94 protein-coding genes, 1 pseudogene and 1 riboswitch (1 of these 96 only partly in view) are annotated in these 115,343 nt (G+C 38.4%); of the genes and pseudogenes, 83 read left to right on the top strand and 12 right to left on the bottom strand.

Annotated features, from left to right (window positions below; translation table 11 throughout):
- The first annotated feature begins 47 nt into the window (after nt 1-47).
- From AC4QJR_RS23175 to AC4QJR_RS23075, 21 genes and pseudogenes are all read left to right on the top strand, one after another.
- Complete coding sequence (locus tag AC4QJR_RS23175; protein ID WP_496524321.1) at nt 48-1,226, top strand: glycosyltransferase; 1,179 nt, start codon at nt 48-50, stop codon at nt 1,224-1,226.
- 19 nt (nt 1,227-1,245) lie between these two features.
- Nucleotides 1,246-2,205, top strand: a complete 960-nt coding sequence (locus tag AC4QJR_RS23170) for a glycosyltransferase (RefSeq protein WP_496524320.1) — start codon at nt 1,246-1,248, stop codon at nt 2,203-2,205.
- Nucleotides 2,206-2,209: 4 nt separating this feature from the next.
- Entirely contained in the window at nt 2,210-3,109 is a 900-nt protein-coding gene (locus AC4QJR_RS23165) for an SP_1767 family glycosyltransferase (RefSeq protein WP_496524319.1), read from the top strand.
- Between the two features lie 49 nt (nt 3,110-3,158).
- Complete coding sequence (locus AC4QJR_RS23160; RefSeq protein ID WP_496524318.1) at nt 3,159-4,715, top strand: lipopolysaccharide biosynthesis protein; 1,557 nt, start codon at nt 3,159-3,161, stop codon at nt 4,713-4,715.
- 288 nt (nt 4,716-5,003) lie between these two features.
- Nucleotides 5,004-5,351 carry an acyltransferase family protein gene (locus AC4QJR_RS23155; RefSeq protein WP_496524317.1) on the top strand — a complete coding sequence of 116 codons (348 nt, stop codon included), beginning with the start codon at nt 5,004-5,006 and terminating at the stop codon, nt 5,349-5,351.
- 111 nt (nt 5,352-5,462) lie between these two features.
- Entirely contained in the window at nt 5,463-6,125 is a 663-nt protein-coding gene (locus AC4QJR_RS23150) for an IS21/IS408/IS1162 family transposase (RefSeq protein ID WP_496524316.1), read from the top strand.
- A 385-nt stretch (nt 6,126-6,510) separates the two neighbouring features.
- Nucleotides 6,511-7,020 carry a hypothetical protein gene (locus tag AC4QJR_RS23145; RefSeq protein WP_496524315.1) on the top strand — a complete coding sequence of 170 codons (510 nt, stop codon included), beginning with the start codon at nt 6,511-6,513 and terminating at the stop codon, nt 7,018-7,020.
- Nucleotides 7,017-7,397, top strand: coding sequence for an ATP-binding protein (locus AC4QJR_RS23140; RefSeq protein WP_496524314.1), 381 nt, complete (start codon nt 7,017-7,019; stop codon nt 7,395-7,397). The genes AC4QJR_RS23145 and AC4QJR_RS23140 overlap by 4 nt, the downstream gene beginning before the upstream one ends.
- 94 nt (nt 7,398-7,491) lie before the next feature.
- Nucleotides 7,492-9,021 (top strand): IS21 family transposase, encoded by a 1,530-nt coding sequence (istA, locus tag AC4QJR_RS23135; RefSeq protein ID WP_496524313.1) that lies wholly within the window; start codon nt 7,492-7,494, stop codon nt 9,019-9,021.
- Entirely contained in the window at nt 9,018-9,776 is a 759-nt protein-coding gene (istB, locus tag AC4QJR_RS23130; protein WP_496524312.1) for an IS21-like element helper ATPase IstB, read from the top strand. Before istA ends, istB begins: the two co-directional genes overlap by 4 nt.
- Nucleotides 9,777-9,924: 148 nt before the next feature.
- Nucleotides 9,925-10,356, top strand: a pseudogene (locus tag AC4QJR_RS23125) (ATP-binding protein); the annotation flags it as partial.
- Nucleotides 10,343-11,158 carry an acyltransferase family protein gene (locus AC4QJR_RS23120; protein ID WP_496524311.1) on the top strand — a complete coding sequence of 272 codons (816 nt, stop codon included), beginning with the start codon at nt 10,343-10,345 and terminating at the stop codon, nt 11,156-11,158. The pseudogene AC4QJR_RS23125 and the gene AC4QJR_RS23120, both read left to right, overlap by 14 nt.
- Before the next feature lie 106 nt (nt 11,159-11,264).
- Nucleotides 11,265-12,341 (top strand): acyltransferase family protein, encoded by a 1,077-nt coding sequence (locus AC4QJR_RS23115; RefSeq protein WP_496524310.1) that lies wholly within the window; start codon nt 11,265-11,267, stop codon nt 12,339-12,341.
- A 152-nt stretch (nt 12,342-12,493) separates the two neighbouring features.
- Nucleotides 12,494-15,169 (top strand): right-handed parallel beta-helix repeat-containing protein, encoded by a 2,676-nt coding sequence (locus AC4QJR_RS23110; protein ID WP_496524309.1) that lies wholly within the window; start codon nt 12,494-12,496, stop codon nt 15,167-15,169.
- Nucleotides 15,170-15,698: 529 nt separating this feature from the next.
- Nucleotides 15,699-16,751, top strand: coding sequence for an acyltransferase family protein (locus tag AC4QJR_RS23105; protein ID WP_496524308.1), 1,053 nt, complete (start codon nt 15,699-15,701; stop codon nt 16,749-16,751).
- Nucleotides 16,752-16,974: 223 nt separating this feature from the next.
- Complete coding sequence (locus tag AC4QJR_RS23100) at nt 16,975-17,235, top strand: hypothetical protein (protein WP_496524307.1); 261 nt, start codon at nt 16,975-16,977, stop codon at nt 17,233-17,235.
- 76 nt (nt 17,236-17,311) lie between these two features.
- On the top strand, nt 17,312-18,097 hold the full coding sequence (locus tag AC4QJR_RS23095) for a hypothetical protein (RefSeq protein WP_496524306.1): 786 nt from the start codon (nt 17,312-17,314) through the stop codon (nt 18,095-18,097).
- Nucleotides 18,094-18,369: a PqqD family protein gene (locus tag AC4QJR_RS23090; RefSeq protein ID WP_496524305.1), complete on the top strand. Its 276-nt coding sequence runs from the start codon at nt 18,094-18,096 to the stop codon at nt 18,367-18,369. The genes AC4QJR_RS23095 and AC4QJR_RS23090 overlap by 4 nt, the downstream gene beginning before the upstream one ends.
- The gene (locus tag AC4QJR_RS23085) at nt 18,359-18,817 is read left to right on the top strand and encodes a signal peptidase I (protein ID WP_496524304.1); all 459 of its coding nucleotides are present in this window, start codon (nt 18,359-18,361) and stop codon (nt 18,815-18,817) included. Before AC4QJR_RS23090 ends, AC4QJR_RS23085 begins: the two co-directional genes overlap by 11 nt.
- Nucleotides 18,818-18,833: 16 nt before the next feature.
- Nucleotides 18,834-20,642: an ABC transporter ATP-binding protein gene (locus tag AC4QJR_RS23080; protein ID WP_496524303.1), complete on the top strand. Its 1,809-nt coding sequence runs from the start codon at nt 18,834-18,836 to the stop codon at nt 20,640-20,642.
- 19 nt (nt 20,643-20,661) lie between these two features.
- Nucleotides 20,662-21,744, top strand: a complete 1,083-nt coding sequence (locus tag AC4QJR_RS23075) for a nucleotidyltransferase domain-containing protein (RefSeq protein ID WP_496524302.1) — start codon at nt 20,662-20,664, stop codon at nt 21,742-21,744.
- Nucleotides 21,745-21,791: 47 nt separating this feature from the next.
- Here the strand turns inward: AC4QJR_RS23075 and AC4QJR_RS23070 are convergent, their stop codons facing one another.
- A complete protein-coding gene (locus tag AC4QJR_RS23070; RefSeq protein ID WP_496526728.1) occupies nt 21,792-22,496 on the bottom strand; it encodes a DUF421 domain-containing protein in 705 nt (234 codons plus the stop codon).
- Nucleotides 22,497-22,532: 36 nt separating this feature from the next.
- Nucleotides 22,533-23,012, bottom strand: a complete 480-nt coding sequence (locus tag AC4QJR_RS23065; RefSeq protein WP_496524301.1) for a VanZ family protein — start codon at nt 23,010-23,012, stop codon at nt 22,533-22,535.
- Nucleotides 23,013-23,561: 549 nt separating this feature from the next.
- A riboswitch (cyclic di-GMP riboswitch) is annotated at nt 23,562-23,645 on the top strand.
- A gap of 28 nt (nt 23,646-23,673) precedes the next feature.
- Here AC4QJR_RS23065 and AC4QJR_RS23060 point away from each other — a divergent pair.
- Nucleotides 23,674-23,823 (top strand): anti-repressor SinI family protein, encoded by a 150-nt coding sequence (locus AC4QJR_RS23060; protein ID WP_251457759.1) that lies wholly within the window; start codon nt 23,674-23,676, stop codon nt 23,821-23,823.
- Between the two features lie 99 nt (nt 23,824-23,922).
- Here the strand turns inward: AC4QJR_RS23060 and AC4QJR_RS23055 are convergent, their stop codons facing one another.
- Nucleotides 23,923-24,984 (bottom strand): lactonase family protein, encoded by a 1,062-nt coding sequence (locus AC4QJR_RS23055; RefSeq protein WP_496524300.1) that lies wholly within the window; start codon nt 24,982-24,984, stop codon nt 23,923-23,925.
- A 155-nt stretch (nt 24,985-25,139) separates the two neighbouring features.
- Here AC4QJR_RS23055 and mgrA point away from each other — a divergent pair, with 155 nt between their 5' ends.
- The 40 genes from mgrA to nagA all read left to right on the top strand — a co-directional run bounded on the left by mgrA (nt 25,140) and on the right by nagA (nt 80,806).
- Nucleotides 25,140-26,132, top strand: a complete 993-nt coding sequence (gene mgrA, locus AC4QJR_RS23050; RefSeq protein ID WP_496524299.1) for an L-glyceraldehyde 3-phosphate reductase — start codon at nt 25,140-25,142, stop codon at nt 26,130-26,132.
- 221 nt (nt 26,133-26,353) lie between these two features.
- Nucleotides 26,354-28,804 carry an alpha-mannosidase gene (locus AC4QJR_RS23045; RefSeq protein ID WP_496524298.1) on the top strand — a complete coding sequence of 817 codons (2,451 nt, stop codon included), beginning with the start codon at nt 26,354-26,356 and terminating at the stop codon, nt 28,802-28,804.
- A 137-nt stretch (nt 28,805-28,941) separates the two neighbouring features.
- Nucleotides 28,942-30,255: an amylo-alpha-1,6-glucosidase gene (locus AC4QJR_RS23040; RefSeq protein WP_496524297.1), complete on the top strand. Its 1,314-nt coding sequence runs from the start codon at nt 28,942-28,944 to the stop codon at nt 30,253-30,255.
- Nucleotides 30,256-30,285: 30 nt separating this feature from the next.
- Complete coding sequence (locus tag AC4QJR_RS23035; protein ID WP_496524296.1) at nt 30,286-30,909, top strand: YesL family protein; 624 nt, start codon at nt 30,286-30,288, stop codon at nt 30,907-30,909.
- A gap of 332 nt (nt 30,910-31,241) precedes the next feature.
- A complete protein-coding gene (locus AC4QJR_RS23030; RefSeq protein WP_496524295.1) occupies nt 31,242-32,261 on the top strand; it encodes a LacI family DNA-binding transcriptional regulator in 1,020 nt (339 codons plus the stop codon).
- Nucleotides 32,262-32,367: 106 nt separating this feature from the next.
- On the top strand, nt 32,368-33,252 hold the full coding sequence (locus tag AC4QJR_RS23025) for a carbohydrate ABC transporter permease (RefSeq protein ID WP_375376546.1): 885 nt from the start codon (nt 32,368-32,370) through the stop codon (nt 33,250-33,252).
- A 62-nt stretch (nt 33,253-33,314) separates the two neighbouring features.
- Complete coding sequence (locus tag AC4QJR_RS23020) at nt 33,315-34,205, top strand: carbohydrate ABC transporter permease (RefSeq protein ID WP_098572851.1); 891 nt, start codon at nt 33,315-33,317, stop codon at nt 34,203-34,205.
- 210 nt (nt 34,206-34,415) lie between these two features.
- Nucleotides 34,416-35,696, top strand: a complete 1,281-nt coding sequence (locus tag AC4QJR_RS23015) for an extracellular solute-binding protein (protein ID WP_496524294.1) — start codon at nt 34,416-34,418, stop codon at nt 35,694-35,696.
- 111 nt (nt 35,697-35,807) lie between these two features.
- On the top strand, nt 35,808-37,100 hold the full coding sequence (locus AC4QJR_RS23010) for an amidohydrolase family protein (RefSeq protein WP_496524293.1): 1,293 nt from the start codon (nt 35,808-35,810) through the stop codon (nt 37,098-37,100).
- A 5-nt stretch (nt 37,101-37,105) separates the two neighbouring features.
- A complete protein-coding gene (locus tag AC4QJR_RS23005; RefSeq protein ID WP_496524292.1) occupies nt 37,106-39,184 on the top strand; it encodes a hypothetical protein in 2,079 nt (692 codons plus the stop codon).
- A 35-nt stretch (nt 39,185-39,219) separates the two neighbouring features.
- Nucleotides 39,220-39,879 carry an aspartate/glutamate racemase family protein gene (locus AC4QJR_RS23000; protein WP_496524291.1) on the top strand — a complete coding sequence of 220 codons (660 nt, stop codon included), beginning with the start codon at nt 39,220-39,222 and terminating at the stop codon, nt 39,877-39,879.
- 46 nt (nt 39,880-39,925) lie between these two features.
- Nucleotides 39,926-40,843 (top strand): class II fructose-bisphosphate aldolase, encoded by a 918-nt coding sequence (locus AC4QJR_RS22995; protein WP_375376551.1) that lies wholly within the window; start codon nt 39,926-39,928, stop codon nt 40,841-40,843.
- Nucleotides 40,844-40,874: 31 nt separating this feature from the next.
- Nucleotides 40,875-43,301, top strand: coding sequence for an alpha-mannosidase (locus AC4QJR_RS22990; RefSeq protein ID WP_496524290.1), 2,427 nt, complete (start codon nt 40,875-40,877; stop codon nt 43,299-43,301).
- A gap of 2 nt (nt 43,302-43,303) precedes the next feature.
- Nucleotides 43,304-43,975, top strand: coding sequence for a class II aldolase/adducin family protein (locus AC4QJR_RS22985; protein ID WP_496524289.1), 672 nt, complete (start codon nt 43,304-43,306; stop codon nt 43,973-43,975).
- A complete protein-coding gene (locus AC4QJR_RS22980) occupies nt 43,972-45,243 on the top strand; it encodes a four-carbon acid sugar kinase family protein (protein WP_496524288.1) in 1,272 nt (423 codons plus the stop codon). The genes AC4QJR_RS22985 and AC4QJR_RS22980 overlap by 4 nt, the downstream gene beginning before the upstream one ends.
- 27 nt (nt 45,244-45,270) lie before the next feature.
- Nucleotides 45,271-45,915: a D-sedoheptulose-7-phosphate isomerase gene (locus tag AC4QJR_RS22975; protein ID WP_251457732.1), complete on the top strand. Its 645-nt coding sequence runs from the start codon at nt 45,271-45,273 to the stop codon at nt 45,913-45,915.
- Nucleotides 45,912-46,889 carry an ROK family protein gene (locus tag AC4QJR_RS22970; RefSeq protein ID WP_257148482.1) on the top strand — a complete coding sequence of 326 codons (978 nt, stop codon included), beginning with the start codon at nt 45,912-45,914 and terminating at the stop codon, nt 46,887-46,889. Before AC4QJR_RS22975 ends, AC4QJR_RS22970 begins: the two co-directional genes overlap by 4 nt.
- Nucleotides 46,890-46,925: 36 nt before the next feature.
- Nucleotides 46,926-49,079 (top strand): Sip1-related alpha-galactosidase, encoded by a 2,154-nt coding sequence (locus AC4QJR_RS22965; protein WP_496524287.1) that lies wholly within the window; start codon nt 46,926-46,928, stop codon nt 49,077-49,079.
- A 19-nt stretch (nt 49,080-49,098) separates the two neighbouring features.
- Nucleotides 49,099-52,257, top strand: a complete 3,159-nt coding sequence (locus AC4QJR_RS22960; RefSeq protein WP_496524286.1) for an FAD-dependent oxidoreductase — start codon at nt 49,099-49,101, stop codon at nt 52,255-52,257.
- Between the two features lie 5 nt (nt 52,258-52,262).
- The gene (locus AC4QJR_RS22955) at nt 52,263-53,606 is read left to right on the top strand and encodes a GH1 family beta-glucosidase (RefSeq protein ID WP_496524285.1); all 1,344 of its coding nucleotides are present in this window, start codon (nt 52,263-52,265) and stop codon (nt 53,604-53,606) included.
- A 6-nt stretch (nt 53,607-53,612) separates the two neighbouring features.
- Nucleotides 53,613-55,496, top strand: a complete 1,884-nt coding sequence (locus tag AC4QJR_RS22950; RefSeq protein WP_496524284.1) for a beta-N-acetylhexosaminidase — start codon at nt 53,613-53,615, stop codon at nt 55,494-55,496.
- Between the two features lie 35 nt (nt 55,497-55,531).
- The gene (locus AC4QJR_RS22945) at nt 55,532-56,323 is read left to right on the top strand and encodes a sugar phosphate isomerase/epimerase family protein (protein ID WP_251457716.1); all 792 of its coding nucleotides are present in this window, start codon (nt 55,532-55,534) and stop codon (nt 56,321-56,323) included.
- Between the two features lie 44 nt (nt 56,324-56,367).
- Nucleotides 56,368-57,348, top strand: coding sequence for a Gfo/Idh/MocA family protein (locus AC4QJR_RS22940; protein ID WP_496524283.1), 981 nt, complete (start codon nt 56,368-56,370; stop codon nt 57,346-57,348).
- An 85-nt stretch (nt 57,349-57,433) separates the two neighbouring features.
- Nucleotides 57,434-58,051, top strand: coding sequence for a YesL family protein (locus AC4QJR_RS22935; protein WP_496524282.1), 618 nt, complete (start codon nt 57,434-57,436; stop codon nt 58,049-58,051).
- A gap of 227 nt (nt 58,052-58,278) precedes the next feature.
- Nucleotides 58,279-59,616 (top strand): ABC transporter substrate-binding protein, encoded by a 1,338-nt coding sequence (locus tag AC4QJR_RS22930; protein WP_098572867.1) that lies wholly within the window; start codon nt 58,279-58,281, stop codon nt 59,614-59,616.
- Between the two features lie 134 nt (nt 59,617-59,750).
- Nucleotides 59,751-60,653, top strand: a complete 903-nt coding sequence (locus AC4QJR_RS22925; protein ID WP_180230056.1) for a carbohydrate ABC transporter permease — start codon at nt 59,751-59,753, stop codon at nt 60,651-60,653.
- Complete coding sequence (locus AC4QJR_RS22920) at nt 60,650-61,561, top strand: carbohydrate ABC transporter permease (RefSeq protein ID WP_306460586.1); 912 nt, start codon at nt 60,650-60,652, stop codon at nt 61,559-61,561. Before AC4QJR_RS22925 ends, AC4QJR_RS22920 begins: the two co-directional genes overlap by 4 nt.
- Before the next feature lie 38 nt (nt 61,562-61,599).
- Complete coding sequence (locus tag AC4QJR_RS22915) at nt 61,600-63,114, top strand: FGGY-family carbohydrate kinase (protein WP_496524281.1); 1,515 nt, start codon at nt 61,600-61,602, stop codon at nt 63,112-63,114.
- A gap of 30 nt (nt 63,115-63,144) precedes the next feature.
- Nucleotides 63,145-64,065 carry a class II fructose-bisphosphate aldolase gene (locus AC4QJR_RS22910; protein ID WP_098572870.1) on the top strand — a complete coding sequence of 307 codons (921 nt, stop codon included), beginning with the start codon at nt 63,145-63,147 and terminating at the stop codon, nt 64,063-64,065.
- A gap of 16 nt (nt 64,066-64,081) precedes the next feature.
- Nucleotides 64,082-65,455 carry a beta-N-acetylglucosaminidase domain-containing protein gene (locus tag AC4QJR_RS22905; RefSeq protein WP_496524280.1) on the top strand — a complete coding sequence of 458 codons (1,374 nt, stop codon included), beginning with the start codon at nt 64,082-64,084 and terminating at the stop codon, nt 65,453-65,455.
- 27 nt (nt 65,456-65,482) lie between these two features.
- On the top strand, nt 65,483-67,306 hold the full coding sequence (locus tag AC4QJR_RS22900) for an MBL fold metallo-hydrolase (RefSeq protein ID WP_496524279.1): 1,824 nt from the start codon (nt 65,483-65,485) through the stop codon (nt 67,304-67,306).
- Nucleotides 67,306-69,777, top strand: coding sequence for an alpha-mannosidase (locus AC4QJR_RS22895; protein ID WP_496524278.1), 2,472 nt, complete (start codon nt 67,306-67,308; stop codon nt 69,775-69,777). The genes AC4QJR_RS22900 and AC4QJR_RS22895 overlap by 1 nt, the downstream gene beginning before the upstream one ends.
- A gap of 40 nt (nt 69,778-69,817) precedes the next feature.
- Nucleotides 69,818-70,621 carry a DeoR/GlpR family DNA-binding transcription regulator gene (locus AC4QJR_RS22890; protein WP_098572874.1) on the top strand — a complete coding sequence of 268 codons (804 nt, stop codon included), beginning with the start codon at nt 69,818-69,820 and terminating at the stop codon, nt 70,619-70,621.
- A gap of 22 nt (nt 70,622-70,643) precedes the next feature.
- Entirely contained in the window at nt 70,644-71,657 is a 1,014-nt protein-coding gene (locus AC4QJR_RS22885) for a Gfo/Idh/MocA family protein (protein WP_496524277.1), read from the top strand.
- A 22-nt stretch (nt 71,658-71,679) separates the two neighbouring features.
- Nucleotides 71,680-72,738 carry a Gfo/Idh/MocA family protein gene (locus tag AC4QJR_RS22880; RefSeq protein ID WP_496524276.1) on the top strand — a complete coding sequence of 353 codons (1,059 nt, stop codon included), beginning with the start codon at nt 71,680-71,682 and terminating at the stop codon, nt 72,736-72,738.
- A 69-nt stretch (nt 72,739-72,807) separates the two neighbouring features.
- On the top strand, nt 72,808-73,578 hold the full coding sequence (locus AC4QJR_RS22875) for a sugar phosphate isomerase/epimerase family protein (protein WP_496524275.1): 771 nt from the start codon (nt 72,808-72,810) through the stop codon (nt 73,576-73,578).
- Nucleotides 73,575-75,350, top strand: a complete 1,776-nt coding sequence (locus AC4QJR_RS22870) for a glycoside hydrolase family 2 protein (RefSeq protein WP_496524274.1) — start codon at nt 73,575-73,577, stop codon at nt 75,348-75,350. Before AC4QJR_RS22875 ends, AC4QJR_RS22870 begins: the two co-directional genes overlap by 4 nt.
- A gap of 14 nt (nt 75,351-75,364) precedes the next feature.
- A complete protein-coding gene (locus AC4QJR_RS22865; RefSeq protein WP_496524273.1) occupies nt 75,365-78,511 on the top strand; it encodes an alpha-mannosidase in 3,147 nt (1,048 codons plus the stop codon).
- A gap of 37 nt (nt 78,512-78,548) precedes the next feature.
- Complete coding sequence (locus tag AC4QJR_RS22860) at nt 78,549-79,637, top strand: GNAT family N-acetyltransferase (protein ID WP_496524272.1); 1,089 nt, start codon at nt 78,549-78,551, stop codon at nt 79,635-79,637.
- A 14-nt stretch (nt 79,638-79,651) separates the two neighbouring features.
- Nucleotides 79,652-80,806, top strand: a complete 1,155-nt coding sequence (gene nagA, locus AC4QJR_RS22855; RefSeq protein ID WP_496524271.1) for an N-acetylglucosamine-6-phosphate deacetylase — start codon at nt 79,652-79,654, stop codon at nt 80,804-80,806.
- Between the two features lie 56 nt (nt 80,807-80,862).
- Here the strand turns inward: nagA and AC4QJR_RS22850 are convergent, their stop codons facing one another.
- Together AC4QJR_RS22850 and AC4QJR_RS22845 are read right to left on the bottom strand one after the other, a co-directional pair.
- Nucleotides 80,863-81,657: a sugar phosphate isomerase/epimerase family protein gene (locus AC4QJR_RS22850; protein WP_496524270.1), complete on the bottom strand. Its 795-nt coding sequence runs from the start codon at nt 81,655-81,657 to the stop codon at nt 80,863-80,865.
- Nucleotides 81,654-82,781 (bottom strand): Gfo/Idh/MocA family protein, encoded by a 1,128-nt coding sequence (locus tag AC4QJR_RS22845; protein WP_496526727.1) that lies wholly within the window; start codon nt 82,779-82,781, stop codon nt 81,654-81,656. The genes AC4QJR_RS22850 and AC4QJR_RS22845 overlap by 4 nt, the downstream gene beginning before the upstream one ends.
- A gap of 90 nt (nt 82,782-82,871) precedes the next feature.
- On the opposite strand from AC4QJR_RS22845, the gene AC4QJR_RS22840 reads away from it, so the two are divergent.
- The 3 genes from AC4QJR_RS22840 to AC4QJR_RS22830 all read left to right on the top strand — a co-directional run bounded on the left by AC4QJR_RS22840 (nt 82,872) and on the right by AC4QJR_RS22830 (nt 84,916).
- Nucleotides 82,872-83,705 carry a helix-turn-helix domain-containing protein gene (locus AC4QJR_RS22840; protein ID WP_496524269.1) on the top strand — a complete coding sequence of 278 codons (834 nt, stop codon included), beginning with the start codon at nt 82,872-82,874 and terminating at the stop codon, nt 83,703-83,705.
- An 84-nt stretch (nt 83,706-83,789) separates the two neighbouring features.
- A complete protein-coding gene (locus tag AC4QJR_RS22835; RefSeq protein ID WP_496524268.1) occupies nt 83,790-84,494 on the top strand; it encodes a DsbA family protein in 705 nt (234 codons plus the stop codon).
- Nucleotides 84,495-84,496: 2 nt separating this feature from the next.
- Complete coding sequence (locus AC4QJR_RS22830) at nt 84,497-84,916, top strand: disulfide oxidoreductase (protein WP_496524267.1); 420 nt, start codon at nt 84,497-84,499, stop codon at nt 84,914-84,916.
- A gap of 58 nt (nt 84,917-84,974) precedes the next feature.
- Here the strand turns inward: AC4QJR_RS22830 and AC4QJR_RS22825 are convergent, their stop codons facing one another.
- Nucleotides 84,975-85,061: a YjcZ family sporulation protein gene (locus tag AC4QJR_RS22825; RefSeq protein ID WP_311315819.1), complete on the bottom strand. Its 87-nt coding sequence runs from the start codon at nt 85,059-85,061 to the stop codon at nt 84,975-84,977.
- Between the two features lie 228 nt (nt 85,062-85,289).
- Here AC4QJR_RS22825 and AC4QJR_RS22820 point away from each other — a divergent pair, with 228 nt between their 5' ends.
- Complete coding sequence (locus AC4QJR_RS22820) at nt 85,290-86,270, top strand: 2-hydroxyacid dehydrogenase family protein (RefSeq protein WP_496524266.1); 981 nt, start codon at nt 85,290-85,292, stop codon at nt 86,268-86,270.
- Nucleotides 86,271-86,315: 45 nt separating this feature from the next.
- Here the strand turns inward: AC4QJR_RS22820 and AC4QJR_RS22815 are convergent, their stop codons facing one another.
- Both AC4QJR_RS22815 and AC4QJR_RS22810 read right to left on the bottom strand, forming a co-directional pair.
- Nucleotides 86,316-87,581 (bottom strand): FAD-dependent oxidoreductase, encoded by a 1,266-nt coding sequence (locus AC4QJR_RS22815; protein ID WP_496524265.1) that lies wholly within the window; start codon nt 87,579-87,581, stop codon nt 86,316-86,318.
- 125 nt (nt 87,582-87,706) lie between these two features.
- Nucleotides 87,707-88,153 (bottom strand): Dps family protein, encoded by a 447-nt coding sequence (locus AC4QJR_RS22810; protein ID WP_251457684.1) that lies wholly within the window; start codon nt 88,151-88,153, stop codon nt 87,707-87,709.
- A 367-nt stretch (nt 88,154-88,520) separates the two neighbouring features.
- Here AC4QJR_RS22810 and AC4QJR_RS22805 point away from each other — a divergent pair, with 367 nt between their 5' ends.
- Nucleotides 88,521-89,123 (top strand): cell wall hydrolase, encoded by a 603-nt coding sequence (locus tag AC4QJR_RS22805; RefSeq protein WP_375376586.1) that lies wholly within the window; start codon nt 88,521-88,523, stop codon nt 89,121-89,123.
- Nucleotides 89,124-89,217: 94 nt separating this feature from the next.
- Here the strand turns inward: AC4QJR_RS22805 and speB are convergent, their stop codons facing one another.
- Entirely contained in the window at nt 89,218-90,156 is a 939-nt protein-coding gene (gene speB / locus AC4QJR_RS22800) for an agmatinase (protein ID WP_496524264.1), read from the bottom strand.
- 317 nt (nt 90,157-90,473) lie between these two features.
- On the opposite strand from speB, the gene AC4QJR_RS22795 reads away from it, so the two are divergent.
- The 13 genes from AC4QJR_RS22795 (at nt 90,474) to AC4QJR_RS22735 (ending at nt 107,685) form a co-directional block, all read left to right on the top strand.
- Nucleotides 90,474-91,814, top strand: coding sequence for an APC family permease (locus AC4QJR_RS22795; protein ID WP_496524263.1), 1,341 nt, complete (start codon nt 90,474-90,476; stop codon nt 91,812-91,814).
- Nucleotides 91,815-92,132: 318 nt separating this feature from the next.
- On the top strand, nt 92,133-93,494 hold the full coding sequence (locus AC4QJR_RS22790) for an APC family permease (protein ID WP_496524262.1): 1,362 nt from the start codon (nt 92,133-92,135) through the stop codon (nt 93,492-93,494).
- A 194-nt stretch (nt 93,495-93,688) separates the two neighbouring features.
- A complete protein-coding gene (locus AC4QJR_RS22785; RefSeq protein WP_496524261.1) occupies nt 93,689-94,975 on the top strand; it encodes a Glu/Leu/Phe/Val family dehydrogenase in 1,287 nt (428 codons plus the stop codon).
- A gap of 30 nt (nt 94,976-95,005) precedes the next feature.
- Nucleotides 95,006-95,296, top strand: a complete 291-nt coding sequence (locus tag AC4QJR_RS22780; protein WP_496524260.1) for an SAV0927 family protein — start codon at nt 95,006-95,008, stop codon at nt 95,294-95,296.
- 24 nt (nt 95,297-95,320) lie between these two features.
- On the top strand, nt 95,321-95,569 hold the full coding sequence (locus AC4QJR_RS22775; protein WP_496524259.1) for a biotin/lipoyl attachment domain-containing protein: 249 nt from the start codon (nt 95,321-95,323) through the stop codon (nt 95,567-95,569).
- A 133-nt stretch (nt 95,570-95,702) separates the two neighbouring features.
- Nucleotides 95,703-97,826, top strand: coding sequence for a sigma-54 interaction domain-containing protein (locus tag AC4QJR_RS22770; protein ID WP_496524258.1), 2,124 nt, complete (start codon nt 95,703-95,705; stop codon nt 97,824-97,826).
- A gap of 238 nt (nt 97,827-98,064) precedes the next feature.
- Entirely contained in the window at nt 98,065-99,537 is a 1,473-nt protein-coding gene (locus tag AC4QJR_RS22765; RefSeq protein WP_496526726.1) for an aldehyde dehydrogenase family protein, read from the top strand.
- Nucleotides 99,538-99,561: 24 nt separating this feature from the next.
- Nucleotides 99,562-100,935: a putrescine aminotransferase gene (locus AC4QJR_RS22760; RefSeq protein WP_496524257.1), complete on the top strand. Its 1,374-nt coding sequence runs from the start codon at nt 99,562-99,564 to the stop codon at nt 100,933-100,935.
- A gap of 31 nt (nt 100,936-100,966) precedes the next feature.
- The gene (gene gabT, locus AC4QJR_RS22755; protein WP_496524256.1) at nt 100,967-102,337 is read left to right on the top strand and encodes a 4-aminobutyrate--2-oxoglutarate transaminase; all 1,371 of its coding nucleotides are present in this window, start codon (nt 100,967-100,969) and stop codon (nt 102,335-102,337) included.
- Nucleotides 102,338-102,375: 38 nt separating this feature from the next.
- Nucleotides 102,376-103,797, top strand: coding sequence for an NAD-dependent succinate-semialdehyde dehydrogenase (locus AC4QJR_RS22750; RefSeq protein ID WP_496526725.1), 1,422 nt, complete (start codon nt 102,376-102,378; stop codon nt 103,795-103,797).
- Between the two features lie 201 nt (nt 103,798-103,998).
- Nucleotides 103,999-105,183 carry a CaiB/BaiF CoA transferase family protein gene (locus tag AC4QJR_RS22745; RefSeq protein WP_496524255.1) on the top strand — a complete coding sequence of 395 codons (1,185 nt, stop codon included), beginning with the start codon at nt 103,999-104,001 and terminating at the stop codon, nt 105,181-105,183.
- Nucleotides 105,184-105,197: 14 nt separating this feature from the next.
- A complete protein-coding gene (locus AC4QJR_RS22740; protein WP_496524254.1) occupies nt 105,198-106,406 on the top strand; it encodes an acyl-CoA dehydrogenase family protein in 1,209 nt (402 codons plus the stop codon).
- Between the two features lie 154 nt (nt 106,407-106,560).
- Nucleotides 106,561-107,685, top strand: coding sequence for an HAD family hydrolase (locus AC4QJR_RS22735; protein ID WP_496524253.1), 1,125 nt, complete (start codon nt 106,561-106,563; stop codon nt 107,683-107,685).
- Nucleotides 107,686-107,731: 46 nt separating this feature from the next.
- Here AC4QJR_RS22735 and serA read toward each other — a convergent pair whose 3' ends face one another.
- Nucleotides 107,732-109,375, bottom strand: a complete 1,644-nt coding sequence (serA, locus tag AC4QJR_RS22730; RefSeq protein WP_496524252.1) for a phosphoglycerate dehydrogenase — start codon at nt 109,373-109,375, stop codon at nt 107,732-107,734.
- A 434-nt stretch (nt 109,376-109,809) separates the two neighbouring features.
- Here serA and AC4QJR_RS22725 point away from each other — a divergent pair, with 434 nt between their 5' ends.
- Together AC4QJR_RS22725 and thrB are read left to right on the top strand one after the other, a co-directional pair.
- Nucleotides 109,810-111,105 carry a homoserine dehydrogenase gene (locus AC4QJR_RS22725; protein WP_496524251.1) on the top strand — a complete coding sequence of 432 codons (1,296 nt, stop codon included), beginning with the start codon at nt 109,810-109,812 and terminating at the stop codon, nt 111,103-111,105.
- Nucleotides 111,106-111,162: 57 nt separating this feature from the next.
- Nucleotides 111,163-112,080, top strand: coding sequence for a homoserine kinase (gene thrB, locus AC4QJR_RS22720; protein WP_496524250.1), 918 nt, complete (start codon nt 111,163-111,165; stop codon nt 112,078-112,080).
- Between the two features lie 11 nt (nt 112,081-112,091).
- Here the strand turns inward: thrB and AC4QJR_RS22715 are convergent, their stop codons facing one another.
- Nucleotides 112,092-114,620 carry a putative bifunctional diguanylate cyclase/phosphodiesterase gene (locus AC4QJR_RS22715; RefSeq protein WP_496524249.1) on the bottom strand — a complete coding sequence of 843 codons (2,529 nt, stop codon included), beginning with the start codon at nt 114,618-114,620 and terminating at the stop codon, nt 112,092-112,094.
- A gap of 88 nt (nt 114,621-114,708) precedes the next feature.
- Complete coding sequence (locus AC4QJR_RS22710; RefSeq protein ID WP_180230054.1) at nt 114,709-114,852, bottom strand: hypothetical protein; 144 nt, start codon at nt 114,850-114,852, stop codon at nt 114,709-114,711.
- A 146-nt stretch (nt 114,853-114,998) separates the two neighbouring features.
- On the opposite strand from AC4QJR_RS22710, the gene AC4QJR_RS22705 reads away from it, so the two are divergent.
- Nucleotides 114,999-115,343, top strand: the start of a protein-coding gene (locus AC4QJR_RS22705; RefSeq protein ID WP_496524248.1) for a glucose 1-dehydrogenase. The gene runs 405 nt beyond the window's last position; the window shows 345 of its 750 coding nt (coding positions 1-345); the start codon lies at nt 114,999-115,001; its stop codon lies off the right edge, out of view.

The following is a 115,343-nucleotide window of genomic DNA, read 5'->3' as shown; positions in this document are numbered from 1 at the left end:
AACACTTTTTTATTAACTAAATTATTCTGGATGATAGGAGATAAAAAATGATAAAAATACTATTTATGCTTAGCAGTATGAACATTGGTGGCGTAGAAAAGTCATTACTATCCCTTTTATCAGAGATGCCAAAAAAAGAATATGATATTACAGTTTTACTTCTAGAAAAAAAAGGTGGATTTTTGGAGTATATTCCAGAGGGAGTTAGAGTAGAAGAAGTCTCATGGTTTGAAGACATTAATCCGATTATTATGCAGCCACCACAACTAACAATTAAAAACTATTTAAATAACAAACAGTATTTAAAAATCCCTACTTTTATCTGTTCATATTTTATCTCAAAGTATTTCAACAATAGGCACCATTATTATAAAAATATTTTTAAAAATATTCCATTCAATAATAAAACATATGATATAGCAATTTCATACCAAGGGCCAACAGATGTTATTGATTATTATATTGCAAATAAAGTAAAAGCACCCAATAAAGTATCCTGGGTGCATTTTGATATATCTAAACATATGATTAACAAAAAGTTTTATGAAAAACTGTACAAAAAGTTCAATAAGATTTTTGTAGTATCCAATGAAGCAAAGAAACGTTTAATTGATCAAATTCCGTCCGCACAAACTAAGGCAGAAGTATTTATGAATTTAATACCAACTAGTCTAATCAAAGAAATGGCCAAAGAAAATGTAAATTTCGATGAAGCCTACAAAGGAATCAAGGTGGTAACAGTAGGAAGGCTTTCAAAGGAAAAGGGGCAGGATTTGGCAATTAATGTTTTATTTAGGTTAAGAAAAAATGGTTATGATGTTAGATGGTACTGTATTGGTGATGGAAATAGTAAGAAAGAATACGAGATGTTAATTAATAAGCTAGACTTAAAAAATGACTTCTTATTATTGGGCTCAACACCCAATCCGTATCCATATATAGAAAATGCGGATATTTACGTTCAAACTTCTAGACATGAAGGTTATTGTCTTACTCTTGCGGAAGCTAAGTGTTTGAATAAACCAATAATCACTACAAACTTTACTGGTGCTATTGAGCAAATAACAGATGGTTCTAATGGGTTAATAGTCGAGTGTAATGAGGAAGAAATATATCAAAAATTAAAATACTTAATTGAGCACCCTATAGAAAGAAATAAGTTATCTTTAAATCTACGAAACACTACTTCAAATAGAAATGTTAGAACGAAAATGATAACTATATAGAAATGAAAGGACTTTTATAATGAATCCCAAAATCAGTATTATTGTACCAGTATATAAGGTTGAGCCTTATATAAGAAAATGTGTTGATTCTATATTAGTACAAACATTAAAAGACTTTGAACTAATACTTGTTGATGATGGATCACCAGACAATTGTGGAGAAATTTGTGATGAATATGCTCGAGAAGATAATAGAGTGAAAGTCATTCATAAAGAAAATGGTGGTCTATCCTCTGCAAGGAATGCAGGTCTCGATATTGCTCAAGGAGATTATATAGGATTTGTGGATAGTGACGATTGGATAGAATCAGATATGTATGAATTACTGTATTATATGTGTTTAGAAAATAATTGCGAAATTGCTAATTGCACAAGCATAATCTATTTCAAAAATAAAACTGTAAAAAATGGAACACATGCTTTAACAATCCACGATAGGGACCAAGCAATGAGAGCAATACTCGAGGGGAAATTATATGATGAGGTTGTATGGACAAAGTTGATTAAAAGGAGCTTGCTTAAAAATATCAGGTTTCAAGTTGGGATCATTTATGAAGATACTGCTTTTACATATAAAGTCATTCACAAAAGTAACAGAGTCTGCTGTATAGGTGAGCCTAAATACCATTATCTAAAACGTGATGACAGTACAATGGATCATGCTATAAAAAATATAAGAATTGATGGAGTATTAATTTATGATGAAATGTACCAATTTATAGATAAAAACTATCCTGATTTACGTGACTTAGTAGTATTAAAGTTGGCTAACAGTGCAATGGTAATTTTAAATTTAATTTCATCTAATCCTAACTTTTCGAAATATAAGGAGGAGTATTCTAAGGTGGCAAATATATTAAATAAGTATTTTCACACAACAAAAAAAATACAAGAATATCCTTGGTCAGTAAAAGTATTGTTGACGGCAACTAAAATTCAACCTCTATTATATAAGCGATTAATTAATTATAGGAGATAAAAATATGAAAACCCTATTATTAAAAATTTATTATAAAATGCTTAAGATAAATGGGTGCATTTTGGTTTTGAAAAATAAATTGATTAGCAAAATAATAAAACCACCAGTAATATATACAACTGATGAAACCATTGAAAAAATCGTACATGACCAATATTCAGTGAGTAGATATGGAGACGGTGAATTTTCACTAATGATTGGGCAAAGTTTGTTGTTTCAACCTTATACAATTGAACTAGGAACACGACTTAGGGATATTATTAAAAGTCAACAACCAAAACACATTGTATGTATACCAAGTGTTTTTAATAATCTAGAAAGGTTTACAAACACACCAAAAAAATATTGGGTTAAATACCTAAGTTTAAATAGAGGGAAAATTTATAGATTAATTGATAGGAAAAAGGAATATTACGATTCTCTCGTCACACGATTATATATTGATTATAAAGATAAAAGTACAGCCGAAGAACGATTTATGAAATTTAGGTCATTATGGAATAGTAGAGAAATTGTTATTGTAGAAGGTGAACAGAGTAGATTAGGTGTGGGAAATAATTTATTTGATAATGCCTATTCGATAAAAAGGATTATATGTCCGGCTATAAATGCCTTTGCAAGATATCATGAAATTTTAAATGAAGTAAAAAAGCAAGAAAAATCAAGTTTAATATTAATTGCTCTTGGTCCCACAGCTACTGTTTTATCATTCGATTTATCTGTTAGTGGGTATCATGCATTAGATATCGGGCATATTGATATTGAATATGAATGGTTCTTACAGAAGGCAGTGGAGAAAGCACCTGTAAAAAATAAATATATTGGAGAGATTCCAGGAGGAACAAACGTAAATGGTATTCTTGATACTAAATATGATAGTCAAATAATTCAAGAGTTTAGTTAAGGTATTGCTTGTACATATAGATAAATACTTATAAAAAGGAATAATAATAATGAGAACAAAACATTCGGTAAAGAATATAATTATAAGTGTATTTTCTCAGGTAATTATTGTTTTACTTGGGTTTTTATCTAGAAAAATTTTCATAGATAGCCTCGGTGTAGATTATCTTGGTATTAATGGCCTATTAACCAATGTTTTATCAATAATGGCATTGGTTGAGGGTGGAATAGGCATAAGTATCGTTTATAATTTGTATAAACCTCTCGCAGAAGGCGATCGAAACACAATAATTGCATTGGTTCAATTATACAAAAAGGTTTATTGGATATTAGCTATTATTATATTATTAATAAGTATTATTATTTTCCCCTTTTTAGGATATTTAATGAAAAATGGCAGTCAGATTCCACATCTTTCTATTATATATTTTTTATTTGTCTTAAAAAATATGATCTCATATTTAAATGCCCATAAGTGGTCTTTAATAAATGCTGATCAAAGAGGTTATGTGCTAGCTCGAATTAACCTTATTGTTCAAATAGCTACAATGGTGGCTCGGATAATTATTTTGTTAGTTACAAAGGATTATATACTTTACCTTGCAATTGAACTCATTTTCTTTTCGCTTCAAAATATTATCAATGGCAGAATCGTAAATAAAAAATATCCATATATAAAGACAAAAGAAAAACACAAGATTGATCTAGAAACAAGAGAAAACTTATTGAAAAATGTAAAAGCAATGTTTTTACATAATATTGGTGGATATTTAGTATTTGGGACAGATAATATTCTTATATCGTCCTTTATTAGTGTTGCGACCGTAGGGCTATATTCAAACTATACTATGATAACTCAACAATTATCAGCATTAGTTAGCCCTATTTTAGGAGGAATTGGAGCCAGCGTAGGGAATCTAATTGCAACTGAGAGCAAAGAAAAAAATTATTCTATATTTAAGGTTTCATTTTTAGTTAATTTTTGGATATATTCATTCTGTACCATATTCTTATATAACTTACTTGAACCCTTTATCAGTTGGTGGCTTGGAAAACAATTTCTGTTAGATAATTTAACTCTTATCTTTATTTTAATAAATTTCTATCTAAATGGAATGAGAACAGCAATAGCTACTTTTAAAAATAAAGCTGGACTATTTGTCCAAGATAAGTATGCTCCATTAATTGAGGGATTAATAAATCTAATTTCTTCGTTAATTTTGGTAAAGCCTTTTGGGCTTGCCGGAATATTTATGGGCACGACTATTAGTACTCTTGTAACAGTATTTTGGACACAGCCATGTATAGTTTATAAAAATGTTTTTATGATACCGGTTAGGTTATATTTCAACAAATATATAGGTTATGCAGCCTTAACATTTGTAAATTGTGCTTTTATCACATATATTTGCAATGTTATTGTTGTAGGTCACAATTTTCTTTCTCTAATTATAAGAGGTGGAATTTGTCTAATTGTTATAAATTTAATATATATTACAATCTTTTATAGAAATGAAGAATTTAAATATATGAAGAGTCATTTTTCTAATTATTTATTTGGAGTAAAACGAAAAAAAACTATAAGTAGTAAAGCGAATGTTATTTAAATAAGAAATTAGAGAATATTATTAAGCTAAATAATTAATCTTGTAGAGGATGACATTAGGTCATCCTATTTAGTTACTTATATTTTGTTTGTTTTAGAATTACTAGGTAAAAGTAACAGTCAATTGAGTACATTTTAACTAACCTCTTGATTTTAAAGGCAAAGTGAAATACTGCAATGAAAAAGATAGAAATCTTATTGAATGTTTTTTAATAGTGTTACTTATTGGATCAAGTTCCTCGAAAATAGCTATTGAAAAATTTACATTTAAAAAAGGTTGAGTGTATATATGAGTAAAATACCGATTAACATTGTCAAAGTTGATAGTAAGGCCTCTAGAATATTAGATTTAATTAGGTTTTTATCTTCAATGGTTGTATTTTTATTCCATTTCTATGTTCCACTACCTGGTTATCAAGCAGTCATGATTTTCTTTGTTCTTAGTGGCTATTTTATTTCTTCTAGTGCAATAAAATCAATAAGTGAGAATAGATGGAGATGGTCTGATTATTTTCTGAAAAGGGTAATAAGGCTTTGGATTGTCCTACTCCCTTGCCTTATTTTGACCTTTTTTTGGGCACAAATACAATTTAGTTTATTTGGTGAAACAAAGATTTCAAACTACTGTAAGTGCTAGACTAAATTGAACAGTTTACGACAATTAAATTTGAACACTTATTTACTAAGATTGTTCTCCACCTTATGATAGATTTTTATACTTCTATGATTAGGCGGAGGAATTGAAAAGGTGGATAAGTTTGAAATGTATGTTGAAATTAGAGGAATGCTCAATCAGAAATACAGTATTTCTACTATCGCTAGGAAACTAAATATATCAAGAAATACCGTTTACAAGTATATTCGTAAATCACCAGAGGAAATGGCCGAGTGGACGGCATCGACAATGACTAGAAGTAAGAAGTTAGACATTCATAAGGAATTAATCCTTCATTGGTTAAGAGAATTTCCAGATTTAACTGCAGCTCAAGTGCAAGACTGGCTTAAAGAGAAATATCCTGAATTCAAAGTTGGGGAAAGTACAGTAAGAAGCTATGTAAGGTGTCTTCGAGAGGATTTTCAAATTCCAAAAGAATCAAGTACTAGGGATTATCAAGCAGTCCCTGATCCTCCAATGGGTGAACAAATCCAAGCAGACTTTGGATTTAAAACGGTAAAGAACCGATTTGGTAAACCAGTTAAGTTAGTTTTTATTGTATTTGTCTTAGCACATTCCAGATACAAATACGTCGAATATCAAAATCGCCCTTTCACGACAAAGGATGTAATTTCAGCTCATAGGAATGCATTTAAGGAATTTGGGGGTGTTTCAAAAGAGATCTTGTATGACCAGGATCGACTAATTGTTGTATCTGAGAACGAGGGTGATATTTTACTCACCGAAGAGTTTTAACAATTTGTAAATGAAATTAAATTTGAAGTTAAACTCTGTAGAAAAGCTGATCCAGAAAGTAAAGGGAAAGTAGAAAATGCGGTTAAGTTTATCAAGAATAACTTCATTAATAATAGAATTTTTCATAACATTGATTCCTGGAACGAGCAGTCTCAGAAATGGTTAAAAAGAACAGGTAATGGCAAAATTCATAACGGCACAAAAAGAAGACCCGCCGATGTGTTTCTCCTCGAAAAGCAACACATGCGACAGGTCAACTCGCTAAATCATATTCACAAAACTAGTATAACAAGAAGTGTTCGAAAGGACAATACAATCCTATATCTCTCGAACAGATACTCTGTTCCATTAGGCATTTCAAAAGTATCCAGAAGTCCTTTATTATGTGACCGATGATAATAAGCTAGTAATTTATGTCCAGGAGTCAGGGGAAATACTGGCAACACATTGCATTAGCCCTAATAAAGGAAAACTCATTCAAAATAGATCCCATCAACGGGATAGATCGAAGGGAATAAAAGAGCTTATTGAAGTTGTTAGTGAACATTTTACAAATAAATCACAAGCTACTAAGTACCTGAATGAGTTACGAAATAGGTATCCTCGCTATATACGAGACCAGTTAAGCTTAATAAAAAAATGCATCGAATTAGGCTCATTAGAAGTAATAGATGAGGCACTAGCACTCTGTATGGAGAGGCAACTCTTTAGTGCGAATGACTTTCAAGATGTTGTATCCCTCTTTAAACGACAACGCCAAGTGAACAGTACAATCGCCAGCGATCAACTGATTGATACAGATTATAACGACATCGCTGAGTTAACACTAACAGATACTGAGGCAAACCAGCGTCCATTGGAAGATTATTACACTATCATGGAGAGTACAAAATGAAGCAGATAAAATATCTTCAAGATTCCCTCATTTCACTTCGGTTGGTGGAAACATCAAAAAAGCTCCCTTCTCTTCTCGAAGAAGCTGAAAAGGAGCAGCTTAGTTATATTGCTTTCCTGAACAATGTAGTGGAGTACGAGCGAAAAATGAGAGACGAGAAAAATATGGAAAAACGATTGAAACTCGCAGCATTCCCATGTATTACTCCGTTGGAGCAATTTAATTTAGATGAACAAGAATCCCTAAGCTTAAAACAGTTTAATCAATTAAAAGAATTAGCTTGGATTGAGCAGTTATTTAATCTTATTCTATTGGGACCGCCAGGTGTGGGGAATGTTTTTGATAATCTAGATTTGAGCCACATATATACGATTTGATCACATAAAAAATGAGCCACATGATTTCCAATTCTATTAACCTCTCTTATGATAGTTAGTGACCAAACTTACTACATTTGAGAGGACGAAAAGGATGATCGAAATGGCTCAATTTCATAATATCAAATTCTTAAAAGAGGTTGAAGGTTTATCGCAAAGACAAATAGCGACAAAACTTGGAATATCCCGTAACACGGTAAGCAAATACCTAAAAAACAATACAGCACCGACCACAGTCTTAAGAAAAACCGTCTATGCAACTAAGGAATACTCTTCAGAAACAAAACGGGTCATTCCAATCATTGACCAATGGTTGGAAGAAGATCAAAAGAACTGGAGAAAACAAAAGCATACCGCTATAAAAATCTTTAAGAGATTACAAGATGAATATGATTTTAAAGGCTCTGCCTCTAACATTCGTAAAATCGTAGCCAAACGCAGACAACAAATTCAGGAAGCCTTCATTCCTCTGGATTTTCAACTCGGCCACCAATTCCAATTCGACTGGGGAGAGGCGGATATTATACTACAGGGTCGAAAACAACGTATTTTCCTCTTCTGCGTTCAGCTCTCCGCAAGCCGAATGAGGTATGTAAGAGCGTATCTTCATGAAAAACAGGAAGCATTTCTGGATGGCTTTGTCCATGCGTTTGAATTCATAGGAGGTGTCCCTACAGAGGGTCTCCTGGATAATCTAAAAACAGCTGTAATAAAAATACTCCAAGGAAGAGATCGGCTAGAACAAGAATCTTTCATTGGGCTCCAAGCACATTACGTGTTTAAAGCAGAATTCTGTAATCCTGCAAGTGGTAACGAAAAAGGGCGTGTCGAAGGTACAGTAGGATACATAAGAAGAAATGCCTTGGTACCTTTACCAGAAGTTCTTTCTGTAAAGGAACTGAATGACTATCTCTTGGATTGGTGTTTAAAAGAGGCCGGAAGGACACTCGTCCCAAATAAATCAGAAACTGTCTTGGAAATGTGGGAGAAGGAAAAGGAATATCTTCATCCTCTTCCTGAGAACCGATTTGAAGCTTGTAAGCTTTTATCATGCAAGGTTAATAAAACTTCCCTTATTACAGTGGAAACCAATCGTTATTCTGTACCCTGCAACTATGTAGGGCAATCTGTATGGGCAAAAATTTTTGTCGACCGTGTAATCGTAGTGGCTCAAAACCAAGTGATCGCAGAACACAGTCGGTCTTATGAACGCAACCAGATGATTACTGTTCTTGATCATTATTTGGAAGTATTACTTAAAAAACCACGGGCAATCCGAGACGCACACGCATTCCATTCAAACGAGATCCCTGATGTATTCAAGAGATTCCATTTGAAAATGCGAGAGCAGGAAGGATCTGTAGGTGATAGAAAGTTCATTCGACTTCTCCTCCTCCATCGTGATATTGGTATGGACAATTTAACGAAAGCCTTATCGGAAGCAGAGAAAACGCAAGTTTTTCGCTATGAGAAGGTCCATGAAATCATACAAAGGCTTACAAACCAGCACATACCAATCAGTACTCTTCCTACGGATAAAACACCTGTCAATCTCCTTGATTACAAGGTGAACAAGTCCAATATAGAACAGTATGGTCAATTGACAGGAGGTACAAGGAAATGACAACTGAACTACTTTTAGATCACTTAACTAAACAACTACGGATTCCGACTATCGCAGCACAATATCGTTCCCTCGCAAGAGAGGCTGAGGATCGTAACTTAAGCTATGAGGAATTTCTATTGGCTTTACTAGAAGCTGAATCAGAGTCTAGAGAAGATAACCAAAGGCAAAGAAGGCTTAAACAAGCAGCCTTTCCTGTTCATAAAGCACTAGATAGCTATGATTTTAGTTTGATGCCAAGTCTGAATAGGAATCGTTTTTTGACTCTATCAAAGGGAGATTTTGTAGAAAAGAAGGAAAACATAATATTTTTAGGTAACAGTGGGACTGGAAAGTCGCATCTGGCTACGGGGCTCGGCATTGAAATGATTAAAAATGGCTATAAAGTTAAGTTTGTTTCGGCTGCAGAATTAGTAGAAGAACTTCTCCTGGCTCATGAAGAACATAAGCTAGGTGCACTAGAAAAAAGGTGGCTCAAATTTGATTTGATCATTATTGACGAGCTTGGATACGTACCGTTCACAAAAATAGGATCTGAGCTCTTATTCCAATTCTTTGCCGGTCGGTACGAACGGGCAAGCGTCATGATAACTACGAACCTAGAATTTACAGAATGGACCTCTATATTCGGAGATGAAAAGATGACCGCTGCTCTTCTAGATCGGCTAACCCACAGGGCTCATATCCTCCTCCTAAACGGAGAATCATATCGATTTAGACAAAGTATGAAACAAAGGGAAGAGGCCGACCAGTAGGCTGGCGTGCGAGGAGTTTAGGGTATCTTGCCCCTCGGGGCAAGATACCCTAAACTCCCACTTCTCTATCAAATATGGAAATAACTCAGAATGAAGTGGCTCACTTTTAAAGTGATCGCTCTGGCTCAAATTAATATTGACAAATACAGGGAAAACGCATATGGCGGTTGGCTTAGGATTAGAAGCGATTAAACGAGGTTACAAGGTCTCCTTTATAGCAATGGGAGACTTGGTTCATACCTTGAAAACTATGGACATTACGAGAAAATCCCAAACAAGGATTAAGAGAATTAAAGAATCACAATTAGTCATTATTGATGATTTGATGTACGCAGCGATGGATCCAAGGGAAGCTAATTTGTTTTTCCAATTGGTTAATGACCTGTATAACAATTCATCGATAATCTTTACTTCCAATCGCTCTCCAAAAGAGTGGACCGAACTACTGGGAGATGTAGGGGTAGCGACAGCTATATTGGATCGGCTCATCCATCGAGCAGAAATCGTTCATTTTAACGATTCAAGTTATAGGATGAAACATCGCGAGACAATTTTTAAAGAAGAAAGTGTTCAAAATTAATAAGCAAAATTGTTCAAATGTACTTGACGCTTACAACTACTTAAATTTAAAAATATTTATTGGAAATTTATTTTTCCTTCAAGGTATTTTAGTACCGGAATATGGTCTAAATGGACCATTGTGGAGTTTAAGCTATGAATTTTGGTACTATATTATGTTTCCTTGCTTAGTGCTATTATTTTATACACCTAAAAAAGGAATGAAGATTTTTTATGGTTTAATAATAATTCTTATTTCTATTTTTGTTGGACTAAAGATAACTGAATATTTTTTAGTGTGGTTATTGGGGGCAATTATTCCTTTTGTAAAACCTAGAAAGTTCAAAAAGAAGATTTTAAATAATTTAATATTATTTTTTTCTACAATATTGGTTTTGGCCTCATTGAAAGCATATGTGTTATTTAAGAATTATCCGGATTTGCAAATTATTCCTGATCTATGTATTGGGATAGCATTTAGCTTCATGGTCTACTTTATTGTTTCACTTTTTAATAATAATACAGGTCAAAATAAAGCTAATATTCCCAAGCTTTTGGCTGCATTCTCATATACCCTTTACCTAACACACTTTCCTTTAGCACATTTAATACTTACTTGGAGAGCCTCTATATTATGGACATTTACAGGAATAGAGGACTTAATCATAAAATTAATAATAATGGTTTCGGTAATTTTATTTGCATGGTTTATTGCATTTTTAACTGAGAAGCAGACAGAAAAGGTTAGAAGAGTGATATTTGGTTTTATTAAAAACTTAAGTAAAAAAGATGGAAAGTCAATTAGCATTGGTAAATATCAATAGAAGTAGTTTATTAAAAGTTTTGATCTTTAAATTTTGCTCCAATGTATAAGTAGTTATTTATACTGACTTTGTTAAAGGGAAAAATGGATAAAGGGGTAAAGCAAACATGGAGTTTACAAAAAGCGATATTAAAATAACTAAGGGAGTAGCCATATTATTTATGCTGCTCCTTCATCTTTTTTGTAGGAAAGATGTTAATGGATTGTATGAAACCTTCCCAGTAGTCAATGGAGTCCCTTTGATTTACTATATTGGATTGTTCGGTGATGCATGCGTCCCTATGTTTTGTTTTGCAAGTGGATACGGATTATTTATAAGTAATAATAAGGCGAAGGGATCAATTCAAAAGAAGAATTTTGAGAGAATTCTCAAATTACTAATTAACTATTGGATTGTATTAGTAATTTTTATAGCAATTGGGTTTATTGCAGGACATGCGGAGATTTTTCCAGGTAATCTAACTAAGTTTCTTCTAAATTTCTTAGTCTTATCGAGTTCATATAATGGAGCATGGTGGTTTTTACAAACCTATATTATCCTTGTCCTCATCGCCCCATCACTATTTAAAGTAATTAAGAAATATAATTCTATTCTATTATTATTGGTTTCTGGATTTATCTATTTAATTACGTATATCCAGCGTATAAAGTATGTTCTTGATTTTGGTGATAACACTGTAATTAATATGATTGTGAGCTCAATTGTACTGGTTGGAACTTCTCAGTTACCTTTTATTGTTGGCTCCATTTTTGCCAAGGAGAAGATTTATACAAAGATTAATATTATGTTTAATCGAACTGTTTTGAAAAATGTATTATGTTTATTAGGTATTTTTCTGTTAGTTATCATCCATGCCTTTTATGAATCTATGATTATTGCCCCTATTACAGGTATAGTGTTTATTTGTTTCTTTAACGTGATTGATAAGAGTGCAAAGTTTAAAAAGATTCTTGATTTTTTTGGAAACCATTCAACTAATCTTTGGTTTACTCATATGTTTTTTTATATGACAATTTTTCCTAATATTACATTCGCTCCTAAATATCCAATCCTAATTTTTGGATGGTTAATTATCCTTTGCTTGTTTTCATCCTACATAATAAATTTTATTAATAAACCAATTATTCAACTGTTGGATAAAAAGATCTCAGTTATAAAATATAATAAAAATGTAATAGGATAATATCGTATATGACATTGTAATATACAAGAAAACTCGATTAAAGAATACTACAAAAAGGGCATTGGCGATAGTAATTCAGACTATGCACTTCCACTTGTTATCGAATATGTATATAAGGGAGTGAATAAAAAAGAAAATGAGGCGACGATAAGTTGAGTATAAATACAAATGCATATGTCTTGGAATTAGATGTATGGGGTGTATCCAACACAGTTACTAATTTTAATGATAAAACATTGTCTACGGACAATTCCAACGGTATAAATAATGCGTTAACATGGGCATCACAACAAGGATATACTGAATTCATGTTCCCTAAAGGAACGTACCTAATTGACGAAATTATTCCAATACAACCTAAGAATTTTATGACAATTAATTTAAACGGCTCCACATTACGAATTCGAAATAATGGACTAGCCCATTATTCTATTATTTGTTATAAACAGAATCAGGTCTTCTCAAGGGTTACAAATGGAATAATACAGGGTGACAGATATAATCATAATTATACAACTCCAGGTGAAGCATCAACTCATGAATGGGGCATGGGTGTTTTATTCCCAAATACAACAGACCCAACTAAAGGCGAGGGTACTAATACACTTTTTACCACTATTGATAATATAGAATTTTTAGACTTAACAGGTGATGGTGTATCCTTATTTTCTAGTCAAGGGATGGTATTTACTACCACAACACCAACAAAATCTTATGCTATCACATTTGAAACAGGCTCTATTAGCACTACTGATGGTAGCCTAGAAGCAGATTCAACCAAAATTCGTTCTAATATATTCCTAGACCTCACTAATACCCAAATAGTTAAATGGAAGACTTTTGGTATCTACGGAGATGTTAGTTACCAGTCTGTCGGCTCCGAGATTGATGGAACACTTCCATTTGATATTATATTCTATAATGCTAATCGTACTTTTAATTCATCGCTTACAAATATTGAATTCTTTGATGAAATCCCATTACCTGAGGGTGCAGCCAGTGCAAAAATAGTATTACATCAACCAAATGTCCCTTCAACTTCAGGAAACGGACTGACTTTAAGGTGTATGACAATACCTAAATTTACATTTATAGAGAAGTGCCACATACATCATACCCGAAGATTAGGTATCGCACTACAAGGTGCTAAATTTGTGTGGGTTAAAAATAATGATATTCACCATATAAGTGGTACAGCACCCCAAGCTGCCTTAGATGTGGAGGATAACTATGCATTAAACCAAAACCTATGGATTGAGGATAACTTCTTACATGATAGTAAATTGCAGCTAATATTTGTAAAAGGTAAAAACTTTCATGTGAGAAATAATAAAATAGAAAGAGGTATTGGAATTACTGGGTACCCTGGTGTTAAAAAGCTCTTTATAGAAGGAAACTACTTTAAAGATACAAGTGCCCAAATAAATGGTGAATGCATTATAAGTAATAATCAGCTTCATAGGTCAAATATTAGTATAAGTAATGGTACAACCGAACCAGCAATTATAGATAATAATATTTTTACTAATGCTTCATTAAATGTTGCTAGACCAAAAGCTTATTGTGTTTCAGTTTCTAATTGTAGATTTACCGTCGATTCAGATTATAATAACGCTATTTCAGGTGCTGGTTTTGGTGCTGGAACGTACCCGCAAACTATGACAAACTGTACATTTGAAGGATATCTATCATCTTCAAGCTTAATATTCGATGGGGATGTTAATGCTACTGAAGGATGGACATACAGTAATGTATTGTTCCTCAATAATAAAAAAACTAACACCAAAGGTGGAATTAAAATACCAAGCGGTACTTATATTGGATGTAGATTTAATAATACAGGAAACTTGGTAACCTATAAAAATGTAAAATTTCTAGGATGTACATTTACCTGGGATTCATATAATCTTTTTGCCTTCTCTGGTTCTAATAATGAATTAGCAAGGTATATAAATTGTACCTTTAAAGGCGGGACAAGTAGTGCCTTTTACTTCTCAGCATTGTCAAAGGGAAGATTTGAACTAATAAATAACTTTTTTGAGTATCCTTATGCTACATCTACTTCAACCGGTGTTATCGATGGATTCTGGAGCAATGTAACTGGGGGAACTCTCCTACTTGATGGTAATAGGTTTCAATCAAATTTAGCTATGAAAGCAGTTAACGCACCAAGTATAACCTCTGATGCATTCCAAATAATAGTAAAAAATAATACATTAGAGGAAAACATAACATATGTAGTTGATCAAACTCAAATGCAATATTTCTCGAACAATACCATTAATGGCATAATAGATCCATATGATTGGGCGACTGCAGTTCCTTCTATGGGTTTTTACAAATTAGGAAAACAAATTAGAAATACTAACATGTTGACTTCTGGATTTATGGGCTGGATATGTGCCAAAGAAGGGTTCCTAGATACCTACAGTAGTTGGAGCGCTTCAACCAATTATTCCTGGAATACTAGAATAACTGTAAATGGCTACGTCTATTATTGTACAAATCGACTTGGTGGCAAATCTTCTAAAATAGCGCCAACATTCCCGAAAGCACCCATGTATACGACAGTTAGCGACACGAAAGGTATGACTGGTTGGACATCAAAGAGTTATACTGCAGGGGATATTATCCTACCATCATCATCAGATGGGACATATTACTATGAATGTACTACAGCAGGAACTTCTGGTACAACGGAACCTGTTTGGGGTGGGAAGACCAATGTTACAGATGGGGCAGTAGTTTGGACAAAAAGATTAATTGTAGTGTGGAAATTATTAGGTCCATCGGGTGCAGTATTTAAACAGTATGGGCAAATTTATTAAGAGTCCGTTAATTTTTCCAACCAATAAACAGACGTTGGTTCGGAATCTCAATAAAATTAGTTGACACTTAATGAAAAATTTTAATTTATGGTACCACCTAGTTAATTGCTTAAACTTTACACTTGGATATGTAAGTTCACACGTGTTATGAAATAATGGATAAATAACATCAAAGGACGGCGACAAGATCTAAACAAGAATAATAAAGAAAGTTAAAGGAATAAATATCCTTTCAAATGTCTTTGCAAGGAAAAATTTTTCAATAAATGTTCTATCAAGCATCCTATTAAATGGGTGCTTTTTATTTAGTTAAAGAAGGCGATTAGATGAGCGAGCTGATTAAGGTCATTAACCAAGAAAAGACATACTAAGCCGGTAACAAAATCTAAAACTAACCTTAACATGATAAATGGTAAAATTAGGGATTCTTTAAAGAGTTTAGGACAAGAATTTTTGTAATAAGGTTCCAAAATAATGGGGATTAGAATGATCAAGTAAAATCATTTTCAATTTAATAAGGGATATTGGGGTGTATAAATTGGAAAGGAACTATTCCATAGATTTCTTTAAGTGCTTCGCTATATTTGGGGTAATCTTGATTCACAGTTTTCCTAGTAAGGATGAAATTGGATTAATTATAAACGTACTTTCAAGATTTGCAGTGCCTTTTTTCTTTGCAGCTGCTGGATTCTTCTTATGCCAAAGACAGATATATGCCAAAGATCCGATTAATCATTTAAAAAGATATCTTAAAAAGATTATTAAAATATATGTATACTGGATGCTGTTGTATATTTCATATGATATTCTTTTGATACTAATCTATAGTGATGACATCAAAGGAGAACTACTAAGTTATCTGGAGTATATATCAATTTCAAGATTGTTGTACTATGGTGGATCATTACGTGGATATCATCTTTGGTTTTTACCAGCTCTAATTTTCAGTATCTTGGTAGTCTTCATTGCTTATCAAATGAAGAAAATTAAATGGTTATTTCTTATAAGCTTTATTTTTAACTTAGTTGGATTGATGGGTCAGTCATATTCAAAATTTATTAATTTCCCTATTGAAACTCGAGACGCATTATTTTTTGGTTTATTTTATACAACTCTCGGATTCATAATGTCTTATTATAAGTCCTTAATAAAAGTTAAAACACTGAAAGTTAAAAGTATTTCGTTATTACTATTTTTTCTCTTTTTATTTTTACAGGTTATTGAATATTATTTCGTTAATAGTCCCAATGGAATGAATTACTATCTCTTAACGATTCCTGCCACAGTGTCGCTGTTGGTTTTCGTCATTAATAATACACAATTAGGAAAGGGCTCTATTTTAACACATATTGGAGCTAACTCAATGGGCATATATGTTATTCACATATTTGTTTTAAATGTATTTAACATCTTTATATATTATTTTGACTTGATCTTTCTTTCGGAAAATTTAATCTGGAATCTTTTTTATTCAACAGCTATCTTATTTGTTTCCTATCCTACCTACAATCTTATCCAGCAAGCTAAAAAAACGGTGATTAAAGTATTTAAGATGAAGATACATTATAAAGCTTCTGCTTAATAGGGCTATTTTACAAAATCTCGAACATTTGTACAACTAATAAGCTGGTGTACGGTAGATTTTGTCGAATGATTGTTCTTTAAAAAGAATTTAGTTTGAACTATAATTTTAAAATAGGGATATAAAATTATTTATTATTTATGTAAATACTATAAATAAAAGGTCTTTTTTAGCTTTGTGGTTCGTTATAATGAACAAGTGTATCAAGTAAGGAGGTGAAAAAATGATTAAAGAAAAAGTTTATTCCAGACCAATCGTCTTAAGCCATCAACCGATTCGATTTGAAACAGCCCAAAGCTGGAATCCCGGTAAAGGAAAACACGACCATCCAGGTACAGGAAATGGTGGAATTAATTTCCCGCCAGAAAACCCTAATGATATTCCTTGTGGTGCCGGAACCCCTGGAAATGGCAATGGAAATGGCAACGGTAATGGAAATGGTAACATCGGGGTAGGTCAGTGTAATCCAAATGTTAACCCTTAATTTCAATGGAGCGGGAAGACAACTGGAATATCTCCAGTGGCTTCCCTTCTTGATTAAATTACTTTAGGAGAACAATATGAACGAACTAAAAACAAAAATTGGCGATCATTTCATCAATATAATCTATGAATCCATAAATCTAAAGAATATGTTTGAAAAAATTTTTCACACCCACATGTGTGCTGATAATCAGCAGCCGGATCTAGTCATCACTATTAAAGAGGGCTACGGTGTTTCCTTTCAAGATTATGACGTAGAAATCACCAAAAAAAACAACCAAATCCTTTACCGCCGAGCCGATTACCTAATAGAGGTTGATACGGACTTTAGGTCTGCCATTATATCTGTTTATAATGATTTCGCCTTAAAACACTCATTAACAAATTTATATAGTGCTTTCATCGTTTATCATAATTGGGGACTGTTGATCCACTCCTCCTGTGCAATTGAAAAGGGTAAGGCCCATATTTTTGCTGGTCAGTCGGGGGCAGGTAAGTCAACAGCAGCCAAATTGTCGAATCCAAGACCTCTTCTTTCGGATGAGGCTACACTTGTCAAAATTACCTCAAATAAAGTTACTGTGTATAATTCACCATTTCGCAGTGAAATCCAAGCAGATCATTTTGAGGGAAATGTAGAATTAGCTAGTGTTCAATTACTTTACCAAGCACTACAAAATCAGAGAACAAGGTCTACTAAATCTGATGCTTTACTGCATTTAATGGATAAAGTCTTCTTTTGGCCCCATAGTGATGAAGAGACGAAAACTATAATGAGATTAATGACCGATTTAGTAAAGAACGTACCAGTTTATGAGCTTCATTTTCAAAAAAATAATACATTTTGGGAGTTAATATCATGAAGACTCAATATATTCAAAAAGGAAATTATGAAGCTACCGAACTTGATGGCGAATGGATCATCTTGAATACAGACCAATATACCATTACCAAATTAAATGACGAGGGTGGACATTGCTGGTCATTGCTTACTGAGGTTCAAACAGTTGATTCCCTAACACAATCTTTGTTAGCGAAGTTCTCAACAATAGAGAATGAGCTGCAAGTAAAAAAGGACATGGAAGAATTCCTAGCCAATCTCGTTCAGTGCGGGCTGATTGAACATGTTGATTGACAATCATACCTTATCACTGCTCAAACGGACGATCAAAAAGGACGGCTGGCTGGAATTGCCTGCCCACGGAAATAGTATGTTTCCTTTTATTCAACAAGGTAATCTGTGTAGATTTATCCCATGTTCACCCTCCCATTTAAAAAAGGGGGATGTTATCTTATTTTATTCAAACACAGGCCAATTAATAGCCCATCGAATGGTTAGCGTAAAAAATATTGATAATCAACTGGTTTTTCATTTAAAAGGTGATACGAATCTCGGCTTCGATCAACCTATACGAGAAGAGTATATTCTAGGAAAACTAGCCAGTGTTCAAAAAAAACAAATGAAGATTAAACCAGATCATTTCCTCGCCCGTGTTTGGGGTAAACTGATTCTTACCTTTCCATTATTATCGGCTATGCTTAGAAAATATTTAAATAAAAAACTCAAATTACAATTCTGGTAAAATTTGGAGTGTCCATATGATGAAGGAACGGATAGATTCTTTAATTAAACAATATTTTACCATGAAAGATATGCGCAGGGCCTTTTCCTTTGTGTTGCCCTTTATCATGAAACGTTGGAAGTCCTATCTTGTTATTCTTCTATTATTAGGGTTGGATATTTACTTAACGATCGCTTTTGCAAGGTACTATGGTCAGATTACTGATGCGGCTATTCATGGTGGGTATCAACAGATTTTATCTTTCATACCCTATGGGGGATTACTTATTATATTGAGTATTGTCTCAAGTGTTTGTTATACATACGCTAATTTGTTTGCGACGAATGGGGTGAAAATGGATATTAAAAACCATTTTTTTCACCATGTACTAAGACTGCCTGCTTCAGAAACATCCAACATTCGCTCCGGTGAATTAATGTCCCATTTTTCTAATGATATCCATGGTGTTGATGGAGTGATTGGCAGTAACCTTATCAGTCTAGTTAGGCTGCCAATAATTTATATTGTTGTATTTGTTTATTTGGTAAATATTAATTTGACACTGTGTTTAATAAGTCTTATCATCGCCCCAATCACGGCATTATCTGGTGTTGTATTCGGCTTGTTACTTCGGAAAAATGGTAGATTGATCCACCGCTTAGTAGGAAATATTAATAGCCTTCTAAATGAGACTTTTCATGGCTTTACCGTTATTCGTTCCTTTACACTTGAGAAATTGCAGTATAAAAAGTACGTCAGACAAAATAAGGAATTATTTCAATTAGAGCTTGAAAATGGCAAACTTCAAAGCTGGTATAATTCGGGCGGTCAAATTTTAAGTTCGGTTACTTTTATGATTAACCTGTCTGTCGGAGCCCTTTTTGTCTCCAAAGGAATGCTATCCGTTGGAGCATTATTAACGTTTCTAAACTTAGTCGGTCACTTATTTTATCCAATCACGGGAATGGCTAGTTTATGGGCTGGCTTTCAACGGTCTGTTGCCGCACTTGAAAGGGTGTTAAATGTTCTTGAAACACCTGCTGATCTACAAGACTTACCTTCGTTTGAGCCCAGCTTGAACCGAGTCGATTCGATTCAGTTTCATAACGTGAGCTTTGGTTATATGGAAAATAAAAATGTGTTGGAACATTTTCACTTAGAGGTTCCTCCTGGAAAAGTGGTCGCGTTAGTTGGCCCTAGTGGAGCTGGTAAGAGTACGTTGTTTAATCTTTTACAAGGTTTTTATAAGCCTCAATCAGGTGATATACAGATTGCTGGTAAATCTTTAACGGCGCTTTCCGCCTCAGCATTAAGAAGTTCGATTGCCCACGTCCCACAAGAAACTTTCTTATTTGCTGGAACCGTTCGGGATAACCTTTTGATTGCCCGTCCCAATGTGACGGAGAAAGAAATGGTAGAAGCGGCAATCAATGCTGAGATTCATGACTTCATTCTCTCGCTTCCTAACGGATACGAAACCCAAATTGGTGAAAATGGAGTTAAATTATCTGGAGGCCAAAAACAAAGAGTCGCCATTGCTCGAGCCATTTTAAAAGATTCGCCGATTTTACTATTAGATGAAGCTACTTCAGCTTTAGACGGGGAAACAGAATATTACGTCAAAGAAGCACTGGATGAATTGATGAAAGGCAGAACGACAATTATTATCGCCCATCGCTTGTCGACAATTCAAAACGCTGATGTAATCATGGTGATGAATGAGGGGAAAATCGTTCAACAGGGAACACATGAGGAGTTAATGGGACAAAAAGGTTTATATCGAAAACTCAACGAAACATCGTATAGTTCAAAAAAAGAAACACCTTTGTCTATAGTTTCAAACTAATAAATGGGAGATGAGGCCGGTGAATCTTGAGTTCGTGAGATTTTTATATGATAATAAGAAATCACTGCCTCAGGATGAGGGGCTGTATCATCAAGTTCTTCAGGATATTGAAAATGATGGTATTGCCTCTCAGGTTTATTATTTGTTAAAACAGCAAGGAAGGCTCGAGCAAACGCCTGCGTTTTTTCAATTTTGTCTTAAAGAAGAATATGATAAAGGTTTGTATCAAAACCTTTTTATTAAAAATCAAACCGATCAATTATTGAGGTTGTTTGAGGAGAAAAAGATAGATGTTATTGCGCTGAAAGGGGTTTATTTTGCTGAGAAATATTTTGGCAACATCGGGGCAAGGGCTACCTCTGATATTGATTTATTAGTCAGAATTCAGGATCTTACTATCGCCATTGAATCTGTTAAATCATTAGGTTTTACGGTTGAAGAAGAGTTCATACCTGGTCATTTTCATTGTAGTTTTAGCAAGAAATTACCTGGTTCGCCCACGCCGCTAGTGGTGGAATTACATTGGGATTTGGTGAAAAGAAGTACCTCGAGGTTTAATATAAATGATCTTTGGAAGCAGTCGGTACCCCTGAGCCAATCCGGGTATATTAAAGAACTTTCCCCACTTCATACCTTTTATATGATTTGCCTTCACGGCTGGCGCCATAATTTAGATTCAATGAAGTATTTTATGGATATTATTCAAGTCATTGACAAGGAGAGAAAGGAGATTGATTTTGACCATTTCATACAGCTCGCGGAATCTCACCAAACATTAAAGCGGAACATCAGGACCTTATCCATCGTTTATCAGCAATTTCCTCACTTAGACGAAATTAAGATGTTCCCATTTAAAGTGAATCATACCCTTAGGGGATCCCAAACTTTAAAGGGATTTAGGCAGTACTGGGATTTCCTCGATTATCAATTTTTTAGCTATGATACAGTCAAACATACATTGATTGAAATCGGAAACTGGCTTTGGCCATCAAAATATGAAGTATCTTCACAAATAGATGAGCAGTCACAAGGCAAGAAAATGTACCTCTTGTTGTATAAGAAGAGACTTACTAGTCTATTAAAGGCCGTATTGCCACATTAATAAGCCATCTACCCTAACCAGATGGCTTATGTCTTTTTCATTTTCAATTATTTATAAAAGAATACCCTCAAATTGTTTTCCCCATCAATTGTGGCTAACAAAACATTTCGAATCCCTGTTTGATGTGTTTGCATAAGGGTATCAACAAGCCACCCTTCATCCTTGTTTTTTTCTTCTAGTGTATGATGAACAATCTTGCCTTCTCTTATAACGGTCTGTGGGAGATCAAAAGGCTTCGTTGTCATCTGGAAGGTGGATGGCGTAATCGCCTCATACTGTGGATCTAAGAAAATGGAAAGTTTCCCATCCGATTCCCATAACGCTAACGCTACTTTTTTTACATCCTCAATTTTTTCTTTTCTCAACTCTGCTAATAAATAATCAATTGAAATTCTTGCTTTCTTTAACCCTTTATAAAGAATTTCTCCTTCTTTAATAAGAGGAAATGGATCGGGGTCTAGAAACTTTCCTATGCGGGTTGAATTTAAACTGATAAATAAACCACCAGTATAAAGAACCACCAATACGATGGTTGTTGTCATTGCACCCTTCATTCCAAGGTGCTCATCTGATAATGGATGGGCAATAATATTACCAACAACTAAGGCGATAACGAAATCAAGTAATCTTAATTGAGAAATCGCACGCTGTCCTATTAGTTTAGCAACAATGAGCATAAAGAAGAATCCAATTACAGCTCTTAAGATCCACTCCATGAAATTAAGAGTTTCCTGAGCTTGCAAAAAATCCATTGAAGGCAAATAGTCACTCCCTTACCAATAATCGTCCTACTTATTATTATCTCGATTTAGCATTTTTAATATAAAAAATACCGATACAATACCGAATGAGTCAATAACTAAATCGTAAAACCGTCCATCTCTACCAAAAAACAATTGCAGGAATTCTGTAAAAAACGCAAAAATAATGGATATGCCAATAGAATATTTGTGACTTCTTATTAGATTGAAGAGAAGAAAATCCATGATCGCAAAACCAACAAAATGTCCTAATTTAATTTTAATAAATTCAGGATGAATCAAAGTTAAATCATTAAAATAAAAAAAAGACAAAAAATCAGGATTTGAAACCCACTTTAATCCAAAAGAATGTAAATATATTAGTCGCTCTATACTCTCAGTCCAGGTATTTACCAACAAAAATAGGCCCCATAAAATAATCAATAGGACTTTTATGAAAAGAAATCGTTTCTGTGTCTTTCTTTTCTTATCGATTCTACAGCTACCTTGTATCGGTTGATGATCCAAAATACTTGCTCCTAACTAACTATTATTTCTTAATCTACATTTTACCATTGTTCCTTTTAAAGAACAAACGGGGATATTCACATTAAAATAATCCAATAATGTACCACTTTCGTATTATAGGTGAATGAAATTTCTCTGGGTAAAATTAACTCCTCTCCGTTTACAAAATTCTACAATTTCTTTATAATGAACAAGGGGGGTTCTTTTTTAGGAACTAATAATTAGAAAAGAAGGGGAATCATGATATATCCACTAATAAAAGAAAGAGACAAGATTCACATTGTGAAGGATTCCAATCATTGTGCATGCGGTATAGTCTTTAACAAGGATCGGATTATTAATAGGAAGACCCTTAAAAAAATTAAATTTATTGAAATAGGTCAGGTAACATGTGAGAAATGTGTTTTAAAACTTCTAAACTACGATTAATTGGTTTATATAAATTTTGTCGAAATTCTGTCGATATTTTTGGAAATATTTTCATTTAGTTTCCATCAAGACTATAGTACTATTAGTTTATTCTATAATAATTTAATACTTTAATACTATGAATGACAAAGGCAAACCTTTCGAAAGATTGGGACGCAAAGCTACAGGTCTAAGGTTTTTAACTAGGATGGCTGAGTTACCTAAAATAGTAATCATTTTAGGAGGGTTAATTTTGTCTGCATTAACCGTTGAACAAGATATTGATACAGAATGGTTAGATCTTATTAATGAAGCTAAAAAGATAGGACTCTCTATTGATGAAATTAGGGATTTCCTAAATCGCTCCCTTGGATTAAAGACTATTGAACCGGAATATAATTAATAAGAGGGGTAATTGAGTGTTTAATTTTCGCAATATTCAATTGATTTAAAAAACAGCTTAACAAATTAATGAGCAATTTGTTAAGCTGTTTTTTTAATTTTAATAATTTAAAAACTTCACACAAACCGGATACGGAACCTCGATATCAGCCTGAATCAATGCAAGTTTTCCTGTGTTTTCATCTCGTGAAAACAAGACAAGGTTACTGGACTCTTGGTTCGACGCCACAATGAATTTCTCTGTTGGGTCGAACATAAAATCTCTCGGCCAATCACCTTCAGTGGAGGTGCGATCAACAAAGCTAAGTTCTCCCGTTTCTTGGTCTACACGGAAAACAGCAATACTGTTATGGCCACGATTACCCGCGTAAACAAACTGTCCATCAGATGAAATATGAATGGCGCTGCCTTGATTATTCTCGTTGAAATCTTCAGGAAGCGTAGAAATATATTGTTTTTCTGTAAAATGACCATTTTCCGAATGATAGGATAAAACAATCACTTCCGAACTAAACTCTGTCATGATATATGCATATTTTTGGTTTGGATGGAAAACTAAATGTCTTGGTCCGCTTCCAGCTTTTAATGGGAGAAAGTGCGCTTTTGAAAGTGTCCCATCACTGTTGACTGCATAAGTAATTAAAGCATCAATACCCAATTCAACCACTGCTAGATAATTCTCATCAGGGGTGATGCCGGCATAATGGGTATGCGGTTTCTCTTGTCTTGGGTCTGGACCAGAACCTTCATGTTTTATAATCGATGCGGCTGGTTGAATCGTGCCATCTTCCTGGTTAATTAAATAAGATTCTACCGATCCTTTATGATAATTGGCACTGAATGCATAACGGTTGTTACTGTCAACACTCACATGACAAGGTGATGAGCCCTGAAGTAACTGACGATTGAGCTCGGTTAATCCGCCTTCCCTGTTTATGGAATAAGCAACTACTCCTCCATTTTCTCCTTCTTTAACCACAGAATAGAGGTATCGATTGTCCTTACTGATCGTGACATAAGTTGGATTCTCTAACTGTGCAGCTGCAACTTGAATATCTTCGATTCTTTTCTTGTCCGAATTTAGTTTAAACGTGTAGATTCCTTCGCTGCCGCCCTTGGTGTATGTTCCTATATAACCGATAAATGTTTGGTTGTTTGTCATTTTTTTGGCTCCTCGAAAAATGTAGTCTGTTTATTTTATCAGAAATTTTATTTATTACTCAAATATAGAACCCGAATTGACTGAAAATTAATTTGATATGGTATAGTTTGGGTGTTAGTTTTATCAAAAAGTGAATAGAAATGAGGGAACCCCACATGGTTTACCAAGCTGCAGAAAATCGTTATGAATCAATGAAGTATAATCGGAGTGGCCGTTCAGGGTTATTACTACCGGCCGTTTCACTTGGACTTTGGCACAACTTTGGCGGTGTGGATACATATGAAAATGGACAGGCAATGCTGAAAAGAGCGTTTGATTTAGGCATTACCCACTTTGATTTGGCCAACAATTATGGTCCGCCGCCAGGTTCGGCTGAAGAAATGTTTGGTAGAATCTTAAAAACAGACTTTGCTCCATACCGTGATGAAATGATCATATCTTCAAAAGCGGGCTATACGATGTGGCCGGGTCCATACGGGGATTGGGGCTCAAGAAAATACTTGATATCTAGTCTAGATCAAAGTCTAAAACGAATGGGACTTGATTATGTTGATATTTTTTATTCCCACCGTCCAGATCCCAATACACCACTTGAGGAAACCATAGGGGCATTAGATTCTATTGTTCGTCAAGGCAAGGCGTTATATGTTGGAATCTCTAATTATAGTGCTGAACAAGCGTCAGAAGCTATCAAAATCTTAAATCAGTTAGGAACACCTTTGTTAATCCATCAGCCAAAGTATTCGATGTTTAACCGCTGGATAGAGGATGGCTTACAGGATGTGCTTCAGGAAAACGGGGTAGGTTCAATCGCTTTTAGTCCGTTAGCGCAAGGTTTATTAACAAATAAATACCTAAAAGGGATTCCAGCCGATTCTCGTGCAGCAAGCTCTACAGGGTTCTTACGTGAGGAGCATGTAACTTCAGAAGTATTGAATCGTGTTCAAAAATTAAACGAAATTGCAACAGAGCGGGGTCAGAGTCTTTCACAAATGGCGCTTGCTTGGGTTTTACGCGGAGAAAAAGTTACTTCTGTCTTAATAGGTGCAAGCAGAGTGAGTCAAATTGAGGAAAACGTTGCTGCATTAAATAACCTTGATTTTTCAGAGGAAGAATTAATAAGAATAGAGGATATTCTAACTAACTAAGAAGATGGATGGGCTATTGCTCATCCTTTTTTTAGGTGATAAAACTCACTTGCTTAGTTTATTGAATACACAAACTAATGTTAAGATGCTATAATAATTCCAATCGTAAATAATATTTATGAAAGCGGTGTCTTTACGATTACTAGAGGCAGTTAAAACTGAAAAGAAAAGTAATCTAACTAAGATTATCAATCAATCAATCAATCAGGAGGAAAATCTACATGAAGAATATGTTTATGATTGGAAATGCACACCTTGACCCGGTTTGGCTTTGGCGCTGGCAGGAAGGCTTTCAAGAAGTGAAAGCAACTTTTCGGTCTGCATTAGATCGTTTAAAAGAATATGAGAATTTTATATTCACGTCCAGTTCTGCGGCTTATTATGAATGGATTGAAAAGAACGATTCGAAGATGTTTGAGGAAATCAAGGAAAGAATACAAGAAGGCAGATGGGTTATTTGTGGGGGGTGGTGGATTCAGCCCGATTGCAATATTCCAAGTGGCGAATCATTTGTCCGCCAAGGATTGATTGGTCAAAATTATTTTAAAGAAAAGTTCGGCGTGACAGCAAAGGTTGGCTACAATGTTGACAGCTTTGGTCATAATGGAATGCTGCCGCAAATATTAAAGAAATCCGGGATGGATTCCTATGTATTTATGAGACCCGGCCCTGAGGAAAAAGGACTTCCAAGCCGTTTGTTTTTGTGGGAATCTAAGGACGGTTCCCGAGTAAAAGCCTTTCGGATTCCTTTTGAATATTGTACCTTTGACCATCTTGAAAACCACATTATGCATTGTAAGAACGAGCTTAAACATTCGTTTAATCAATTAATGTGTTTTTATGGTGTAGGCAATCATGGGGGGGGACCAACCAAAGAAAACATAGAAATTATTGAAAAATTAAATGGAACGATGGATGATACCAATCTTATCTTTAGTTCACCCAATGACTTTTTCGAACATGTGGAAAGCCTTAAGGACACACTGCCTGTTGTTCATGATGATCTGCTCCACCATGCCGTTGGTTGTTATTCAGTTCATTCGGAAGTGAAGAAGCTAAACCGTTATTCTGAAAATCTCACATTAATGGCAGAAAAATTCTCTTCGATTGCGAATTGGACAACGGGGCAAGTCTACCCTCCAGACATAAACCAGGCATGGAAAGGGATTTTATTTAATCAGTTTCATGATATTTTAGCGGGAACAAGCATTGAATCTGCTTATGATGATGCAAGAGATTTGTATGGGGAGTCCATCAGTATCTCCTCAAGAAATATGAATTACGCTCTACAATCCTTAAGTTGGAATATTAATATTGAAGAAGAAAAAGGAATGAAGCCAATGGTTATCTTCAATCCGCATTCTTGGCCAGTAAGGGTGAATGTTGAAATTGAAGATGGGTTATTTGTTAACTATCTGCTCCCAGAAGAGTTCATTATCGAAGATGTAAACGGGAATGAAATACCATACCAAATCGTTGATCCAATCGCAAAGATTCCAAATCGAAAAAGAGTTGTATTCTTGGCAGAACTGCCTCCATTAGGATATAGCACATATAAACTTCGTGCACTTAAGCCAGCTAAAGAGTTTGAAACTGTAAAAGTTAGCGATAATGAAATGGAAAACGATCGTTTCAGGCTGGTTATTGATCAAGAATCTGGCGGGATTCGCAGCTTATTTGACAAAGTTAAGCAAATTGAAGTATTTAAGAATGACGCAGCTATTCCCGTTGTCTTAAATGACACTTTTGATACATGGGGACATGGGACGTTACGCTTTGATGAAATATCAGGTGTATTCAAGCCGGTAAGAATTAAGAAGCTTGAAGAAGGACCAGTAAGAGGGGTTATCCGGGTAACATCAAAGTTCCAATCTTCAACAATTGTTCAAGATTTTATTATGTATAAGCAATCCAATAAGATAGAAGTCAAAGTGAAAGTAAACTGGCAAGAAAGCTATCAAACTTTAAAAATCAAGTTTCCTGTAAGCTTTAATCAGCGGAATACTACCTATGAAATTCCTTTTGGGCATACTAGTCGTGAGTCGGATGGGAACGAAAAACCAATGCAAAACTGGGTTGATGTAACAGGTACAATTAGTAAACAAAGGGAAGAGATTTACGGTCTAAGTATTCTTAATGATGGAAAATATGGAGTCGATGTCAAAGGGAATACAATTAACTTAACGGTTCTAAGAAGCACAATCTATGCGCACCATGCTCCGTTTATCCCTGATTTGGACGAGGATTACCCGATTATTGATCAAGGGATTCAAACGTTTACTTATCAATTGTTACCACATGAAAACAGCTGGGAAGAGGCTGAAACGGTAAAGCATGCACTAGAATTAAATCAAAAGCCACAACTGATTGTTGAAACGTATCATAAGGGTTCACTAGCGCAAGAAGATTCATTTATTTCGATAGATCAACCAAATATTATTCTTTCTGCATTAAAGAAAGCGGAGAATCATGATGACTTGATTATTCGTTTAGTTGAAACGAATAACGCAGAAACGGTCGCAAAAGTCGAATTGAAAAATTGGGGAAGAGCTATGGAACTGCATTTTGGACCAATGGAAATCAAAACATTATGCATTCCGAAAAATCCTGAAGAGCCTATTTATGAAACCAATCTAATTGAAAATCTCAATCAGGCACTGGTTACCTTATGAAGCGCAGCGAAATAATTCACCGTTTACATGATTGCTGCGTCACAGGAAGTGGAATAATTAATTTTTGAAAAAAATCATTTAGTAATAAGAACATGGATTTATCCATCTATAATAAATTGACTGGGGGAAGCAGTTTGATGGATGCTAGAATAGTTGAAAAGGGCAGAGAAAAGGCAGAAAAAATTTTGTTGCAAAACGGGGGAGAACTTGGTTTACTGGGATCAAGTACTGCTTACCAGCAAGTTTGGGCAAGAGACAGTATGATTTGTGGACTGGGTCTTTTAGCCTGTAGCAGTGAGGAGGGGCCAACGATTCATCGCAGGTCATTGGAGACATTAGGACAGTTTCAAAGTGAACTGGGAAAGATTCCTCATAATGTTGGTTTTCCCAATGTATTAGATCCCGCATTAATCGCACATGGTGGAAAACTTGGTGATGAAGGTGAAAGTGGACAAGCAGTGGAAGATTCTATCCACGCGGGTTGTGTAGACGGGAATATTTGGTATATTATTGGTCATTATGCGTATTACCAGGAAATGAACGATCAAGAATTTTTACGAAAATGGTGGGGGAATTTAGAAAAAGCACTGCTTTGGCTTCGATATCAAGATTCGAATGAGTGTGGGTTATTAGAGGTTCATGAGGCAATGGACTGGGCTGATTTGTTTGCCAACCGCTATAATGTTCTTTTCGATAATGTTTTATATGCAGCGGCCTGGAAGTGTATGGGACATATGGCTGATGCGTTAAACATCCCTTCAAGATATTATTATGAAAATGCTGCTGATGTTAAGAAAAAGATTAATATTCTTCTGTGGATTACTCCGGATAATCAGGAAAAGATGGACTGGGTAAAAGCTGAGAGAAAAGAATGGATTTATCCAATTAAGCGGGTCGAAACGGAATTGGTAGAAAGACCTTTTTATTTACCGTATATGGGGTTCCGCGATTATGCGGACCGATTTGATACACTTGCCAACCTGCTGGCAATCGTCTTTGGAATTGCGGATGAAACACAAGCAAATAAAATATTGGATTATATTCATGGCTGCGGCATCAATGAGCCTTATCCAGTTCAGGCCTTGTATCCTGCCATTCGCGAGGGGGAAAAGGATTGGCGGGATTATTATCGCGTTCGGAATCTTAATTTGCCTCATCATTATCATAATGGAGGTGCATGGCCGTTTATTGGGGGATTCTATGTTACCGCGTTAATTCAGGCCAAAAGGTTTGATGAAGCAAACTATCAATTAGAGAAATTAGTAAGCATGAATAAAGCAGGTAAGAAAAATGAGTGGGAATTTAACGAATGGTTCCATGGCCAATCAGGAAGACCGATGGGATATGCAGGTCAATCATGGTCGGCAGCCATGTATCTGTTTGCTGAGAATGCTGTTAGAAATCAGAAGGTAAATATTTTTAATAGTGATCACCAATGGGTATCTTATTAAATTTTCTTATATTTTAAAGGATGATTATGAATGAATACTAAGGGCATAAAAGGTTTTATCTATCGGATTACGGAACTCGTGATGCAATTTGCCTATCTGCAATTGTTGTGGATTTTGTTCACAATAGTCGGGTTAGGGATTTTTGGTATCTTTCCTTCAACAGCAGCCATGTTTTCTGTGGTTAGAAAATGGGTAATGGGAGCTGAGGATGCACCTGTTTTTAAAACATTTAGGCAGACGTATAAAACCGAATTTGTAAAGGTAAATGGACTTGGATTAATTTTCGTTGCGATGGGATGGTTCTTATATGTTGACTTCCACTTCTTTACCATGGGAGACTCGGTTGGCAGCTCACTATTGAAAATAGTAACGATCTTTATCTCATATTTTTTTATCACTACTGCCATTTATTTTTTCCCTATTTTTGTTCATTTTCACTATCGTTTTTTTGACTACTTAAAATATAGCTTTTTATATAGTGTTGCTTCTCCACTAAGGACAGCGGGTATTTTTATTATTTCTTGTGTAATCTATTACTTGCTATTGAAAGTACCTTCACTTTTTCTCATCTTTAGTGGAAGTGTTATTAGTTATATTTGGATGTGGTATGTTTACTTAACGATTACTAGAACACAGGCGGCCAAAAAAGGATGAGTTTTTGGAGTTAACTTGCTTTCTATCATAATAAAAAAGAATTGTTTGACAATAATAGTGATAGGCATTAAAATTAAATTAATTAATAAATTCCTTACCCTAAAATGGGAACGTTCCCATTTTAGGGTATCAAGTTACTAGTAACAAGCCTTTTACTAGCCATGATCTAACTATCATATTTTTTTTACGTGCAATGTAAACGGTTCCTGTTTTTATATTATTAGTAATAGTCAGTTAACTTAGTTTCTCAAAGAACAACATTTGGTTTGGTCTTTTGTGGGAACGTTCCTACATAATAATGAGACAATACTTGTAGAAAGGAGGCTAATATAGTGAATCCAACAATTATAGATGTTGCTAAACTAGCTAATACATCGAAGAGTACGGTATCCCGTTATCTAAATGGTCTGCCAATAAAAAAAGAAACAGAAGAAGCGTTAAAAAAAGCGATTAAGGAATTAAACTACCACCGCAATGAAAATGCCAGAAGATTGGTTGTCAATAAGACACAAACAATAGGAATTGTGGTTGATAGTATTGCCAATATGTTTTATTCTTCCATCTTTAAGGGAATCGAAGAAGTTGCAAAGGAAAATGGTTTTAATTGTGTGTTCTACAGTATGACCTCCAATAAATACACAGAGTCTTACTTTCAAAATTTAGTTCTTGAGGGGCACGTAGATGGGATCATCTTAATTAGCTTTGTGAAAAGAGATGTTAAAGATCTATTGGAAATAGCTAACGCAGGGATTCCTGTTGTTGTTTTTGGTGATACGGCCGGAGTGGAGGATTTGGTTTCGGTGGATGTTGATAATTACTATGGTATTTCAGAACTTGTGCGTTATCTCCATCGGATTGGCCATCAAAAGATAGCTTATATTTCAGGGCCAAAAGACGCAGCTGCAACAGAGTGCCGCTTAGCCGGATACCTCGAAACGATGGAACAATTAGGATTAACTGTTATTCCAGAGTGGGTGGTTCCTACAGATTGGTCAAATGAGGACGGATATAATGCTATGAATCATTTATTAACAATAGGTGATTTTACAGCGGTTTTAGCTTCAAATGATGAAACGGCCATTGGGGCCTTAAGGGCAGTACAGGAACGGGGCTATAATGTTCCGACAGATCTATCAATTACGGGATTTGACGATATTACACTAGCAAGCTGGACTTTTCCGCCATTAACAACTGTAAAACAGCCGTTCTTAGAAATGGGGAAAAAAGCAGCGTCTGAATTATTTAAGCGCATGGGAAATTCTAAGGAATACATCTCAGAACGTCATTTGTTAAAACCAGAACTGATTATCCGTGATTCATGCAGGAAAATATCAGATCCAGTTATGAAATAAAAGTTACTGATAAGGCAGTCCATCAATTTAGTATAAAACTAGATTGATAGATTGGTACATATGGACCAACATTGGAGGCACAAAAAAGTTTAAAGGCTGTGAAAAAATGAGGAAATCATCTATAAACAAATCCAAATATGGTTTTTATTTTGTAGTTCCGTTTTTCGTTTCATTTTTTGTTTTTGGATTAGCACCAATCCTTTACTCTCTTTATCTGAGTTTTACGAAGTGGGATGGTTTCTCCGATCCTGTATTCGTTGGATTGGCGAATTATTCACGCTTAATCCATGATACTTTCTTTTATAAGGCAATTGGGAATACGTTAATCATTTGGATACTATCAATTATTCCGCAATTGATTCTAGCCTTAGCCTTAGCAATGATTCTTAATGAGAAATTCATTAAAGGAAAGCATTTCTTTCGAGCGGTTTACTATTTTCCAAATATCATCACACCGGTAACACTCGGAGTGTTGTTTAGTTTAATGTTCGATTGGCAAACAGGGAGTGTAAATAAACTTTTAATGAGTATTGGACTCATTGATGACCCGGTAAACTGGTTTAATAGTCCCTGGCTATCCAGAATTATTGTCGCGGGAGTTATTATGTGGCAGTACTTTGGCTTCAACATGTTAGTTTTTATCGCAGGTCTTCAATCGATACCAGAGGAATTATATGAAGCCGCTGAGGTAGATGGAGCATCAAAATTTACCATCGCTACAAAGATTACACTGCCTTTACTAAAACCGGTCCTGTTATTTACATTTATCACCTCCATTATCGGTGGTTTGCAATTGTTTGACGCGCCATTAATGCTCGGAAATGGTCCAGATAACTCTACACTGACAATGGTTATGTACTTATATCAAACAGCGTTCAAAAACTTCGATTATAGTTATGGAGCAGCCATCGCATACGCCATTTTTGTTATCATCTTAATCTTCTCATTGATTTCGATTAAGTTTTCAAAAATGAACAAAGTTGAACAGTAAAATAAGTAAAGTAGAAGAACAACAGGAGCACTTCGGCGAAGAATTGGAAAGGAGATCCCTTTATGATAGCTAACAATGGCATTGCTGATAACGTTACAATTAATGAAGTTAAAACGAAAAAAGAGAGAAACATTAGTAAATATTTAGGTAAATTTGCTGTGTATTTCTTATTGCTGCTAGTTGCATTCACATGTCTGGTACCCTTTTATAGCATGATGGTCACTTCAACTCACGCGAATTCAGATATTGCAAGGAAACTGCTTCTTCTTCCTGGTTCTGAGTTTCTAGAAAACTATCATCGTTTGATTGATACGGTGCCGATTTGGCGAGGTTTTGCTAATACGCTGTTTATAACAATTACTTCAACAGCACTAAATTTATACTTCTCGGCTCTAGCTGGTTATGGATTTTCAAAATTTGATTATAAAGGGAAAAACATTCTGTTTCTTGCAGTACTAGGGACGATGATGATTCCGGGTCAATTAGGAATTATCGGCTTTTTTAAACTTATGGATTCATTCCATATGTTAAATACGTATTGGCCGCTTATCCTTCCATCCATTTCAAACGCATTTGGGATCTTCTTCATGAAACAAATGTGTGATTCAAGTATTCCGACAGAAATTCTCGAATCAGGCAGAATTGATGGGTGTGGTGAAATAAAAATATTCCACCGGTTAGTCCTTCCATTGCTAATGCCGGCTGTAGCAACACTAGGAATCTTTTCTTTTATTGGAAAGTGGAATGATTTCTTAACACCAATGATTATTCTTTTTGATAATGAGCTGCAGACCTTACCTGTAATGATAGCCAGTGTAAAGTCTCAATTTTCAACAGACTTTGGAGCGATGTATGTAGGAATTGTCATTTCAGTTATACCAATCTTAATCTTTTTCTCTATCGTTTCTAAGAAGATTATTAGTGGTGTTACTGCGGGGGCACTAAAAGGATAATGATCTTTAATCTTGTTGGAGGTGTTGTAGAAAAAAGACCTCAGTGCAAGTACATCCTTCAGTGAAAGAGTGGAACTCCTCCACTGAAGCAATGCTTACCTTATCTATCTTTCATAGGTGTAAAAGAATTGACGGTCTTAGCCACCTAATGAAAACGATAAGAAAAATATTAGACCTTCATTATATCAAAAAAAGGAGCTGTAAATCTATATGAAAAAGTGGCTTTCTATCTTATTTGCTTCTGTTCTTGTTCTATCATTATTTGCTGGATGTTCGAAAAGTGAGCAGACTGCGTCAGGCAATATTAAGAGAGATAATAATAAAGTGGAAGGTAAATTAACGATATGGACATTCTTTGGTCAAGTCGAAGATATGGCCAAAGAATTTGAGAAGAAATACCCGGATGCGGAAGTTGAAGTAAAAATCTTCCCTGGGGATCAATATCAAACGAAACTATTAAACGTCCTACAATCAGGCAGAGATGTCCCAGATATTTTTGACTTAGAAAGAGGCTATATTGACAAGTTTATCAATTCTAAGTTTGCTGTAAACCTTTCAGACATGGGTGCGGAAGACCTTGTAAAAGATTATGTACCATACGTACAAGCATTAGGAAGAGATTCTAAGGGCGATATAAAAGCGATCTCTGATCACTCTTCACCAGGTGCTTTCTGGTATATCAAAGAAAATGCAAAGAAATACCTCGGAACAGATGATCCAGAAAAAATCAGTCAAATGGTCGATTCCTATGACAAAATTATTGAGTTAGGGAAGAAAGTAAATCAAGACAGTAACGGAAAAGTTCACTTAATATCTCACTTTGGTGATATCTATAACATCGAAGCTTATAATACTAAGCCATGGGTGAAAGATGGAAAATTAACAATTGATTCTGCTTGGAAGAAAAATTATGAATTACAAAAAGAGATTTTTAATAATGATGTAGATGCAAAATTAGAATTCTTCTCTGCAGGCTGGGGTAATGCCATTAATGACGGAAGTGTTGTGTTAACTGCAATGCCAGCATGGGCAAGCTTCATGGTCGATAACAAAAATGATAAGGCAGTAAATAAATATGGTGTTGCAAGAACTCCAAAAGGGTTTTACATGGGTGGAACATACCGATCTATTTATGAAAAGTCACCGAACAAAGAGTTAGCTTATAAGTTCATTGAGTTTATTGCCAGCAAAGAATGGCAGCAGCATAATCTAGAAGTTACAGGAAATATGCCTGGATTATTATCAGTATATGAAGACAACTTGGATACTTATAAATCTCCAATGTTTGGCGATCAAAATGTATTAAAACCATATTACGATACTGTTAAAGATATTCCTGACTATAAGTCCGATAAATATGGTGAAGAAGTGTTAAGTAAATGGAGAAAAGTAGCTGGCCAAGGAATAAAAAATAATGAAAATATTGATAGTGTCATTAAGAAATTCAAGAAAGAAGTTAAGAACACATTCCCAGAACTTAAGGTAGATTAATAGTTTGTTGTTAAGCAGAGGATGACTTAAAAATGAAATGGCAGCCCCCTGCCGCACTAAGTTGTTTGAAAAAACGATATGGAGCGGTTTTAAGGAGGGGGGCGTATTCTTTTGAGTCATCCTTTACTTTTGGAAGGAGCAGCACCTGTGAGCAGTATACATGAGGAAATAAATAAAATTCGCATCATCGATGGACATGAACATATTGATCCGATGGAAATTCGAAAGAAAAATAAAGTAGATTTCTTTGGTCTGCTTCATTATTTAGAATCAGACTTGATCACTGCAGGAATGAAACGAGGCTTGTTAAACGTAAATTCACCATTAAATGCAGAAGAGAAAGCGGAACAATTCTTGTTGTATTATCACAAAACGCAAAATACAACCTATGCACGGTTATTAAAAACAGCAGTCCACGATTTATTTGGTATGGATGACTGGTCTGTAAATGGAATATTAGCTTTAAATGAAAAAGTATTAGCAGCTACAAATGATGAAACCTGGTATAGGAAAGTTTTGAATGAAAAATCGGGAATTGATTTAGCTATTACTTTGCCTTTTACGACCAATGTTGATTTTTCCCTTTTTCGACCTGTCATGTTTTTAGATTTTGCCTTTAAACTCCGAACCATTAAGGATGTACAGGTTATTGAAAGACAGACTGGAAAGCACGTTCAGACATTCCAAGATTATCTTCATGCTGTGGATGCCTTATTAAATAAATTTGTGAATGAAGGAATGGTTGCTGTTAAGTTAGGTCATGCCTATTGGAGGACGCTGAAGACGCTAAAGCCAACCTTCCATGAGGCAGAACGATGCTTTAACACCCTGCTTTCTTCTATTATAGATGAACCTATGTCGCAAAAAGAATCGGTCATTTTACAAGATTACTTAATTCATCACGTTATCCAATGCTCTATCAACTATGAATTACCAATTCAAATTCATACAGGGCACCATGAAACCAGTGTTTCGGGCAATGGCAATATTATTACCAACTCGAAGGTAACGGATCTCATTCCGCTATTGGCAGCCTATCCGGAAGCAAATTTTGTGCTATTACATTGCGGGCTTCCATACCATCAGGAATATCTGAGTATTGTAAAAAATTATCCGAATGTGTATGCGGATTTTACCTGGGTGTATGCCATCTCTCCAACGATAGCCAAGCAAATCCTGCACCAAATGATTGAGATGGTTCCGCAAAATAAGATCTTTGGTTTTGGCGGAGATTACAACTTCGTTGAAGGAACATATGCACATCAAAAGCTAGCACGCAAAATTGTGGGCGATGTCTTAGTAGAAAAAGTGCAGGATCAACTTTTAACAGAAAAAGAAGCAGTTGAATTTGCCAGAAGAATTTTTAGAGAGAATTTGATTGAACTTTACAAACTAAAGGTGTGATTTCAGTGGGGACATTTATTAACATACTTGAAAACGGGAAGAAACAAACCGAAATACAGGTCTATACTTCGGAACGGAAAAGCGGAAATGCATACCTTCAATTTGACTCCCTTCTTGATATATATGATGAAGAAAAGACGATTGAAAACATTCAAATCGACCATGTTGAAGAAATTGTTGGGGGCTACCACATTTCGGGTCATGGAGAGTACATCTCTGTTGAATCGGAATGGAAGAATGCTCAATCTGGATGTGGCTTTATTCAAGTGAATCTAAAGGTAACCTATAAAAAAGAAACATCCGGTAATTACGGGTTACAGGTTAATGGCAATTTAGCAGGCAGCGGGAAGCCGACTTGGATGATTCCTGGCGCTTTTTATAAAGAAAATCGCTTCGAGCATAATACCAGGAAATATCCAAGATATGATTACCGGGATGGCAATCATGAGGAGATGGTATCGGATCATTGGTCATTTCGTTCAGACCGTGCCGCACTGCCGGCTGTTTTTGCCTGGAATGATGAAATGTGCGGTGCACTTTGTGTCGATGAAATGAGTGAAGTAGGGTTAACTAGCCTAGGATTCAGAGGAAATGACTCTACTACATCGGTTTGGGTTAATTTTCCATATAAAGAAGAACCAGTCACATTTGTTGGTGAACCGATTCCACAGCCAAAGGACATTTCCTTGTACACATTTAAGCCAGGGGAAACCGTTCATTTACAGTTTAAAATCTATACCGCCTCATCTGATTTACATTCATATGATCCATTCGTCCGTGAAATGTACAGGCAGCACCAACAAGAGTACGCTTTAAATCCTTGGATGGGTCTTGAGGAGGCATCAGAATTAACTGCCCATGGTTTATATCGTTGGCACTATATGCCAGAACATAGTATTTTAGCCGAAACGGCTGCGTTTGACCGTGAGTTTAATAATAATGTAAAAGGAATGGGAGATCGTCCCCATATGCATGTGGGATGGGTCAGCGGTGCGCCATATTCATACGCCCTGCTTACCTATGGCAGAAAGAATGGTCATCAACCATATGTTGATGCTGCCATTGATGTAATGAACAATATTGCTTCGGCGCTTGCTCCGAGTGGAACATTCTGGGCATCATGGGTACTTGGCAAGGGCTGGGGAACTGGCTGGAATCCCAAGAATACCTGGCTGCAGGCAAGAACAATTTCTGAAGCCACTTTGTTTTTGGTGCGTGCCTTAGCCTTTGAAAAGGAAGCAGGGGTAAGTCATCCGGATTGGGAAAAGGCAGTCCAATCCAACTTAGACTTCGCTGTAAAGAATCAACGATCTGATGGTAATTTCGGGTCCTATTACCACTTTGAAACAGGTGAGGTCGAAGAATGGGACGGGGCAGGAGGAATTTTATGGATCGCTTCACTCCTTGAAGGAAGCAACTTCTTTGAAAAAGAAGAGTATCGGCTCGCGGCAGTAAAGGCGGGGCATTATTATGAACATTTCGTGCTGGACGAATACATTTACGGGGCACCGGAGGATGTTCATTTAACTCCAACTTCTGAAGATGCTTATAATGCAGTGGTTGCTTATGTACTACTCTATGAAAATGACAAAAACGATAAATGGTTAAAGCTTGCCAAACATGCGGCTGATTGGTTAATGACCTTCCGATGGACTTACAACCTTGCCTTTCCAGAGCAAACATTTTTGCATCAATATGATTTTCGTTCACGTGGTGCGGACCAGGCATCACCTTCTAACCAGCATTTACATAATTACGGGTTATTCTGTGTTCCTGAGATGCTTCGTTTATGGAAGTACACAGATGATTCCTATTACTTAGACCGGACAAGAGATCATATTGCATGTTTCTTGCAGTTTATTGCTAGGAAAGATGGCGATTTTAATGCTTACAAAGGAATGGTAACCGAGCGTTTTTATAATACGAATTGTTTTCAGCCAAAGGGAATGATGCTGACATTATCACATTCATGGTGTGTAGGCCTTGTGTTATATGCCACCCAGGAAGCCTTACCTTTTAACCATTCATTACAACTGTCTAATCTGAAAATTCCATTAACCATCTTGGCTTCCCATGATGGTTAATTTTGTTATTACTATTTAAATGGAGGAAACTTGGTATGAAAAAAAAACTTGCGATTATTCACACGACTCCTGTTACGATTGAGCCTTTGAAAGAGTTAGCTGTTAAGATGATTGGAGATTGCGAGATTATTAATTTGGTGGATGATTCCATCTTACCGCAGTTAAGCAAAAATGGCGGAAATATACAGGAAATTGCCCAACGCTGGGAAAGTTATGCAAAGATTGCGGAGCAGCAGGGGGCGGATTGTATTTTAAATGCATGCTCTTCGATTGGAGAACTTGTTTCTTTTACACAACCAAAAGTATCTACTCCTATTGTTCGGATTGATGATGCGATGGCAGAATTCGCAATTCTTTCAGCTGAAAAAATCGGGGTAGCAGCTACGTTGGAAACGACACTAAAGCCAACCTTAGAGTTGTTAAAACAAAAAGCAAGTGAGAAAGGGAAAGTGGTTGAAATTGAGCCAATCCTCGTGGCATCTGCCTATCAGAAATTAATGGCTAATGATAAGGAAGGACATGATTTAGATCTAGCAATTGCCTTAAGGGAGCTGGCTAAAAAAGTTGATATCGTTGTATTAGCTCAAGCATCGATGGCAAGGGTCGTGTCCAATTTTACAGAGGAAGAGCAAAGTCTCTTTGTAACAAGTCCTGAATTGGGAATGGATGCAGTTAAGCGAACACTTCAAAAATAAAAACTAATAAACCACTACAAATAAATAATAGAAGGAATGACGACGAATGAATCAATTAAAACCAACAAATGTCCTCCCGTTAACGAAAGCACTTGAAATGGCAGAAAAATTTCACTATGCAACAGGATCCTTTTCACCGCGCTATACAGCCATGATTGCACCAGTTCTACTAGCGGGTCAAAATTCAGCATCCCCGCTGATTGTTCAAATTTCACAAAAAGAATTAGAACGTTACGGAATTAACCCGTTTGAATTTGCGGATGAGTTTTATTTACAGCTTGAAAAGTTAGCAATTACTGTCCCAGTAGTTTTGCATCTTGACCATACAAAAGACATACAAGTAATTAAAGATGCCATTGCTGCTGGCTTCACATCAGTAATGATTGATGCTTCAGAAAAACCATTTGCGGAAAATGTAAAAATCACAAAGGAAGTCGTCGAATATGCACACGCCAAAGGAGTTTCTGTAGAGGCAGAACTTGGAATGATTGGAACCACTGATTTTATCGAAACCGATCATGATGAAGAATTATATACCGACCCGGTTGAAGCGGCTGAATTTGTTAAGCAGACAGGTGTTGATGCATTAGCTGTATCATGTGGAACTGCACATGGTGTGTATATGGTTCGTGAACCAAAGGTTGATTTCGAACGGTTAAGCGCTATTCGAGAATTAACTCCTGTACATCTCGTGCTTCACGGAGGATCAGGTGTACCTAGCGAAATGATGCAAAAGGCATTTCAATTGCCAAATGGCGGGGTAAGTAAAGTGAATATTGCCACCGATCTCGAACTTTCTTTCTTAAAAGCGATTGGACGTGAAGAAAGATTGACAAATGAAGAGTGTAATCATTTACCAGTTGAGATTTTACAAGTAGGACAGGCAGCGGTTGGAGAAACCGTTACGGAGAAAATCACACAATTTTTATTAAGTGATAACAAAGCAAGTCAATTCAACCAATAGAACAACGAGAATAAGGGCAGGGGTTGAGGAAATGAAAGATAAGACATTTCATATGATTGGGAACGCTCATTTAGATCCGGTTTGGCTTTGGCAATGGCAAGAAGGGTTTCAAGAAACAAAAGCTACGTTTCGATCTGCCTTAGATCGAATGAAAGAATACGAAGATTTCATTTTCACTTCTAGTTCAGCTTCGATGTACGAATGGGTAGAAGAAAATGAACCTGAAATGTTTGCTGAAATTAAGGAGCGAATCAAAGAAGGACGCTGGCAAATTGTTGGCGGCTGGTGGATTCAGCCGGATTGTAACATACCAAACGGAGAATCCTTTGTACGACAAGGACTTTATGGTCAACGTTATTTTCAAGAAAAATTTGGTGTAACAGCCAAGGTTGGCTACAACGTAGATAGTTTTGGTCATCATGGAATGCTGCCCCAAATTTTGAAAAAAAGCGGAATGGACTCCTATGTCTTCATGCGGCCGGCCCCCAATGAAAAAGGGCTGCCTAGTAATCTTTTTTGGTGGGAATCAGATGATGGCTCACGCGTGTTGGCCTTCCGAATCATGCATGAATATAATTCATGGGGAAAAGAACTTGATCGGATTGTCAAGCGATGTAAAGGTGAGTTTAAAGGGAACGTGCAAGACCAGATGATTTTTTACGGGGTTGGAAACCATGGCGGCGGACCAACAAAGGAAAATATTGAAAGCATTTATCGTTTAAATGAGGATGCAGCACTTCCTAATCTGGTATTCTCCACTCCTGAAGAATATTTTGAAAAAGTGAAGGTTACAAAGGATTTGCCAGTTGTGCATGATGACCTGCAGCATCATGCGAGCGGCTGCTATGCAGCCCATTCAGGTGTAAAGCAATACAATCGAAAGGCAGAAAATATGCTGGTAACGGCTGAGAAATATTCATCTCTTGCATTTTGGTTAACAGGACAAGCTTATCCTGCTGAGTTTAACCGGGCTTGGAAGAATGTATTATTTAATCAATTCCACGATATTTTGGCGGGAACAAGCATTGAGCCAGCCTATGAGGATGCGCGGAATTTATACGGAGAAGCCTTGGCTATTGCTGACCGGGCACTGAATAATGCTATCCAGTCTATTTCATGGAAGATAGACATTGAGCAGGATGAGCGAATGAGGCCCATTGTTGTCTTTAATCCACACGCCTGGAATAGCAAAGTGAATGTCGAAATCGAAATTGGCAGCATTAAACCAACATCAGTGTTAATCGATGACCAAGGCCAGGCAGTTCCGTTTCAAACGGTACAATCTCAAGCGACAGCGGGCGGACGATACCGCTTAAACTTTTTAGCTGATTTACCAGCTATGGGATACCGTGTTTATCGGATTTATTCAGAATTACCTGGTATCGAAACAGAAGTGGAACCAATAACAGCAAGTTCACATGCAATGGAAAATGATCGCTTTAAAATGGAGTTTGATCCTGAAACTGGTTGGATTTCTAGTCTATTTGACAAAAAGACGGGGCATGAAGTATTTTCAGGTCCAGCATCAAGGCCGGTAGTGATCAACGATAAAACTGATACATGGAGTCATGACACACTTCATTTTAATGAAAAGATTGGTGACTTCAAGGCTGTAAAAGTATATCTTGCTGAGCATGGGCCGGTTAAATCAGTGATCCGCGTGAAAAGTGAATACAACCGTTCTATCTTAATCCAAGACTTTACAATGTATCATGAAAAGGAACAAATCGATGTAAAAGTAACCGTTGATTGGCGCGAGAAATTTAAGATGCTTAAGCTTGTTTTTCCAATTAATTCGATCTTTAGAAAACAGACTTATGAAATTCCATATGGAACAATTGAACGAGAACATAATGGTGAAGAAGAGCCAGGGCAAAGCTGGGTTGATGTTACTGGTGTTACACCAAACCATGAGGGAGTTTATGGATTAAGTCTCATGAATGACGCAAAATCCAGCTATAGCATTCATAATAAAGAGCTTGCATTAACCGTATTACGAAGCCCGATCTACGCTCATCATGATCCACTCGTACCAGAAGAGGACGGGGAATACTCATTTATTGATCAAGGTATACAACGTTTTGAATACTCATTACTACCTCATGAGGGAAGCTGGGAAGAGGCAGAAACACCGAAAAGGGCAGCGGAGCTAATTTGTAAACCAATCTCAATTATTGAGACTTTCCATAAAGGTTCGTTACCACAAAATGATTCTTATGTGACTGTAACTGCTGATAATGTGCTCGTAAGTGCAATTAAAAAGGCAGAAGACAATGAAGATTTAATCATTCGATTATATGAAACAAATAAACTGCCAACGGAAGCAGAAATCACCTTGCCAAAATTTGATCGGAAGTTCAAGGCTGTCTTTAAGCCTTCTGAAATTAAAACCTTCCGTATTCCCAAGAATATTAATGAACCTGTCAGAGAGACAAATTTGATTGAATGGGATGAATAACAATGGTTATTTTCGATAAAAAACAAGATTTAAAAAGGCAATTAAGAGAAACAGGGAAATATATGATGCAATATGACCTCGCCTGGGGGAATTCAGGGAATATCAGTGCCAAAACCGAGGAAAGTTCGTTTTTAATTACGGCGAGCGGAACGTATTTAGGAGATTTGGATTTAGAGGATTTTGCCGAATGTTCGATTGAAACAGGCCAAGGTATAGGCAGTGGCAGAAAACCTTCTAAGGAAATTCCGATGCATCTCGCTATCTATGAAACTCGTCCAGAGATTGGCGCTGTTTTGCATGCCTCGCCTTTATATAGCACATTGGTTGCATCTTCAAACATTGAAATTCCTTCGTCATGGTTTGTTGAAGGCATGTATTATTTGGAAAAGATTGAGAGGGTGCCTTATGCACACCCTGGTTCAAAGGAACTTGGTGAGCTTGTTCGGGAACAAGCGAAAAAGGCAAACATTCTTCTATTAGAAAATCATGGCGTTCTTGTTTATGATACTTCCTTAAAAGAAGCAAAAATGGCATTGCAAACATTAGAAATGGCATGTCGAATGCTAGTAATCTCGCAAAAAGCTGGTGTACACATTCAAGAACTTTCTGAGGAAAAGGTCCAAAGTTTTCTTGTGGATTCAGGATATAAGCCAAGAAGGAAGTGGGAACATTGATTGGAATCGTTGCGGATGATATTACCGGAGCAAATGATATTGGAATCATGTTTGCAAAGTCAGATTGGGAGACAGTAGTATTTCCTTATCCATTTCGCAATAAAATGGGAACGTTCCCACCAGATGTATTAATCATCGATACGAACTCACGTCTGGATCAGACTGAAGAGGCCTATGAGAAAGTATTTGCAAGTACCAAAAGTCTCCAGACTCTTGGTTGTGAACAATTTTTCAATAAGACCTGTTCTGTTTTTAGAGGAAATATTGGTGCGGAATTTGATGCAATGCTCGATGCGCTTGAAAGCGAATTTGCGGTGATTGTTCTTGGGTTTCCTAAAAACGGCCGAACGACGATACATGGGCAGCACTTTGTTCATGGAAAGAAATTAGCAGATTCTGAGTTTCGTCATGATCCTGTCCATCCGATGCATCGCTCGGATTTGGTTGGAATTTTACAAGCGCAGACAGAAAGAAAAGTGGAACTAGTTGATCATGAGATTGTTGAACAAGGCAGTGAAAAACTGAAACAAAAAATTAATTCAATGCGCTCCCATTCCCAGTACTTAATTATTGATGTCAAGGATCAGTCTTCGTTACAAGTCATTGCTAAAGCAATAAAGAATGAAAAAATTATTTGTGGTGCATCAGGGATTGCAGAAGAATTAGCCCTCGTCATGAACAAAGCTCAAAAAGGCACTGGTTCGATCTCCATCCCCAAATTGGAATCAGGGGTATTGTGTGTGGCCGGCAGCTTGATGCCGCAAACCTTTCATCAAGTAGAAGAAATGAAACAGCGCGGACTTCCTGTTTTTGAAATGAAATCACCGATTCTTTTTTCGGATCAAAAGGATGCCCATTTAGAGGAACTTATTACGAATCTTGTCACGCGGTTAAATGATGGCAAGGATGTTCTTGTTCACTCCTCTAATATTCAAGAGATAGTCCAAGAAACAAAACAACTAGGTACAAGTTTGGGTTATACCAATACTTCCGTTTCAAGAATGGTATCTGAAAGCTTAGCGTTTGTAGTAGATGAGACATTAAAAAGAACAAAAGTTAACCGATTGTTATTAGCGGGAGGAGAAACATCTGCTTCTGTTTGCAGCCGGCTCGGCGTCGAGGGATTGACTGTATGGAGAGAAATTGAACCAGGTCTTCCTTCATGTATTACGTTAGATCCTCCAACGCGGATGCTCGTACTGAAGTCAGGAAGCTTTGGAAGTAAGGATTTCTTTGCTAAGGCAATAAAGCACCTGAAAGAAAATTAAACTAACCATTTAATAGGGGATGTAGCAATGAATGCCAATTTAATGAATGCTAACTTAGAAAAGCTATTTAGAAAGTATCCGGAATTAGTAGAATGCCAAACAAGTATAGAGGAAGCATTCGAAGTGATTAAACAGGCTTATCAGTCAGGAAGAAAGCTGTTATTAGCAGGTAACGGCGGCAGTGCGGCTGATTGTGAGCATGTTGTTGGTGAATTAATGAAGGGCTTTATGTCAAAACGTCCATTATCACAAGAGATGAAAGATAAACTAGCTTCTTTTTCAGGTGGCGATTACTACCTGGGAGAAAATTTACAAGGGGCTCTCCCTGCAATCTCATTGGTAAGTCACTCAGCACTCATGACTGCATTCGCCAATGATGTTGCCCCAGATATGGTTTTTGCCCAACAAGTGTACGGATATGGTAAAGCAGGTGATGTATTTATCGGCTTTAGTACCTCGGGTAACTCCAAAAATATAAATCATGCGGTAAAGGTTGCCAAAGCCCTTGGGTTAGTAACCATTGGATTCACTGGAAAAGGCGGTGGTGAATTGAAAACGTTATGCGATGTAACCATTTCAGTACCCTTTGATTCCACACCTGATATACAAGAAAGACATCTCCCGATTTACCATACCCTTTGTATTTTATTAGAGGAGGCGTTTTTTGGATGATTCCCGTTTTAGCCGGTTTAGATATTGGCGGTACAAAATGTGCCGTTGTATTAGGAGTGGAAGATGAAAAAGGAATTAAGGTAGTGGCAAAGCAAAGCTTTCCTACTCCGGGGACACCTGACTCAGCCCTTTTAACAATGATGGATGAGTTAGAAAAGTTATTGCAGGAACAAAATGAAATGGAACTGAAAGCCATAGGAATCAGCTGTGGAGGCCCGCTTGATAGTAAAAAGGGTTTGATATTGTCGCCCCCAAATCTACCAAACTGGGATCGGGTTGATGTGGTTTCACTATTAAAAGAACGTTTTCAAGTTCCCGTTTCTCTCCAAAATGATGCCAATGCCTGTGCATTGGCTGAATGGAAATGGGGAGCAGGAAAAGGCACGAACAACATGATTTTTCTAACGTTCGGTACAGGAATGGGTGCAGGTTTTATTTTGGATGGTCGTTTATATACAGGAACAAATGATTTCGCTGGCGAGGTCGGGCATATTCGTTTAGAGGATGATGGTCCGATTGGATTCGGAAAGGCAGGCTCATTTGAAGGCTTCTGCAGTGGCGGCGGAATCGCCCGCTTGGCACAGATGAAGGCAAAAGAGTGGTTAAATCAGGGAAGAGTGACCTCTGTTTGTTCTAATCAAGATGAAATTGCAGCAATTACAGCAAAAACAGTTGGTGAAGCGGCTCAAGCAGGCGATCTGTTTGCCACTGAGATCTACCGCATTGTTGGACAAAAATTAGGTCGAGGTCTGGCTTTATTAGTGGATATGCTAAATCCAGAAAGAATTATCATTGGAAGCATTTATTTGCGCCAGGAAGCATTGTTGAAGCCAATTGTCATGGAAGAACTTCGAAAGGAAGCACTTTCTTATTCTCTCGATGTTTGTACTGTGGTTCCTTCTGGCTTAGGAGAAAGTGTAGGTGACCTGGCAGCGCTTTCTGTTGCCAAATATGGACTAGAAATCAACGGTTAAGTTCTTTAACAAAAAATGAACAAAAGGAGTTATACGATGTTTCAATTCCAGCAAAATCATAACGAGCTGCAATGCCGTTTGAATAATAAAACCTTTCTTTCCGAGATTCAAGTGTCTATTAATCTGGAAAATCAATCCCTTCAAAATTTAGAATTGAAAACAAGTGAAGAGAGCGCAGGAGAAGACCATCTGGGTTTTTATACTGAATATCGTTCTTACTATAGCGATAATGATGATACAGTATTCACGAAATTACGATTCCGATGCTACGCTTCATCTATTACTGCATTTGTGGATGCAGATGTTAAAAATGAAGAATTGTTTAAAAAACAAGTATTTTTTTCACCACAGCGTGCCATCAACATAACGATTAACAACCTAATGGAAGATTATGAGATTATGGCAAACTATCAACATAAAGAGTGGTGGACGCGGCCATTCTTTACAGATAATATTCAAGAAATCCCAGAACGGACCCAATCGTTATTACTTAGAACTGAAAAAGAATACTATCATTTGCTGCCAGTTTGTGATGAAGTAGTACGGACAGATTTAAGCGGTACAAAAGATGGATTGCAAATCTCGATCTCACCATTTCATGGCGGCTATAATCATATATCCACATTTGCTTTTATTTTAGGAACGGGAAATAATCCTTACTCTTTAGTGAATGAAAATGTTAAGAAAGCCATCACGCTTTGTGGACAAAGCATCATGTCAAGAGAAGAAAAAAAGTATCCTGAGATTCTGGATTACTTAGGCTGGTGCAGTTGGGATGCCTTTTATCATGAGGTTAATGAAGAAGGAATCCTAACCAAGGCTGAGGAACTAAAACAAAAAAACCTTCCTGTTAAATGGATGATGATTGATGATGGCTGGTCCGAAGTGGAAAATAGAAAGCTTTACTCCTTTGATGCAGACCAGGAGAAATTTCCTCAGGGGTTGGCCAATACCGTTTCATCCCTTAAAAATGACTTTGGTGTCAATTGGGTAGGAGTTTGGCATACCCTTGCAGGTTATTGGGAGGGAATTTCACCGAATGGACCGTTGGCTAAGTCATTAGATAAACATTTATTTACAGCCAAAAACGGCAGTTTAATACCATCACCCAAAGCGGAAGATGGATTTGGTTTTTGGCATGCTTGGCACTCGAAATTAAAGAAAGATGGCATCGACTTTGTAAAAGTCGACAGTCAAAGTGCTATTTCAAACTTTACAGTGAATAACCAATCTGTTGGCGAAGCAGCAAGCGGGGCCCATACAGCACTCGAAGCCTCATGTTCCTTACATTTTGATAATACAGTCATTAACTGTATGGGAATGGCTGAGGAAAATATATGGCATCGTCCATACTCAGCCGTTTCTCGCAATAGTGATGACTTTGTGCCGCAAGAAGAGCGCGGATTCAAAGAACATGCCTTGCAAAATGCCTATAATTCCCTATACCATGGTGCGTTTTATTGGGGCGATTGGGATATGTATTGGACGAAAAACCATGATGATCTGCAAAATATGATCTTACGAGTAGTCAGCGGCGGGCCTATTTATTTTAGCGATGCGGTTGATCAAACCAATCCAGACATGGTTTGGCCGTTAATTTATAAGGATGGAAAAATCATTCGTTGTGAACAACCTGGAGTACCAACCGAAGATTGCCTCTTTATTGATCCAACTCAAGCCAAAAAGCCATTAAAGATTTGGAACCAATGCAAGGGTGCAGGAGTTATAGCCGCATTTAATATTAATGAAGGAACTGGATCAATTCAAGGATCGATTGGTCCAAATGACGTACCAAATTTAGTGGGAGAATCGTTCATCATTTTTGACGTATTCACGAAGAAACATGTGGTTGTAAGCAAAGATGAACGAATGAATATTGAAATCGAGGAAAACGGGACCTCCCTTTATTTAATTATTCCAGTTGAAAAGCCATTTACACCTATCGGTCTTTTAAATAAACTCATTTGCAATGATGGGATTGTAAAGGTTTGGAACCTGGATAAAGAACTGAAAGTAACCTTAAGAGAAGGTGGAGTTTTTGCTTTCTTGTCGAAAGAAACACCAGTTAAAGCAACGGTTAATGGTGAATTGGTCTTAATACACCAAGATTCTGCAAACGAGCAGCTGTTTACCATTGATTGCCAGGACGTTGAGGGTGAAGTGTTCCTTGAAATAAAAAAAGGACACTAATGTAAAGGGGGCTGTCATTTTGACTAATCATCGATTGCCTGCACAAGAAATCCCGATTTTGGCGGAAGTCGATGTCGTCATTATCGGTGGAAGCTTTGCAGGTTTATCAAGTGCCCTGCAATTGGCCAAACAGGGTAAACGGGTTATGGTGGTTGAATCAAGGACTTATTTAGGAAGTGAATTATCCGCTGCCCTCCGTCCTTGGATAACGATGCCACATACAACCATGCCAATACCTAGAATATTGGAGGCTTGTGTAAAAGCTTGTGGAAGAACAATTAGCAATAGAGATTCTCAATCGATCGTCTTTCACGTCGATCGATTGAAATTACAGTTGGAAGAGGAATTGTTGGGTGCGGGAATCCATTTATTGTATGCCTCGCTCCCAATTGGGATCACGAATCTTGCTGACAATTACAATGGGTTGATAATAGCCAATAAATCAGGACGACAATTAATTCGATGCCAAGGAATTGTTGATGCGAGTGAAACGGCTATTACTACTTTTTTTAACGATGAAGTATGGACATCATCAGAGAAGAGCAAAACGGGTTACTTTAAGCGAGTATTAGAGTTTACCAATGTCCAAGAAATAGATGAAATAGAATTTACGGTTCCGTCCGGATTAGGGATAAAACACAACAAGATTCACCTCTACAGCGGCTATCACGGAAATGGACATTTCTATGTAGAATATGAAATGTTGTTACCTGCGGACAACAGTTTAGAAGCCAATCAACAGCGGGAATTAGCCGCTCAAAAAGCAGGAATGTCTCTAGCTGAATATCTGGTTCATCACATACCGGCTTTCAATAAAGCCTTGTTATGTGCAAGTTCATATGAATTAAAAGGCCCGTTTCAAGAAATGGAAGAGTATCCCAAAACGCAACGACCGCTGAATCTTGATCAATTATCGGTAAATTACCCAAATACATGGTGTTTTTATCAAGATCTTTATAAGCATGGGAATACGGATTGGCTAGACCCTGTCAAAGCAGCTGCATTAGGTGAACAAGTTGCAGAATTACTGAATGATCTTACTTTCAAAAAGGAGAATTCAGGACAGACAAAAGCCCAGGTTTCTATTCAAGATGACAGTTTTGAAATGAAAATCCCTGTTGAATTATTAGATCGTCATGTTAACCAGCAGTTTGTTCCGGAACAGGAAATGTACTTATGTAAAACAGCAGGTGTGCTAGTGGCAGGAGGAGGCTCTAGTGGGGCATCAGCCGCGATTGTTTCCGCAGAAGAAGGTATCAATACCATCCTTGTTGACCTCAATCCGGGACTTGGCGGAACAGGTACTTTTGGGGGTGTGGACAGCTATTGGTTTGGTAAGCGCCATGGATATGCTGAGAGAATTACGAAACTTGTCCATGATGTCCAGCAACGAATTAAGTACAAAGGCCATAAGTGGAATATTGAGGCAAAGAAGTTTGCTCTGATCGAAATGGCTGATCGTTTAGGAATTGAATGGTTGTTTAACACCATCACGTTCGGGGCGATTACAAAAGGAACTAGGGTTTGTGGCAGCCTTGTGGCCACGAAATGGGGAGCTGGCACTGTATGGAGCGATTGTGTAATTGATGCTACTGGTGATGGCGATCTTGCCGCATTTGCGGGAGCTGAATTTGAATATGGCTCTGTCCGCGACCATGTCGTGATGTGGTATTCACTTGCTCAATACAAAGAGCCAGGTAAATTACAAAATAACTTCACGAGTATGGTGAATGTGTCGGATGTTCAAGACTATACAAGAGCAATCCTTGCTGGGAGAAGAAGATGGAGTGCTGACGTTGATGGCTGCCATGACCACGGCATTTATGTAGCTCCGCGTGAAAGTCGTCACATCATTGGTGATGTTGTCATGAACATGAGCGATCAATTGTTGCATCGAAGCTGGACGGATTGTATTAACATCCATTTTAGCAACCATGATATGAAGGGAATTAGTGAGGCTGACTGGTTAAATGCCGGCTTAATCCCGCCAAACCTTGAAATTGAAATACCGTATCGAATGCTTCTCCCAAAAGGACTGGACGGAATATTAGTGGTTGGCAAGGCGGTCTCGGCAACGCACGATGCACTCCCAGCCATTCGCATGCAATCAGATTTGGAAAACTTAGGAGGTATTGCTGCACTTGCCGCAGCGATGGCTGTGAAAGAAAAGCAGTATCCTAGAAAGATAGATTACCGGCTTTTACAAGAAAGAATTATAAAAGAGGGCTTAATGCCTGAAAGTATTTTAACGAGAAAATTAGAGGCTATTCAATATACAGATGAAGAACTAAAGAGATTGGTTGATTCAATTGAGATAGAGCCACTGTACGAATACTCTCATATGCGGATGAATGAAATCTATCAGCAGCAGATTCCATTTGTTGAAATTTGTACGGCGGGAGAGAGAATCATTCCGTTTCTGGAACAGGCATATGAGGACGCGGATGGAATTCGTAAGGTCCGGCTTGCACAAGCATTAGCCATGTATGGGTCAAACTCAGGCGTTCCGACTTTAATCTTTGAACTAATGACCATGCTGCAAGGAGAACAACTGCCGAAACGGACGGCGGATATTTTGTATGTAACGATGCCGCCTGACCACGGAGCGATGTCAGATGCCTGTTATTTACTTTACTCCTTAGGACTTACCAGAGATAAACGCAGTATTAAAGTTTGGCAGCGGGTTGCTGATTTACTGCAACCAACAGAAGAAGATTTTAAAGATAAGTTGTGGGGAATTTTTTATTATATTCATGCAATATGTGTTGGGGCTGAAAGATTAGGTGATGTGGATGCCATTCCAATGTTAGAGCAATTACTGCGCATCCCATCTGTCAACAATCAACAGTGCTATGCTGGCCATCAAGCCGACTTCTTCCTTGAGAGACGGGCCCTTCTGGAACTAGCCATTGGAAGAGCTTTTGCACGTTGCGGAAGTGCCAAAGGGTATGAAATATTAGTCAATTATCTCGACGATGTCCGTTCCTTGCTTAGTAAGCAGGCACATACAGAATTAAAGCGCTTAAGTGCGAGTAACCTTTCTAAGGATAAAAGGATTTGGAGCGAGTGGCTTGAGTGTGAAAAAGCTAGGTTGAAACCGCAGCCATATATAGTACATACAGATATTGGTGTCGACAACGAAAAGATTCTAAGAAAAATAACTTTTGAAAGGGGTTAACAATCGTGTCAATTATTACATTCCCTAAAGATTTCCGCTTTGGGGTTTCTACGGCTGCCTATCAAATAGAAGGGGCATATAACGAAGACGGCAGAGGAATGTCGATCTGGGATACATTTAGTCGGATTCCGGGAAAAGTCAGAAACGGAGATAATGGAGATATCGCTTGTGACAGTTACCGTCGCATCGATGAAGATATCGCCTTATTAAAAGAATTAGGTGTCAATACATACCGTTTCTCAATTGCCTGGCCTAGAATTTTTCCGAATGGAAGAGGAGAAGTAAATCAAAAGGGGCTGGATCACTATCATACATTTGTTGATAAATTGTTAGAAAATGGAATTGAACCTCTATGTACCATTTATCATTGGGACCTGCCGCAAGCACTTCAAGATGAAGGCGGATGGAAGAATCGCCAAACCATTGAGGCATTTGTGGAGTACTCAGATTTATTGTTCCATGAGTTCTCTGGAAAAATTAAATCATGGTTAACGATTAATGAGCCATGGTGTGTTTCATTCTTAGGATATTTCGTTGGAGAACAAGCACCAGGAGAAAAGAATCTCCAATCAGCTCTTGATGTAGCACATCATTTATTATTAGCCCATGGAAAAACGGTTAAGCGTTTTAAAGAGCTTGGAATTCCTGGAGAGATCGGTTTTGCGCCAAACGTTACTTGGTACGAACCATTTAGTGATCGCCCAGAAGATATCGAGGCTTGCAAGCGAATCTCTGCCTGGTTTACGGAATGGTTTTTCGATCCGGTGTTTAAAGGCAGTTATCCACAAATATTAGTTGATTGGTTTGCAGCAAAAGGGGCAAAAGTAAACATCGAAGAAGGCGATATGGAACTCATTAATCAGCCTATCGATATCCTAGGAATCAATTATTATACGGGAACCGTCTCTAGATATAAAGAAGGTCAGGGAACATTTGATTGTGAACACATTGATATTGGATTTGATCACACGGATATTGATTTCACCATCTATCCTGAAGGCTTTTATAAAGTGTTAATGGATATTAAAAATAAATATGGTGATGTCCCTATCTACATTACTGAAAATGGTGCAACGTATAATCAGGACCCAATAGATGGACGCGTACGAGATGATAAACGGATTAAATACCTGAAACAGCACCTAACACAAATTAGTCGTGCCCTTAACTCAGGGGTTAATTTAAAGGGCTATTGTATTTGGTCATTGATGGATAATTATGAATGGTCATACGGCTATAGCATGCGTTTCGGTCTTGTTCATGTGGACTACCAAACATTAAAAAGAACAAAGAAAGATAGCTATTATTGGTACAGTAAATTGAATCAAAATTATTGGTTTGAGGTGTAGGCCCCTATGAAACTACACTTTTACGGCGATATCCAAGGACTTGAAGAAGGATTATCAATTATTTGTCATGAGCTTAAGATTGAACAAAGTGAACAAGGATTTCCTATTCATGTGAAACAAATAGCTGGTCCGTTAAAGGTCAACTGCAATCCGGAACGCGGGGAGATTTTCTTTGAGGAGAAGATTCACTTTTTTCGTGCAGTAGGATTATGGATACAGGAGTTTAAGGAAAATAAGACGTTTCAGGTAATGGAAGAACCTCAATTTAAAACCAATGGTGTGATGGTCGATGTTTCCCGTAATGGGGTAATGACTGTAGAAGGAATTCAAAATCTTCTGCGAAAAATGGCATTAATGGGTCTAAATGTCGTGATGGTGTATACAGAGGATACATTTACAGTTGAAGAATATCCTTATTTCGGGTATATGCGTGGCCGGTATAGTGAGCAGGAATTGCGGGCATGTGATGATTATGCCCACCAGTTTGGAATAGAAATGGTCCCTTGTATCCAAACACTTGCCCATTTAACCGAGGCACTGAAATGGAATTATGCAGCAAACATAAAAGATACGGCCGATATTTTATTGGTTGGTAAGGAAGAAACCTATGAATTTATTGAAAACTTATTAAAGGCTGCATCCAAGCCATTTCGAAGCAATCGAATTCATATTGGTATGGATGAAGCCCACCAGCTGGGCCTAGGAAAATATCTGGAACAGAATGGCTACCAAAAACGTTTCTCCATCATGAATGAACACTTGCATAAGGTTGTCGCACTTGCTGAAAAGTTATCTTTAACACCAATGATATGGAGCGATATGTATTTTAGACTTGGCTCGAAAAATGGTAATTACTACGATCTAAATGCCCACATACCAGAGGATGTCATTGATTCCATGCCTAAGGATGTTCAAATGGTGTATTGGGATTATTACCATACGGACGAGGAATTTTATCGAACATTTTTACAAAAACATAAAGAATTTGGCTCTGAGCCCATCTTTGCCGGCGGAGTTTGGACGTGGAATGGAATGGCTCCGAACTATGGAAAAACAATGGCAACTACAAATGCTGCATTGGAGGCATGTAAAAAAGAGGGTATCACTGAGGTATTCGCGACCATGTGGGGAGATAATGGTGCGGAAACACATCCATTCACAGGATTGGCCGGACTACAGCTATTTGCTGAACATGGATATGGAAGAGAAGTAGATCACAAGAAATTAGCCAAACGGTTTTCATTTTGTACCGGTGGAGATTGGGACGACTTCATTGCCCTAAATGAATTTGATGAAACCCCTGGTGTTTCGAAAGATAACCTTCATGAATCACATCCATCTAAATTTTTGTTATGGCAGGATGTTCTACTCGGTTTATATGATGAAAATATCCGCAGTCTGCCGTTAGGACAGCATTATTTAAACTTAGCGTCTCGTATGGAAGAAGCGAAAGAACGGAATAAAAATTGGTCAGAGATGTTTTCTTTTTATTCCCAATTGGCCCGAGTACTAAGTGTAAAAGCAGAATTTGGCATCCATTTAAAAGCTGCTTACGACCGGCGGGATAAACAGGAGTTAACGCAATTAAAGGACCAGCTTCGATTATTAAGAAGCATGGTGGATGAGCTCCGTAAACTGCACCGCTCTTTATGGTTTTCATCTTTAAAGCCTTTCGGCTGGGAAGTAATCGATATTCGATACGGCGGGATTTTGTCCCGATTAGATACAGTCGAATATCGGCTGCATTCGTGGCTCAATGGAAGCATCAGCAGCATTGAGGAATTAGCAGAAGAGCGTTTGTTCTTTGACGCACCATGGAAAATGCCTGAAGGTGCATTGGGTAGAAATACGTACCATCGAATTGTAACAGCAGGAGGATTCTCTGTATAAACAGTCGCAATTAGAAATTGAATGGAGGGATTCATGTGATTATTGGGTTTCAAACGGCAAATTATTTTGCCCGGGCAATGAATTACCAGACTACTATGGAAAATTGGGGAGAAGCCGAACGGAAAGTAATTGAGACTTTTAGTTTAGAAGAATTTGACCGTATATGCAGGGATATTCAAAGTGCAGGATTCCGGGATATCGAACTATGGATGGGGCATGCCTTTCCTAAATTTATGACTCCATATTTTGCAGAGGAATTACAGAAAATTTGGAAGAGTTATGGATTAAGTGTCTATTCTTATTCATGTTCGCTAGGTGATCCAGTTCGATATCCTCGATGGACCCGTCTTTGTTTCGAAACCGCCAAGATGCTTGGAATAGAGTTAATTACCAGCGGGATTACCAAAGAATCAGCTCCCGTCATTTATAGCCTTTGTAATGAATATGGAATCAAGGTTGGCGTTGAAAACCATCCCGAAAAGCACCCTGATCAGATAAAGGCAGCGATTGGGGATTATGGTGACTTACTTGGTGCAACAGTTGATACAGGCTGGTATGGGACACAGGGCTTTTCCGCAGCTGAAGCAATCTGGCAATTAAAGGATTATTTACTGAATGTTCATCTTAAAGATGTCAGGGAGATCGGGGAGCATAACCCCGTTGCGCTCGGAACAGGAATTGCTGGAATTGCAGAGTGTGTAAAAGCTTTGAGAGAAATCGGATATGATCGGACAGTATCAATTGAACAAGAAGCAGTTAAGCATGATCCAACCGATGACTGCGCGAAAGCTCTTGTATGGGTGAAGAGTTTACTTAATGAAGACTAATCCTAGTTCCAATATTTTTAATATCAGTAAGGAGGAATGCAATCATGGTACGAATTGCAGTGGTCGGCACAGGCTGGCAAGGCCAAGGGCATTTAAGCACGATGAAGAATATGCCGGAAATTGAAGTGGTTGGTGTTTGTGAATTAAATAAAGAAACACTTCTAAAAGCAGTTAATAAATTTGCTGTGAAGGGCTATACCAGTTATGTGGACATGCTGGAAGAAAGCAAGCCTGAAGGAGTAGTAATCTGTACTCCGCCAGAGGTCCGGGAATTTCTTGTTCGTGAAGCCGCGGAGCGGGGAATCCACTGTTTTATTGAAAAGCCGCCTGCAAAAAGTCTTGAAATGGCACAAAAGGTGGAAGATATTTTAGCGCGAACCGGTGTCATTAATAGTGTGGGGTTTATGTACAGGTACAGCCCTGCTGTCGCCTATTTAAAAGAGCTGATTAAAGGCAGAAGGATTGCCCTGGTTCGCAGTGCCATGCTTGATGGGTTAGCGCTTCGTCCAAATTGGCCGCGCTGGTTCTTTAATAAAGAAATATCGGGAGGCCCTGTATTTGACCAGGCCATTCATATTTTTGATCTGTCGCGCTACCTGCTTGGAGAAGTGGAGCGAGTAACAGGTTATCAAGACAATCTCGTTGTGCCAAAAGGCGAAGACTTTACTGTTGAAGATAGTTTTAATCTATCAATGAAATACCAGAATGGAATCTTGCAGAATCATACACATACTTGGTCCTATCCAGATGTCTTTACACAAATTGAATTCATCTCGGACCAACTCCATTTAACACTGGACCTTGTCAATGGAAGTGTAACCGGAAAGGTAGAAGGAGAGCCTATTTCCTTTCAATCGGATGAAAATGCACTATACCAGCTGGAATTAGCGGCATTTGCAAAGGCGATAGAAGAAAAGAATCCTTCCTTTGTTCTCTCTACTTATAGAGATAGTATTCAATCTCTTGATGTTGCCTTAAAAGCAAGTGATGCCCTCGAGTTAAGTACAAAAAACTTAGTTAAATAGTTTAGTATAACCAGGGGTGTCACTCGCAATATAAAGGCACCCTGGGTTTCCATGATCATTAAGTCTTTTTAAGGAGAGCGTTTTTATGCGTAGAACACTGTTATTTATAATGGAGTGGCTGTGGAGACTATTATTTCTGAACGCTATTTGGCTATTATTTTCACTCCCTATTGTTACCATTATCCCTGCCACAGCAGCAATGTTTGGAGTAATGGACAGATTGGTTAGAGAGGATCAAGATGAGCCGGACTTTAAGGTCTTTTTTCGAGAGTTCAAAAGGTTATTCCTTAAAAGCTATCCACTTGGACTTTCCATAGTGATTATTGGCGGGCTGCTATTTGTTGATCTTTTTATCCTAAGAAACGCAGTTTCTGATATGACGGAAATTATTCGAGTTGCCGTAATAGCATTTACCTTGTTATTCCTAATTGCTGTTTCGTATAGTTTTCCTGTATTTCTTCGCTATGAATATCCATGGTATAAGACTCTATTTTTTTCTTTCATGCTGGGAGTACGAAAGCCTGTTATCACTTTTCTTATGTCTTGTGGTTTTTTGTTGATTCTATTACTGTTGTTGTTTGTTACTGGCATTGGAGTGTTATTAATAGCAAGTTTAACGGCGCTAATTAGTACTGTTTCAGCACACTATATCATAAATAGACTGCCAAAAATAACCTTAAAAGAGGCTGATGAAAACTTATAAAAAAATATAAATAGAATATTCAAAAATGATTGACTTGTAAACGCATTCATATAATAATAGGGATGAGTCCACAAAACCTCACAAAATCGGTAACATATTCCACAATAACAGTCATAATCATTAAAAGATTCAATGAAAAAACACGGAGGGAGAGAAGTTTTCCAAAATCTAGTTGAACAGAAATGTGAGGTTGCGACCAATTAAAAAATTTTCTAGGGGGATTTTGAATGAAGACAGTAAGAAAAACATTAATGACGCTGTTAATTCTAGCCATGAGCTTTTCTTTAATCCTGACTGGCTGTTCAAGCAAAGAATCCGGTGCAAATGAAAGTGGAAGTAAATCTAAGAATGGCGAAAAAGTAGTAATTGATTTTTGGACTTTTTGGGGATCTGAAACCCGCCGTCCAATTATTGAAAAAATTATTGATGATTTTAATAAATCTCAGGATAAAATTGAAGTCAAACATACATATCTGCCATGGGGAGATGTTTGGACTAAGAACTTAGCATCCATTGCTGCCGGAAATCCTGCAGACCTAATCATAAATGATATCAATGCAGTAGGCCACCGTGCGAAAAACAATCAAAATACAAATCTAGCAAAATATTTAAAGAAGGACCCAGCAGTTAAAGATCGTTTCTTCCCAGAACTTTATAATGCAAGTCTATATAAAGGGGATCCATATGCATTGCCATTTAACACAGATACACGTCTACTATTCTGGAATAAAAAAATGTTTAAAGAAGCAGGTCTTGATCCAAATACACCACCAAAAACATGGGCAGAGTTAGAAGAAATGGGTAAAAAGCTTGATGTGAAAAAAGGCAATAAATATGAAAGAATCGGTTACTTGCCAAATCAGGGAATCGGAGCAGATGTCTGGATGATCAATGCAGACGGAAAAGGTTACTGGGACTTTGATGCAAATAAAGCAGTTATCAATGATGAAACTAATGTAAAAGCGTTAACTTGGATGAAAAATTACTATGATTATTACGGTGATAAAACAATTAATAACTTTAAAGCTGAATTTGGTGAGCAAACAGCAGATCCATTTGTTGCTGGTAAATTGGCTATGACTACTGATAATGCAAATTTCTTCACAAAAATAAGAGATTATGGTGAAGGTATGGAATTTGGCGTGGCGCCACTGCCTGAAATGGAACCAGGAACAGGTAATGAAAGCTGGGGCGGTGGATTTGTCGCCGAGATTCCTAAGGGAGCGAAACATCCTGATGAAGCTTGGGAATTCCTGAAGTATTTAACGGATGTTCAGGCACAAGAATACTGGGCGGTTAAAAACTTTGATATTGTTGCAAACAAAGAAGCAGCAGAAAAAGCTTCTACCAGTACAGAATTTACAGAGGATGGCAAGAAGGTATATTCATTAGCGAATGAAAATATGAAACAAACCTTGCTAACGCCAACACCAATCGAAGCACCAGATTATATCAATTTAATCCAGCCAGAGATTGAGTCCGTTCTATTAGGGAAAAAATCACCGAAAGAAGGATTGGATGATGCACAAAAAGCGGTAGAAGAGCTGGTTAAGAATAACAAATAGTTTTAAGCAGTATTTCAGGGAGTGACATCAATTCGCTCCCTGATTGCTTAAACTGGGAAGAAGGGATGATTCAAATGGAACCAAAGATTTTAGGAAAATCAGATATAAAAAGGAATAGTAAACACTCAAAGACAATGGTTTCATTACAGCGAAAGGAAGGTCTCCAAGGATACCTTTTTATTGCTCCATGGATAATTGGTTTTCTATTTTTCCTTGCAGGACCACTACTATTTTCCCTCTATGGTAGTTTTACCAATTATAATATCACCTCAAGTATGGATTTCATCGGGCTGGATAATTTTAAAAAGATGTTTACAAATGACCCGATAATTTGGCTTTCACTGCGAAATACCCTCTATTTTGTCGTCGTTTCTGTACCGTTAACAACAGCTGGTGCTGTTCTGCTCGCTGTTCTTTTAAACCAAGGTGTTCGGGGAATGAGAGTATTTCGAACGATTTTCTATTTGCCGGCGGTTTTATCTGGTGTGGGTGTCTATTTACTTTGGATGCAATTACTGAGTCCTTCCACAGGATTGGTTAATACATTGCTTGGTTTTGTTGGAATTGAAGGACCGGCATGGCTGACGGATCCATCTTGGACAAAGAACGCATTAATCTTTATGAAAATGTGGAGTGTCGGCGGCGGTATGCTATTGTACCTGGCAAGTCTACAAGGTGTTTCACCTTCTCTGTATGAAGCAGCAGAGATTGATGGGGCAAGTACATTTAGGAAGTTTTTTCATATTACCCTGCCTATGATTACACCAGTTATCTTTTTCGATCTTGTAACTAGTACAATTGGAGCGTTCCAAATTTTCCAAGAAGCTTATGTAATGAGTGAAAGTGGAGATGGCGGGCCGGCAAATTCATTAGTTTTTTATAATTTACATATGTGGAACAAAGCGTTTGAAGTTTTCGATATGGGTTACGCGATGGCGATGTCGTGGGTTTTATTTATCATCATCCTCGTGTTAACGGTATTCAACCTAAAGCTTGCCCCACGCTGGGTACATTATGAAGGGGAGGATCAAAAATGAGCGAAGTGGTCCAAAAGAGGAGCGGAACACAAATGAGTGAAGTCGTCCAAGAAAAAGATAACTATTTTAAAAGTTTACGATTCAAGAAAAAAGTAGGTCAAGGCATTATCTTAACCATCCTCATTCTTGGAAGCTTGTTAATATTATCGCCAATCTGGTGGATGTTCGCCACATCTTTAAAAGATATGAAAGAAATTATGACATACCCGCCAACCTTTATCCCAAAAGAGTGGCACTGGGAAAACTATGGTATTGCCTTAGAAAAGGGATCCTTTTTTAGATACACTTGGAACACTTTATTTATTACAAGTTTCGTTGTACTAGGGAATGTTCTCGCCAATTCGTTCATCGCTTATGGATTTGCCAAAATTCAGTTTAAAGGACGAAACTTTTTGTTTGCAGTAGTGCTGGCAACGATGATGATTCCTGGTTTCGTTACGTTAATTCCTCAATATGTGCTTTATGCCAAATTGGGTTGGCTAAATACCTATATTCCATTAATTCTCCCGGCTTTCTTTGGAAGTGCCTTTTTTATCTTCTTACTTCGTCAATTCTTTTTGACGATACCAAATGAATTAATTGAAGCAGCCAAAATAGATGGGGCTAATCATCTTTATATCTGGTGGAAAATCATCATTCCGCTTGCCAAACCAGCCATTGCTACGGTTGCAATTTTTTCCTTTAACGGCGCATGGAATGATTTTCTTGGACCATTATTATTCTTAAATGATGAATCAATGTATACTTTGCAGCTTGGCTTGCAAGTGTTTAAAGGACAAAATGACACCCAATGGAACTTTTTGATGGCTGGATCAATCATGGTTTTATTACCGGTTATCCTGCTGTTCTTCTTCTTCCAACGTTACTTTATCGAGGGAATGAATTTAACAGCTGGGTCTAAAGGATAAAGGTATACAAGGAAAAAGTGGAAGGAATTGTTTAGACAATGGGATTGCTTGGTATTGATATTGGGACAACACATTGTAAGGCGGGTTTTTTTCAAGAAAATGGATCAATCCTAAAAATTGCTGTTCGTCCAACTATTACTCATTATAACCAACAAGGTGAACCGTTTATCTCTCCATCAGAAATTTGGAGAAATATTGCAAGCTGTCTAAAGGAGATTTTATCCGGCTGTAATGAAAAGGTTTCGGCTATCGGTATAACTAGTATGGCCGAAACTGGTCTACTGCTGGACAGGAGAACTGGAAGACCAAGAACGAATTTCATTCCATGGTTCAGCCGCTGTGCGGAAACTGAAGCAGAGGAAATATCAAAAGAGGATCGACCCTTTGATCGCTTTCAAAAAACAGGTCTTCATAATAGCTACAAGTACGGGCTGGCAAAAATATTACAATTGAAAAAACGGGATAAGGATATTTTGGAAGAGGCAGTCTGGCTGTCGGCATCAGATTATATTGCCTACTTGCTAACCGGGAATCTTGCAACAGATTATACCCTGGCTGCAAGGACCTATGCGTTCCGGATTGACCAACTAACATGGGATCAACCGTGGATAAAGCACTTTGGGTTACCGGAACAATTATTTCCAGAAGTAATGCCAAGTGGAAAACTAATGGGTGTGACTCAACCAAAAGCGTTAGACCAGCTAGGGCTTTCTTCAGGAATACCTGTCGCCATTGCAGGTCATGACCACCTTGTTGCTGCCCTTGCCGTTGGTGCTGTCAATCCAGGTAATGTATTTAATTCAATTGGAACCGCCGAGACAATGGTAGGTGCGTTTGAGAAAAGGCAGCTTACAGATATAGAATACGCTTCAGGTATGACCTTCGGCTGTCATATCGTCCGGAACCGCCTCTTTTGGATGGGAGGAATTTCAGCCTCCGGAGGTTCGATTGAATGGTTCAGGGAACAATTCGCAGATCAAAAAATGACCTACGAAGAAATTATGATCCTCTCTTCTAATGTAAAAGCAGGACCGTCACGTATCTTATATTACCCATACTTGTCCGGAAGCGGCTCACCGCAGCCAGACCCATACGCAAGAGGGGCTTTCATTGGTCTCAAGACATCTCATCAACGGAGAGATCTTTTGAAAGCAATGATGGAGGGGACAGCGTATGAATTGGAATCGATTCGCAGATCTGCTGAGAGAATTTCTGGATATCGGATAAACCGAATGACTTCAGTTGGCGGAGGGACGAAAAATAAATACTGGATGCAAATAAAAGCAGACATCACCAATTGCCAGTTAACTATCCCAGAAATTAATGAAGCAACCATGCTTGGCGCTGCTATAACAGCAGGAATTGGCAGCGGGGTTTATAAGAGCGAGGAAGAGGCGGTTTCGGCAATCCGCTATACGCACAGCAAGGAAATAGTGCCAAATCAGGAATTCCATCAGGAATATAAACACTTATATGAAAAAGGGTATATGGGGCTGCAGGAACAACTACGGAATTTTTATCGCCGTTTTCCATCGTCCCTAACAAATGAATGAGTAATTAGATAAATAGAGGAGCTTATGATGATGACTAATAAAACAGATTTAATCAATGTATTGACGTTAAAAGAAGCCCTGGAGGAAGCAGAAAAAAAGGGCTATGCGATTGGCTCTTTCTCTCCACGGTATACTCCTATGATCCGCCCTGTTTTAAGGGCGGGTGAAAAAACAAAATCACCGTTAATTGTCCAAATTTCACAAAAAGAATTAGAACGGTATGGCATTACTCCGTTCGAATTCGCAGAAGAATTTTACCGAGCAGTCGAAGAAGAGAGTATTACAGTTCCGGTCGTTCTTCACCTTGACCATACAAAGCAAATCTCTGTTCTTGAAGATGCGATTGAGGCTGGGTTTACTTCCGTGATGATTGACGCTTCGGAGCACGAGTTAGCCGAAAATATCTCCATCAGTAAAAAGGTTGTGGACTATGCCCATGCGAAAGGTGTTTCCGTAGAGGCTGAGTTAGGAAAAATCGGAACAACTGATTTTGTGGAAACTGACAAGGATGAGGAGCTCTACACCGATCCAGCGGAGGCTTTGCAGTTTGTAAATGAAACTGGCTGTGATGCATTGGCGGTTTCATGCGGTACGGCCCATGGTGTCTATCTTGTTAGACAGCCAAAGGTAGACCTTGAGAGACTAAAAGCCATTCGGAAATTAACACCGGTTCATTTAGTTCTTCATGGTGGATCAGGTGTACCTGCTGAGATGATTATTGCAGCTACGAAGCTTCCAAATGGCGGTGTTAGTAAAGTGAATATTGCAACAGATTTGGAGATTTCCCTTCTAAAATCGCTAGGAAAAGAAGAACGGATGACAAACGAGGAATGCAAATCACTATCAAACGAGCAGTTAGAAATGGCGCAAAAAGCCGTTGAGGCAACAGTAATTGAAAAAATTCAGCATTTTCTGGGCAGTTCAAATCAGGCAGAAAACTTTCAGGGTTAATAAAAGGAGGTACAAGATGACAGACACATCCTTTTTTCCAGTTAGAGGGGTCATTGAAGGTTTTTATGGTTTGTTTTACACTGCTCCCGAACGGAATAATTTAATCTCTTTTATTGCAGAGAATGACTTTAATCTATACATTTATGGACCTAAAAATGACCGCCAGCATCGTGCCCGCTGGCGGGAGCCATATCCCGATTTCATTATGGAACAATTTGCAGAAACGGTGAAACATTCGATGAACCATGGAGTAGAATTCTGCTATTCGCTCGGATCTGGTGTTTCAATCAATTATGCATCCGAAGAAGATTTCCACTTGATTACCACGAAGTATAAAGCATTTTATGATATTGGAGTCAGGCATTTTATGATTATGCTCGATGACATTGCTGCTGAATTTCATCATGAAGAAGAGCGGCTTATGTTTAACAGTTATGCTGGGGCGCATATACATATCGCGAACAGATTGCTATATTGGTTAAAATCGCTGGATCAATCATGTAAATTATCACTTTGTCCTACTGATTATCACGGGAAGGCACCATTTAGTGACTATATTTATGAACTTGGAAAAGGACTAGACCAAGAGATTGATATCTTTTATACAGGTCCAGAGATTTGTTCTGAAACTATATCCGAACAAGCTGCTGCTGAATTTGCAGCAGCAGTCCAAAGAAAACCGATTATTTGGGATAACTATCCTGTAAATGACTTAGCGATGACAAATGAGATGCATATCGGTCCAATTACCGGACGTGACGGCAGACTTCCGCATGTGTGTAAAGGGTTTATCGTCAATACAATGAGTCAGGCTGAGGCTTCAAAAATAGCTTTGCTAACCTTTGCGGATTATTTTAAAAATCCAGCTTACTATGAACCCTGGTCATCGTGGGAAAAGGCATTGAAAACAATCGCTGGTAATGAAAACTATGAAGCTATCAAACTTTTCGCTGAGAATTCATTGTTCTCTTGTCTTGGTTATCCGGAAGCACCAATATTGGAACAGTTAGTTCAAAAAGCACTTTCTAGCCTTCACTTAGGTGAAACTGCATCCGTTAGCAAAGATGTCCAAAAGCTGTTTGACTACTTGGATTCACTTGATGAAGCCGGATACCATCTTAAATACAGAATGTCTAATTATGCCCTGCGTAATAATCTGGTTCAATGGATTGAACTGATGGAAAGCATGGCATGGGCAGGGAGAAGGGCCATTACGGTTTTAAGGGCTTTGGAAAACAACGAAGATATTACTGCTCCTCTCAATTGGCTTAAGGAGTCGGCCGGTGAAATACGGAATCATCCGAAAAGATATGCAGGAAGCATACTACTCCCATTAATTGAGTTTGTTGAGACGAAAGTAGATAAGAAAAAAAGCAATATCTTTAATTAAAGACAATAATGGGAGTTGTATAGAGAGATGGAAAAAATCTCAACAAATCTTTTCCTATATGAAGATACATGTAATGTCTACGTGATCAAGACCGGAAAAAAAGCGGTCTTAATTGACTTTGGGGATGGAAATGTTCTTCAACACCTGGGTTCAATCGGAGTTGACAACGTGTCAGATATTCTTATAACCCATCATCACCGGGACCAAGTTCAGGGATTGCATATTGCAGTCCAGGAAGGGATACGCATTTGGGTGCCTCATACAGAACAAGACCTATTTCATCATATCGATGAACATTGGAAGGCTCGAGCGATCACAAATAACTACAATATGCGGCAGGATCGCTTTTCCCTTCTGCAATCAGTGCCTGTTTATGGCTCGTTAAAAGATTATTCCTCACATGTGATTAACGGGATAGCTTTTACGATTATTCCTACTCCAGGACATACCGTTGGTTCGATTACTGTCATAGCAGAAATAGAGGGGAAGAGAACCGCATTTACTGGTGATTTAATTTATGGACCTGGCAAAGTTTGGTCCTTGTCTGCTACCCAATGGACGTATAACGGTGGAGAGGGGATTGCATTAAGTGTTCTTTCCCTTTTGGATATAAAAGACCGAACCCCCGACCTGCTTTTGCCATCACATGGGCAATTAATGGAGCACCCTTCAGATGCAATTGACCTCCTTATTGGGCGACTTGTGAAATTAATGAATCAAAGAAATCATAACCCAAGGTTACTCAAATTGAGGGAAAACCCCTATGAAGAAATTACACCGCATTTGTTATTTAACAAAACAAGCATGTCCAATGCATACGTCATCCTATCAAAAAGCGGCAAAGCCCTGTTTATTGATTTTGGCTACGATTTTATAGGAGGGATTGCAGCTGGAAGTGACAGAGCTTCAAGGAGGCCTTGGTTATACACACTTTCGAAGTTAAAAGAACAATATGGGGTGGAAAAGATTGATGTAGTCATCCCGACTCATTACCATGATGACCATGTGGCAGGTCTTAACTTATTGCGGGATATCGAGGGAACGGAAATTTGGTGCCCTGAAAACTTTTCCCATGTCCTCGAAAATCCTGAAAAGTTTAACTTACCATGTTTGTGGTATGATCCAATCCCAGTGAATCGACAGCTGCCGTTAAAACAAAAAATTAAGTGGGAAGAGTACGAATTCACACTTTATGAGCAGCCAGGTCATACTTTATATGCAGCTGTTATTGAATTTATCATTGATGGAAAACGAGTTCTTGCAATTGGAGACCAATATCAAGGGGAGGATGGACAATTCAATTATGTGTATCAAAACCAATTTAGAATTTGGGATTACATAGATAGTGCCAAGCTTTATAGAGAATTACAACCAGATCTTCTCATTTCAGGGCATTGGGAGCCAATAGTGGTTACTGAGGAATTTCTTCAACTAATTGAAGAAAAAGGGAAGGTGCTTGAACAACTTCATCATGACCTTTTGCCATTAGATGAACTGGATTTAGGGGCAGATGGATTTGGAGCCATTATTCATCCATACCAGACGATGGTTCAGACAGGTGATACTTTTTCGGTAACGGTCGAAATAAAGAATCCGTTTTATGAAGAAAAAGAGGTATTAGCAAAGATGATCACACCAACCAACTGGCAGGTCGATAATAGTGATTTCAAAGCGAAATTAACAAGCATGGAAACCATACAATTTACGGCATCCATGACAGTTCCAATAGAAACCCAAGGCTATAGAGAACGAATAGCCGTTGATCTAACCATAGGGGAACATCATTTTGGGCAGCATGCTGAAGCACTGGTTACAATTAATAATCTGCCTGCTGAAGGAGGAGACCATTAATGACAGAAAAAACGATTGCTGAAAAAGAAAAACAACTGCCAAAAATAAAAGTGAAGACTTTACATATGATTGGAAATGCTCATCTGGATCCAGTTTGGCTTTGGCAATGGCAGGAAGGGTTTCAGGAGACAAAAGCAACATTCCGTTCGGCCCTTGACAGAATGAAGGAGTACCCGGAATTTGTGTTTACAAATAGTTCCGCTGCAAACTATGAATGGATTGAAAACAACGAACCGCAAATGTTTGAAGAAATCAAACAGCGCATTAAAGAAGGACGCTGGGAAATTGTTGGAGGCTGGTGGGTTCAGCCTGATTGCAATATACCAAGCGGAGAATCCTTTGTCCGCCAGGGATTGTATGGGCAGCGTTATTTCGAAGAAAAATTCGGGGTGACGGCAAAAGTTGGCTATAATGTGGACAGCTTTGGACATCATGGAATGCTTCCGCAAATTTTAAAGAAGAGCGGCATGGATTATTATATTTTCATGCGTCCAAGTCCGCAGGAAAAAGGACTGCCTGGAAGGTTATTCTGGTGGGAATCAGATGATGGATCACGTGTTTTATCCTACCGTATTCCATTTGAATATTGCACATGGGGCAAGGAACTCAAGAAACATATACGCCGAAATGCAGATGAATTAAAAGCACCATTTAATGATTTAATGACCTTTTACGGTGTAGGCAACCATGGCGGCGGGCCGACAAAAGAAAATATCGAAAGCATTAAACAATTAAATGAAGACCCATCCTACCCGAATCTTGTATTCAGCACACCTAATAAATTTTTTGATGAGCTCATGAATAAGAATCTTCCGTTCCCGGTAGTTCATGATGACCTTCAGCACCATGCGAGTGGATGCTATTCCGTTCATTCTGGAATAAAAAAATGGAACCGAGAAGCAGAAAATGCACTGATCAAAGCAGAAAAATTTTCGTCTCTGGCGAACTGGCTCACAGGTCAAAATTATCCATCTTCTGAATACGGACTGGCGTGGAAAAATGTATTGTTCAATCAATTCCATGACATATTAGCAGGAACTAGTTTAGAGGCTGCATATGATGATGCACGAGATATGCATGGGGAAGCGATGTCAATCGCCAAAAGAGGAGTAAACTATGCGATTCAATCGTTATCGTGGAGAATTAATATAGAAGAAGAAAAAGGAATGAAGCCTCTTGTGATCTTTAATCCTCATTCATGGAACAGCAAGGTGAATGTTGAACAGGAAGTAGGCGGATTAAAGTCAAGCGATATTTTAGTAGATGAAGAGGGTAATCAAATTGCGATGCAGACGGTTCAATCCCAGGCTACAGCCGGAGGACGTTCACGGGTTAGTTTCATTGCCGACCTTCCTTCAATGGGATACAGGGTTTATAAAATTGTCAGCCGTCATGAAGGTAAAGAATTCCCATCGCTCCCAGCAAGTGAAGCATTCTTAGAAAATGCTCATTTCAGGGTTGAAATCGATTCACATACCGGCTTTGTAACGAGTTTATTTGATAAACAAAAGAACCTTGAGCTACTAAGCGGACCAGCAGCAAGACCAGTCGTCATCCACGATAAGAGTGACACCTGGTCCCACAATGTCCTTCGATTTAATGAAGAAGCAGGTGCATTTAAAGCAACAAGTGTAAAACTAGTGGAACAGGGGCCTGTAAAATCTGTGATTCGCGTGGTCAGTGAATATGGGAAATCTATTTTGGCCCAAGACTTTACAATGTACCAGGAGCTTGGCCAGATTGATGTTCATTGCACAATAAACTGGCAGGAACAATTTAAAGCACTAAAACTGAAGTTTCCAGTCAATCTGATTTTTAGAAAATCAACCTATGAAATTCCGTATGGACATATTGTAAGAGAGGGGAATGGGGAAGAAGAACCGGGTCAAAATTGGATTGATATCTCTGGAACCCATCCTTCAACAGGGGAAAGTTACGGCTTAAGCCTATTAAATGACGGGAAATACAGCTTTGATATACATAACAAGGAAATGAGTATGACCGTTCTGCGCAGCCCTATCTATGCACACCATGACCCAATCGTTCCGGAGGAAAACCAATCCTATTCATTTATTGATCAGGGAATTCAAAGATTTACCTACTCACTTTTGCCTCATACAGGGAATTGGGAAACAGCGGGTACGGTAAAACGAGCGGCTGAGTTAAACCAAAAACCTATTTCGATTATTGAGAGCTATCATAAAGGATCACTGCCACAAAAAGATTCCTTTTTGTCTGTAGATGTGGAAAATGTCATTGTCAGTGTGATCAAGCAAGCGGAGGATAATGAAGACCTCATTCTGCGGGTTTATGAAACCTCCAATGAAGCTACAGTTGCCGTCATAAGTCTTCCTAAGTGGGGCCGGACAATCACTTCGGAGTTTAAGCCATCAGAAATAAAGACATTCCGTATTCCTAAAGATCCATCCAAACCAATAGTTGAAAACAATTTACTGGAATGGGAAGATTAAGAAAAAGAGTAATTATTTGAGCAAGAAGGGGTATTTCAAAATGATTGTGGCAGAGCGCAGGAAGGTTATTAAAGAACTATTGATAAAGAATAAAAGTGTAAAAGTTTCTGATCTAGTCGAATTATTGCATGTATCCGAGGAAACGATTAGACGGGACCTCACCCAGCTGGGAAAAGAAGGAATTGCAGAGAAAAACTATGGGGGAGCCATCCTGATTGAAGAAGAACAGTATCAGAATCATTCCCTGATTCCTCCAGTTAATAAACGAAAACTACAATATTCACATGAAAAAGATTCGATTGGGAAAGCAGCTGCTCAATTAATAAAGGAAGGGCAAATTGTTATTTTTGATGCAGGGTCAACCAACTGGTATGTGGGAAAAAACTTACCGGAAAATAGTCATTTAACGATTATTACTAATGCCATGGATGTAGCAGAAGAATGCAGCAAAGATGAAACTGCCTCGATTTACTTATTAGGCGGGAAACTAAGACGAAATTCAATGAGTCTGGTTGGTCCACAGGCAGAAATTGAATTACAAAATTACAATGCCGATTATGTATTCTTAGGAACATCAGGGATTTCACTGCGCCAGGGTTTTACAAGTTCTGATTTGTATGAAGCAGAAATTAAACGGGCAATGGTTTCCTCAGGACAAAAAATTGTAGTAGTAGCTGACCATAGTAAACTTCAAAGGGCAGGGTTAACCTCTTTTTGTAATTTTAATGAAATAGATATATTTATTACTAGTGAACTCGCCGATAAAGATATCCTTAAGGAAATTGAAAAAAAGGGCGTTGAAGTGATTGTTGTACCGGTATCAGAAGTGATAAATGAAATATAAAGCTTAAAAGTGAGGAGATCCCATGGTTAATGTTGCTTTGTTAAGTAAATGGCATGTCCATGCAGACGATTACGCACGTCAAGCCAATCAAAATGAACACATTCAAATTAAGGTCGTTTGGGATGAAAATGTGGAACGTGGTCAAGAATGGGCGAAAAAACTTGCTGTGCCTTTTGAACCAGACTTAAAGGAAGTTTTGGCCGACTCAGAAATTGATGCCGTTATTGTAGATACACCGACAAACCTTCATAAAGAGATTATTATTCTGGCTGCTGAATATAAGAAGCACATTTTTACTGAAAAAATACTCGCTTTTACAGTAGAGGATTGTAATGAAATCTATGAAGCAGTGAATCAGAATCAAGTAAAGCTAATGGTTTCGCTGCCGCGGCTAACTGAGAATTATTATTTATATGCAGAACAAGTTCTCAATGAAGGGCTATTAGGGAAACTAACGTCTATTCGATGCCGGCTTGCACATAATGGTGCGGTTCCTTTAAAGGGGAATCCAAACGGCTGGCTGCCTAAGCACTTTTTTAATAAAGAGGAGTGCGGTGGAGGTGCCTTTATTGACCTTGGTGCCCATCCGATTTATTTAACGAATCGCCTGGCAGGACCAGTAAAAGCTGTGATAGCTCGCTTACAGCCACAATCGGAAAATGAAGTTGATGTTAATTCAGTGGCGATTATCGAGTATGAAAACGGAGCGTTAGGAACAATTGAAACAGGGTTTCTTTCTAGTGAAAGCCCTTTCCAGCTAGAATTGTATGGAACAGAAGGAGCATTATTAATAGAAGATGATAAAATCCGCTTAAAATCTAAACAACTGGGTGAGGGGTGGCATACACCTGATACTTTGCCAACCGCACTGTCTCTGCCAATGGAACAATGGATAAGCTCCATTATTGAAGGAAAAATTCCATCCATTACAGAGAAGGATGTGCAGGGATTAACATTGATCAATCAAGCCGCAATCCTATCACAAACACAAGGTCGAAGAGTAGAAACAGATGAAATATTGACTGTGAAAAAATAGGAATAAATTAGGGGGAAATCCAATGAAAAAATTAAGAGTGGGCATTATTGGTGCTGGTGGTATTGCAACGGGTGCCCATATTCCAAACTATTTAAAATGCGGGGAAAAGGTAGAGATTGTTGCAATTTGTGATGTTGTGAAAGAAATGGCTGACAAGGCGGCATTAGAATTTAATATTCCACATGTTTTTTCAAGCTATGAAGAAATGTTTCAAAGCGTTCAAATAGATGCGGTAAGTATTTGTACACCAAATAAATACCATTATCCTGCAACAATGGCTGCATTATCTGAAGGTTGTCACGTTTTATGCGAGAAGCCGCCGGCTATGACAGCAAAAGAAGCTGAGGAAATGGCCATCGCCGCTGAAAAGGCTGGAAAAATCTTAACTTATGGGTTCCATTTCCGCCATGCTCCACATGTAGAAGTGTTAAAGCGCTTTATTGATGGAGGAGAACTAGGGGAAATATATGCTGCACGTGTGACGGCTATGAGACGCCGGGGAATTCCAGGCTGGGGTGTGTTTACAAATAAAGAACTTCAGGGCGGGGGACCTTTAATTGATATCGGGGTTCACATGTTGGATACCGCTTTATATTTGATGGGTTATCCTGAGCCGGATACTGTTTTTGGTGTGACGTATCAGAAGCTTGGCAACAAAAAAGGAGTAGGTCTCATGGGAACATGGGATTGGGAAAACTTCTCAGTGGAAGACATGGCACGTGGCATGATCACGTTTAAAAATGGGGAATCAATTTTATTAGAGACTGCTTTTGCTGCGAATGTGGAAAAGCATGATGTGATGAATGTTTCCTTAATGGGGGATAAAGGGGGAGCAGATGTGTTTCCACTGAAAATCTATCAAGAAAAGCATGATACTTTAATAGATATTACCCCTTCTCATTTGCCTAAGAGAGACTGGCACGAACTTGAACTTGAGAGATTTGTAGATTCGTGTTTAGAAGGAACAAAAACGATAAGTACAGGTATACAAGGTGTCTACCTTCAGAAAATCATTAATGGACTGTATGAGTCAGCAGAAAAGGGCGAAGCAATTAAATTAAGTGAAGATGTAACTGTATAAATAGTCCAATCAAAGAACAGCGGTTAAAGAAATTTAACCGCTGCTTTAAAAAAAGGGGTTGTTTGTTAAATGAGTAAAATAGGCTTACAGTTATTTTCTGTTTGGAAAGATGCAGAAAAAGACTTTTTGGGAACGTTCCAAAAAGTAGCTGATCTTGGATATGAAGGTATTCAATTTGCAGGCTTTTATAATACTCCAGCCAAAAAAGTTAAACAGCTATTAGATGAACATGAAATGGCGGCTGCCGGTGCACATGTAGGGATTCACCAACTATTACAACCAGGATTAGAAAATATTTTTGACTATCATCAAACCATTGGAAATAACTTAATTATTTGCCCGGCTATTCCAAAGGAAATGCGCGAGACCGCTGATGATTATAAGAGAACAGCAGAATCATTAAACAAAATTGGGGAAGCATGCAAAAAAGCGGGCTTCATTTTTGGTTATCATAACCATGACTTTGAATTTGAGAAATTTGGAGATAGAACGGGTCTTGAATTGCTATTTGGTAACACAGAGCCTGATTTGGTAAAAATGGAACTAGATTGCTATTGGGCTAGTTTCGCAGAATATGACCCGATAGAAATTATTCGAAAGTATAGAGATAGAGTCGTGTCACTCCATATCAAAGACATGAAAATTGTAAACGGTAAGAAGGCCGGCACAGAAGTTGGCAGGGGTATCTTTGATTATGCCTCTATTATTAAAGCAGCGAATGAATATGGTGTGGAGTGGTTCACAGTTGAGCAGGAAGAATTTGAAGGTGATCCTTATGAAAGTCTTGCGATAAATGTAGACACTCTTAAACATTTACTGGCGGAGGCTGCGATAAAATGACATCACTAACTCCCCGCTCGGAATATCCAAGACCAGATTTCACAAGAAATGAATGGCTCAATCTTAACGGACCATGGAACTTTGATTTTGATGATCATAATCGTGGTTTAAGAGAAGAATGGTATTTAAATCACCATTTTTCTAATAAAATTATCGTTCCATATGCATTTCAATCAAAATTAAGCGGTATTGAAACGAAAGAATTCCATGATGTTGTTTGGTATGAACGGTGCTTTACCATTCCTGAAGAATGGCAGGAAAAAAAGATCCATCTTCATTTTGGAGCGGTTGATTACCGGGCAACAGTCTGGATTAATGGAAGATTTGTTTGTGCCCATGAAGGCGGGCATACATCGTTTTATGCCGATATTACTGACGCTCTAATTAGCGGAGAAAATAGAGTAGTTGTAAGGGCAGAGGATAGTTCCACTGATTTGGAACAGCCGCGGGGGAAACAATATTGGGAAGTCGATTCTGGCGGAATCTTTTACACAAGAACAACAGGTATTTGGCAGATAGTTTGGCTTGAGCCGGTAAGTCCATCCTACCTTGACCGTGTGAAACTTACTCCGAATATTGATACAGGTGAAGTTTCGATAGAATATATTGTCCAAAATAGGAAGAGCAAACAAGAACTTGAAATCGAAATTACATCCCATGGCCAAATTGTTGTCAATGATAAGGTCCAAGTTCATTTGGTTCAATGGAAAAACAAGCACATAGTTTCTCTTGTGGATTTTGCAAACGGCGAAGGTAAGTTATGGAGTCCAGAAACTCCACATCTTTATCATGTAGAATTCCGTCTCAAAGAAGATGATGTACTTTTAGATAAAGTGCAAAGCTACATTGGGATGAGAAAAATATCTATACAGGATGGAAAAATTGAGCTCAATAATAAGCCATATTATATGAAACTTGTCCTTGATCAAGGGTATTATCCTGAAGGCCTGCTAACAGCCCCAACAGATGAAGATATAAAAAGAGACATCGTATTAACGAAGGAAATGGGCTTTAATGGGGTCAGAAAGCATCAAAAGGTTGAGGAACCGCGGTACTTATACTGGGCAGATCAATTAGGACTGCTGGTGTGGGGGGAAATGGCCAATAGTCATACCTTTACAGACAGGTCAGTAAAACGTATGGCCTCGGAATGGCAAGAAGCTATTGAACGGGATTATAACCATCCGTCTATCGTTGCCTGGGTGCCGTTAAATGAGAGCTGGGGAGTACCGCGACTAAAAAGGGATCCGCGCCAAGCCCATCATTTAGTCAGCATGTATTCCTTAACAAAATCGATCGATTCCTCCCGTTTAGTGATTTCAAATGATGGCTGGGAGCATACCATTTCAGATATCCTGACCATTCATGACTATGAAGGGGAAAAGGAAGTTCTAACAGAACGTTATTCAGCATTGGAGAATGTCTTAAAGTATACTCCAGCGGATCGTTCTTTATATGTAAACGGCTTTCAATATCATAATGAGCCTATTATGATAACGGAGTTTGGCGGAATCGCCTATCAGAAAAGCGACTGGCAGGGGTGGGGTTATACCGCAGCATCAAATGCTGATGATTTTATTAAACGATACTATCATGTGGTCTCGGCTTTGTTGGAGTCGCCACTAATCCAAGGTTTTTGTTATACCCAATTCACAGACATCGAGCAAGAAATTAATGGACTATTAACCTATGACCGACAGGCTAAAGTTGATCTCAATATCATTCGTAATATAAATGAGGGTAGGAAGCTGACCTTTGCTGAATTAGGATGACAGGAGTGTTTTGTTTGTATTTTACAGTTGAAAAAGTTGAGAAATATTTAGGAGAATTGAAGGGTTATATTTACAAAGAAACAAAAGCAATTCCGGCTTTTCAATACAAAGAGTGGGAGTTTGGTGAAGAGGATAAATATGCCTACAAAACAGATTTTGATGACAAAAACTGGGGGAATTTTCAAATTGGAGATTCCTGGGGCGGCTATGATAAATCTGCTTGGTTTCGCACTACCGTCTCTATACCTGAAGAATGGAAAAATGAACGAATAGTCATCCACTTATTAGTCGGCCCTCGTGACGGCGGCGGGTCAACAGCTGAGTCTTTATTATATGTGAATGGTATTCCATTACAAGGAATTGATGTATGGCACGAAGAAGCATGGCTGCCGCCAGAGCTTCTGCAAAACAATCAAATTCAAATTGCTATAAAAGCATGGAGCGGGGTGTTAAATCCACCTGACCGCAGAAGATTTAAAACAGCAAAGCTCGCCTGTGTCGATGGAGCGACAGAAAAATACTATTATTTAGCGCATACTCTCGTAAATACGGTAAAGGTTTTGGATGAGCATGACTTAAGAAGAACAAAAATGCTTCAATTATTAAATGAATCGATGTTAAAGGTTGATTTCTTAAAGCCTGGCACCGATATCTTCTATCAATCGATTAAGGAAGCATATGAATTTCTAAAATCAAAGGTCGATCAATTAGGGGAATTGAATGAATTAAAGCCATTAGTCACAGCACTTGGCCATTCACATATTGACATGGCATGGTTATGGCGTTTAGTTCATTCGCGTGAAAAAGCTTCGCGGACATTTTCAACGGTATTACATTTAATGCGCCAATATCCTAATTACAGATACATCCATACTTCTCCGCAATTATACAAATATTTGAAAGAAGACTACCCTGAAATTTTTGCGAAAGTCAAAGAAAAAATTGCCGCCGGTGAATGGGAAATAACAGGTGGTATGTGGATCGAGCCCGACACAAATGTACCAAATGGAGAGTCCTTAATCCGTCAAATTCAGTTTGGGAAACGGTTTATGAAAGAAGAGTTTGGGGTTGATACAAGGGTCGTTTGGCTTCCGGATGTGTTTGGATACTCATGGGCATTACCGCAAATCATGAAAAAGAGTGGAATTGACAGCTTCATGACGACAAAAATTAGCTGGAGTCAATATAATCGATTCCCATTTGATACGTTTAATTGGCGCGGCATCGATGGAACAGAAATGTTTACTCACTTTATTACCACACCTGAAGAGGGGGCAAAGCAGTATACGTATAATGGCATGGTCGAACCGGCCAGCGTGAAAGGGATTTGGGATGCCTACCAGCAAAAGGAAGTAAACGATGAGCTATTACTTGCCTTTGGCTGGGGGGATGGCGGCGGCGGACCAACAAAAGAAATGATCGAAGCAGCCGAGGCTATGAAAAATCTGCCGGGTCTTCCAAGAGTTCAAATGGATACAGCTGAACCCTATTTTAAAAGGTTAAGAGACCGTGTGAAGGATCAAACAATACCAGTTTGGGATGGGGAATTATATCTAGAGTATCACCGGGGGACCTATACATCGCAAGCGTCATTAAAACGGGCTAACCGAAAAGCGGAGTTTACCTATCACAATGCGGAATGGTTAAGTGTCCTTGCTGATCAATTAACTCATCAGTCAAATTATCCACATACAGCATTAAATGAAGGCTGGGAGATGTTGCTTCTTAATCAATTCCATGACATATTGCCTGGTTCATCCATTCGTCAAGTGAATGAGGATGCGCGGAAGGATTATGCTATTGTCCAAAATATTGGGGAAAAGGTTCTTAATGAAGCCAAAAGTTCGATTGAACAAAACATTCAAATAGAACAGGACGGCATAGTGGTTTACAATTCTCTTTCTTATCAACGTGATGGGTTCATTGAATTGCCAGTGTCACGATTCTTTACAGAAGAAACCACCATCGTTGATGAAGCAGGAAATGCACTCCCAGCACAAGTAATCCAAGAGGCGAATACACAAAAGGTGTTAATTCATGCGAATAACGTACCAGCACTAGGATATAAAACCTTTAAATTAAGCAAGGGTTCCATTTTACAGTCTGGAATTGTGGTGAAGAAGGATTATATTGAAAATGATTTTTATCAGATTCGTTTTAATGAGAAAGGCCAGATTATTTCCTTATTTGATAAACGCGCAGCCAGAGAAGTTCTTGCTGCAGGTGCAAGGGGGAACATCCTACAAACATTTGAAGATAAACCGATGAATTTTGATGCTTGGGATATTGATCTTTATTACCAAGAAAAAATGCGCGAGGTTGATAATTTAGCGGCAGTTGAGGTTCATGAAGAAGGTCCTGTTCGCGGAAGCTTAAAATTCATTTGGAAATTCTATGATTCTACTATTACACAATATATAAGTGTTTATAAAAATTCTCCTAGAATTGATTTCCGCACGGTGGTGGATTGGCAGGAAAAACAGACCTTATTAAAAGCAGCGTTCCCAGTTAATATTCGTTCAACAAAAGCAACCTATGATATTCAGTTTGGGAATATAGAACGCCCTACTCATTGGAACACCAGCTGGGACCATGCTCGGTTTGAAGTGGTCGGACATAAATGGGTGGACCTTTCCGAAGGGAATTTCGGGGTGAGTTTATTAAATGACTGTAAATATGGTCACGATGTTAAAGAAAATGTTTTACGGTTAACATTAATCAAATCTGCGATCAGCCCTGATGAGACAGCGGACCGTGGCATTCATGAATTTACATATAGCTTAGTACCGCATACAGGGGATTGGCGCGAAGGAAATATTGTGAAAGAAGCGTATAACCTAAATGTTCCGTTATTAGCAGGTGAACTTAAAGCGAATCAGACTGGGAGCTTACCAGCAACACATCAATTTGTAGAAATTGACAATGACCATGTTCTCCTGGAAACCGTCAAAAAAGCGGAGGATGATGAAGCAATCATTGTACGTTTCTATGAATATAAGCAATATAGGAATCAAACAAATGTCTCCTTTGCAAAAACAATTAAAAAAGCTGTGGAATGCAACTTAATTGAAGAAGAAGAAAAGGAAGCAGAATATCAGAATCAGACCCTTTCTTTCTCTGTCTCTCCATATGAAATTAAGACATTTAAAATCTGGTTCTAACTTTAAAATGAAAGTCAAAATAGAAATGGAGACAACGATGGTAGAATTAAGATTACTAAAATCGGAATTCGAGTACGCACAAGCGATTCAATTAGCGGATAGAGTCTTCCGGGATGAGGATCATATCTCAATGGGGGAGGCCTTCCCCCTAGTATTTTCACCTGAACTAAATCAATCATATGGAGTATTCATTAATAATGAACTAGTCTCCTTTATTGGGCTAGTGCCTTCAGTTATTCATCTAGATGCTGCTGAGATTCAAGCCTATTCAATAGGTGCCGTTTGTACCCATCCAGGCTATCGTAAAAAAGGCTTTGCCAGCATGCTTTTAGATAAGGTGTTTACACATGTTCAGAGGGCGGATGCTTCCATTTTATTTGTATCAGGCAGTTTACCAATATATATAAAAGCTGGCTGTTCCTTTTACGGTAAATTAAATAAATATGAAATAAATAAGGGAGATTTACAAGTAAGGGGTGACTTCTTGATAAGAGAATTATCCCCATTTGATTGGTTTTATTTACGGAAATTAGGTCAATCTCGACCTGTTTATTTTGAACAAAGTATAAATGATTTTTCTATCCTGAATAAGGCGGCTGGCTTTGCCAGTATCCTTAAGATGGAACACAAGATTTTGGCTGCTGAATCTGAAAATAAATTAAAGGGTTTTATCGTTTTTGGTGTTCCAAATTCATCATCAAAATCTGGAGAGCAGCCAGCACGGGTGATTGAATGGGGAGGGGAGCCGGAAGCGGTTAAAGCTATTTTAGCTCAAGCCTTCGAGAAAGGAATAAGTTCATTGAAATTTTCCATTCCTGCATACGAAAAAGAGCTTAATAGACTCCTAGACACGATTGAGAAAACTGCAGCACCATTTCCAGGCACTAGTAAAATTATGGACCTAGATTTGTTATTAAAACAAATACAACCTTTCCTTCATGGAAAAATCAAAATAATAAATCATGATATGAGAAGCAAAGAACTAATATTTAACCAGAAGTCAGTAGTCTTAGATAATGTTTCGTTAGAAAAATTAATCCTTCAAGGCGATCCAAATCTTGACGCTTATTTAAACGATATTTTTCCCATACCGCTTCCATTCCCTGAAGGCTTAAACTATGTATAAGGGGTTATGAAATTATGAGTACTATATTAATCCGTAATGTTCGTTGCGTAAACGAACCTGAACATAATCGTAAATCCCTGCTTATTCGTAATGGTAAAATTGAATCGATCCATAATGATGAAGAATCCTTAGTTCGTAAGGCTGATTCTGTCATTGATGGAAATGAGCAATTGCTGATCCCTGGCATGATTGATGTACATATACATGGGGCGGATGGTTTTGATATGATGGACGGCAACATCGGTAGTGTGGAAGCCGTTTCCAGAGCCTGCGCTCGAACAGGCTGTACGTCTTTCTTAGCAACATCCGTATCGTCTTCATTACATGACCTGCTTAAAATGATAAGAAATGTAAAAGAGGCGGCCGGGAGAGAACCCGGCGCCGGGATCGTTGGCCTCCATATAGAAGGACCCTATTTAAATGTGAAGCGTAAAGGAATGCAAAATGAGCTATATTTAAGGCATCCTGAATTGGATGAAATGAAAATCATTTTAGAGGCATCTGGTTCATTGCTGCGAATGGTGACCCTAGCTCCGGAACTGCCGGGCGGTCTTGAAATGATCCGTTTTTTAAAGAAGCAAGGAATCATTGCGTCGATTGCTCATTCTGACGCAACCTATGAAGAAGCAAAAGCTGCATTTCAAATTGGTGCCAGCCATGTAACTCATTGCTTTAATGGAATGCGGCCTATTCATCATCGTGACCCAGGGGCGGTCATCGCTGCTTTTGAGGATAGTGCTGTTAGTGTACAAGCTATTGTTGATGATGTGCACCTCCACCCAGCCATTGTAAGGTTAATGTATCGGGAAAAAGGCCCAGATCATATGGTGCTCATTACAGATGCTCTTCAGGCTATGGGGATGGGGGATGGAACCTACTTATTCGGAGGGCATGAGGTGAAGGTGAGTCACGGAGTCGCTACATTAAGTGACGGTACACTTGCATCAAGTACTGTCACAATGAATCAAGCAGTAGAGAAAGCAGTTCGATCGGGAATCCCTTTAAAAGATGCTGTTACAATGGCAACAAAGACACCTGCAGATATTTTGGGATTGTCCAATAAAGGCAGGATTGACCCAGGGGCAGATGCGGACTTAGTCCTTATGAATGACCAATTCGAAGTGTTGTGGACTGTTGTGAATGGAAAAATGGTCTATAGACGAAATTAGAGAAACTTTCACGATGAACAGGCATGAATCCACTTAGCTGGATTCATGCCTATTATTTAGGAAATAAAACCACGTAAATAGTCTATCGAACGTTGAACATCCTCACCCATCGTCCGGCGCGGCTGAATACTGTCGGGATGCCATAGTTCGAGTACCAGCCAACCGTTATAGTGAATGGAATCTGCAGAAGTCATAAGCGAAGAGAAGTCAATATCTCCTTCAAGCAAGTCTTCGGATGGCAGGTTCCCATGTTGATTACGTAAATGAAAAGCATAAATCCTTTCTGGATAGGTGTTGACCCACTCAATCGGATTGCATCCAGAAACAAAAGCCCAGCCAGTATCAACGCAAAGTCCTACACTCATATCTGCATATTGGACGACCGATCGCAGGTCACCTGATGCATTGTGATTGTCAGCAGCATGATTATGCAAGCAAACCCTTAGCCCCAACGGGGAAACAAGTTCAGAAATACGGGATAAGTTTTCACCTTGCTGTTTAAAATGGTCCTCCGACTTGGCAATAACATTTTTCCAATTGATAGGGTCAGCATTTAGTAACAAATCAGAACCTTCAGCTGCTGCTAAACGTTCGGCGATTGGCAAAACAGACCGCTCCACATCAAGAGTGTTAAATGGTACATGTAATGGGAGGCCAATATAGGAGGCTGAGACTGCCAAACCATAGGAACGTGCTAATTTAAGTTTTTCTGTATCAGCATCAATTTCAACAGCATCTAGTCCTGCTTCAGCACAAGCACGGAAAAGTTCATCCCATTCAGGTGTCTTTCCATCTCTTTTCCAACGCTCAGCCCAGCCATACATATTTGATGAAAATCCTCGAATGTTCAAATAATTACCCCCTTCTGAATTAAATTAATCGTTTGTTTTTCACTCATTCTCGCGGCATTATATAGGGAGGTAATACAGTGGAAATTATTCAGAACCTGCTGATTGACGTTTGCGTGTGAGTCAAGTCCTCTCACTTTTCGATAAAAGTGAAGAAGAGGGTTTTCAAAAATAGTGAACTCACTTCGAGGTCCGGTTTCAACTTGTTCTTCAACAATTTTCCCCTGCTTATCGTATCGTCTGAAGACAGGCTGTCGTGAATCGAATGGCGTCCAGCGAACTGAGCCTAATGTCCCTTCGATTTCCGCCCGTACGTATTCCTCACCATGAGCACATGAGGCTCGTTCATAATGAACATGGACAGGATGATTATCGGAGATGTATGTCATAGATGCTCCAACATGTGTTTCCACATCAAATGGTGTATCAGAGGGGTCAATTTCTGTTATGGGTTTGGCCGTCCAAGCGGAGTTTACCTCAATAACGTCCGGATGGAGTATGTCATTCAAGGTGGCAAAGTCATAAGGTCCCCAATCCATTAGAACACCTCCGCCGCTTTGGGTTGAATCAAGAAACCAGCGGCTTACAGGCTGGTATTCAATTCCGGAACGGCTTCGTTCCCATTTGTTTACAAATGTAACATGATAAATATCTCCGAGACAGCCGGAGCGAATGATATTTTTGACTGCTTCCATGTTAGGCATTCCCTTAAAGCGTACGCTGCAGCAGCCTAGTAACCGATCATGCTTTTCTGCAAGCTGAACCATCTCTTCGGCTTGTGATAGATTCATAGCAAGAGGTTTTTCACAAAGGACATGGCGGTCAGACTTGACTGCCAACTTTGCTGGATCTAAATGCGCCAATGGAGGGGTGCAGATGATTACGATATCATCATTTTCGGCCGCTTCAGAGTTAAGCATTTCTTCCACGTTTGTAAAACCAATTGCTTCAGGGAACTGATCACAGAAAGCAGCCAGTGCGATAGGATTTGTATCAGCCACTCTCAATTTAACCGGTTCGGAAAGTTTCTTTGCCGTTTCTGCATGTGTACGACCGATGACACCCGCGCCTATAATATATAATCTCAAAACAATCACCTCAGTTAGAATATGGTTCCACTCTAACATAATCAAAAAATTAGATTCTCCTCCAATTAGGATAAATACTAATCAAATTGTACAGAGGAAAATTTGTTAAAATAGTATAGGGGTGAAAAAATGTACGTTGAACATTTACAATTACAACGCTCGTTTGCATTTTGCCGAGTCTGGGGGTCAGATGAAGAGCATGATTTACATATTCATGATTGTTTAGAAATTGGGGTTGTGCTTAAAAATGAGTTGGAATATCAGTTTAATGATCATACTTACATTGGCAGGCCAGGAGACGTGTTCTTGTGCCGTCCTTTCGAGCCTCATTGGAGTTTTTCTAAACCTGATCAACCGTTCGAATGTATTCTTGTTCTATTCACACCCTCTTTCGTCCATAAAATTCCAGATGGTAATCAGCTGATTAAGCCCTTCTACACCACGAAAGGTGTTCAGCCCTTAATACCTGCTAACACGAATTTCGCAAAAACAATAAGTAAAGCAGCGACTTTAGCTGTGGAAGCTCAGGAACAGGGGAAGGAAGCCTGGGTGACTCATCAATTCATGCATTTGATTGATATTTTGTTACAGGTGAATCAGTATGTAAAAGAATCTCAAGCTACGGACGTTCACAAACTACCGCCTTCTGGAATTGTTGAAGCCGTGGGGTACATGCTTGATCATTATCATCTGCCTCTTGATATTGAAAAACTATCATCGCAGGTAGGATTAGGGAGAACAATGTTTTTTAAAGAGTTCCGCCAGTTGACAGGCCTGACTCCCAATGAGTTTCTTAATCGGCTCCGGATACAGAGTGCTAGCGATTTACTTCGTACCACAAATAAAAGTATGATTGATCTCGCCTTTGCAAGCGGATTTCAGTCATTAAGTGCCTTTAACAAGCAATTTAAAAGATATACCGGCCAAGCTCCACGAGAGTATCGTAAGAAGTCTAATACATAAGAAAACCTTTTATTTGCATTATACAGATGGATAAGTAATAGTTATACTATCTAGGTAAAGTTCAAATTAAGAAGGAGATAAGCAATGGCAAATCATAATAAAAATAAGAAAAAAGAAGCAAAATCATCATCTGCCTTTACTTTTTGGATGGTTGGATTGGTTGCCGTTTTTATTTTAGGTTTCATTTTTCTAGGCAATCACTCTAAACAACAAGATAAAACCACATCTACAAAAATTAATTATAGCAATCAGCCATACATTGGTAAGGAATCAGCGCCTGTTTCAATTATTGAATTTGGTGATTATAAATGCCCTAATTGCAAAAACTTTGGCAAGGATGTTGTACCTATTATTCAGAAGGAACTAGTTGATACCGGTAAAGCAAAGTTTTATTTTATGAATGATTCGTTTATTAACGTTGATTCCGAACGATCAGCAAAATTTGCGGAATCCGTATACGCGGAACTTGGCAATGATACGTTTTGGAAATTCCATGAGCTCCTTTACGAAAAACAGCCCGAAGATACCAAATATGAGAAAATGGACGTTTTTACAGAAGAATTTTTGACTAATACCTTAAAAGAAATGGCTAGCGATAGCGATGTTGACAAGGTCGTAAAGAACTTTGATGCTAAGAAATCCAATGATGCTTGGCAAAAAGATATGGATTACGCTGAAAAATTAGGTGTTACAGGTACCCCAACCCTTTACGTTAATGGGGAAAAGTTTGAAGGACAAACCATTGATGATTTAAAAGACATGGTTGAAAAAGCTGCAAAGGGTGAATAAGCATGAATAATTCCTTACTTCTCGCGTGGATAGCAGCCATCATTGCCACGCTAGGCAGTCTCTACTTTAGTGAGGTGATGCACTTCATACCATGTACGCTCTGTTGGTATCAAAGGATATTTATGTACCCGTTGGCGATCATCCTCGGAGTCGCAGTTTACCGGAATGACCGAGGCATCTATAAATACGCACTTCCGTTGTCTATCATCGGTCTTCTAATCGCTGGATACCATACCTTATTACAGAAAATACCATATTTACAGCAATTTGAAATGTGTACAACCGGAGTGCCTTGTTCCAAGGATTATATTAACTGGCTTGGCTTTGTTACTATTCCGTTATTAGCTTTGATTGCATTTACGGTTATTACAATCTGCTTAATCATTATCTCTCGCGGCAAAGAGGAAAATAGGGATCAATAAAAAAGAGCGGTGAAACCAAAAGGTTTCCCGCTCTTTTCAGTTGTCAGCAAAGCATCAATTAGTACATAAAGGATGCGCCAACAATGATTAATAAAATAAACAACACAACAATTAAAGCGAAGCTGCTGTTATTTCCATGTCCCATAGTAATCACCTCCTCCATTGCTGAGTTATTACAATGTATGTCAGAAGGGAAGGAGCTGAAATGGACAAACGTTGACTACTAGAAAAGAAATTAATTTATTGAGAAAAAACGTTTGCAGAATTTTGATAAATAAATAATTTAATAGAACTTTTTATTGTAGTATAATTATATACAGTTATTTGGATTATTGGAAAAGGCAGTCATTTTTCTAAGGAGAGGTGTTAGGTTATGGCAAGAGTTTTAGTAGCAGGTGAGATCCCACAAAAGGGGTTAGAGATGTTGTTAGAACATCACGAGGTTGAAGTATTTTCAGGTGAGAAATTGATATCTGATACAGAATTAAAAGAGCGAATCAAAGATAAGGATGCTCTTCTCAGTTTATTATCTACCCCGGTAACAAAAGAGGTAATTGACCAAGCCCCTGACCTAAAAATCATAGCAAACTATGGAGCTGGATTTAATAATATAGACTTTGATTATGCGGCATCTAAAGGAGTCCCGGTTACCAATACTCCTATGGCGTCTACTGCTGCAACGGCAGACTTGACTATTGCCCTTTTACTTGCCTCAGCAAGGAGAGTAGCTGAAGGGGATGAAGTCTGTCGGACGGTTGGTTTTAATGGGTGGGCCCCTCTTTATTTTCTAGGAAGAGAAGTAACTGGGAAAACTATCGGAATTATTGGATTTGGTCAAATTGGCCAAGCGGTTGCAAAAAGAGCAGCTGCCTTTGATATGAAGGTTCTATATACGGGTCCAAATCGAAAAAGCCAAGAAGTTGAACAAGCCCTAAACGCGACCTACGTATCTTTTGATGAGTTAGTAGCAGAATCAGATTTTATTACGATAAACTGTTCGTATAATCCAACATTAAAACACATGTTCAGTACAAAGCAGTTTGAAATGATGAAATCAACTGCCTATTTAATTAACTGCGCCCGTGGCCCAATCGTTGACGAGGAGGCACTGGTCCAGGCCTTATCAGAGAAACAGATTGAGGGAGCAGGAATTGATGTATTTGAATTTGAACCTGAAATTAGTGACGGTTTGAAAAAGCTGAAAAACGTTGTATTAACTCCGCATATCGGAAATGCTACTTATGAAGCACGCGATGCTATGGCGATTATGGCAGCGGGAAACATTGTTAAAATGTTAAACGGTGAAGCACCATCGTATGTGGTTAATGGGGTTAAAGAAACAATCCTCGTGTAAAATCAAATGATTAACAATAAAAAAGACGGCAGCTGCCGTCTTTTTTTATGAATACTGTGGGCGGAGTTTTGACCGTTTATTGACGTGCTGCTCGGCACTTAAAGCTGCAATCGCCCCGTCAGCTGCTGAAATAACCGCTTGTTTTATCGGTGTTCTTCTAGCGTCACCGCCAGCGAAGACGCCGTCAACATTGGTGCGAAGGTACTCATCTACTAAACAATAGCCTTCTTCATCGCGGATAATCGCTCCTTTTAAGAAGTCTGTACCTGGCATCATTCCGCCGAGGTATAAGAAAATTCCATCCACGTCCCATACCTGCTCTTCTTTTTTATCGGTAAGAACAACAATTTGCTCCACACTATCTGTTCCAATAATTTCTCTTACACGATGTCGTTTATAAATTTCTACATTTGCGTTATTTTCCAAAGCAGAAAGATCTACATCGCCCTTTAATTCAGTTGGAATTAACAATTTCACTGTTTTACAATACTTTGCCAATGTTTCTGCCTCGTGAATGGCTTCATCATTATCACCAACAACAGCGACCACTCTGTCCTGATAAAACGCGGCATCACAAGTTGAACAATAGCTTACACCACGTCCTGTGTATTCTTCTTCCCCTTTAATCTTTCCGGAAGGCGCTTTTGCCCCTACGGCAATAAAGACACTTTTAGCTTTAATGGTCCCCTCGGCTAATTCTATCTTTTTTAATTCCTCTGAAAAATCAACTGATAGGACAGTTGAACGAACGAATTCTGCTCCAAAATCCTTTGCTTGTGACTGCATTCTTGTTAACAGTTCAAGCCCCGTAACTTCTTCACGGACGCCAGGGTAATTCGCGATTTTATGGGTGATTGCAAGTGTGCCAGCTTTTGGGGCTTTATCGATCACGAGTGTTTTTAGTTTCCCTCGGGCCGCATAAACAGCTGCAGATGCTCCTGCGGGACCGCCGCCGATAGTAACAAAATCATAGACTTCTTCAAGAACATTTTCATTGACTGCTTGAAAAATAGTATCCGCATTTGCGTCGCTAGATTCTGTCTTTCCGGAACTCACCACAGCGACTTGGTCTTCTGATAGTCCCAGCAATTTGTTTAATTTTTTCTCTTGAAAGCCAAGGACTAGTTTTCCATTAATAAGCGTGGCTGGTGTTCCATAAATTTTCCGTTCCTTTAATTGCTCAAAATATTCTTTATGTATGGAAGCGTTCCGTTCATCGAAATCAATGTTGTGATCTTTTAGGAAAGATTTTACTTTTTCACAATAGGGGCAGCCGGTACTGCTATAAACGATCACTTCAGGTTTAGACAATTTTACCAACCTCCAATTATTTGATGATTTTATAATAATATAAATATTAAATAAAAGTCAATTTCTTTTAATAATTATTATAAATAAAAAATCAGTCCAACCAATGGTTGGACTGAAGGATAATTCTAAATGGATCTGCCTAAGAAAGCCGTTAGCATCCAAACATGTTTCTCAAGATCAGAATGTATCGCGAGCAGCATATCTCCTGTTGTTTCATCATGATTCTCATCGGCAAAGCTCATGCCTTCTTTCAATTCACCAATAATAATTGAGAAGTCTTTGATAATTGATTCAACCATTTCATCTGCAGATTCGTTACCTGACGCTTCTTTAATTGAAGAGATTTCTAGGTATTCTTTCATTGTAGCAGCAGGTTTTCCGCCGATTGCTAGCAAACGTTCGGCTAGTTCATCGACATGAATGCCAGCCTCATTATAAAACTCTTCAAATTTGACATGTAAGGTGAAAAATTGTCCACCTTTCACATACCAATGATAGTTATGTAACTTCGTATACAGTACAGACCAGTTTGCAATCTGTTTGTTAAGTACGTTTACTAATTGATTTTCCATAATAAATAGCCTCCTTTTTTAACTCTACTTATATTATTACCAAAGATGGAGGTCCAATCCTGTATGAATTTAAGGAATTTGTTGTCAATTTTGTGAAGAATCATTGGTTTTAAGTGTATTACGCTCTTTTTTATTGTTACAAGCCTGAAACAATTTGTAATAATTCGACCTATCCTTTCCATGCCGTCCATCTAATGGAATTTATATATTAATGGAAAATAATCCCTTTTAGTAGACGAATCCCTTCATGCTGGGCACTATTTAATCCCATTATTCCTTACCACTTTTTGGGTAATGAATCCGATTGTAACAACTGTTAGCCTTATTAGTATGACAAGCGCCGAACAAATATTGGAGGGAATAAAATATGAATAAATTTAAAAAATTACTAATTGCGACCGGACTTATCCTATCCATGTCAGCATTTACTTTAAATGGAACGACTGAAGCGGCAACAACGACACATAAGGTACAATCAGGTGAAACTTATTGGAAAATTGCCGCGAAATATGGTGTGACAGTTAATAATTTAAAAAAAGCAAACAACAAAACTAGTAATCTTCTTTATGCGGGATCTAATCTAGTAATCCCGAATTCTTCCATTACAGCAGCAGAAAAGGATTTAATGGCACGTCTAGTTCGTGCTGAGGCAGTGGGTGAGCCGTATGCAGGGAAAGTGGCTGTTGCAACGGTAATCCTTAACCGTGTTTCCAGCCCAGATTTCCCTAATACCGTAAAAGGTGTTATTTATGAAAAGTCGAATGGCTATTATGCCTTCACGCCTGTAAAAAATGGTACCATTAACCAACCAGCTGATGCTGCTTCAAAAAGAGCTGTGAATGAAGCACTTGCCTTTAGAGGACAAGGAAACGGATCATTATTTTTCTATAATCCAAAAACAGCTGTAAGTAAGTGGGTCTATTCTCGACCAGTAACGGTAACGATTGGTAACCACAGATTCGCGAAATAAAAGCTAGTATAAAGTAGTATTTCAAAAAAATTGTAAACTAAACAAAGAAGCAGTGATTTCCTAAAAATGGAATCACTGCTTTTTTTTATAGACCCTACGAACCTTGTTTAATTTTTAATGCAACGAGACTAGCGAATTCGTGGATGATGGTGGCAGCCAGTAAAGATGTAATCTGAGTCGGATCATATGGCGGCAAGACCTCGACTAAATCAAAACCAATAAAGTAAAAATCAGTTAGAGATCGGATGATTTGCAACGTTTCAAAACTATTTAAACCACCAACTTCTAGTGTTCCCGTCCCAGGTGCACATGAAGGATCAACAAAATCAATATCAAAGCTCAAGAAACAAGGTGTATCACCAATTTTTTCTTTCAACTCATGAATAACATTTTCGATTCCTCGTTGCTTTAGCTCAGGGGTTGTAATTACGTGATAGCCTAAATCCGTGCTGGCGTCAATATCACCTGGATGATTCAGGGTTCCGCGAATTCCTACTTGGAAAACTTTATCTGGTATGAGGAGATTCTCTTCATAGGCTCGGATGAATGGTGAACCATGCCAATATTTTTCCTCATAATATGTGTCCCAAGTATCTGTATGAGAATCAAAATGAATTAAGGCAACAGGACCGTGTACTTTTACTGCGGCCCGAAGATGGGCTAATGTAACCGAATGATCCCCCCCTAGTCCAATTGGAATAATCCCTTTTTCCATCAGGTCCATCATTGCTTTTTCAATTACCTCATAACTGCGATGGATGTTATGCGGAATGACAGACACATCACCGATGTCAATGGCATTACATTCGTCAAAAGGATAAACCTTGTGAATTGGATGATATGGGAATAGAGTCATCGACGCCTGACGAATTGCCTGTGGTGCGAACCGTGCTCCGACACGAAAAGAGGCTGCCGTATCAAACGGAACACCGACAATAGCCAATTTAGCATTTTCCCTGTGGGAGGGTAACCTCATGAAGGTACCAGTGGTACAAAATTCTGGTTTAACATCTGGTGATAATGGATAGTGCATATAAGATTCCCCCATTTCTTATTTTCATATACTGTAAAATGCAAGAATTGTGCCAGATGATTATTGACAGGAATCGTTGTGAATGAAGCGAAAAACTATTTAATTGGGAATATTCTATGCATAGATGAATAATTAAAAAGACTTTGGCTTGACTATTTAAGCCCATCCTTAGAGATTATTAAAAAAATATAGAGTGGCACGAAATTTGCAATGATATATTTGAATTTTCAAATAAGTGAGGGGGAATAAAAAATTTTCAGAAGACAAAAGGGTTATTACTCAATGAAAGCGTTTTAATCAAAAGGGAGGTATGATAGGTGGAAAATGGCGTAAAGCTGAAAAGATCGTTAAAGCTGTGGCAGGTCGTAATTATGGGGTTAGCTTATATGACACCCATGGTGGTATTTGACACATTTGGAATTGTTTCTGGTGTAACCGAGGGACATGTACCATCAGCCTATATTATTGCATTGGTTGGGATGCTGTTTACAGCATCAAGTTATGGGAAGCTTGTGAAGGTCTTCCCTCAAGCAGGCTCTGCCTACACGTATACCCAAAAAGCGATGAACAGACATCTTGGTTTTCTAGTTGGATGGTCTTCGCTGCTTGATTATTTGTTTTTGCCAATGGTCAACGCTTTGTTAACAAAACTGTACCTCAATGCATTGTTTCCATCTGTGCCAGATTTTATTTGGGTGTTAGTGTTTGTAGGAATTGTGACCTTCTTAAACTTGCGAAGCGTAAATGCCCTGGCAAATTTCAATACATTATTTGTTCTTGTTCAAATACTGATTATGGTCGTCTTTATTATCCTTGTGATTAAAGGTTTACATTCAGGCGAGGGGACAGGAACTGTTTTTAGTTTAAATCCATTTTTTGTTGAAGGTATGAACCTGCCAGTCCTTGTTACCGGTGCAACGATTCTTTGCTTCTCTTTCCTGGGTTTTGATGCTGTTACAACATTGTCTGAAGAAACGCCCAATCCGCAAAAGACGATCCCAAAAGCAATATTGCTTACAGCTTTATGGGGAGGGGTTATTTTTATTACCACATCGTTTTTTATTCAATCCTTTTTTCCGGATATATCCAGATTTAAAGAACCTGATGCCGCACTTCCAGAAATCGCTTTATACGTAGGTGGAAAGCTTTTCCAATCGATTTTCTTGTGTACAACCTTTGTTAATACACTCGCCTCCGGACTTGCATCACATGCAAGTGTTTCGCGACTCTTGTATGTAATGGGGCGTGACAAGGTATTCCCGGAAAAATGGTTTGGATACGTTCATCCAAATTGGCGGACACCTGCAATTAATGTTGTATTTGTGGGTGTCATCTCCTTGTCAGCCTGGTTCTTCGATCTAGTTACGGCGACTTCGTTAATTAATTTCGGTGCGTTAATGGCTTTTACGTTTGTCAACCTTTCTGTTATTAGTCACTTTGCCGTTCGTCAAAAGATGCACAGGACACCTAGAGGTTTTTTTGATTACGTTATCATGCCATTAATTGGTGCGGGAGCAGTTGGGATCCTTTGGATTAATCTAGAGGTTAGTTCTTTGATTATGGGAATTCTTTGGTTTATGACTGGATTTACTTACTTGCTTTTTCTAACAAAGGCATTCCGAATAGCGCCGCCCCAATATAAAGCGGAGGAAGCATAAACAAATAATTTTTTCATGAAGGCAGTGGATCCCGTGATAAGAATCCACTGCTTTTTTGTTCTTACGTACCTCTTTTCTTATTCAATCCTGAGTAGGTTATGCATTTTTTCATAAAAATTTTGATTAAAGATAACATTTAAAAGGAAAGATGATTGGCATGAAAATTGCAACTATTTTAAATAGTTAGATTAGTAGGTAGAATGGAAGGAGGAGTAGATCTGCAATTATTTTAGTGATTTAAGTTTTTCATTGCTAAAACAAAATGAAAGTGCTTACAAATTCTTACTAATAAAAAAATAGCCGGATATAAAAGGAGAGATGGTTAAATTGGAGAATACTACTCTTAAGCGTTCACTTGGGCTATGGGCAATCGTTATGCTGGGATTGGGCTATATGACACCAACGATCGTGTTTGATACATTTGGAATTGTCTCTGAAGAAACGAATGGGGTCGTCCCGCTCGCATACCTCACAGCACTAGTAGTTATGGCATTTACGGCAATTAGTTATGGGAAAATGGTCCGGGTGTTTCCAAGTGCGGGATCGGCTTATACGTATACACGAGAGACCATCAGTCCTCATCTTGGATTCATAGTCGGCTGGGCAGCGTTGCTTGATTATATATTGCTTCCTATGGTTAATGCATTAATTATTCGTATATATATGGTTTCAGTATTTCCAGAGGTGCCAGCATGGATTTGGGTTGTCGCATATGTTGCGATCGTCACGGCAATTAACGCTTGGAGCATGGGGAAAACATCGAGTTTAAATTCCCTGCTTGTCATTTTTGAAGTGGTTTTAATTGCGGCATTTATCGTTCTTGCTTTTGTTCAGCTCTCTAAAGGAATGGGACAAGGAACCATTTTCACAACAGCACCTCTCTTCCATTCTGATATTCACCTCGGAGCCGTTTTGACAGGAGCTACGGTAGTTTGTTTCTCCTTCATTGGTTTTGATGCAGTAACTATGTATGCAGAAGAGGCTATCGATCAAAAATCGATGCCGAGAGCGATTATGTTAACGGTCTTTATTGGCGGCGCCATTTTCTTCACCTGCAGCTATTTCGCCCAAGCGCTGTTTCCAGATATTTCTGGCTTCAAGGTAACCGATGACACACTACCTGAAATCGGATTGTTTGTGGGTGGAACCCTTTTTAAACTGGTTTTCCTTTCCGGTGCTTTTGCAGCCACTGTAGCTTCTGGGCTTGCCTCCCATGCCAGTGTATCAAGACTTTTGTATGTTATGGGGAGAAATGGGGTTTTGCCCAAAAAGGTGTTTGGGTATGTCCATCCCAAATTTCGGACACCGGTTTTTAATGTCATCTTGGTTGGGGGCGTATCATTACTTGCGATTGCTCCAAGTTTAGAGCTCATTTCTTCATTTATAAATTTTGGTGCATTAATTGCTTTTACATTTGTAAACTTATCGGTCATCGCTCATTTTATTTTTCGCCAGAAGCGATATAAAACAGCGAAAGATATTTTCTCCTATCTCATTATGCCGGTTATTGGAGCAGGATTAACAGGAATTTTATGGGCGAACTTACAACTTGATGCGCTCATTGGCGGGATTGTATGGATCGTTATTGGTGTAGTGTATATGCTTTACCAAACAAAGTTTTTCCAAATCAAAATAGCTGATTTAAATATCGATGATGCGGAGAAAACCTCTACCTTATAAAAATTAACTTGAGCCAGGCGATAACGCTTGGCTTTTTATTGTTCAAAAGAGTTTTGTATGCAGAATTGAATACTTGACTCATTTCTTCATAGGACTTCTTCTTTTTTTACTAGATTATCTATTCAAACCGCTATTTCTAAGTTGGCACGAAACTTGCTTTTACCTTAAGTAACAATAAAAAATGAGGTGTTAGAATGGCAGTCGAATCACTAGACTCAAAGAATATGAAAGGAATAGAACAGGATAATTTCCTTGTTGAGTTTCAAGAAATTTTAAAAGAAGCAGTGAACATCCTGAATTACCCACCCCAAGTATTCGAATTTCTAAAGAAGCCAATGAGGTTTTTAGAAGTCAGCATCCCTGTTCGAATGGACAATGGTCAGACAGAAATATTCCAAGGGTACCGTGCTCAGCATAATGATGCCTCTGGTCCAACTAAAGGAGGTATCCGCTTTCATCCAGATGTCACGCCAGATGAGGTAAAGGCATTGGCCGGATGGATGAGCTTAAAGTGCGGTATAACCGACCTTCCCTATGGCGGTGCTAAAGGGGGAATCATCTGCGATCCTCGTAAAATGAGTTTAGATGAATTGGAAAGGTTGAGTCGTGGCTACGTTAGGGCAGTTAGTCAACTTGTGGGTCCCACAAAGGATATTCCTGCACCTGATATGTATACAAACTCGCAAATTATGGCATGGATGCTCGATGAATACGACCATATCCGTGAATTCGACTCCCCTGGTTTTATCACCGGAAAGCCACTTGCACTCGGGGGATCTAAGGGAAGGGAAACAGCAACATCAAAAGGTGTTTTATATACGCTGCAAATGGTTTGTGAATTAAAGAAAATGCAGTTAAAAGATACACGTGTCATCATTCAAGGGTTTGGAAATGTCGGCAGTTATCTTGCCCAGTATTTATATGAGATTGGGGCAAAAGTAATTGGTATCGGCGACATGCTTGGCGGTGTATATGATGAGAACGGACTAGATATACCATTTCTACTTGAAAATAGAGATTCCTTTGGCATTGTTTCTAATCGCTTTACTAGCTCCATTACTAACCAAGATTTATTAGAAAAAGAATGTGATATCCTTATTCCTGCTGCAATCTCTGGAGTAATTAATAAGTATAATGCCAGTAAACTTAACTGCAGCATTATTATTGAAGCTGCCAATGGGCCTACCACAAAAGAAGCGTTAAAAATTCTCGATGATCAGCAAATCCTTGTTGTCCCTGATATCCTCGCCAATTCCGGCGGTGTCATTGTCTCTTATTTTGAATGGTGTCAGAACAATCAAGGCTATTACTGGACCGAGGAGATAGTTGATGAACGTCTCAAGGAGAAAATGACAGAAAGCTTTTTAAAGGTTAACCATACCTCTAATCGATTTGGTGTAAATATGAAAATTGCTGCTTATATTGAAGGAATTCAAAAACTAGCGGAGGCTTCCAGGCTTCGTGGCTGGTTGAAATATTAAAAGTGAAATAGAAAAAGGAGGAAGTTATTAATGAAGCTTGATATACTAGCCGAACAAAAAGAACAGCAGCTGTTACATTACTTTTGTTTAATTTCACATAACCACCGCTACGATTTGATGATTGGCTATTCAGAGCAATTCTTTGGGAAAGCAATGGTCACTTCGATTCAGTCAGGGAATATGGTTTTACTTTGTCAAGAAGACACTATATCAGATGATCATTGGTCAGAAAGATTGGGAATCGAGGCGGAGGATATCCCAGAATTTCAGGAATTTTTTAGTCAAGTATTACAGACTGGACCTTTTCACGAGCAATATTAGTAAACGAAAAAGGAGAGAGATTCCATGTATTATGGCGTTGTTCTAAGCCCATGTTTTGGCAAGGTGGAAAAGATTAGGACCAAGAGTGAGTCGAGAATTTATGAGTGGGAAACCCTATTTATCCTTACTTCCGAATCAGGAAAGGAGGAAACGGTTCAGACATGTTTAAGTGGTGAGGTAAAATCGCTCGAAGTACAGGAAGGAGATTATGTTATTCCCGGGATGGTTCTTGCGTATATAAAGGAAGATTTATTTGTCACAGGTAGTGATTAATGGCTTGAAAAAGAAGATGGGTCGCTCATCTTCTTTTTTGTGTCATATTTAAATTAATATTTTACAAATAAAATGATAGTATTAGGTAGATTAGGTAGATTAGGTAGATTAGGTGTTAAGGGGGAAGTAAACGATGTTTTCTGTTGCCAAAGAAAAAGTGAAACCAATTATTTCAGTAGACGTGGATGAAAGTGAAGTAGTTTTTCAATCAACCTTTAATAACCTTAAAGAACCCTTTTTGTTTTTAAAAAGAAAAAATCATTTATTTGCGTATGTCATACTTGAAAACAATAATAAAGAGCATGCCTCGATTGAATCCTTACTTGAACAAGCGAAATCTTTAGAGAGCATCTGCCATCTTAGTGAACAAATCTCTCTGCCTGCGTTGTTCCAAATTATTGGCGAACCTTTTGCGATTATTAGAGATGTGGATGGTCATCCAGCTGGTTACATTAGCAGAGAAGATGTTCTTGCTGAGCTTTTTAAACAGGAAAATAAAAGTGTCGACTTACTTAAAATTATTCTGACCTCGATCCCGATGGGCATTTTTGTATTGGATAAAGAAAAGCGAATTATTAATTATAATGAAGCTGGTTTAAAAATGATTCGTTCGACCGCAGAAAAGGTTATGAATCTTCCAGCAGGAGAGATTTTTAGCCGCACCCATCTTGAACAGGTATTTTCCACCGGTAAGACGCTTCTTAACCATTTGGTTATCAAGAATGAAATGGGGATTCTCGTCGATTATAGCCCTATCTTGAACTATGAGAATGAAGTCGATGGAATCATCATTGTTGCCCAGGATTTGCCAATGGTCGAAGAAATGGCTATGGAAATTGAATATATTAAAGATTTAAATAAGGACCTGCATGCGATTTTGTCTAGTATCTATGATGAAATTCTCGTGGTGAACAACAAAGGAGAGCTAATCAGGTTTAGTGAAAACATTATCCAAGATTTCTGGAAAGTTGATTTAAAAGAGTTGATTGGAAAAAATATTCTTGAACTGGAAGACCAGGGGTTGTTTACTCCTTCGGTCACAAGACTTGTATTGGAGAAAGGAAAAAAAGTCTCTGTTGTTCAAGAAACCAAAACGGGGAGAAAAATTCTTGCCGTCGGAAATCCAGTCTTCAATGATCAAAATGAGCTTGACCGGATTATCATTGCATCTCGTGATATTACCGAAACCACCCGACTAAAAAGTGAACTGCAGGAAATGAAAAAGATATCAGAACAATATAAGAAGGAATTAGATGATTTTAAGAGTAAGGACCGTTTTTTGAAAAAGCTCATTTATTGTAGTCCGAAAATGGAGAAGGTTATTAATCAGGCCAAGAAAATTGCTGATTTTTCCTCCACCGTCCTTTTGAACGGAGAATCTGGGGTTGGAAAAGAAGTAATTGCTCAAGCGATCCATCAATTAGGCAGACGCCAGGCGAAGCCTTTTCTTAAATTAAATTGCGGGGCAATTCCCGAGAGTTTACTAGAAAGCGAACTATTTGGATATTCGAAGGGATCTTTTACCGGTGCTGATAAAAATGGAAAAGAAGGCTACTTTAAACAAGCAGATGGCGGTATTTTGTTTCTAGACGAAATCGGTGAGATGCCAATTCATTTGCAGGTGAAGCTATTACGAGTTCTTCAGGAGCAGGAAGTTATTCCAATTGGCAGTACTACCCCCATTAAGGTGAATGTGCAGATTATTGCAGCTACGAATAAAAAATTAGAAAAAATGGTTGAGGAAGGGACATTCCGTGAAGATTTATTTTATCGCTTGAATGTCATACCGATTCACATCCCGGCCTTAAGGGAAAGGACAGAGGATATTTCGCTGCTTGCCTTTCATTTCCTCCAGCAATTGAATGAGAGATATGATCGGAATTACCATCTAACTCCTGATGCTATTAATGTACTAGAGTTTTATCCGTGGCCGGGTAATGTCAGGGAACTTCAAAATATTATTGAAAGATTAGTAGTTACGGCCGAACATCCGTCGATTGATGCAGAGTTCGTCAGCCAATTTTTATCCACGGGCTTGGAACATAAAAAAATGAAGCCAGTCTTTACAAGGGTCATTCCGTTACAGGAGGCTATCGACCATGTCGAGGAGCAATTAATTGTGATGGCAATGAACCAATACAAAACGACAACGAAAGCAGCAAAAGCCCTAGGAATCAGTCAGTCATCTGTTAGTAGAAAGTATCAAAAAATAGTAAATGAGAAAAATATTAAAATGGAAAACCTATCACCCTTTTAATTGAGCTGCTTCAGGTCTAATGATCTGAAGCAGCTTTTTTTAATTAACTGGTAAATTATGATGTGATATGTTCCCCCTATTCAATCAATCATAGGGTTATGCAAATTTGAATAGTAATCAATCAAATTTCTTGAGAGATATTTATTTTGGCAGGTTTTAAAGGTTGGCACGCTTCTTGCAACTATAGTTAATGAGGGTGAATAAAGGAGGAATTTAAATGGTCGAGGTAAAAAAAAGAGTGGTAAACCTGAAGATGTTTATTGATGGTGAATGGAAAGATGCCGAAAATCAAGAAACACGCCCAGTATTAAATCCTGCAAGTGGTGAGGTTATATCATATGCGCCAGAAGGAACAAGAGCTGATGCCCGTGCAGCTATTTATGCAGCACGCAGGGCCTTCGAAGAAGGTATCTGGTCTGGAATTTCTGCACAGGAACGATCCTCCTATTTATTAAAGATTGCTGACAAAATTGATGAATATGCCGATGAATTGTCCCATCTGGAAACGATGGATAATGGGAAGCCATTGAGAGAGGCGGGTTTTGATATCGGTGATGCAGCCGCCTGTTTTCGCTATTATGCAGGATTGATTACAAAGCCTGATGGGCAGACCTATCATGTCGCCGATCCAATGCAGGCTATGGTTGTCCGTGAACCGGTAGGGGTATGCGGTTTGATAGTTCCGTGGAACTATCCACTGTTAATGAGTGTGTGGAAGATTGCCCCAGCCTTAGCCGCAGGAAATACAATTGTCTTTAAACCATCGGAAGTGACACCAGTTACACCGAAAAAACTCTTCGAGATATTTGAAGAAGTTGGTTTGCCAAAAGGGGTTGCTAATCTGGTAATGGGAGCTGGAGCGGTGGTTGGAAATGAAATCGCTTCCCACCCTGAGGTCGATATGATCTCATTTACAGGTGGTACGAAAACAGGCAAGCATATTATGAAAACAGCAGCTGACACGATGAAGAAAGTTTCGTTAGAGCTAGGCGGTAAATCACCGAATATTATTTTTGCTGATGCTGACTTTGAAACGGCAGTGGATTATGCGTTATTTGGAATCTACGCAGGTTCTGGTCAAGTATGTTCCGCTGGTTCCAGGATCCTTGTTGAAGAAAGCATCTATGATCAATTTGTCCAGCGTTTTGTTGAAAGGGCAAAACAAATTCAAGTAGGACCTGGTGATGATCCTGCAACAGAAATGGGTCCGCTTGTCAGTCAGGAGCACTTAGAAAAAGTCCTTTCCTACATTGAAATTGGCAAGGAAGAAGGTGCGATAGTTGCTTGCGGTGGAAAGCGGGTTGTCGCTAACGGGTTAGAAAAAGGTTATTTTATTGAACCGACGGTATTTGTCGATGTCACCCAAGAGATGAGAATTGTTCAGGAGGAAATCTTCGGTCCCGTTGTAGTCATTCAGAAGTTCACGGACGAAGCAGAAGCTATTAAACTTGCCAATGGTACCGTTTATGGGTTAGCCGGTGGTGTATTTTCTAATAATGGTGCAAAGGCACTAAGGATTATTAAAAAGCTGCGTGCAGGGATTACTTGGGTAAATTCCTATCATCCTACCTATAACGAAGCTCCGTGGGGCGGCTATAAGCAAAGTGGAATTGGCCGTAGTCTTGGTACATTTGGACTTGAAGAATTTCAAGAAATAAAACAAATAAATATTAATTTGCAGGTTGAACCAATTGGCTGGTTTTCTAATTAATCATTTAATAGGAGGAATAATATTATGAGTATCGATTTAAAAAATGAATTAAAATGTGAGCAAAATCAAAAGGTTAGTGAATATATTAATAAGGTTTTAAACTTAATAGAAAAAGAGGAAATTAATAGTGAGGAAGCGGCTTGGATTACCAAAGAAACCGTTGATGGTTTCCGTGAACACGTAAATCCGGGATTCTTAGAATACCGCAAAACAGTTACGGAAGGCGGCCAATTTGCAGCAGTGGAATGGTCTGATAATGGCTCTTGCTTTAAGGATGTCAATGGCAAAGAATATATCGATTGTCTTGGCGGATTCGGCATCTACAATGTAGGCCATCGCAATCCGAAGGTGGTTAAGGCGGTAACTGACCAATTAAAACGTCAAGCGCTCCATAGTCAGGATTTGCTAGATCCACTTCGTGCAATGCTAGCAAAAATTTTAGCAGATATTACCCCAGGGGATTTAAAATATGCCTTCTTTACAAACAGCGGAACAGAAAGCGTTGAAGCATCCCTGAAACTTGCCAAAATGTACAGCGAGCGGACAACGTTTATCTCTACGACTCGTGCGTTCCATGGGAAAAGTTTAGGCTCGTTGTCAGGTACCGCGAAAGGGATGTTCCGTAAACCCTTCTTACCATTAATCCCGGGCTTCCGTCATGTGCCTTTTGGCGATATTGATATGATGAGAAAAACCTTTGAGGTCTGTGCCTCGGTTGGTGAAGATGTTGCTGCTGTTCTTTTAGAACCGATTCAAGGTGAAGGCGGAATTATTCTTCCACCGGAAAACTACTTAAAGCAAGTTCGTGAACTATGTGATCAATACGGATCCTTGCTTATATTTGATGAAGTACAAACAGGAATGGGCCGAACGGGGAAAATGTTCGCCGCAGAACTGTATGAAGTAGTTCCAGATATTATCTGTCTAGCAAAAGCATTTGGCGGCGGCGTGATGCCAGCTGGGGCTGTTGTAGCTAGTGAAAAGGTATTTAAGAGCTGGTTTGATAATCCATTTATGCATACAACCACCTTTGGCGGTAATCCGTTAGCATGTGCCGCAGCGATTGCTACAATTGGAGTATTAATTGAAGATAAGTTACCAGAGAGAGCAGCGGAAGTGGGGGCCTATTTCCTTGAAGAATTGAAAAAGGCAGCACAAGGCCATGAAGTTAAGGTTCAGGAGATTCGTGGTCAAGGCTTAATGATTGGCATCGAATTCCATCAAGATGAAATTGGATACGAGGTCTCAAAAGGAATGTTTGATAGAGGAATCCTTGTAGCTGGGACGTTAATTAATTCAAAAACCATTCGTATCGAACCAGCATTGACCATAAGCTATAAAGAGGTTAATAAAGTGGTCAGCACCTTCAAAACCGTTTTAGATCATTTAGATGCTTAACGATTTATTTTTTAAAAGGGGGAGCATAGAAGTGGAAAAGAAATATGTCAGGCTCCAAACAGAGATACCCGGACCGAAATCAAGGGAAATTTTGGAGCGAAGAAATAAATTTGTCCCAAAAGGAATCAGCAATAACTGCCATTCCTTTGTTAAAAAGGCACAAGGAGCTCTGGTAGAAGATGTGGACGGTAATTGTTATATTGATTTTGCTGGTGCTATTGGAACGATAAACGTCGGTCACTCTCATCCTAGAGTAGTTAGAGCCCTTCAGGAACAAGCAAGCCAATTTATCCACACTGGCTTTAATGTAATGATGTATGAATCGTATATCGCTTTAGCCGAGCGGCTTTGTCAGCTTGCACCGGGTGACTTTGACAAGCAGGCTGCCTTTTTTAACAGTGGTGCCGAAGCGGTTGAGAACGCGGTAAAGATTGCTAGGAAATACACAAAGCGCCAAGGAATTGTCTCTTTTACAAGGGGGTTCCATGGCCGGACGTTAATGACCATGACGATGACAAGTAAAGTGAAGCCGTATAAGTTCGGCTTTGGACCATTCGCTCCAGAAGTATACAAGGCGCCATACCCATATGCGTACCACCGCCCTGAAGGAATGGATGAACAGCAATATAGTGCTATGATGATCGACCAATTTGAACAATTTTTACTGGCAGAAGTTGCACCTGAAACGATTGCTGCCGTTGTGATGGAACCTGTGCAGGGAGAAGGCGGATTTATAGTGCCTGACACCGCTTTTGTTAAACGGGTCAGAGAAATCTGCACACAGTATGGTATCTTGTTTATAGCCGATGAAATACAAACTGGGTTCGCGCGGACAGGAAAGTACTTTGCAATTGACCATTTTGGGGTGGTACCTGATTTAATTACGATTTCGAAATCAATGGGTGCTGGCGTTCCTATCAGCGGCGTGATTGGCAGGGCAGAAATTATGAATACTGCTGAGGTTGGTGAAATCGGTGGAACCTATGCTGGGAGCCCGCTCGGGTGCAGGGCAGCACTGACAGTATTAGATATTATTGAAAATGAACAGCTAAATGACCGGGCAAGACAAATAGGTGATCGTGTACTTGAAAAGATGAACCTTCTTGCAGAGCGTTTCGAGGGGATTGGTGATGTCCGCGGTCTTGGTGCGATGTGTGCGATGGAAATAGTCAAAAACCGACAATCCAAAACACCAGATAAAGAGGCGACGGGGAAAATTGTAAAAGCTGCTGGAGAACGCGGCCTGATGTTACTAAGTGCTGGGATTTATAGCAATGTGATTCGCCTTCTCATGCCAATTACCATCACTGATGATCAACTCGAAGAAGGTTTGCAAATTATGGAAGAGGCGGTAGAAGCAGTGTATACAAATGATCCTGCCTTATCGGTTGGAGGGGAATAAAAATGGATATTGTAAATAAAAATTATCAAATCTATCCCATGTATATTAATGGGGAATGGGTTGGCAATGATTATGAGGTTTTAACTGAAATAAATAATCCAGCTACAAAAGAAGTAATTGGTGCTGTTCCAACAGGTGGTGCTTATGAAGCAGAGCAAGCAGTGGATGCTGCCTATAAAGCATTTAAACTCTGGTCGAAAAAAACAGCGGATGAGCGCTATCAACTCTTGATGAAATGGTTTTACTTAATTGAGGAAAACAAACATGAAATTGCAAGGATCATGACAATTGAACAAGGTAAACCACTTAAAGAAGCGCTGGGTGAGGTTCAGTATGCAAATGGTTTTATCTCCTGGTATGCCGAAGAAGGGAAACGAGTATATGGTGAGACGATTCCAGCCGCCCATCCAAATAAAAGAATACTAGTTAGAAAAGAACCGGTTGGCGTAATTGCAGCGATTACACCGTGGAACTTCCCGGCGGCCATGATTACGAGAAAAGTAGCACCTGCATTAGCAGCAGGTTGTACGGCTGTTGTGAAGCCTGCAAACCAAACGCCTCTTACAGCATTAAAAATGGCGGAGCTAGCCCAAGAAGCAGGCATTCCTGCAGGGGTGCTGAACGTGATTACTGGAAGGTCGTCAGAAATTGGCGAAGCGTGGCTGAAGGATCCACGCGTAACAAAGATTACCTTTACAGGGTCAACCGAGGTTGGAAAGACGTTAATGCGTGGGGCCGCTGATACTGTCAAAAAGGTTTCCCTCGAGCTTGGTGGGAATGCCCCATTTATTGTAATGGATGATGCAAATTTAGCGAAGGCCGCTGAAGGACTTTTACAATCAAAATTTCGAAATGCTGGTCAAACCTGCATTTGTACAAATCGTGTTTATGTACAGGAAGGGATTGCAGATGAATTTACTAAGCTTTTTCAAGCAGAATTAGAAAAGCTTAAAGTCGGCAACGGACTGGAAGCGGGAACGGATATTGGTCCATTAATTGACCATGCCGCTTATAAAAAAGTAGATGGGCTGGTTAAGGACGCAGTTGAGAAAGGTGGAAAGGTCATTTATAGCGGGCTTACCCCAGCTGAAAATAACGGATATTTCTATGCACCCACAATTTTGACCAATATTAATGATGAGATGGAATGTATGAAAGATGAAATATTTGGCCCACTCGCTCCGATTTCCACTTTTAGTACCGAAGAAGAAGTTATTGAACGGGCTAACAATTCTTGTTACGGATTGGCTGCCTATGTATATACAGAGAATTTAAGCCGTTCCTTTAGGATAACGGAACAACTAGAGTACGGTATTATTGGCCTAAATGATGCCCTGCCTTCAGTCGTTCAAGCCCCATTCGGTGGTTTTAAGGAGAGTGGTCTAGGACGCGAAGGTGGACACTACGGCATTGAAGAGTTTTTAGAAGTAAAATATATATCGATAGGTTTGGATATTTAGTAGACCTTTTTTCATCCAGATACGGACATGACTAAAAGCCAGTGGCACAATCAAAGTATTTCTGAATATTGATTGTTAGCGCTGGCTTTTTTTGGACTTAGGAATGCTTTTTGCTGATTTTATATTTATTTCTCTATTATGAAAATTAATAGTCTTTTTAATAGAATCACTCTACCAATTTAAAAGAAAGGAGGTAGAAAAATGCCTGGGCCGCTCCACCGATTAAAAATTGTCGATTTATCACGTGTGCTAGCCGGTCCTTATTGCACGATGATCTTAGGCGATATGGGCGCAGAAGTAATCAAAATTGAAAGTATCGAAATTGGGGATGAAACACGGGGGTGGGGACCGCCCTTTTTAGAAGGAGAGAGCGCCTATTATTTATGTGCTAATCGTAATAAACAGGGGATTACTTTAAACTTAAAAACCCCTCAGGGCCTTGAAATCTTAAAAAAGCTTGTGAGCGATGCTGATGTGGTTGTCCAAAATTTTAAGCCGGGAACCCTCGACAGATTAGGGTTCGGATATGAGGAAATGAAAAAGGTGAATGAAGGAATTATTTTAGCCTCAATCAGTGGTTTTGGCACTACTGGCCCTTATTCCCATCTTCCAGGTTATGACTATATTATTCAAGCCATGTCAGGTTTGATGAGTATTACAGGTGAAAAGGATGGGCAGCCTGCAAAGGTCGGTGTTGCCATAGCAGATGTACTCACCGGTCTTTTCACCTGTATCGGTATTTTAGGAGCCATCCAGCATCGCAATAGGACTGGAGAGGGGCAAGAGATAGATATTTCATTATTTGATTCCCAGTTGGCTGCGTTAGTGAATGTTGCCAGTAATTTTTTATGCTCTGGGAGGATCCCTGAAAGGCTCGGTAATGCACATCCAAACATAGTTCCATACCAAGTGTTTGCTGCAAACGATGGCGAATTTATCCTTGCTGTTGGAAATGACCGGCAATATAAGAAGCTAGCAATTCTGCTGGAAGATGAAATCCTTTTAAGTGACCAATATAAAAAAAACTCAGGGCGCCTGCAAAAAAAGGATGAACTGGAAAAAGTCATCACGGCAAAATTAAAAACGAAATCAAGGGCAGAGTGGAAAGTGTTACTTGATGAAGCTGGGATCCCGAATGGACCGATTAACAATGTGATGGAGGCTTTGGATTCTGAACAAGCGATCGCAAGGGAAATGGTTGTGAAGATAAAGCATCCAACGATTTCTAACTTAAAACTTGTCGGTTCACCATTAAAGTTTTCAAAATCCCCAATAAAAATCGATAGGCATCCGCCATTGCACAGTGAGCATACAGATGAAATCCTGTTTAAACTGGGTTATTCCAAGCATGAAATCGTAAAAATGAAACAAGATCATATTATCTAGGGGAGGTACTTATTATGAATTTTACTTTATCTGAAGAGCAAAAAAGCGTTAGAAAGGTGGTTCGATCATTTGTAGACCGAGAAATTCTGCCCTATATCAAGGAGTGGGATGAAAAAGGTCATTTTGAAATTAATATTTTAAAAAGATTAGCAGAATTACAGTTAATGGGTGTATGTATTCCTGAGGAATATGGCGGAGTGGGCATGGACTATAATACCCTCGCCATTGTTTGTGAGGAACTAGAACGAGGCGACACGGCCTTCCGGACCGCGGTATCAGTACATACTGGTTTGAACAGTATGACATTATTACAGTGGGGGACTGAGGAGCAGAAACGAAAATACCTTCTTCCACAGGCAGCCGGTAATAAAATAGGAGCCTTTGGATTAACAGAACCGAATGCTGGCTCCGATGTGGCAGCCATGGAAACGACAGCCGTCAAAGATGGAGATTACTATATTTTAAATGGATCAAAAACTTGGATCTCTCTATGTGATGTGGCTGACCACTTTTTAATCTTTGCAAAAACAGACACGAAAGCTGATCATCATGGGATCTCTTGTTTTATTGTAGAACGGTCATTTGCTGGGCTTTCTACTAAAGCCATAAAAGGGAAATTGGGAATTCGGGCAGGAAATACGGGGGAGATATTCTTAGATCATGTCAGGGTTCCAGCAGAGAATTTGTTGGGCTATGAGGGAGAAGGCTTTAAGATTGCCATGTCCGCCCTCGACAATGGCCGCTTTACAGTAGCTGCAGGTGCTTGTGGTACGATTATGGCTTCGCTGGAAGCTAGCGTCAAATATTGTGAGGAGCGGAAGACCTTTGGCAAAGAAATTGGCAAACATCAGCTCGTTCAGCAAATGATTGCAAAAATGTCCGCTAATCTAGAGATTTCACGTTTGCTAGTTTTTAAGGCTGGCTGGCTAAAAAATCAGGGCAAACGGAATACCCAAGAAACGTCTTTAGCCAAGTGGGTTTCCTGTGACGCCGCCTTTGAGGCTGCAAACGATGCGGTTCAAATTCACGGGGCGTACGGCTTCTCCAATGAATTCCCAGTGGAGCGTTATTTACGAAATGCCAAAGCACCTGTAATTTATGAAGGAACAAGAGAAATCCATACCATCATGCAGGGAGAATATGCTCTAGGCTATCGTGAGGATAAACCACTAAGGAAGATGCTTCCAGCCTGGCCGTTTGAAGAAAGTTTAATAAAAGGGTAAATTTATTTAAAAAGAACAAGCCGTACAGTTGGAAAACTGGTACACTGCTTGTTCTTTTACTATTATTGTATTATTAAATAATTTACTTCAAATAAGTTGTCCTACTGTGTTACGATAACGTAATAAAGCAAAGAGGAAATGAGGGTGAGAATTTTTGATTAAAACCATTTTATTTGACGTTGATGGGGTACTATTAAGCGAAGAACACTATTTTGATGCTTCTGCTTTAACTGTTTGGGAAATGCTGATCAGCCCTAATTACTTGGGGCTAGAACCGATGCAGTTTAAAACGGACTATAATGATGAGGAAATTCAGGAAATAAGAGAATTAGTATTTGAAAACGATAAAGTTCTAAAGTTTATGAAATCACGCGGCCTAAACGCCAACTGGGACATGATCTACCTATCATTCAGCCACCAGCTGATCCACCTGCTCTCGCAAATCAAAGATACTGAATTGGAGAAAATTAAAAACTGGTGTCAGGCACCAATCGATCGTGAAACCCTAGTTGAGATGGGAAAGGTGTTAAGTAATTACCATGTGAAACTAGATTTCAGATTGTTTGAGCAGGAGTTTGCACGTTCAGAGGCAACGAAGCAGGAGTTGTTTAGTTATTTGAACGAACTAGCCTCAGAGAAAATGGGGATTGCAACTTCTATTTTTAACAAGGGTGAGCTTTGGTCCGTTTGTGAGCATGTTTCCCAAGAGTGGTATGTGGGGGATGAACATGTCTTCGCTTCGACTGGAAGGCCATCCGTTCAACATGGGAAAAAGGGCTTCTTGGCCAATGAAATAACATTAGCCCCTAGACAAGAAATTGACGAGTTATTCCAATTCCTGAATTCATCAGGATACATGATTGGTATCGGGACAGGCAGACCAGAACTGGAAACTATTCAGCCGTTTCAACATTTAGATTGGTTGAAGCAATTTGATGAAAATCGAATCGTAACCGCTGATGATGTGCTAAAGGCGGAATTAGAGCTGCCAGAACGAATGTCGCTATCGAAGCCCCATCCATTTACATATATCATGGGACTCCTTGGGAAGGAGACACCTATTCAAGCGTGTTTAAATACAAGACTACCGCTTGAAAATGCTGAGACGGTTTTAGTCGTAGGGGACTCCTTGGCCGATCTATTAGCGGCAAGAAAACTTGGCTGTCAGTTTGCAGCTGTTCTAACCGGCCTTTCAGGAAAAGATGCCAGGGGTGACTTTGAAAAACATAAAGCAGACTACATTCTTGATACGGTCCTCGATTTGAAAACGATATTATGATAAATATAGAAAAGGGATTGCCCCGTCGCAATCCCTCAATTCTTATCTATATATTTTCGATCTTCTCTAATTCCACTCGCCCAGGTCCAAATGGATCCACATTCGATAACTCCAGTACTTGTGCTTCTTCAAGTCCATCAATTAATTTTAAGACATGGATGACGTTGGCATTTAATGTTTTGTCCACAGTTAATACCATGATTGCCTCACCGCCTACTTCTGTACGCCCCACCTGCATCGTCCCAATATTGATTTGATGCTCTCCTAAGAGTGAACCAACCTTGCCAATCATTCCTGGAACATCTCGATGTTTGATATATAATAGAAATTTTTCTGGTTTAACGTCAATTCGGTATTGGTTGATTTTTAGAATTCTCGCTCCATACCCGTTTAAGACGGTTGCCCCAATTTTGGCTGTTTCATTATCATTGGAGACACTTAGTTCCATATAATTAGCAAATCCTTTATTTGTTGCATTTTTAACGACATTATACGAAACTCCTTGCTCTTTTAGTAAGTGCAAAGCATTAATTAGATTAACAGAATCGCTTAAATGATAGGACAAGACACCCTTCAACATGGTACGTGTCAACAATTCTGTATCTTCATCAATTAAATCGCCATAATAATTAATTTCTATTTTAGCAGGAGCCTGTTTATTTAATAATTGAATGACAAGTTGCCCCATTTGGTCCCCCAGAAGGAGGTACGGCTGCAGTTTCGCTTGGGTTTCGCCTGACATTTGCGGCATATTCACAGCGTTTTGAATCGATTGAGATTCAAAAATCTCAATGATTTCCGCGCTTACCTCTTGGGCCACTTTTTCCTGTGCTTCAACGGTAGAAGCTCCAAGATGTGGTGTTACAATAATATTTGGATTTTGCAATAATTCTGGGTCGGAAGCAGGCTCTTTTTCAAACACGTCAAGAGCTGCACCTGCAACATGGCCGGACTGAATGGCTCTAACCAGTGCCTTTTCGTCGATCACACCACCACGGGCACAATTGACAAACCGGACACCTTTTTTTGTTTTCCGTAAATAGGCATCATTAATCAGGCCTCTTGTGTTATTAGTAAGAGGTGTATGAATGGTAATAAAATCTGATTCTTGTGCAATTACATCGAGGCTCGCTTTCGCTATTCCCAGCTTTTTTGCTCGTTCTTCGGACAAGTAAGGATCAAATCCTAAAATGTTCATCCCAAAGCTTTTTGCCCGTTTCGACACTTCTGTTCCGATTTTACCCATGCCGATAACGCCAAGAGTTTTTTTGTACAATTCCACACCCTTAAAAGAGTTACGGTCCCATTGTCCCGATACTGTCTTTTGGTGGGCGTGAGGAATTTTCCGTGCCAAGGATAGCATCATTGCTAAGGTATGCTCCGTTGCTGCAATGGTATTGGCACCGGGAGCATTGATGACGATAATCCCTTTTTTCGTTGCCGCATTCACATCAATATTATCGACACCAACACCTGCTCTAGCAATTACACGGAGACGGCCTGCTGCTTTGAGCAGTTCTTCACTTACTTTTGTTTGACTCCGGACAATCAGAGCATCGTATTCTCCAATGATATTTTTTAACTCCTCTGTCGGTAGTGTTGGCTGGCGATCTACGGTAAAATTAGGGTGTTCAATTAAGCTTTTCAATCCTGTGCTGCTAATTCCATCGGTTACAAGTACCTTATACATGCTCGTAATCCTCCTTTAATTCTTTAATTAAAAAACGCCCCTCATAACAGACGGATTTGTCTTGTTATGAGGGACGTGTATCGACGTGTGGTACCACCCTCGTATGCTGGGCCATATTCTTAATGTCGTCTTCGTCATCACTTGTCATGTATAGAATAATGCAATTGATTGAATATTCAAAAATAAACTAAATATAGGGATTATTCTACAACCAAACCTTAAGGATTGTAAAGGGAAAGAAGAAAAAATTAATAAAATTTATGATGAAAAATTTTGTTCAAAAAATGTTATCCTTTTATGACGCGGTGGTAAGCGTTTACACAACGGAGTGCTAGAAACAAATCTATTGTAAAAAAATTCAGAGAATAATATAATGTCTACAATACAAAAACAAATGTGCGTCACACGAGGACATTTGTAGGAGGGGAAAACACATGAAGGCAATCACGATTGGGTTATTAGGTTTAGGTACTGTTGGTTGTGGTGTAGTGAAAATTATCAAAAAAAATCAAGATAAATTGATCCACCAAGTGGGGTGCCCGGTTGTTATTAAAAAGGTCCTTGTTAAGGATATACATAAAAACAGACCCGTAGAAGTAGATACTAAGCTATTAACCTCAAATGCAGATGAAATCCTTTTTGATGATGAAATAGATGTTGTGATCGAGGTAATGGGCGGGCTTCAGGATACCAAAGATTATTTAATTACTGCACTAAGACAAGGCAAGCATGTTGTCACTGCTAATAAGGATTTAATGGCTTTACACGGCTCTGAACTGTTAACAGTTGCTTCTGAATACGGCTGTGATTTGTTTTATGAAGCAAGTGTGGCAGGGGGAATTCCAATTCTAAGAGGATTAGTCGATGGACTTGCCTCTGACCGAATTAAACAACTTATGGGAATTGTAAATGGAACAACCAATTATATACTAACTAAAATGAGTGAAGAAGGCCGTACCTATGAAGAGGTCCTTAAGGAGGCACAAGAGCTTGGTTTTGCTGAAGCCGATCCGACCTCAGATGTAGAAGGACTAGACGCTGCTCGTAAAATGACGATCCTAGCTACATTGGGCTTTTCTATGCATATTGATTTAGAAGATGTCCAAGTTTCAGGGATTTCCAAAGTTACCGATGAAGATTTGCGCTATGGGAAACAATTGGGATATACCATGAAACTAATAGGTTATGCTCATCGTGAAGGGGAGAAGGTTGAGGTTAGTGTCGCACCAACTTTCCTTTCCAATAATCATCCGCTGGCATCTGTTCAAAATGAGTATAATGCCGTTTATGTCTACGGTGAGTCGGTAGGCGAGACTATGTTTTATGGCCCTGGTGCCGGAAGTTTGCCAACAGCAACGGCCATCGTTTCAGACTTAGTTGCGGTAATAAAAAACCTGAGGCTAGGGGTAAATGGAAGAAGTGCGGTGACGCCACAATATCCAAAGCAATTGAAAGATAATAATGAAAAATACTCTAAATACTTTTTAAGAATCCATGTGCAAGATGAAGTGGGTGTTTTCGCTGACATCACCACCATTTTTGCAAAATATGGCGTTAGTTTTGAAAAAATCTTACAGCTTCCTGTTAAGAAAAATGAAACATCAGAAATTGTGCTTGTCACTCACAAAGCATCATTATCCAATTATGATAAAATATTATTAGAATTGAATGATCTCCATGCGGTTAAGGAAATTAAAAGTGCTTATCGAGTGGTGAGAAAAACGTTGTAAGAGGGACAGAATTAGCATAAAAGCAGTCACACAACATAGTCGAGGAGTTGTCCATGGGTGACCCTAAATGATCGTTTTATAATTAAAGTACCAGCTAGTACAGCTAATCTAGGTCCAGGTTTCGATTCAATGGGCCTTGCAGTTGATTTGTATTTAACATTAGAAGTCGAGAAAAGTGACAAGTGGAACATTCAATCAGTTAGTGATGAATTGAAGGACTTCCCAACGGATGAGACCAATTTTATCCTGCAAATTGCCATTAAAACTGCTAGTAAATACGGAGTCAATTTACAGCCATGTCAAATCAAAGTGGCCAGTGATATTCCGTTGGCTCGTGGTTTGGGTTCAAGTGCCGCAGCCATAATTGCAGGGATTGAACTTGCTGATTCAGTAGGAAATATCGGTTTAACTCAGCAAGAAAAATTGCTTATTGCGACAGAAGTGGAAGGACATCCTGACAACGTGGGTGCATCCCTGTTCGGCGGATTATTTATTGGCTCTTATCAGGATAACGAAGTAGACATGCTCAGCATCTCTAACATTTCTTTTGAGATGGTTGCTGTCATTCCAGATGAAATTCTCTTAACGAAGGATTCCCGCGGGGTACTCCCTGCAGAATTATCTCGTGAATGTGCAATCCAAGCCTCTTCAACGGCTAATCTATTGGTTGCAGCTCTCTTAACTCAAAACTGGGGATTAGCAGGGAAAATGATGAGCCAAGACCTTTTTCATCATCCATACCGTAAACCACTTATTCGCGCTTATCAGGAAATAGAAGAAATGGCTAAAGAACTTGGTGCGTTCGGTGTGGCATTAAGTGGTGCAGGACCAACTGTTCTATGTTTTACAGAGAAAGGGAAAGGGAAGGTTGTCGAACGTGGCTTGAAAAGTGAGTTTTCAAGGATGTCTACAAAAATCCTGACGATTGATTATAGTGGAAGCAGTGTTAGCCCAGTGGAGAGATTTGTGAAATAATCTCTCCACTTTTATTTTGAATTTTTTTGAAGAAAATGCTCAAATTCTTGCTTATTTAAAGGCTTACTGAATAAGTAACCCTGCATATATATGCAATCTTTCGATAATAGGAATTCTTTTTGATACTCTTTTTCTACCCCTTCAGCGATTACATGAAGATGGAGACTGCGTGCAAGATTAATAATCGCTTCAGGTATCTCTGAATTAGCGTAATCTTCATGGATATCTTGTATGAATGATTTATCAATTTTTAAGATATTAATCGGTAAATTCTTTAAATAGTTCAAGGAAGAATAACCTGTTCCAAAATCATCAATGGAAATCCTAATCCCCATCTTCTGAAGGCTTTTTAATGATTCGACAATTTCAGAAGAATTATTTAAAAGAATACTTTCCGTAATTTCTATTTCAAAATTGCTTGGCTCTAATTGACTTACAGCTAGAATTCCTTTGACCTGATTTACCATATTGCAAGGTTCTTGAAATTGCCGAGCTGAAAAATTTACTGAAACAGACAGGGGGAGCGAACGTGTTTCGTTCCACTTACTAACCTGTTGACACGCCTCCTTCATGACATATTCCCATAAGGGATGGATTAATCCTGTATCTTCAGCAATCGGTATAAACAAATCGGGAGAGACGTAACCTAATTCTTCATCTTTCCATCTTATGAGGGCTTCCGCTCCAAAAATTACCCCTAATTCAACATTAACCTTCGGTTGATAGTAAACTTCCACACTTCCACTTTCGATTGCCCTCCGTAACCGTGCTTCTAGTTTTGGTCTTTCGATATTCGATTGAATTAATTTTTCCGAATAAACGATGGCTTTGTTTCCCCCCAGCTTTTTAGCTGAGTACATCGCAAGGTCTGCATAAACGATCAGTGTGTCCATATTGTCCGTATGTTCCGGGAACAAACTAATACCGCAGCTGGCACTGAGATAAATCTCGTTTCCATCTAAAAGATATCCCTTTTTTAGATTATTGACGATTTTTACTGCTGCGGACTTTGTTTCCTTAAGACTATGACTTAATAACAAAATAATAAATTCATCGCCGCCTTGCCGGGTAATAATCGCATTATTACTGGATAAACTTGCGTTAATCCGTTCAGCAATGATTTTCAGTATTTCATCCCCTTTGTTATGTCCAAAAGAGTCATTCACATGTTTAAAACGGTCCATATCGATGAATAAAACTGATACGGTTTCACTAGTTTGATTTGCCTGTTGGAAAAATGATTGTAACTTTTCTTGCAAATATCTCCGGTTAAGCAAACCAGTTAATGGGTCGTGATATGCCTGATATTCAATGAGCTCTTTACTTTTGTTTAAATCATTTACGTAATTCTGCAGGTCTTTCGATAAGGCATTCACATTTTCTGTGAGCAAACCTAATTCATCTTTTCTGTTTAGATGCATTATATTTCCAAAGTTACCCTGTGCAATATCATTAACCTGTTCAACAATATACCCAATTGGCTGAGTAATGGAGCGGGAGAAAATTAAACTGATAATAAAGACAATCATCATAACGATAAAGGAGAGAAGAACATGGACCATTAGTTCATGTGTGAGTTCTTTCCTAATGAGTCCATAATCATAAGCAAGTCCAATGACAAATGGTTCTGGTGTGGAATAAACAGGAACGAAGGTTTTCATCAAATTTCTGCCCTGAATATCATCCTTGTAGGATAGTACTCGTTTTGAATTTATCGCCCGTTTAATATAGGAGGCATCAACTTTTTCGTTACGGTACTTATATGAGCCATACCATACTTGTTGGGCGGATATCCGAATATAACTATTCCCGTTTAAATGGACAATTTCTTTCTTTTTACCAAAGTTTTTGGGATTGAAAACAGTGATTTCTAAAACCCCGCGTTCTTTTGTAAAACCTTTAATTACCTTTCCTGGACCAAATCGTCTTTCATAATCTAATACTGCATTGTCACGAAAGTATGGATTAATAATATAGTTCGTTGTCCCATCAAAAAAATAGCCCCATTTATCGGTATGATCTGGATTGGAGGAAGCAACCTCTATCGGACCAGACCAAAAATGGGGAAGGATTAAACCTTTTCCAACAGAAACAGGAGTTAGATTAAATAGCTGCTGGAAGGCATCATACCAATATCCCCAACCCTTTGTGGACATATTAATTTCTTTTGGGTCAGAGGATTTTACTCCAATAATATCATTTCCTGTTTGCGCTAGCAGGGTTATATGTGACACTCTTACTTCCTGGGCCAGTTTTTTTAACTGTTCATTTGTAATATCCTTATAGTTTGGCGGCAGTGCGTGCTTAATCGCCAACGAAGCCGTTCGTAAGTCTTTGCCAAGAATATCTTCAACATACAATGAGCCCTCTCTAATATTTTCAACTTGGAACGACACTTCTTTAGTGATCATATCAATTTCTCTTTCGTTATTTGAAAGCAGCTGATTTTTTGAACGAAGAAAATGAATCGTATTATTCGTTACTAAAATTAAAAATACTAGCAAGCAAAAAATCAGTGGCATCTTTTTTTTGATTGACAATGACACAACACCTCAGGTTAAGCTGTGACCCATAGGATATTACAGGATGAGTCATAACTGTTTTGATAAGAATCGACTCCAAAGACCTTTAACCTTTCAGACCTTCGAGCCATTCTTGATAACATTCATCACACAATGTTTCATCCCTTTCTTTGTTTGAAGAGATAAAGGATACATGGTGCATCTGTCTTTCATCAACATCATTGGTACAATAAAAACACTTTTCAGGCATTGGAATCCTCCTCTAATTTGTTTTAATACAATAGTTTTTTCGTCAATGATTCTTTTGCATAGAAAAAATCTCCACGCATGTTTTAACTTAGTTTGGCACGTATAATATGTTTAAATACAAATAAAAGAAGAAAAGGTGGGAGACTAATGGATTTTATAAATAAAGTGGTCATTGTAACAGGTGCTGCCAATGGGATTGGAAAAGGTATTGCTAGTGCATATGCCACCGCTGGTGCTAAAGTCATCCTGGCAGATGTTGACGAAGAAATAGGTAATTTAACGACGGAAGAGATGCGAAATTGCGGAGGGGACGTTCTATTTGTAAAGACAGATGTTAGAAGAGAAAAAGACATAATTCGGCTTGTAGAAGTAACAAAACAAAAGTATGGAAAAATTGATGTTTTAATTAATAATACAGGCAAAGGGGTATTTAAGTCTCCCCTAGAATTAACAATTGAAGAATGGGATGATGTGATTCATACAAACCTAAGA

This window comes from Neobacillus sp. BP17 (assembly GCF_059579525.1).
Note: the sequence above shows the minus strand (reverse complement) of the source record. Positions and strands in the feature narration are given on the sequence as shown.

Excerpts from the sequence above, each read along its gene's own strand:
- AC4QJR_RS22725 (WP_496524251.1), top strand. The coding sequence starts at position 109,810 with ATGAAGGCAATCACGATTGGGTTATTAGGTTTAGGTACTGTTGGTTGT.
- AC4QJR_RS23040 (WP_496524297.1), top strand. The coding sequence starts at position 28,942 with ATGGATGCTAGAATAGTTGAAAAGGGCAGAGAAAAGGCAGAAAAAATT.
- AC4QJR_RS23020 (WP_098572851.1), top strand. The coding sequence starts at position 33,315 with ATGATAGCTAACAATGGCATTGCTGATAACGTTACAATTAATGAAGTT.
- AC4QJR_RS22885 (WP_496524277.1), top strand. The coding sequence starts at position 70,644 with ATGGTTAATGTTGCTTTGTTAAGTAAATGGCATGTCCATGCAGACGAT.
- istB (WP_496524312.1), top strand. The coding sequence starts at position 9,018 with ATGACAACTGAACTACTTTTAGATCACTTAACTAAACAACTACGGATT.
- AC4QJR_RS22860 (WP_496524272.1), top strand. The coding sequence starts at position 78,549 with ATGGTAGAATTAAGATTACTAAAATCGGAATTCGAGTACGCACAAGCG.
- AC4QJR_RS22890 (WP_098572874.1), top strand. The coding sequence starts at position 69,818 with ATGATTGTGGCAGAGCGCAGGAAGGTTATTAAAGAACTATTGATAAAG.
- AC4QJR_RS23035 (WP_496524296.1), top strand. The coding sequence starts at position 30,286 with ATGAATACTAAGGGCATAAAAGGTTTTATCTATCGGATTACGGAACTC.
- AC4QJR_RS22745 (WP_496524255.1), top strand. The coding sequence starts at position 103,999 with ATGCCTGGGCCGCTCCACCGATTAAAAATTGTCGATTTATCACGTGTG.
- AC4QJR_RS23070 (WP_496526728.1), bottom strand. The coding sequence starts at position 22,496 with ATGGATTTTTTGCAAGCTCAGGAAACTCTTAATTTCATGGAGTGGATC.
- AC4QJR_RS23140 (WP_496524314.1), top strand. The coding sequence starts at position 7,017 with ATGAAGCAGATAAAATATCTTCAAGATTCCCTCATTTCACTTCGGTTG.
- AC4QJR_RS22830 (WP_496524267.1), top strand. The coding sequence starts at position 84,497 with ATGAATAATTCCTTACTTCTCGCGTGGATAGCAGCCATCATTGCCACG.
- AC4QJR_RS23090 (WP_496524305.1), top strand. The coding sequence starts at position 18,094 with ATGAAGACTCAATATATTCAAAAAGGAAATTATGAAGCTACCGAACTT.
- AC4QJR_RS22910 (WP_098572870.1), top strand. The coding sequence starts at position 63,145 with ATGACTAATAAAACAGATTTAATCAATGTATTGACGTTAAAAGAAGCC.
- AC4QJR_RS22925 (WP_180230056.1), top strand. The coding sequence starts at position 59,751 with ATGGTTTCATTACAGCGAAAGGAAGGTCTCCAAGGATACCTTTTTATT.
- AC4QJR_RS22905 (WP_496524280.1), top strand. The coding sequence starts at position 64,082 with ATGACAGACACATCCTTTTTTCCAGTTAGAGGGGTCATTGAAGGTTTT.
- AC4QJR_RS22995 (WP_375376551.1), top strand. The coding sequence starts at position 39,926 with ATGAATCAATTAAAACCAACAAATGTCCTCCCGTTAACGAAAGCACTT.
- AC4QJR_RS23165 (WP_496524319.1), top strand. The coding sequence starts at position 2,210 with ATGAAAACCCTATTATTAAAAATTTATTATAAAATGCTTAAGATAAAT.
- AC4QJR_RS22760 (WP_496524257.1), top strand. The coding sequence starts at position 99,562 with ATGAGTATCGATTTAAAAAATGAATTAAAATGTGAGCAAAATCAAAAG.
- AC4QJR_RS22790 (WP_496524262.1), top strand. The coding sequence starts at position 92,133 with ATGGTTAAATTGGAGAATACTACTCTTAAGCGTTCACTTGGGCTATGG.
- AC4QJR_RS23175 (WP_496524321.1), top strand. The coding sequence starts at position 48 with ATGATAAAAATACTATTTATGCTTAGCAGTATGAACATTGGTGGCGTA.
- serA (WP_496524252.1), bottom strand. The coding sequence starts at position 109,375 with ATGTATAAGGTACTTGTAACCGATGGAATTAGCAGCACAGGATTGAAA.
- AC4QJR_RS23160 (WP_496524318.1), top strand. The coding sequence starts at position 3,159 with ATGAGAACAAAACATTCGGTAAAGAATATAATTATAAGTGTATTTTCT.
- AC4QJR_RS23085 (WP_496524304.1), top strand. The coding sequence starts at position 18,359 with ATGTTGATTGACAATCATACCTTATCACTGCTCAAACGGACGATCAAA.
- AC4QJR_RS23055 (WP_496524300.1), bottom strand. The coding sequence starts at position 24,984 with ATGACAAACAACCAAACATTTATCGGTTATATAGGAACATACACCAAG.
- AC4QJR_RS23170 (WP_496524320.1), top strand. The coding sequence starts at position 1,246 with ATGAATCCCAAAATCAGTATTATTGTACCAGTATATAAGGTTGAGCCT.
- istA (WP_496524313.1), top strand. The coding sequence starts at position 7,492 with ATGATCGAAATGGCTCAATTTCATAATATCAAATTCTTAAAAGAGGTT.
- AC4QJR_RS22915 (WP_496524281.1), top strand. The coding sequence starts at position 61,600 with ATGGGATTGCTTGGTATTGATATTGGGACAACACATTGTAAGGCGGGT.
- AC4QJR_RS22810 (WP_251457684.1), bottom strand. The coding sequence starts at position 88,153 with ATGGAAAATCAATTAGTAAACGTACTTAACAAACAGATTGCAAACTGG.
- AC4QJR_RS22900 (WP_496524279.1), top strand. The coding sequence starts at position 65,483 with ATGGAAAAAATCTCAACAAATCTTTTCCTATATGAAGATACATGTAAT.
- AC4QJR_RS22805 (WP_375376586.1), top strand. The coding sequence starts at position 88,521 with ATGAATAAATTTAAAAAATTACTAATTGCGACCGGACTTATCCTATCC.
- AC4QJR_RS23015 (WP_496524294.1), top strand. The coding sequence starts at position 34,416 with ATGAAAAAGTGGCTTTCTATCTTATTTGCTTCTGTTCTTGTTCTATCA.
- AC4QJR_RS22835 (WP_496524268.1), top strand. The coding sequence starts at position 83,790 with ATGGCAAATCATAATAAAAATAAGAAAAAAGAAGCAAAATCATCATCT.
- AC4QJR_RS22970 (WP_257148482.1), top strand. The coding sequence starts at position 45,912 with ATGATTCCCGTTTTAGCCGGTTTAGATATTGGCGGTACAAAATGTGCC.
- AC4QJR_RS23155 (WP_496524317.1), top strand. The coding sequence starts at position 5,004 with ATGAGTAAAATACCGATTAACATTGTCAAAGTTGATAGTAAGGCCTCT.
- AC4QJR_RS22875 (WP_496524275.1), top strand. The coding sequence starts at position 72,808 with ATGAGTAAAATAGGCTTACAGTTATTTTCTGTTTGGAAAGATGCAGAA.
- AC4QJR_RS22740 (WP_496524254.1), top strand. The coding sequence starts at position 105,198 with ATGAATTTTACTTTATCTGAAGAGCAAAAAAGCGTTAGAAAGGTGGTT.
- AC4QJR_RS22935 (WP_496524282.1), top strand. The coding sequence starts at position 57,434 with ATGCGTAGAACACTGTTATTTATAATGGAGTGGCTGTGGAGACTATTA.
- AC4QJR_RS23025 (WP_375376546.1), top strand. The coding sequence starts at position 32,368 with ATGAGGAAATCATCTATAAACAAATCCAAATATGGTTTTTATTTTGTA.
- AC4QJR_RS23100 (WP_496524307.1), top strand. The coding sequence starts at position 16,975 with ATGATTAAAGAAAAAGTTTATTCCAGACCAATCGTCTTAAGCCATCAA.
- AC4QJR_RS22965 (WP_496524287.1), top strand. The coding sequence starts at position 46,926 with ATGTTTCAATTCCAGCAAAATCATAACGAGCTGCAATGCCGTTTGAAT.
- AC4QJR_RS22785 (WP_496524261.1), top strand. The coding sequence starts at position 93,689 with ATGGCAGTCGAATCACTAGACTCAAAGAATATGAAAGGAATAGAACAG.
- AC4QJR_RS22870 (WP_496524274.1), top strand. The coding sequence starts at position 73,575 with ATGACATCACTAACTCCCCGCTCGGAATATCCAAGACCAGATTTCACA.
- AC4QJR_RS22750 (WP_496526725.1), top strand. The coding sequence starts at position 102,376 with ATGTATATTAATGGGGAATGGGTTGGCAATGATTATGAGGTTTTAACT.
- AC4QJR_RS23115 (WP_496524310.1), top strand. The coding sequence starts at position 11,265 with ATGGAGTTTACAAAAAGCGATATTAAAATAACTAAGGGAGTAGCCATA.
- AC4QJR_RS22775 (WP_496524259.1), top strand. The coding sequence starts at position 95,321 with ATGTATTATGGCGTTGTTCTAAGCCCATGTTTTGGCAAGGTGGAAAAG.
- speB (WP_496524264.1), bottom strand. The coding sequence starts at position 90,156 with ATGCACTATCCATTATCACCAGATGTTAAACCAGAATTTTGTACCACT.
- AC4QJR_RS22880 (WP_496524276.1), top strand. The coding sequence starts at position 71,680 with ATGAAAAAATTAAGAGTGGGCATTATTGGTGCTGGTGGTATTGCAACG.
- mgrA (WP_496524299.1), top strand. The coding sequence starts at position 25,140 with ATGGTTTACCAAGCTGCAGAAAATCGTTATGAATCAATGAAGTATAAT.
- AC4QJR_RS23080 (WP_496524303.1), top strand. The coding sequence starts at position 18,834 with ATGATGAAGGAACGGATAGATTCTTTAATTAAACAATATTTTACCATG.
- AC4QJR_RS22985 (WP_496524289.1), top strand. The coding sequence starts at position 43,304 with ATGGTTATTTTCGATAAAAAACAAGATTTAAAAAGGCAATTAAGAGAA.
- AC4QJR_RS22820 (WP_496524266.1), top strand. The coding sequence starts at position 85,290 with ATGGCAAGAGTTTTAGTAGCAGGTGAGATCCCACAAAAGGGGTTAGAG.
- AC4QJR_RS22770 (WP_496524258.1), top strand. The coding sequence starts at position 95,703 with ATGTTTTCTGTTGCCAAAGAAAAAGTGAAACCAATTATTTCAGTAGAC.
- AC4QJR_RS22940 (WP_496524283.1), top strand. The coding sequence starts at position 56,368 with ATGGTACGAATTGCAGTGGTCGGCACAGGCTGGCAAGGCCAAGGGCAT.
- AC4QJR_RS22930 (WP_098572867.1), top strand. The coding sequence starts at position 58,279 with ATGAAGACAGTAAGAAAAACATTAATGACGCTGTTAATTCTAGCCATG.
- AC4QJR_RS22840 (WP_496524269.1), top strand. The coding sequence starts at position 82,872 with ATGTACGTTGAACATTTACAATTACAACGCTCGTTTGCATTTTGCCGA.
- AC4QJR_RS22825 (WP_311315819.1), bottom strand. The coding sequence starts at position 85,061 with ATGGGACATGGAAATAACAGCAGCTTCGCTTTAATTGTTGTGTTGTTT.
- AC4QJR_RS22990 (WP_496524290.1), top strand. The coding sequence starts at position 40,875 with ATGAAAGATAAGACATTTCATATGATTGGGAACGCTCATTTAGATCCG.
- AC4QJR_RS22975 (WP_251457732.1), top strand. The coding sequence starts at position 45,271 with ATGAATGCCAATTTAATGAATGCTAACTTAGAAAAGCTATTTAGAAAG.
- AC4QJR_RS23000 (WP_496524291.1), top strand. The coding sequence starts at position 39,220 with ATGAAAAAAAAACTTGCGATTATTCACACGACTCCTGTTACGATTGAG.
- AC4QJR_RS22780 (WP_496524260.1), top strand. The coding sequence starts at position 95,006 with ATGAAGCTTGATATACTAGCCGAACAAAAAGAACAGCAGCTGTTACAT.
- AC4QJR_RS23045 (WP_496524298.1), top strand. The coding sequence starts at position 26,354 with ATGAAGAATATGTTTATGATTGGAAATGCACACCTTGACCCGGTTTGG.
- AC4QJR_RS22895 (WP_496524278.1), top strand. The coding sequence starts at position 67,306 with ATGACAGAAAAAACGATTGCTGAAAAAGAAAAACAACTGCCAAAAATA.
- AC4QJR_RS23095 (WP_496524306.1), top strand. The coding sequence starts at position 17,312 with ATGAACGAACTAAAAACAAAAATTGGCGATCATTTCATCAATATAATC.
- nagA (WP_496524271.1), top strand. The coding sequence starts at position 79,652 with ATGAGTACTATATTAATCCGTAATGTTCGTTGCGTAAACGAACCTGAA.
- AC4QJR_RS22950 (WP_496524284.1), top strand. The coding sequence starts at position 53,613 with ATGAAACTACACTTTTACGGCGATATCCAAGGACTTGAAGAAGGATTA.
- AC4QJR_RS22710 (WP_180230054.1), bottom strand. The coding sequence starts at position 114,852 with ATGCCTGAAAAGTGTTTTTATTGTACCAATGATGTTGATGAAAGACAG.
- AC4QJR_RS22920 (WP_306460586.1), top strand. The coding sequence starts at position 60,650 with ATGAGCGAAGTGGTCCAAAAGAGGAGCGGAACACAAATGAGTGAAGTC.
- AC4QJR_RS22845 (WP_496526727.1), bottom strand. The coding sequence starts at position 82,781 with ATGTTAGAGTGGAACCATATTCTAACTGAGGTGATTGTTTTGAGATTA.